Source organism: Pseudomonas sp. TE31087 (genome assembly GCF_057284075.1).
In genome coordinates, this window is the sequence record NZ_JBXVNN010000001.1 from 2483257 (window position 1) to 2598305 (window position 115049).

At 65.6% G+C, this 115049-nt stretch carries 91 protein-coding genes, 11 tRNA genes and 5 pseudogenes (1 of these 107 running past the window's edge); 29 read left to right on the top strand and 78 right to left on the bottom strand.

Going from position 1 to position 115049, the window contains the following annotated elements:
• Nucleotides 1–39: 39 nt before the first annotated feature.
• The 6 genes and pseudogenes from ACZ899_RS11065 to ppsA form a co-directional block, all read right to left on the bottom strand.
• Nucleotides 40–864 carry a mechanosensitive ion channel family protein gene (locus ACZ899_RS11065; protein ID WP_110739094.1) on the bottom strand — a complete coding sequence of 275 codons (825 nt, stop codon included), beginning with the start codon at nt 862–864 and terminating at the stop codon, nt 40–42.
• A 2-nt stretch (nt 865–866) separates the two neighbouring features.
• A complete protein-coding gene (locus ACZ899_RS11070; RefSeq protein WP_028692938.1) occupies nt 867–1130 on the bottom strand; it encodes a hypothetical protein in 264 nt (87 codons plus the stop codon).
• Between the two features lie 168 nt (nt 1131–1298).
• A pseudogene (locus ACZ899_RS11075) lies at nt 1299–2295 on the bottom strand (zinc transporter ZntB).
• 25 nt (nt 2296–2320) lie between these two features.
• On the bottom strand, nt 2321–2812 hold the full coding sequence (gene rraA, locus ACZ899_RS11080) for a ribonuclease E activity regulator RraA (RefSeq protein WP_023630330.1): 492 nt from the start codon (nt 2810–2812) through the stop codon (nt 2321–2323).
• A 192-nt stretch (nt 2813–3004) separates the two neighbouring features.
• Complete coding sequence (locus ACZ899_RS11085) at nt 3005–3997, bottom strand: alpha/beta fold hydrolase (RefSeq protein ID WP_203647487.1); 993 nt, start codon at nt 3995–3997, stop codon at nt 3005–3007.
• Nucleotides 3998–4133: 136 nt separating this feature from the next.
• The gene (gene ppsA, locus ACZ899_RS11090) at nt 4134–6509 is read right to left on the bottom strand and encodes a phosphoenolpyruvate synthase (protein WP_203647488.1); all 2376 of its coding nucleotides are present in this window, start codon (nt 6507–6509) and stop codon (nt 4134–4136) included.
• A 178-nt stretch (nt 6510–6687) separates the two neighbouring features.
• On the opposite strand from ppsA, the gene ppsR reads away from it, so the two are divergent.
• Nucleotides 6688–7506 (top strand): posphoenolpyruvate synthetase regulatory kinase/phosphorylase PpsR, encoded by an 819-nt coding sequence (gene ppsR, locus ACZ899_RS11095; RefSeq protein ID WP_028692934.1) that lies wholly within the window; start codon nt 6688–6690, stop codon nt 7504–7506.
• Nucleotides 7507–7724: 218 nt separating this feature from the next.
• Here ppsR and ACZ899_RS11100 read toward each other — a convergent pair whose 3' ends face one another.
• Nucleotides 7725–12590 carry an NAD-glutamate dehydrogenase gene (locus ACZ899_RS11100; RefSeq protein WP_234561251.1) on the bottom strand — a complete coding sequence of 1622 codons (4866 nt, stop codon included), beginning with the start codon at nt 12588–12590 and terminating at the stop codon, nt 7725–7727.
• A 271-nt stretch (nt 12591–12861) separates the two neighbouring features.
• Here ACZ899_RS11100 and ACZ899_RS11105 point away from each other — a divergent pair, with 271 nt between their 5' ends.
• From ACZ899_RS11105 to alkB, 5 genes are all read left to right on the top strand, one after another.
• Nucleotides 12862–13215 carry a hypothetical protein gene (locus ACZ899_RS11105; RefSeq protein WP_234561252.1) on the top strand — a complete coding sequence of 118 codons (354 nt, stop codon included), beginning with the start codon at nt 12862–12864 and terminating at the stop codon, nt 13213–13215.
• 219 nt (nt 13216–13434) lie between these two features.
• Complete coding sequence (locus tag ACZ899_RS11110) at nt 13435–14145, top strand: FadR/GntR family transcriptional regulator (protein WP_234561253.1); 711 nt, start codon at nt 13435–13437, stop codon at nt 14143–14145.
• Between the two features lie 102 nt (nt 14146–14247).
• On the top strand, nt 14248–15441 hold the full coding sequence (lhgO, locus tag ACZ899_RS11115; protein ID WP_234561254.1) for an L-2-hydroxyglutarate oxidase: 1194 nt from the start codon (nt 14248–14250) through the stop codon (nt 15439–15441).
• A gap of 46 nt (nt 15442–15487) precedes the next feature.
• The gene (locus ACZ899_RS11120) at nt 15488–16816 is read left to right on the top strand and encodes an MFS transporter (protein WP_234561255.1); all 1329 of its coding nucleotides are present in this window, start codon (nt 15488–15490) and stop codon (nt 16814–16816) included.
• Nucleotides 16817–17028: 212 nt separating this feature from the next.
• Nucleotides 17029–17673, top strand: coding sequence for a DNA oxidative demethylase AlkB (gene alkB / locus ACZ899_RS11125; RefSeq protein WP_198744761.1), 645 nt, complete (start codon nt 17029–17031; stop codon nt 17671–17673).
• A gap of 9 nt (nt 17674–17682) precedes the next feature.
• Here alkB and ACZ899_RS11130 read toward each other — a convergent pair whose 3' ends face one another.
• The 10 genes and pseudogenes from ACZ899_RS11130 to ACZ899_RS11175 form a co-directional block, all read right to left on the bottom strand.
• Complete coding sequence (locus tag ACZ899_RS11130; RefSeq protein WP_232856020.1) at nt 17683–18645, bottom strand: LysR family transcriptional regulator; 963 nt, start codon at nt 18643–18645, stop codon at nt 17683–17685.
• Between the two features lie 57 nt (nt 18646–18702).
• The gene (locus tag ACZ899_RS11135) at nt 18703–19662 is read right to left on the bottom strand and encodes a peptidylprolyl isomerase (protein WP_234561256.1); all 960 of its coding nucleotides are present in this window, start codon (nt 19660–19662) and stop codon (nt 18703–18705) included.
• Nucleotides 19659–20135 (bottom strand): YbjN domain-containing protein, encoded by a 477-nt coding sequence (locus ACZ899_RS11140; RefSeq protein WP_234561257.1) that lies wholly within the window; start codon nt 20133–20135, stop codon nt 19659–19661. Before ACZ899_RS11140 ends, ACZ899_RS11135 begins: the two co-directional genes overlap by 4 nt.
• A gap of 28 nt (nt 20136–20163) precedes the next feature.
• On the bottom strand, nt 20164–20811 hold the full coding sequence (locus tag ACZ899_RS11145) for a DNA repair protein (protein WP_203647496.1): 648 nt from the start codon (nt 20809–20811) through the stop codon (nt 20164–20166).
• A gap of 15 nt (nt 20812–20826) precedes the next feature.
• Nucleotides 20827–22527 (bottom strand): putative porin, encoded by a 1701-nt coding sequence (locus tag ACZ899_RS11150; RefSeq protein ID WP_232856017.1) that lies wholly within the window; start codon nt 22525–22527, stop codon nt 20827–20829.
• A 38-nt stretch (nt 22528–22565) separates the two neighbouring features.
• The gene (locus ACZ899_RS11155) at nt 22566–23240 is read right to left on the bottom strand and encodes an energy transducer TonB family protein (RefSeq protein WP_234561258.1); all 675 of its coding nucleotides are present in this window, start codon (nt 23238–23240) and stop codon (nt 22566–22568) included.
• 8 nt (nt 23241–23248) lie between these two features.
• Complete coding sequence (locus tag ACZ899_RS11160; protein WP_050707632.1) at nt 23249–23674, bottom strand: ExbD/TolR family protein; 426 nt, start codon at nt 23672–23674, stop codon at nt 23249–23251.
• A 10-nt stretch (nt 23675–23684) separates the two neighbouring features.
• Nucleotides 23685–25490, bottom strand: a complete 1806-nt coding sequence (locus ACZ899_RS11165) for a DUF2341 domain-containing protein (protein WP_234561259.1) — start codon at nt 25488–25490, stop codon at nt 23685–23687.
• A gap of 33 nt (nt 25491–25523) precedes the next feature.
• A complete protein-coding gene (locus ACZ899_RS11170; RefSeq protein ID WP_234561260.1) occupies nt 25524–27074 on the bottom strand; it encodes a ShlB/FhaC/HecB family hemolysin secretion/activation protein in 1551 nt (516 codons plus the stop codon).
• A 280-nt stretch (nt 27075–27354) separates the two neighbouring features.
• Nucleotides 27355–27757, bottom strand: a pseudogene (locus ACZ899_RS11175) (transposase); the annotation flags it as partial.
• A 296-nt stretch (nt 27758–28053) separates the two neighbouring features.
• On the opposite strand from ACZ899_RS11175, the gene ACZ899_RS11180 reads away from it, so the two are divergent.
• The 10 genes and pseudogenes from ACZ899_RS11180 to ACZ899_RS11225 all read left to right on the top strand — a co-directional run bounded on the left by ACZ899_RS11180 (nt 28054) and on the right by ACZ899_RS11225 (nt 40513).
• Entirely contained in the window at nt 28054–29013 is a 960-nt protein-coding gene (locus ACZ899_RS11180; protein WP_203647500.1) for an AAA family ATPase, read from the top strand.
• Nucleotides 29014–29017: 4 nt separating this feature from the next.
• Complete coding sequence (locus tag ACZ899_RS11185) at nt 29018–29962, top strand: DUF58 domain-containing protein (RefSeq protein ID WP_203647501.1); 945 nt, start codon at nt 29018–29020, stop codon at nt 29960–29962.
• Nucleotides 29959–30453, top strand: coding sequence for a DUF4381 domain-containing protein (locus tag ACZ899_RS11190; RefSeq protein WP_232856012.1), 495 nt, complete (start codon nt 29959–29961; stop codon nt 30451–30453). Before ACZ899_RS11185 ends, ACZ899_RS11190 begins: the two co-directional genes overlap by 4 nt.
• Nucleotides 30446–31273 (top strand): annotated as a pseudogene (locus ACZ899_RS11195) (vWA domain-containing protein); the annotation flags it as partial. The gene ACZ899_RS11190 and the pseudogene ACZ899_RS11195, both read left to right, overlap by 8 nt.
• A 173-nt stretch (nt 31274–31446) precedes the next feature.
• A pseudogene (locus tag ACZ899_RS11200) lies at nt 31447–31542 on the top strand (hypothetical protein); the annotation flags it as partial.
• Nucleotides 31519–33237, top strand: a complete 1719-nt coding sequence (locus ACZ899_RS11205; RefSeq protein WP_232856010.1) for a vWA domain-containing protein — start codon at nt 31519–31521, stop codon at nt 33235–33237. The pseudogene ACZ899_RS11200 and the gene ACZ899_RS11205, both read left to right, overlap by 24 nt.
• A complete protein-coding gene (locus ACZ899_RS11210; protein ID WP_234561262.1) occupies nt 33234–34859 on the top strand; it encodes a BatD family protein in 1626 nt (541 codons plus the stop codon). Before ACZ899_RS11205 ends, ACZ899_RS11210 begins: the two co-directional genes overlap by 4 nt.
• Before the next feature lie 184 nt (nt 34860–35043).
• Complete coding sequence (locus tag ACZ899_RS11215; protein ID WP_203647505.1) at nt 35044–36282, top strand: exonuclease SbcCD subunit D C-terminal domain-containing protein; 1239 nt, start codon at nt 35044–35046, stop codon at nt 36280–36282.
• The gene (locus tag ACZ899_RS11220; protein WP_234561263.1) at nt 36279–39923 is read left to right on the top strand and encodes an AAA family ATPase; all 3645 of its coding nucleotides are present in this window, start codon (nt 36279–36281) and stop codon (nt 39921–39923) included. The genes ACZ899_RS11215 and ACZ899_RS11220 overlap by 4 nt, the downstream gene beginning before the upstream one ends.
• A complete protein-coding gene (locus ACZ899_RS11225; RefSeq protein WP_234561264.1) occupies nt 39920–40513 on the top strand; it encodes a glutathione S-transferase in 594 nt (197 codons plus the stop codon). The genes ACZ899_RS11220 and ACZ899_RS11225 overlap by 4 nt, the downstream gene beginning before the upstream one ends.
• A 157-nt stretch (nt 40514–40670) precedes the next feature.
• Here ACZ899_RS11225 and ACZ899_RS11230 read toward each other — a convergent pair whose 3' ends face one another.
• The 11 genes and pseudogenes from ACZ899_RS11230 to ACZ899_RS11280 all read right to left on the bottom strand — a co-directional run bounded on the left by ACZ899_RS11230 (nt 40671) and on the right by ACZ899_RS11280 (nt 52720).
• Nucleotides 40671–40847: a hypothetical protein gene (locus ACZ899_RS11230; RefSeq protein ID WP_167388412.1), complete on the bottom strand. Its 177-nt coding sequence runs from the start codon at nt 40845–40847 to the stop codon at nt 40671–40673.
• A 270-nt stretch (nt 40848–41117) separates the two neighbouring features.
• Nucleotides 41118–42249: pseudogene (locus ACZ899_RS11235) on the bottom strand (lactonase family protein).
• Nucleotides 42215–42505 (bottom strand): DUF5629 family protein, encoded by a 291-nt coding sequence (locus ACZ899_RS11240; RefSeq protein ID WP_234561266.1) that lies wholly within the window; start codon nt 42503–42505, stop codon nt 42215–42217. The pseudogene ACZ899_RS11235 and the gene ACZ899_RS11240 overlap by 35 nt, the downstream one beginning before the upstream one ends.
• A 108-nt stretch (nt 42506–42613) precedes the next feature.
• The gene (locus ACZ899_RS11245) at nt 42614–45007 is read right to left on the bottom strand and encodes an efflux RND transporter permease subunit (protein ID WP_203647508.1); all 2394 of its coding nucleotides are present in this window, start codon (nt 45005–45007) and stop codon (nt 42614–42616) included.
• On the bottom strand, nt 45004–46020 hold the full coding sequence (locus ACZ899_RS11250; protein WP_232856003.1) for a WD40/YVTN/BNR-like repeat-containing protein: 1017 nt from the start codon (nt 46018–46020) through the stop codon (nt 45004–45006). Before ACZ899_RS11250 ends, ACZ899_RS11245 begins: the two co-directional genes overlap by 4 nt.
• A 185-nt stretch (nt 46021–46205) precedes the next feature.
• Nucleotides 46206–48863: an aminopeptidase N gene (pepN, locus tag ACZ899_RS11255; protein WP_234561267.1), complete on the bottom strand. Its 2658-nt coding sequence runs from the start codon at nt 48861–48863 to the stop codon at nt 46206–46208.
• A 13-nt stretch (nt 48864–48876) separates the two neighbouring features.
• Nucleotides 48877–49707: a DUF2797 domain-containing protein gene (locus ACZ899_RS11260; RefSeq protein ID WP_234561268.1), complete on the bottom strand. Its 831-nt coding sequence runs from the start codon at nt 49705–49707 to the stop codon at nt 48877–48879.
• On the bottom strand, nt 49704–49964 hold the full coding sequence (locus tag ACZ899_RS11265) for a YeaC family protein (protein WP_011532970.1): 261 nt from the start codon (nt 49962–49964) through the stop codon (nt 49704–49706). The genes ACZ899_RS11260 and ACZ899_RS11265 overlap by 4 nt, the downstream gene beginning before the upstream one ends.
• 13 nt (nt 49965–49977) lie before the next feature.
• A complete protein-coding gene (locus ACZ899_RS11270; protein WP_234561269.1) occupies nt 49978–50862 on the bottom strand; it encodes a rhomboid family intramembrane serine protease in 885 nt (294 codons plus the stop codon).
• Nucleotides 50859–51830: a metallophosphoesterase gene (locus ACZ899_RS11275; RefSeq protein ID WP_234561270.1), complete on the bottom strand. Its 972-nt coding sequence runs from the start codon at nt 51828–51830 to the stop codon at nt 50859–50861. Before ACZ899_RS11275 ends, ACZ899_RS11270 begins: the two co-directional genes overlap by 4 nt.
• On the bottom strand, nt 51830–52720 hold the full coding sequence (locus tag ACZ899_RS11280) for an NAD(+) kinase (RefSeq protein ID WP_023632574.1): 891 nt from the start codon (nt 52718–52720) through the stop codon (nt 51830–51832). The genes ACZ899_RS11275 and ACZ899_RS11280 overlap by 1 nt, the downstream gene beginning before the upstream one ends.
• A gap of 44 nt (nt 52721–52764) precedes the next feature.
• Between ACZ899_RS11280 and ACZ899_RS11285 the strand changes: the two genes are divergently transcribed.
• Together ACZ899_RS11285 and ACZ899_RS11290 are read left to right on the top strand one after the other, a co-directional pair.
• On the top strand, nt 52765–53754 hold the full coding sequence (locus ACZ899_RS11285) for a DUF1853 family protein (protein ID WP_234561271.1): 990 nt from the start codon (nt 52765–52767) through the stop codon (nt 53752–53754).
• Nucleotides 53755–53876: 122 nt separating this feature from the next.
• Nucleotides 53877–54422, top strand: coding sequence for a cytochrome b (locus ACZ899_RS11290; protein WP_050704781.1), 546 nt, complete (start codon nt 53877–53879; stop codon nt 54420–54422).
• Here ACZ899_RS11290 and ACZ899_RS11295 read toward each other — a convergent pair.
• The 3 genes from ACZ899_RS11295 to ACZ899_RS11305 form a co-directional block, all read right to left on the bottom strand.
• Nucleotides 54413–55306 carry a 1-aminocyclopropane-1-carboxylate deaminase/D-cysteine desulfhydrase gene (locus tag ACZ899_RS11295; RefSeq protein WP_234561272.1) on the bottom strand — a complete coding sequence of 298 codons (894 nt, stop codon included), beginning with the start codon at nt 55304–55306 and terminating at the stop codon, nt 54413–54415. The genes ACZ899_RS11290 and ACZ899_RS11295 overlap by 10 nt on opposite strands.
• 9 nt (nt 55307–55315) lie before the next feature.
• On the bottom strand, nt 55316–55525 hold the full coding sequence (locus tag ACZ899_RS11300; RefSeq protein WP_234561273.1) for a hypothetical protein: 210 nt from the start codon (nt 55523–55525) through the stop codon (nt 55316–55318).
• 722 nt (nt 55526–56247) lie between these two features.
• On the bottom strand, nt 56248–58284 hold the full coding sequence (locus tag ACZ899_RS11305) for an NADPH-dependent 2,4-dienoyl-CoA reductase (RefSeq protein WP_234561274.1): 2037 nt from the start codon (nt 58282–58284) through the stop codon (nt 56248–56250).
• 206 nt (nt 58285–58490) lie between these two features.
• Between ACZ899_RS11305 and ACZ899_RS11310 the strand changes: the two genes are divergently transcribed.
• Both ACZ899_RS11310 and ACZ899_RS11315 read left to right on the top strand, forming a co-directional pair.
• Nucleotides 58491–59609 carry a nitrilase-related carbon-nitrogen hydrolase gene (locus tag ACZ899_RS11310; protein WP_234561275.1) on the top strand — a complete coding sequence of 373 codons (1119 nt, stop codon included), beginning with the start codon at nt 58491–58493 and terminating at the stop codon, nt 59607–59609.
• Between the two features lie 4 nt (nt 59610–59613).
• Nucleotides 59614–60654 carry an AraC family transcriptional regulator gene (locus ACZ899_RS11315; protein WP_234561276.1) on the top strand — a complete coding sequence of 347 codons (1041 nt, stop codon included), beginning with the start codon at nt 59614–59616 and terminating at the stop codon, nt 60652–60654.
• 204 nt (nt 60655–60858) lie between these two features.
• On the opposite strand, the gene ACZ899_RS11320 is transcribed toward ACZ899_RS11315, so the two are convergent.
• The 20 genes from ACZ899_RS11320 to leuC all read right to left on the bottom strand — a co-directional run bounded on the left by ACZ899_RS11320 (nt 60859) and on the right by leuC (nt 81133).
• Complete coding sequence (locus ACZ899_RS11320) at nt 60859–61746, bottom strand: DUF2242 domain-containing protein (RefSeq protein ID WP_232857760.1); 888 nt, start codon at nt 61744–61746, stop codon at nt 60859–60861.
• Between the two features lie 196 nt (nt 61747–61942).
• A tRNA-Asp gene (locus ACZ899_RS11325) sits at nt 61943–62019 on the bottom strand.
• A 141-nt stretch (nt 62020–62160) separates the two neighbouring features.
• Nucleotides 62161–62237: transfer RNA gene (locus ACZ899_RS11330), tRNA-Asp, on the bottom strand.
• Between the two features lie 83 nt (nt 62238–62320).
• Nucleotides 62321–62397, bottom strand: a tRNA-Asp gene (locus tag ACZ899_RS11335).
• Nucleotides 62398–62476: 79 nt separating this feature from the next.
• A tRNA-Val gene (locus ACZ899_RS11340) sits at nt 62477–62552 on the bottom strand.
• Between the two features lie 261 nt (nt 62553–62813).
• Nucleotides 62814–63587: an SDR family oxidoreductase gene (locus ACZ899_RS11345; RefSeq protein ID WP_203647521.1), complete on the bottom strand. Its 774-nt coding sequence runs from the start codon at nt 63585–63587 to the stop codon at nt 62814–62816.
• Nucleotides 63584–64795: an O-succinylhomoserine sulfhydrylase gene (locus tag ACZ899_RS11350; protein ID WP_234561277.1), complete on the bottom strand. Its 1212-nt coding sequence runs from the start codon at nt 64793–64795 to the stop codon at nt 63584–63586. Before ACZ899_RS11350 ends, ACZ899_RS11345 begins: the two co-directional genes overlap by 4 nt.
• A 15-nt stretch (nt 64796–64810) precedes the next feature.
• A complete protein-coding gene (purF, locus tag ACZ899_RS11355; protein WP_203647522.1) occupies nt 64811–66316 on the bottom strand; it encodes an amidophosphoribosyltransferase in 1506 nt (501 codons plus the stop codon).
• Between the two features lie 42 nt (nt 66317–66358).
• Nucleotides 66359–66913: a CvpA family protein gene (locus tag ACZ899_RS11360; RefSeq protein WP_050704773.1), complete on the bottom strand. Its 555-nt coding sequence runs from the start codon at nt 66911–66913 to the stop codon at nt 66359–66361.
• A 311-nt stretch (nt 66914–67224) separates the two neighbouring features.
• Entirely contained in the window at nt 67225–67899 is a 675-nt protein-coding gene (locus tag ACZ899_RS11365) for an SPOR domain-containing protein (protein ID WP_234561278.1), read from the bottom strand.
• The gene (gene folC / locus ACZ899_RS11370) at nt 67883–69190 is read right to left on the bottom strand and encodes a bifunctional tetrahydrofolate synthase/dihydrofolate synthase (protein WP_234561279.1); all 1308 of its coding nucleotides are present in this window, start codon (nt 69188–69190) and stop codon (nt 67883–67885) included. Before folC ends, ACZ899_RS11365 begins: the two co-directional genes overlap by 17 nt.
• Nucleotides 69190–70083: an acetyl-CoA carboxylase, carboxyltransferase subunit beta gene (accD, locus tag ACZ899_RS11375; protein ID WP_028690439.1), complete on the bottom strand. Its 894-nt coding sequence runs from the start codon at nt 70081–70083 to the stop codon at nt 69190–69192. Before accD ends, folC begins: the two co-directional genes overlap by 1 nt.
• Before the next feature lie 207 nt (nt 70084–70290).
• A complete protein-coding gene (locus ACZ899_RS11380) occupies nt 70291–70911 on the bottom strand; it encodes a phosphoribosylanthranilate isomerase (protein WP_050704770.1) in 621 nt (206 codons plus the stop codon).
• Between the two features lie 59 nt (nt 70912–70970).
• Entirely contained in the window at nt 70971–71825 is an 855-nt protein-coding gene (gene truA / locus ACZ899_RS11385; RefSeq protein ID WP_234561280.1) for a tRNA pseudouridine(38-40) synthase TruA, read from the bottom strand.
• A 135-nt stretch (nt 71826–71960) separates the two neighbouring features.
• Nucleotides 71961–74615, bottom strand: a complete 2655-nt coding sequence (locus ACZ899_RS11390) for a FimV/HubP family polar landmark protein (RefSeq protein ID WP_234561281.1) — start codon at nt 74613–74615, stop codon at nt 71961–71963.
• 71 nt (nt 74616–74686) lie between these two features.
• Complete coding sequence (locus ACZ899_RS11395; protein WP_234561282.1) at nt 74687–75694, bottom strand: aspartate-semialdehyde dehydrogenase; 1008 nt, start codon at nt 75692–75694, stop codon at nt 74687–74689.
• A gap of 1015 nt (nt 75695–76709) precedes the next feature.
• Nucleotides 76710–77822, bottom strand: a complete 1113-nt coding sequence (gene asd / locus ACZ899_RS11400; RefSeq protein WP_198743661.1) for an aspartate-semialdehyde dehydrogenase — start codon at nt 77820–77822, stop codon at nt 76710–76712.
• 63 nt (nt 77823–77885) lie between these two features.
• On the bottom strand, nt 77886–78968 hold the full coding sequence (leuB, locus tag ACZ899_RS11405) for a 3-isopropylmalate dehydrogenase (protein ID WP_234561574.1): 1083 nt from the start codon (nt 78966–78968) through the stop codon (nt 77886–77888).
• A gap of 90 nt (nt 78969–79058) precedes the next feature.
• Complete coding sequence (leuD, locus tag ACZ899_RS11410) at nt 79059–79703, bottom strand: 3-isopropylmalate dehydratase small subunit (protein WP_110739341.1); 645 nt, start codon at nt 79701–79703, stop codon at nt 79059–79061.
• Nucleotides 79700–81133 carry a 3-isopropylmalate dehydratase large subunit gene (leuC, locus tag ACZ899_RS11415; RefSeq protein WP_110739340.1) on the bottom strand — a complete coding sequence of 478 codons (1434 nt, stop codon included), beginning with the start codon at nt 81131–81133 and terminating at the stop codon, nt 79700–79702. Before leuC ends, leuD begins: the two co-directional genes overlap by 4 nt.
• 131 nt (nt 81134–81264) lie before the next feature.
• On the opposite strand from leuC, the gene ACZ899_RS11420 reads away from it, so the two are divergent.
• Nucleotides 81265–82143: a LysR family transcriptional regulator gene (locus ACZ899_RS11420; protein WP_028690430.1), complete on the top strand. Its 879-nt coding sequence runs from the start codon at nt 81265–81267 to the stop codon at nt 82141–82143.
• Between the two features lie 61 nt (nt 82144–82204).
• Entirely contained in the window at nt 82205–85501 is a 3297-nt protein-coding gene (locus ACZ899_RS11425) for a PAS domain S-box protein (protein WP_234561573.1), read from the top strand.
• A gap of 177 nt (nt 85502–85678) precedes the next feature.
• Here the strand turns inward: ACZ899_RS11425 and ACZ899_RS11430 are convergent, their stop codons facing one another.
• From ACZ899_RS11430 to gltX, 12 genes are all read right to left on the bottom strand, one after another.
• A complete protein-coding gene (locus ACZ899_RS11430; protein ID WP_234561572.1) occupies nt 85679–86122 on the bottom strand; it encodes an Hsp20 family protein in 444 nt (147 codons plus the stop codon).
• A gap of 167 nt (nt 86123–86289) precedes the next feature.
• Nucleotides 86290–87261, bottom strand: a complete 972-nt coding sequence (locus ACZ899_RS11435) for a tRNA dihydrouridine synthase (RefSeq protein WP_234561571.1) — start codon at nt 87259–87261, stop codon at nt 86290–86292.
• 52 nt (nt 87262–87313) lie between these two features.
• Nucleotides 87314–87748, bottom strand: a complete 435-nt coding sequence (locus ACZ899_RS11440) for an acyl-CoA thioesterase (RefSeq protein ID WP_234561570.1) — start codon at nt 87746–87748, stop codon at nt 87314–87316.
• A gap of 44 nt (nt 87749–87792) precedes the next feature.
• Entirely contained in the window at nt 87793–88626 is an 834-nt protein-coding gene (locus ACZ899_RS11445) for an alpha/beta fold hydrolase (RefSeq protein ID WP_203647534.1), read from the bottom strand.
• Nucleotides 88627–88650: 24 nt separating this feature from the next.
• Nucleotides 88651–89190 (bottom strand): TetR/AcrR family transcriptional regulator, encoded by a 540-nt coding sequence (locus ACZ899_RS11450; protein WP_050704722.1) that lies wholly within the window; start codon nt 89188–89190, stop codon nt 88651–88653.
• 171 nt (nt 89191–89361) lie between these two features.
• Nucleotides 89362–89437: transfer RNA gene (locus ACZ899_RS11455), tRNA-Glu, on the bottom strand.
• 42 nt (nt 89438–89479) lie between these two features.
• Nucleotides 89480–89555: transfer RNA gene (locus ACZ899_RS11460), tRNA-Ala, on the bottom strand.
• 66 nt (nt 89556–89621) lie between these two features.
• A tRNA-Glu gene (locus ACZ899_RS11465) sits at nt 89622–89697 on the bottom strand.
• Between the two features lie 42 nt (nt 89698–89739).
• Nucleotides 89740–89815, bottom strand: a tRNA-Ala gene (locus tag ACZ899_RS11470).
• Nucleotides 89816–89868: 53 nt separating this feature from the next.
• Nucleotides 89869–89944 (bottom strand) — tRNA-Glu (locus tag ACZ899_RS11475).
• Between the two features lie 72 nt (nt 89945–90016).
• Nucleotides 90017–90092, bottom strand: a tRNA-Ala gene (locus ACZ899_RS11480).
• Nucleotides 90093–90417: 325 nt separating this feature from the next.
• Nucleotides 90418–91899: a glutamate--tRNA ligase gene (gltX, locus tag ACZ899_RS11485; protein ID WP_203647535.1), complete on the bottom strand. Its 1482-nt coding sequence runs from the start codon at nt 91897–91899 to the stop codon at nt 90418–90420.
• A gap of 142 nt (nt 91900–92041) precedes the next feature.
• Between gltX and ACZ899_RS11490 the strand changes: the two genes are divergently transcribed.
• The gene (locus tag ACZ899_RS11490) at nt 92042–93091 is read left to right on the top strand and encodes an HlyD family secretion protein (RefSeq protein WP_234561569.1); all 1050 of its coding nucleotides are present in this window, start codon (nt 92042–92044) and stop codon (nt 93089–93091) included.
• Nucleotides 93081–94631, top strand: coding sequence for an MDR family MFS transporter (locus tag ACZ899_RS11495; RefSeq protein WP_267967162.1), 1551 nt, complete (start codon nt 93081–93083; stop codon nt 94629–94631). Before ACZ899_RS11490 ends, ACZ899_RS11495 begins: the two co-directional genes overlap by 11 nt.
• A gap of 136 nt (nt 94632–94767) precedes the next feature.
• On the opposite strand, the gene uvrB is transcribed toward ACZ899_RS11495, so the two are convergent.
• Nucleotides 94768–96783 carry an excinuclease ABC subunit UvrB gene (gene uvrB / locus ACZ899_RS11500; RefSeq protein WP_232857729.1) on the bottom strand — a complete coding sequence of 672 codons (2016 nt, stop codon included), beginning with the start codon at nt 96781–96783 and terminating at the stop codon, nt 94768–94770.
• 289 nt (nt 96784–97072) lie between these two features.
• Here uvrB and ACZ899_RS11505 point away from each other — a divergent pair, with 289 nt between their 5' ends.
• The 3 genes from ACZ899_RS11505 (at nt 97073) to ACZ899_RS11515 (ending at nt 99779) form a co-directional block, all read left to right on the top strand.
• Complete coding sequence (locus tag ACZ899_RS11505) at nt 97073–98269, top strand: amino acid aminotransferase (RefSeq protein WP_186716432.1); 1197 nt, start codon at nt 97073–97075, stop codon at nt 98267–98269.
• 62 nt (nt 98270–98331) lie between these two features.
• Nucleotides 98332–98407, top strand: a tRNA-Asn gene (locus tag ACZ899_RS11510).
• Between the two features lie 127 nt (nt 98408–98534).
• Complete coding sequence (locus ACZ899_RS11515) at nt 98535–99779, top strand: cytidine/deoxycytidylate deaminase family protein (RefSeq protein WP_234561568.1); 1245 nt, start codon at nt 98535–98537, stop codon at nt 99777–99779.
• Nucleotides 99780–99792: 13 nt separating this feature from the next.
• Here the strand turns inward: ACZ899_RS11515 and ACZ899_RS11520 are convergent, their stop codons facing one another.
• The 5 genes from ACZ899_RS11520 to ACZ899_RS11540 form a co-directional block, all read right to left on the bottom strand.
• Complete coding sequence (locus tag ACZ899_RS11520) at nt 99793–100206, bottom strand: cupin domain-containing protein (protein WP_234561567.1); 414 nt, start codon at nt 100204–100206, stop codon at nt 99793–99795.
• Nucleotides 100207–101171: 965 nt separating this feature from the next.
• Nucleotides 101172–101732: a DUF1285 domain-containing protein gene (locus ACZ899_RS11525; RefSeq protein ID WP_234561566.1), complete on the bottom strand. Its 561-nt coding sequence runs from the start codon at nt 101730–101732 to the stop codon at nt 101172–101174.
• An 11-nt stretch (nt 101733–101743) separates the two neighbouring features.
• Entirely contained in the window at nt 101744–102349 is a 606-nt protein-coding gene (locus tag ACZ899_RS11530; protein WP_050704713.1) for a DUF4823 domain-containing protein, read from the bottom strand.
• A 66-nt stretch (nt 102350–102415) separates the two neighbouring features.
• Complete coding sequence (locus ACZ899_RS11535; RefSeq protein ID WP_234561565.1) at nt 102416–103384, bottom strand: GTP 3',8-cyclase MoaA; 969 nt, start codon at nt 103382–103384, stop codon at nt 102416–102418.
• Nucleotides 103385–103513: 129 nt separating this feature from the next.
• Nucleotides 103514–104149 carry a TetR/AcrR family transcriptional regulator gene (locus ACZ899_RS11540; RefSeq protein WP_011532895.1) on the bottom strand — a complete coding sequence of 212 codons (636 nt, stop codon included), beginning with the start codon at nt 104147–104149 and terminating at the stop codon, nt 103514–103516.
• Nucleotides 104150–104223: 74 nt separating this feature from the next.
• On the opposite strand from ACZ899_RS11540, the gene ACZ899_RS11545 reads away from it, so the two are divergent.
• Nucleotides 104224–105357 (top strand): aminotransferase class V-fold PLP-dependent enzyme, encoded by a 1134-nt coding sequence (locus tag ACZ899_RS11545; RefSeq protein ID WP_234561564.1) that lies wholly within the window; start codon nt 104224–104226, stop codon nt 105355–105357.
• Between the two features lie 344 nt (nt 105358–105701).
• Here the strand turns inward: ACZ899_RS11545 and ACZ899_RS11550 are convergent, their stop codons facing one another.
• Together ACZ899_RS11550 and ACZ899_RS11555 are read right to left on the bottom strand one after the other, a co-directional pair.
• Nucleotides 105702–106484, bottom strand: a complete 783-nt coding sequence (locus ACZ899_RS11550; RefSeq protein WP_234561563.1) for a TatD family hydrolase — start codon at nt 106482–106484, stop codon at nt 105702–105704.
• Nucleotides 106485–106517: 33 nt separating this feature from the next.
• Nucleotides 106518–107504, bottom strand: a complete 987-nt coding sequence (locus tag ACZ899_RS11555; protein ID WP_234561562.1) for a DNA polymerase III subunit delta' — start codon at nt 107502–107504, stop codon at nt 106518–106520.
• Nucleotides 107505–107641: 137 nt separating this feature from the next.
• Between ACZ899_RS11555 and ACZ899_RS11560 the strand changes: the two genes are divergently transcribed.
• A complete protein-coding gene (locus ACZ899_RS11560) occupies nt 107642–108466 on the top strand; it encodes a deoxynucleotide monophosphate kinase family protein (RefSeq protein ID WP_234561561.1) in 825 nt (274 codons plus the stop codon).
• Here the strand turns inward: ACZ899_RS11560 and ACZ899_RS11565 are convergent.
• The 7 genes from ACZ899_RS11565 to fabG all read right to left on the bottom strand — a co-directional run.
• Complete coding sequence (locus ACZ899_RS11565; protein ID WP_232857550.1) at nt 108414–109310, bottom strand: HNH endonuclease; 897 nt, start codon at nt 109308–109310, stop codon at nt 108414–108416. The genes ACZ899_RS11560 and ACZ899_RS11565 overlap by 53 nt on opposite strands.
• Complete coding sequence (locus ACZ899_RS11570) at nt 109311–110669, bottom strand: AAA family ATPase (protein WP_234561560.1); 1359 nt, start codon at nt 110667–110669, stop codon at nt 109311–109313.
• 229 nt (nt 110670–110898) lie between these two features.
• Complete coding sequence (mltG, locus tag ACZ899_RS11575) at nt 110899–112023, bottom strand: endolytic transglycosylase MltG (protein ID WP_234561559.1); 1125 nt, start codon at nt 112021–112023, stop codon at nt 110899–110901.
• A 3-nt stretch (nt 112024–112026) separates the two neighbouring features.
• On the bottom strand, nt 112027–112842 hold the full coding sequence (gene pabC, locus ACZ899_RS11580; protein WP_234561558.1) for an aminodeoxychorismate lyase: 816 nt from the start codon (nt 112840–112842) through the stop codon (nt 112027–112029).
• On the bottom strand, nt 112842–114086 hold the full coding sequence (gene fabF / locus ACZ899_RS11585) for a beta-ketoacyl-ACP synthase II (protein WP_050704704.1): 1245 nt from the start codon (nt 114084–114086) through the stop codon (nt 112842–112844). Before fabF ends, pabC begins: the two co-directional genes overlap by 1 nt.
• 162 nt (nt 114087–114248) lie before the next feature.
• Complete coding sequence (acpP, locus tag ACZ899_RS11590) at nt 114249–114485, bottom strand: acyl carrier protein (RefSeq protein ID WP_028690990.1); 237 nt, start codon at nt 114483–114485, stop codon at nt 114249–114251.
• Nucleotides 114486–114689: 204 nt separating this feature from the next.
• Nucleotides 114690–115049: the 3' end of a 3-oxoacyl-ACP reductase FabG gene (fabG, locus tag ACZ899_RS11595; RefSeq protein WP_234561557.1), read on the bottom strand. It continues 381 nt past the right edge of the window; only the last 360 of its 741 coding nucleotides appear in the window; its start codon lies off the right edge, out of view; the stop codon is at nt 114690–114692.

A 115049-nucleotide genomic window follows, 5' to 3' on the forward strand; every position in this document is an offset into this window, starting at 1 on the left:
CGATTTTTGCGGCGGCATACATTAACAGCTTTTGTGCGGTTAGCGGCTATTCACGCGCTGCTCGAGCAGCTCGCGATTAGACAACGACACCAGTTCGCCATCATCGGTCAGCAGGGTCGTCTTGACCGTGCCGATTTCCTCGATGTGCCCCTCGACCTCGCCAATACGCACCTGCTGGCCGACTTGATACAACTCGCGCACATAGATGCCGGCCAGGATCTGCCCGGCGATTTCCCGGCTGCCCAGGCCCATCGCCAGTGCAACGGCCAGACCAACGGTAATCAGCCCGATGACGATCACATGGTTCAGCAGGTCGGTCTTGACCTCGAGCTGGCTGATGGCCACCGAGATGCTGATGATGATCACCAGGCCCTGGGCGATGCGCCCGACGCCGGCGGCGTACTCCAGGCCGATACCCTCGGCGGCGCCGCGCACCAGACCGTTGACCAGTTGCGCCAGGAGCACGCCGGCCAGCAGCACCAGGGCCGCGCCGAACACCTTGGGCAGGTACAGGGCGAGCATGTCGAGGGTCGCCGAGACCCGCTCGAGCCCCAGGGATTCCGCGGCCGAGACCAGGAAGATCAGCAGCACGAACCAGTAGACGATCTTGCCGATCAAGGTCGAGATCGGCACCTGGATGCCGACCCGGGCGAGCATCTTGGTCAGCCCGGTGCCACTCATCAGGCGATCCAGGCCGAACTTGGCCAGCACCTTGGACAGCAGGGTGTCGAGCAGCTTGGCCACGACGAAACCGAGCAGCACCACGACCAGCGCGCCGAACAGGTTGGGGATGAAGTTCGCCACCTTGGTCCAAAGGGCAGTCATGGCGGTGACCAGGCTCTGGGTCCAGAGATCGAGTTCCATATTCAATCGGCCTTATCTGCGTTGCTGCCGGCGGCAGGTTTGCGGGTAGAGTTGCGACGGACCGGCGCGACATGCGCCGAGCCATTGTTCACGGCGATCAGCAGCGCCTGGCTCCAGCGGCCAAGCAGGCTGAACAGATCGCCCGCGCCGACCTGGCGGTTGGCGGTCTTGAGCACGCGACCCAGGCAGGCGGCGTCGTCGCGGTCCTGGCCGGACGGCGACGCCTTGAGCAGGTCGCGCAGGGATTCTTCAAACGGATCGTGCATGGGCACCTCGCGCAATGTCAGTCAAAGACGAGGGCGCCGAGCAATGGGTCACACAGGGATGTGGGACGAGTGTTTCAAAATGAGTGTGCGAGCCCATCGCGGGGCAAGCCCGCTCCCACGGAACCACGCTGAGAGCGTGGGAGCGGGCTTGCCCCGCGACAAGATACATCACACCCACCGCAACCGCCGGAACAACCACCACTGCCCTGCTGCCAGCCCCAGCACGACCAAGCAGGCGAACAGGAAGCCATAGGGGTTTTCCGCGCCCGGAATACCGCCGACATTGATGCCCAGCAGCCCGGTGATGAAGCTCATGGGCAGGAAAATGCAGGTGATGATGCCGAACCGGTACATGGTCCGGTTCATCCGCTCGCTGCGCCGCCGGTCCTCGCTTTCCAGCACCAGCGCGGCGCGCTCGCGGGCCAGTTCGAGCTCTTCGAGGTAGCGGATCAGGCTGTTGTTCAACTCGTTCCAGTAGTCGGCGTCGGCATCGGCGAACCAGCTGTATTTGCTGCGCGACAGCTGGGCATAGATGTCGCGCTGGGGGGCGAGGAAACGCCGCAGGCCGGCGGCGCGGCGCCGGATCTGCTGCAGGCTGCCCTGGGCCGGGAGAATACCGTTCGTCGGATTCTACCTTTTCTTCTTCCAGATCGACCGCTTCGGACAGGTCGCTGACCAGCGCCTGGACCTTTTCGGTCAACAGTTCACCCATCAGCAACAGCAGTTCGGAGGCGGTCTTCGGCCCCCTGCCCTCGTCCAGTTTCTGCAGGACCTCGTCGCTCGCCCGAAGGGGCCGCAGACGCAGGGAAATGACCCGACGCGCCTCGGCGAAGATACGCACCGAGACCATGTCCTCAGGCTCGGCGCCCGGGTTGAGGTTGACCCCGCGCAGGAACAGCAGCATCTGCTCGTCGGCCAATGGCAGCAGGCGCGGGCGGGTGTTCTCCTCCAGCAGCAATTCGCAGGCGAACTCGCTCAGGCCACTGTCGTGGAGCAACCAGGTGCGGGTCTGCGGGTGACTGCGGTCCCAGTGCAGCCACAGGCTCTCCTGGGGCTGCAGCTGCAGGTCGTCCAGCTCGGTGCGGGCGATCGAGCGCGCGCCACCCTTGCCATCGAGCACCAGGGCATGCACCAGGCCCCACTGCGCGTTGTCTTCCTCGAACATCAAAGCTCCATCGGTGTACGGCGCGTCACTCGGGCATCTTCAGCGGGCTCGGCGAGACCAGCACGCCGTTGTTGTCGGCATACACATACTCGCCCGGGCGGAAGGTCACGCCAGCGAAGGTCACCGCGACATTGAGGTCGCCGATGCCACGCTTGTCGGTCTTCATCGGGTGACTGGCCAGGGCCTGGATGCCGACATCGGTCTGCGCCAGCACGTCCACGTCACGCACGCAGCCGTAGATCAGCAGGCCTTCCCAGCCATTTTTCGCCGCTTTCTCGGCGAGCATGTCGCCCAGCAGCGCGCGGCGCAGCGAGCCGCCGCCGTCGACCACCAGAACCTTGCCCTTGCCGTCGAGCTCGACCTGCTCCTTGACCAGCGAATTGTCCTCGAAGCACTTGATGGTGACGATCTGGCCACCGAACGAGTCGTGGCCGCCGAAGTTGCTGAACATGGGTTCGAGCACCTGGACCAGGTCCGGGTAGGCGTCGCACAGGTCGGGCGTTACGTAATGCTGCATGGGAAACTCCTGTCAGTCACAACGAAAGCGGATGTGGAGCAAGGCTACACCGCAGGAGGCCGGCAGTCATCCGGGACCGAGCAGTCAGTTTGCTTTTGTCTGCTCCGGCCTCTTCGCGGGTAAACCCGCTCCCACAGGGTTTCGCACCTCACCTGTGGGAGCGGGTTTACCCGCGAAGAACCCCACGCGGAATCAACTGGCGGGCACCGGCTCCATCACCACCGTCGAGGCATGCACCGGCACCTGCGGATCCCTCAGCCAGCGCTCCACCAGCGGCCACACCTGGGTTTGCGCCGCCTTGCTGACCAGCATGTCGACATGCCCGAAGGCCTCGAAGCCCTCCTCGCGCCCCAACCGCAGGAACTGCCTGGCGTCACCGCCGAACTGCTCGAACAGCTTGCGACAGGCCCACACCGGGTCCTGGAAGTCACCGGCCCCGGCCACCGCCAGCAGCGGCACCTCGATCTCGGCCAGCCCCGCCCACCAGTCCTTGTCCTTGTCGCCGAAGCGGCCGAACAGGCCATTCCAGCGCAGGCTCTCCAGGGCCAGGCCGATGGGTTCGTCCTCCGGGCCACGCTTGAGGCGCGAACCCGAGATCTGCGCGAAGCGCTTGAGCAACACGCGCGCGCCCCACTCCACCGGCGGCACTTTCAGCGGCCAGTAGACCCGGCTGACCTGGGTGCCGAACAGTGCCGCGCTGGCCACCAGCGCGGTGTCCAGGTAACCGCTGCCCAGCGCCGCCGCCAGGGTGGTGCCGCCCAGCGAGTGGCCGACCCAGTGCGGCGCCTGCCCGGCCTGCTCGCGAACGAAAGCGCCGATCACCGGCAGGTCGTAGCGCGCATAGTCGGCCACACGGTTCTGTCGCCAATCGCGGTTGCGCGGCGACAGGCCGTGGCCGCGCATCTCCGGGATCCACACATCGAACCCGGCGCGGGCCAGGTAGGCGCCCAGGCCGATGCCCTTGGGCGAATACCAGAAGCGCCGGTTGGAGAAACTGCCGTGCAGGAGAATGACCGGCACGCCCTGGGCGTGGTCCTGATCGGCCAGGCCCAGGCGGGTGACGGCCAGCTCGACGCTCGGATCGGGGCTGTTGCCGGCCTTGATCCGGTAGACGTCTTCGCTGAGGTCGCCGCGGCGCTCGGCACTGAGCAACGCGACGGGAAATTGGGTGGAGCTGCTTTGCATGGGTTCACGAACAAACTGAGGATATGAACGTGGGAGCGGGCTTGCCCCGCGATTGAACCAGACCTGCAGACACTGCTGTCCCATCTGGCGCTATCGCGGGCCAAGCCCGCTCCCACAGTGTGTTGCCTTCAGCGCATCACGCCGCGCCCTGGCCCTCGGCCAGGAAGAACCAGGTCTCGAGCACCGAGTCCGGGTTCAGCGACACGCTCTCGATGCCCTGCTCCATCAGCCACTTGGCCAGGTCCGGGTGGTCCGACGGGCCTTGACCGCAGATGCCGATGTACTTGCCGGCCTTGTTGCACGCGGCGATGGCGTTGGCCAGCAGCTTCTTCACGGCCGGATTACGTTCATCGAACAGGTGGGCGATGATGCCCGAGTCGCGGTCCAGGCCCAGGGTCAACTGGGTCAGGTCGTTGGAGCCGATGGAGAAGCCGTCGAAGTACTCGAGGAACTCTTCGGCGAGGATGGCGTTGGACGGCAGCTCGCACATCATGATCACGCGCAGGCCGTTGTCACCGCGGGCCAGGCCGTTCTCGGCGAGCAGGTCGACGACCTGGCTGGCTTCGCCCAGGGTGCGCACGAACGGCACCATGATCTCGACGTTGGTCAGGCCCATCTCGTTGCGCACGCGCTTCAGCGCACGGCACTCAAGCTCGAAGCAGTCACGGAACGACTCGCTGATGTAGCGCGAGGCGCCGCGGAAGCCCAGCATCGGGTTTTCTTCTTCCGGCTCGTAGAGTTTGCCGCCGATCAGGTTGGCGTACTCGTTGGACTTGAAGTCCGACAGGCGCACGATGACCTTTTTCGGGTAGAAGGCCGCAGCCAGGGTGCTGATGCCCTCGACCAGCTTCTCGACATAGAAGCCAACCGGGTCGTCGTAGCCGGCGATGCGCTTGTCGACGCTTTCCTTCAGCTCCGGCGGCAGGCCGGCGTAGTTGAGCAGCGCCTTGGGGTGCACGCCGATCATGCGGTTGATGATGAACTCCAGGCGCGCAAGGCCAACGCCTGCGTTGGGCAGCTGGGCGAAGTCGAAGGCGCGGTCCGGGTTGCCGACGTTCATCATGATCTTGAACGGCAGTTCCGGCATGGCATCGACCGAGTTCTGCTTGACGTCGAAGCCCAGCTCGCCTTCGAAGATGAAGCCGGTGTCGCCTTCGGCGCAGGACACGGTGACGCCCTGGCCGTCTTTCAGGACCTGGGTGGCGTTGCCGCAGCCGACGACGGCCGGAATGCCCAGTTCACGGGCGATGATCGCCGCGTGGCAGGTACGCCCACCGCGGTTGGTGACGATGGCGCTGGCGCGCTTCATCACCGGTTCCCAGTCCGGGTCGGTCATGTCCGAAACCAGCACGTCGCCCGGCTGGACCTTGTCCATTTCCGAGACATCGTTGATCACGCGGACCTTGCCGGCGCCGATGCGCTGGCCGATGGCGCGCCCCTCGACCAGCACGGTGCCCTTCTCTTTCAGCAGGTAGCGCTCCATGACATTGGCGCTGGAACGGCTCTTCACAGTCTCGGGGCGGGCCTGGACGATGTACAGCTTGCCGTCGTCACCGTCCTTGGCCCACTCGATGTCCATCGGGCGCTGGTAGTGCTGCTCGATGATCATCGCCTGCTTGGCCAGTTCGTTGACCTCGGCGTCGCTCAGGCAGAAGCGCGCGCGCTCGGCACGCTCGACCTCGACGGTCTTGACCGAGCGCCCGGCCTTGGCTTCGTCGCCATAGACCATCTTGATTGCCTTGCTGCCCAGGTTGCGGCGCAGGATTGCCGGACGGCCGGCCTGCAGGGTCTGCTTGTGCACGTAGAATTCGTCCGGGTTGACCGCACCCTGTACCACGGTTTCGCCCAGGCCGTAGGCGCCGGTGATGAACACCACGTCGCGGAAGCCCGACTCGGTGTCGAGGGTGAACATCACGCCGGCGGTGCCGGTCTCGGAGCGGACCATGCGCTGCACGCCCGCGGACAGGGCCACCAGCTTGTGGTCGAAGCCCTGATGCACGCGGTAGGAAATGGCGCGGTCGTTGAACAGCGAGGCGAACACTTCCTTGGCCGCGCGGATCACGTTGTCGACGCCGCGGATGTTGAGGAAGGTCTCCTGCTGGCCGGCGAAGGAGGCATCCGGCAGGTCCTCGGCGGTGGCCGAGGAACGCACGGCCACGGCCATGTTGTCGTTGCCGCCGGCCATCTCGGCGAAGGCCGTACGGATTTCTGCGTCCAGACGCGCCGGGAAATCGGCTTCCATCACCCACTGGCGGATCTGCGCGCCGGTCTTGGCCAGGGCGTTGACGTCATCGACGTCCAGCGCATCGAGCGCCGCGTGGATGCGCTCGTTCAGGCCACTTTGCTCGAGAAAATCGCGGTACGCCTGAGCCGTAGTGGCAAAGCCGCCCGGCACCGAGACACCGGCACCTGCGAGGTTACTGATCATCTCGCCCAGGGATGCGTTCTTGCCCCCCACATGCTCCACATCATGGACGCCGAGCTTATCGAGGGAAACTACGTACTCTACCAAGGTGATCTCTCCACTAACTGTATTGGAAAAGCTCAAGGGCGCCCGCCTGCCTGACTGACTGGGCCGGACGCTTGTGGCCTGGACCTGGAAAATAAGTGAGAATGCCGAGCAACCGCGTTCGGCAAACCGAACCTATCATATCCAGAAATCTTCGGCAGCTTAAGGCCCCCAGGTGCAAATGAAACGAACCGCGTTCTTCATCTCCGACGGTACCGGCATCACTGCAGAAACGCTGGGCCAGAGCCTGCTCGCACAATTCGAGAGCATTCCGTTCAATAAATTCACGCGCCCCTACATCGATACGCTGGACAAGGCCCGGGCCATGGTCCAGCAGATCAACGCCGCGGCCGAGCGCGACGGAGTGCGTCCGATCATTTTCGACACCATCGTCAACCAGGACATCCGTGAGGTCATGGCCACGTCCAATGGCTTCATGATCGACATCTTCTCGACGTTTTTATCCCCGCTCGAGCAGGAATTGACCGCCCATTCGTCGTATTCCGTGGGCAAATCCCACTCGATCGGCGGCAATTCCAACTACATGGAGCGCATCGAGGCGGTCAACTTCGCCCTGGACAACGATGACGGCGCGCGCACCCACTACTACGACAAGGCCGACCTGATCCTGGTCGGCGTGTCGCGCTGCGGCAAGACCCCGACCTGCCTGTACATGGCCATGCAGTTCGGCATCCGCGCCGCCAACTACCCGCTGACCGAGGACGACATGGAGCGCCTGCAACTGCCGGCGGTGCTGAAGAAGCACCACAGCAAGCTGTTCGGCCTGACCATCGACCCCGACCGCCTGACCGCCATCCGCCACGAGCGCAAGCCCAACAGCCGCTACTCGAGCTTTGCCCAGTGCGAGTTCGAGGTGCGCGAGGTGGAGAACCTGTTCCGTCGGGAGAACATTCCCAACATCAACTCCACGCATTTCTCGGTGGAGGAGATCTCGGCGAAGATCCTGGTGGAAAAAGGCGTGGAGCGGCGGTTCAAGTAGACCTGCATAACCCTCAAGGCCTGCGCGGTCCCTGTAGGAGCGGCCTTGTGTCGCGAAAGGGGTGCGAAGCGCCCCCATGATTTGTGCATCAGTCGGATATTGCCGGGGCTGCTGTGCAGCCCTTTCGCGACACAAGGCCGCTCCTACAGGGTCCGCGCAGTGGATATGAAAAAGCCCCGGCATCACTGCCGGGGCTTTCTTTTACCTCAACGCCAGGCTCAGGACGGAATCACCGCCGCCTGCCCGCTCATCGCCAGGTCGACCAGCTCGCGGTTGGCCACCGCGTACATCGCATAGTCGGTGCCGGTGGCGTTGCGCAGGTCGTCGAGCATGGCGCGCCAGCGCTCGACCATCACCCGGTGCTGCTCGCACCACAACGCCACCCGGGCATCCATGTCCTGCGGCGCGTCGGCCATCTGCAGCACGGAGATGGTGATCGCCCGCTGCTGCAGGTCGATGTCGTCGCGGAACGCCTCGCGGGCCAGGGCCTGCCAGTTGTTCTCCACCGGCAGGTTGCTGATCTCCTGCAGGTACCAGGTCAGGTCCAGCGAGCTGCCCACGGCGAAGAACGCCTTGGCCACCTGCGCAGGATCATGCCCGGTCACGTCGGACGCTTCGATGATCGGCAACAGGGTGTACAGGTGCGTGGTGCCAGCAACCATGCGCGCCAGCAACTCCGGCACACCGGCCTCGACGAAGCCCTGGTAGCGGACCATCCAGCGCTCGCGGGTCGGGCCTTCCAGCAGTTCGTCGAGCTTGAGCCCCAATTGCGCGAGCACCGGCCCGAAGTGGGCGACGTCGCGGCCCGCATCCTGCTCGTTACGGCGGCTGCGCAGGAACCAGCGGGTGGCACGACGGCCCAGGCGCATCAGCTCGTCCATCAGGGTCAGCTGGATCTCGGCCGGGACCTGATAGTCCAGGGCCTCGATCTGGCGGAACCAGTGCGGCAGGTGGAAGATGTCACGCACGATCACGTAGGCGCCGGCGACGTTGGCCGGGCTCATGCCGGTGGACTCCTTCAGGCGCTGGACGAAGGTGATGCCCATGTTGTTGACCAGGTCGTTGGCGATCTGGGTGCTGACGATCTCGCGCTTGAGGCGGTGACGGCGCATCGAGTCGGCGAACTTGCTCACCAGCGACGGCGGGAAGGCCGTCTCCATGTCGCGGGTCAGGTAGTCGTCGTCCGGCACCAGCGACTTGAGCAGCTGCTCCTTGAGGTCGATCTTGCTGTACGAGATCAGCACCGACAGCTCGGCGCGGGTCAGGCCCTGCCCTGCCGCCAGGCGCTCGGCCAGCTGCTCCTCGGTGGGCAGGAACTCGATGGCGCGGTCCAGCTTGCCACGAGACTCGAGGTCGGCCATCAGGCGCTTGTACTCGGCGATCCGCTCGCGGGCGCGGCGGGCGGCCAGCGACAGCGCCTGGGTCTGCTTGTAGTTGTTGCCCAGCACCAGGCCTGCGACTTCGTCGGTCATGCTGCCCAGCAGCTGGTTGCGCTGCTTCTCGGTCATGTCGCCACCCTGCACCACCTCGTTGAGCAGGATCTTGATGTTGACCTCGTGGTCGGAGCAGTCCACGCCGCCGGCGTTGTCGATGAAGTCGGTGTTGGTGGCGCCGCCGTTGAGGCCGAACTCGACCCGGCCGAGCTGGGTCATGCCCAGGTTGCCGCCCTCGCCCACCACCTTGCAGCGCAGCTCGTTGCCGTTGACCCGCAGGGCGTCGTTGGCCTTGTCGCCGACATCGGCGTGGCTTTCGCTGCTGGCCTTGACGTAGGTGCCGATACCGCCGTTCCACAACAGGTCCACCGGCGCCTGCAGCAACGCGTGCAGCAGTTCGGTCGGGGTCAGGCGATCCGCTTCGATGGCGAAGCGTTCCTTCATCTGCGGGCTGATGGCGATGCTCTTGGCGCTGCGCGGGAAGATCCCGCCGCCTTCGGACATGATGCCGGTGTCGTAGTCACTCCAGGCCGAGCGCGGCAGGTCGAACAGGCGCTTGCGCTCGACGAAGCTGGTGGCCGGATCCGGATTCGGGTCGATGAAGATGTGCAGGTGGTTGAACGCGGCCACCAGCTGCAGCTTGTCGGACATCAGCAGGCCGTTGCCGAACACGTCGCCGGCCATGTCGCCGACCCCGACCACAGTGATCGGGTCTTCCTGCACGTTGATGCCGCGTTCGCGGAAGTGACGCTGCACGCCGACCCAGGCGCCACGGGCGGTGATGCCCATCTTCTTGTGGTCGTAGCCGGCCGAGCCACCGGAGGCGAAAGCGTCGCCCAGCCAGAAGCCGTAGTCGATGGCGATGCCGTTGGCGATGTCGGAGAAGGTCGCGGTGCCCTTGTCGGCCGCCACCACCAGGTACGGGTCGTCGTCATCGTGACGCACCACGTTGGCCGGCGGCACCACGCCTCCGTCCTTGAGGTTGTCGGTGATGTCGAGCAGGCCGGAAATGAAGATGCGGTAGCACGCCACGCCTTCGGCGGCGATCTCGTCACGGCTGCCGCCCAGCGGCAGGCGGCGCGGCAGGAAGCCGCCCTTGGCGCCCACCGGCACGATCACCGAGTTCTTCACCTGCTGGGCCTTGACCAGGCCGAGCACTTCGGTGCGGAAGTCCTCTTCGCGGTCCGACCAGCGCAGGCCGCCGCGGGCGACGTTGCCGAAGCGCAGGTGCACGCCCTCGACCCGTGGCGAATAGACGAAGATCTCGAACTTCGGCACCGGTTTCGGCAGTTCGGGGATCAGCTTGGGATTGAACTTGAAGCTGAAGTACGACTTGTTCTGGCCGTTGGCGTCGGGCTGGTAGAAGTTGGTGCGTAGGGTGGCCTTGATCAGGTCCAGGTAGCGGCGCAGGATGCGATCCTCGTTGAGCACCTGGACCTCGTCCAGGGCGCTGAGGATCGCCTGCTCCAGACGCTGCTGCTTGTCGTCCAGATCCTCCTGGGTCAGCTTGCGCGCCAGGTAGAAGCGGGTCTTGAACAACCGGGTCAGCTCGCGGGCGATGTCGGTGTGGTTGTTCAGGGTACTGGCGATGTAGCCCAGGTCGAAGCCCAGGCGGATCTGCTTGAGGTAGCGGGCGTAGGCGCGCAGCAGCGCCACGTCGCGCCACGGCAGGCCGGCGGTCAGCACCAGGCGGTTGAAGGCGTCGTTCTCGGCGTCGCCCTTGACGATATGGACGAAGGCGTCCTGGAAGGTGTCGTTGAGCTGCTGGATATCAAGGTTGAGGCCTTCGCTGTAGGTGAAGGCGAAGTCGTGGATCCAGAACTCGCGGCCGCTGGCGTGGCGCAGGCGGTACGGGAACTCGCCGAGCACGCGCAGGCCGAGGTTTTCCAGGATCGGCAGCACGTCCGACAGCGCCAGCGGCGTATCGGCGTGGTACAGCTTGCAGTGCAGCTGGCGCTCGCCCAGCTGGGTCAGCGGCTGGTAGAAGCTCATGGCCAGCGGCTTGGCTTCCGACAGGTTCAGCACATGCTGCATGTCGACCACCGCCGAGTGCGCGGCGAAGCGCTCGCGGTAGCCGGCCGGGAAGCCTTTCGGGAAGTCGGCCAGGATGTTGGTGCCGTGGGCCTCGCCGAAGTTCTCCACCACCAGCGCCGAGAAGTCGTCCTGCCACGAACGGCAAGCCTGGATCACTTCGTTTTCCAGCTGCTGTGGGTCGATGTCGATGCGGTTCTTCGGGTCCACCCGCAGGATCAGCTGCACGCGGGCCAGCACCGATTCGGAGAAGAAGGTCCAGAACTCGCAGTCGGTGGCCTTCAGGCGCTCCATCAGCACCTGCTGGATCTTCTGCCGCACCTCGGTGGAGTAGATCTCGCGTGGCACGTAGGCCAGGCAGTAGCAGAAGCGGCCGTACGGGTCCTTGCGCAGGAACACGCGGATCTTGTTGCGCTCCTGGATCTGCACGATCGACATGACGGTGCTGAGCAGTTCGTCGACCGGGGTCTGGAACAGGTCGTCGCGCGGCAGTACCTCGAGGACCTGGGCCAGCTCCTTGCCCAGGTGGGCTTTGGGGTCGAAGTTGGAACGGCGTTCGACTTCGGCGACCTTGCCACGGATGTACGGGATGGTATGCACGCTCTCGCCGTACACCGACGAGGTGTACAGGCCCATGAAGCGGCATTCCTTGATGACCTTGCCATCCTGGTCGATCTGGCGGATCGACACGTAGTCCGGGTACGCCGGGCGGTGCACGCGGCTCGGCTGCGAGGCCTTGGCGAACGACAGCAGGCGCGGCTCGCGCAGGTAGGCGACGGCGTAGTCCTCGATGCGCAGGTCGTCGGCGCCCAGGCCTGCGCGCAGCAGGCGGGCCAGGCCCAGGAACGAGGCCTCGTCGTAGACCAGATGGCCGCCGTCGGCATCGGACTCGACAGTGAATTCCTCATAGCCGAGGAAGGTGAAATGGTTGTCCAGCAGCCACGACAGGAAGCTCTTCACCTCGGCCTTGTCGTTCTGCGCCGGGCCGAAGGCGTTCTGCTCCACCAGTTCCAGCAGCTCGCGGATCTTGGCTTTCATCGGCTCGAAGTCGGCGACCACGCCGCGCACTTCGGCCAGTACCTGCTCCAGCTCCATGCTCAGGGTGTTGAGCTCGGCGGCATTGGCGCAGCGGTCGATCTCCAGGTACATCAGCGACTCATGGCTGACGCCCTCGCCCTGGGTGCCCTTGGGCAGCAGTTCGACCAGCTCGCCCTTGGCGCCGCGGCGCACGCTGAGCACGGTGGTCTGCAGGGTGTGGATGCTGTAGCCGCGGCGGTTGAGCTCGGTGCGCACCGAGTCGACCAGGAATGGCAGGTCGTGGTGCAGCACCTCGACCACGGTATGGGTCGATTGCCAGCCGTGGCGTTCGTAATCGGGGTTGTAGACCCGCACCTGCGGGTGTTCGGGGTCGAAGCGCTCGATGATGCGCCAGGCGGACAGCGTGCAGCCGGCCAGGTCCGACAGCCTGCGCTGTGTGAGTTCGTCCAGAGAGATGATGCCGAAGAACTGCTCGGCGAACAGCGCCACTTGTGGCAGGGACTGTTCGCTGATGTGCTGCGCCAGGGCCACCTGCAGTTGATGCTGGAAGTCGGCTTTGCTGGCTGCGGTGAAAAACGCCATCTGTGGTACTCCGCTTGGGCTTTGTTATAGGTGAAGCGTCGCGTACGTCCGCCGGGTACGGATCAACGATAGCCAACCCGCGGCAAGCCGGACGGTAAAACCAGGCGTTGGACACGAGCGTCATGTCCACCGACTGGGGAGCTTAACGACTGAACGGTCACTGCGGCTTGCAGCGCTGCGACAATTTCGGTCAATGCGCGGTAACTTTACGTTTATCACGGCCGCCAAGGCTGTCAGAATTCCTTTCCCTTGCCATTGACCCGAGCCGCCCATGCAACTGAAAACCGCCCTGCTCTTCGCCACTCCCTGCGACGACGAGGAAGACAACATGGCGACCCTGTGCTGCCACAGCGACAAGGGCCAGATGTTCCTGCTGACCCGTTATCCGGACGAGGACACCGTCGACCTGACCCTGGATGACGAGCCGTCGACCCTGGACGGGCTGAAGGTGACCCTGAGCGCGCAGCGGCTGCTGATCGAGGTGGCGGCTGGGGATCGTGATGCGTTGAAGGGAGATGAAACGCTGGAGATCATCCTGACCAGCGCCGGGACCGACCTGGAGGAAGTGGCGCTGACCTTGCGCAATATCCTCGACGGGACCGGAACGTTCGTGTCCGAGCTCTGAACCGATACATCGCCCCCTGTAGGAGCGGCCTTGTGTCGCGAAAGGGCTGCGAAGCAGCCCCGGGATATCAGCACCAAGGCAAAGATTGCTGGGGCCGCTGCGCGGCCCTTTCGCGACACAAGGCCGCTCCTACAGGGACCGCGCAAGCCTTCAGGACATTGACAGGCCACTACCGACCCAGGCATTGTCTGACAACCTGACCAACAAGAACCCCTGTCCATGCTCCAGCTCCAGCGCCCCGACACCCTCGTCGAACGGGTCGTCAGCGCCATCCGCGCCGAGATCGATTCCGGCCGCCTGGCCGCCGAATCGCGCCTGCCCACCGAACAGCAACTGGCTGAACAGCTCAATGTCAGCCGCTCGGTGGTGCGCGAGGCCGTGGCGCAGCTCAAGGCCGACGGGGTGCTGATCGCCCGCCGCGGGCTCGGCTCGTACATCTCGCAGACGCCCAGCGGCACGGTGTTCCGTTTCCCCGGCAGCCAGGGGCGCAAGCCGGACCTGGTGCAGATGTTCGAGATGCGCCTGTGGATCGAGACCCAGGCCGCCGCCATCGCCGCCCGCCGCCGCGACGCCGACGACCTCGCGCGCATGGCCGCCGCCCTGGGCACCATGGAAGACCCGCGCAGCGACTTCGCCACGGCCTCGGCCGCCGATGTGGCCTTTCACCGCGCCATCGCCGAAGCCAGCAAGAACGACTACTTCGTCGCTTTCCACGATTTCCTCGGCGGCCAGTTGGCCGCCGCCCGCCGCACCGCCTGGGAAAACTCCGCCACCCCGGCAGTGGGCGGTTCGGCCGATGCCCTGCGCGAGCACCGGGCGCTGTACCAGGCCATCGCCGACGGCGACCGCCAGGCGGCGGCCGGCTGCGCCGAAGCCCACCTGCGCGCCTCGGCCAAGCGCCTGAAACTCGACCTTCCCGACCTCGACTGACCCCGGAGAACCCCATCGCGGCCTGGCGAGGCTTTCACACGCACCACTTAGTCTGACAACCTGATAAGCAGATTCACCGACAAGAATACCAAGGTACCCTGCATGACCTACGACTACTGCATCATCGGCGGCGGCATCGTCGGCCTCGCCACCGCGATGGCCCTGCTTGAACGACGCCCCGGCGCTTCGCTGCTGATTCTGGAAAAGGAGGCCAGCCTCGGCCGCCACCAGACCGGCCACAACAGCGGCGTGATCCATGCCGGCATCTACTACGCGCCCGGCAGCCTCAAGGCCGACCTGTGCAAGCGCGGCGCCCAGGCCACCAAGGATTTCTGCAGCGCGCACGGCATTGCCTTCGAGGTCTGCGGCAAGCTGCTGGTGGCCTCCAACGACCTGGAGGTGCAGCGCATGCAGGCGCTGTACGAGCGCTCCCAGCAGAACGGCCTGAAGGTCGAGCGCCTGGATGCCGGCGCCCTGCGCGAGCGGGAGCCGAACATCGTCGGCAAGGGCGCGCTGTTCCTCGATGCCACCGGCATCGTCGACTACCAGCAGGTGTGCGACGCCATGGCCAAGGTGATCCGCCAGGCCGGTGGCGAACTGCGCCTGTCCACCACCGTGCGCGCCATCCAGGAGCATGCCGACCACGTCGCGATCAGTGCCGACGACAACGCCTGGCGCGCCCGTCAGCTGGTGGCCTGCGCCGGCCTGCAGTCCGACCGCCTGGCGCGTCTGGCAGGGGTGAAGATCGACCACCAGATCATCCCTTTCCGCGGCGAGTACTACCGCCTGCCGGCGAGCAAGAACCAGATCGTCAACCACCTGATCTACCCGATCCCCGACCCGGAGCTGCCGTTCCTCGGCGTGCACCTGACGCGGATGATCGACGGCAGCGTCACCGTCGGCCCCAACGCGGTGCTCGGCTTCGGCCGGGAAAACTACCGCAAGTTCTCGGTGAACTGGCGCGATGTCACCGAGTACGCGCGCTTCCCGGGTTTCTGGAAAACCATCTGGAACAACCTCGGTTCCGGCACCACCGAGATGAAGAACTCGCTGTTCAAGCGCGGCTACCTGGAACAGTGCCGCAAGTATTGCCCGTCTCTCGAAGTCGAGGACCTGCTGCCCTATGAGGCCGGCATCCGTGCCCAGGCGGTGATGCGCGACGGCACCCTGGTGCACGACTTCCTGTTCGCCGAGACCCCGCGCATGGTGCATGTGTGCAATGCGCCATCGCCCGCCGCCACCTCGGCGATCCCCATCGGCCAGATGATCGCCGAGAAGATTCTCCAGGCCCGCTGATCCACCCGCTGCATCCACAATTACAAAGACAACAAGGAAAACCCCAATGTCGGTACACGAGACGGCCCTGGCCGCGAGCGAAACCCCCGAACAGCAACGCAAGCGCCTGCGCAAGGTGGCGGCGGCGACCATCTTCGGCTCGATGCTGGAGTGGTACGACTTCTACCTCTACGCCACCATGGCGGCGATCGTCTTCTCGAAGATCTTCTTTGACCCGAGCAACCCGGCGGTGGCCTCGCTGCTGGCGTTCTCCACCTTCGCCATCGGCTTCATCGCCCGACCCTTCGGCGGCGTGCTGTTCGGCTACCTGGGCGATCGCTTCGGGCGCAAGCACGTGCTGGTGATCACCTTCTGCATGATGGGTCTGTGCACCATGCTGGTCGGCCTGATCCCCGGCTACGCCACCATCGGCATCTGGGCGCCGATCCTGCTGGTGATCATCCGCATCATCCAGGGCCTGGGCGCCGGCGCCGAACTGTCCGGCGCGGCAGTGACCTCCTACGAGCACGCCAGCGAAGGCAAGCGCGGCAGCCAGGGCGCCTGGCCGGCGCTGGGGCTGAACCTGGGCCTGCTGCTGTCGTCGCTGACCGTGTACCTGCTGACCATGAACGGCAACGAGTTCCTGCTGGCCGGCGGCTGGCGCATCCCGTTCATCGCCAGCATCGCCCTGGTGGCGGTGGGCCTGTGGGTGCGCAAGAGCATCCCCGAGACCCCGGACTTCAAGGAACTGGACAAGGCCGACGACAAGCCGCAGGTGTCGCCGCTCAAGCTGCTGTTCAGGAATGACCTCAAGGGCCTGGCGGTGGTGTTCTTCGTGGCCGTGGGCTACAACGCCCTGAGCTACATCTTCAAGACCTTCTCGCTGGCCTACCTGACCCAGTTCAAGGGCGTCGAGGCCCATGTCACCTCGCTGTCGGTGACCCTGGCCAGCCTGGTGGCGATCTTTGCCGTGCCGTTCTTCGGCTGGCTGTGCGACAAGTGGAGCAGCAAGACCGTGCTGATGCTCGGCGGGCTGTTGTCGGCGCTGTTCGCCTACCCGTTCCTGCAACTGCTGTCGACCGGCGAGCCGATGATGATCTACCTGGCCATCGCCGTGGGCACCGGGATCCTGGCGCCGATGATGTTCGCCCCGCAGGGCTCGTTCCTCAGCCGCCAGTTCCCGACCCAGACGCGCTCGTCGGGGTTCGGCACCGGGCGCGAGGTCGGTACCGCCGTGGCCGGCGGTTTGGCGCCGCTGGGCGGGCTGGCGCTGGTGGCTGGTTCGGCGACTCATTCCACCGATGGCGTGGCGTTGATCCTGGCGGTGGCCGGGGTGCTGGTGGTGGTGTTTGCGTTCCTTGACCAGGGCTGGCGGCATTCGAAGTCGAAGAACTGACCTGGCGATAGACGGGTAAACCCGCTCCCACAGCTGCCCATGAAGGCATCGATGAACCTGTGGGAGCGGGTTTACCCGCGAAGAGGCCCGACCAGGCAACACATGGATCGAGGACAATCCCAGGCATTGGCCAGGTTTTCTCGGTTGGACCACCGCCAACTGCTGTCTCGGGAGGATATAATGGCCCCCTCCCCAGGCAGCAGCCTCCAGACATGATCCAGTCCAGCCTCGATCTCTTCGACCCCCACCCTCAGCGCCTGGCGCGCCATACCCTGCTGCTGCCCGGCTTCGCCCTGCCCGAACTCGAAGCCCTGCTCGACGCCCTGCGCCCGGTGCTGCGCGCGGCACCGTTTCGCCACATGCACACCCCCGGCGGCCTGCGCATGGCCGTGGCCCTGACCAACTGTGGCGCGCTGGGCTGGGTCAGCGACGAGAACGGCTACCGCTACACCCCCATCGACCCGGTCAGCGCAAAACCCTGGCCCGCCCTGCCCCCGCTGCTGGTCGACCTGGCCACCCGCGCCGCCGCGCAGGCGGGCTTCGATGGCTTCGTGGCCGATGCCTGCCTGGTCAACCACTACCTGCCCGGCACCCGCCTGAGCCTGCACCAGGACCGCGACGAACAGGACTACGGGCAGCCGATCGTCTCGATTTCACTGGGCTTGCCTGCGGTATTTCTGTTCGGCGGGCTGCAACGCTCGGACCGCCCCCGGCACATCCCGCTGAGCCACGGCGATGTGCTCGTCTGGGGTGGCGAGGACCGCCTGCGCTTTCATGGCGTATTGCCGATCAAGCCGGGCGTGCACCCGCGCATGGGCGAGCGGCGGATCAACCTCACGCTGCGCAAGGCGGGATAAGCCGCCCGCCTACAGGCTGGCGAACCATTCGCGGCGTTCCTCGAACGCCGCCCGGATCGCCCCGACCATCACCTGCACCAGCGGATCACCTTCGGTCTGCCCGTTGACCGCCAGCCACACCCGCCGCCGCATCGGCTCGCGGAACAGGCCCGGCAGGGCCAGCAATCCACGGTCCAGGTGCGTCGCATAATGCGGCAGCAAGCCGACACTGGCGCTGCACTTGATCAGCTGGCAGTACATTTCGTAATCCTCGATCTGGGTCACCCCGGCCGAGCGCGTGCGCAGCAATGCCTGCCAGGGCATCAGCGCCTGCACACCTACCTCGCCCTGCCATTGCACCAGCATGTAGTCCTGCAGGTCCGCCAGGCTGGTCGGTCGGTTGGCCTCGCGGGCGTAGCGCTTGGCAATATGCGGCAGGTACTCGAGGGTGGCCAGGGCCTCGGGGGCGGCACCGGCAAAGCTGCCGGCGCGGGCACCGTGGCTGGCGTCGCCCAACCACAGGGCGACATCGGCAACCTGTTCGGGTACCTGGCGACCGTCGAGGGTGGCCACCTCCAGGCGCATGCCGGCATGCTGGCGCACGAAGTTGATCAGGTTGCGGCCCAGCAGGTCCTGCAGCAGCGGTTCGGCCACGGCCAAGCGCACGCTGGCGCTTTGCTCTCGCGGCAGCGGCACGACCGGCTCGCGCGCCTGGAGTATCTGCAGCAAGCGTTCGCCCTGCTGGCTGAGCACCGGGTTGTTGTTGCGGTTGACGAACAGGCTGTAGCCCAGGCGCGCTTCCAGCGCCGCCAGGCGTTTGCGCAGGGCCACCGGCTTGAGGTTGAGTCGCCGCGCCGCCTGCATGAAGCAGCCGCAGCGCGCGGTGACCAGGAAACAGTTCAGGGTCTGTTCGTCCAGGGCCAGCGGCACCTGGCGACGAACGACAGGCACGGCGGTATCCGGGGCTCGCCCCCGGGGCAGATCGATCGGCATTCCTCGCCTCCCGCGGGCCCGCCTGGGCAGGCCCGGTTCTTCCATGGTTGTTGGCGACTAGCGGCTGCTGCTCTCCAGCACCTGATTCAGCGCCGCGCCATCGATACTCAGGGTGGCGGTGTCGAACATGCCCTCGACATAGGCCTTGGCCACCTGCTCCTGGCGCTGGGCCCGCAACAGCTCGCGCAGGCGTGGCGCCACCTCCTCGAAGGTCGCCGCCCGGGCGGGCTGTTGCTCGACCAGCTTGATGATGTGGTAGCCCGCCGCGCTCTGCACCGGTTCGCTGACCGTGCCCACCTTGAGCTTTGGCACCACCCCACGCACCTCGGGCAACAACTGCGCCAGGGCCTGCAGGCCGGTGTCGCCACCGCCGGCGGCCGTGCCGGCATCCTGGGAGTGCTCGCGGGCCAGCGCGGCGAAGTCGGCATCCGCAGCCTGGGCCTGCTTGGCCAGCGCCTGGGCCTGCTTGCGCACGGCCTCGTCGTCCCTGGGGTTCTCCACCCGCAGGAAGATCTGGCTCAGGCGGTAGCGCACCGGCAGCTGCAAACCGGTCTTGCCTGCCTCATAGGCCTGCTTGAGCTCCGCCTCGCCGGGGTAGTCGTCGGGCACCTTGCTCACCGAGTTCAGGTAGTCGCGCAGGACGATCTGCTCGGTGGCCGCGCGGGTCTGCACCTGGATTTCCGGGCGCTGCAACCAGCCCTGGGCCTCGGCCTGCTGGTACAGGGCCTTTTCCGCCAGGCGAGCGCGGATCCAGGCCTCCAGTGCCGGGCGGTCGCCGCGCAGGCTGGCACGGGCTTCCTCGGGCAACTGGGCGAACAGCGCCTTGAGTTCGCCGCTGCCGACCTGTTGCTCGCCCAGGCGCGCCAATACCGGGCCGTTGTCGGTGGCCACCAGGGCGGCGGGCGACGCCGGACGCGCCGCCGCCACCGGCTCGTCGCCCGGGCGCAAGGCCAGGGCGACCGCCACCGCGACAATGGCCAGCGCGCCAGCGCCGGCCCAGAGAGTGCGCGCCGTCACGAGGCGCGCTCTTGGTCGTGGGCGTCCTGGACTTTCTGCTGGTCGGCCACATTACGGCTGTAGTCACGCAGATAGACGATCAGTTCCTGCAGCAGCCGGTCCCACAGCACCAGGCTGCCCAGCAGGTGCTGCTGACTGACACCATCGGCGACCACCACGTCCTGCTCCATCACCAGGAACTCGCCCTGCACCGACAGGCGGGCGAAGCGCCGGCTGGCATTCCAGTGCTCGGCCAGGCCCGCCGGCAGCTCGCCCTGGATACGCAGGGCACAGCTGAAGGTGAAGTCGAGGAATTCGCCCTCCTTGCCCGCGGCCCGGTTGCCGAAACGAACGGCATAACCCACGCCCTGGCTGGCGCTGAGCAACTGCACCACGGCGTTCTGCTCGGTGCGGTTGACCCGGCAGCCGGCATCCTGCAGCAACTGGGTCAGGGAGTCGGCGCTAACGGTTTCGATCAGGGTGACTTCGGTCATGTGCTTACTTCCTTGCGTTGAGAAAACATCACTGGGTCACGCCCTTGGGGGCGTCGAACTGGCTTTCGTAGAGCTTGTCGCCGTAGGCCTGGGCCAGTTCCTCGAACTTGACCCGGGCGCCACCGGCGAACGGCTGGCGCATCTTCATGACATCGGCGATATCGACCTTCTCGTAGGCGGCCAGCATCTCCTTGGCCACCCCGTACATCTGCTGGTTGCGGGCCTGGCATTGCTGCACCTGGCCATCACGTTCGCCCAGCTGCGCCTGCAGGGTGGCGCGCTCGCTTTCCTTGGTGCGCGCCATTGCCAGCAGCTCGTCGTAGGCCTGCTTGTACTTGTGCAGTTGTTCGTTGCTGCTGGCCACCAGCGCCTGGGCCTGGCTGTGCACGGCCTGTTGCTGGCCGGCCAGTTGCTCGCTGTGACCGCGGGCCTTGGCCAGTTGCGCGGTCAGTTCGCGCACCTGTCCCTGGGCCGCGTCGCGCTGCTGCTCGGCCGCCTGGCGGGCGGCGCTGGCCTGGGCCTGCTCGCTCTGCAGGGCCTGCAGCTGTTGCGTGGTGCTGCGCAGTTGGGCGCGCAGGCGTTCCTCGAGGGTCTCGGCCGACGCCGAGGCCGCCAGGCTTGCGCCCAGGGCCAGCATCAACCAGGCGCAGCGGTGGCGATAAGCTCCCTTGTTCATGCCCGTGCTCCTTCCCTAGAACCGCGTGTTGACTTCAAGTTGTAGCACATCGATGTCAAACGGCGCGCCGTAGACCGCCTCGCTGCTCAACCAACGGGCTGTAGCGTAGACGTTGTCGGCCAGGCCGTAGTTGCCACCGAGGAAATAACCCTTGGCGTTGGTGCCGCCGAGGTGGAAGCTCGAGTCGTTGAAACCGTCCGGCAGCGCGTCGGGCTCAATGCGCTTGTAGCCGGCGAACAGGTTCCAGTCGCCGGCCTTGCGCATGTCCAGGGCGTTGCCCAGGGTGAACTGGAGCATCCAGGCGTCGCCGCCGCTCTTGATATTGCCGTTTTCGTCGACGTTGTTGGCCAACTGCCCGGCCGAGCGCTTGCGCATGTCGCCCTCGTCGTAGGCCAGGTTGTGGATGTAGTTGGCCTGGCTGCGCAGCTTGAAGTCATGAGGCAGGTCGGCGTCCCATACCAGGTTCAGGTCGAGCAGCTCGAATTCCGAGGCAATGCCGACGAACTGCGGCTGCGGCGTGGCCGTCGGGTTGGCCGGGTTCGGCGTGATGTCGCGCAGCAGGAACACGGTGTTGCCCTTCTGCATGAAGGTCGGCCGGCTCTCGTCGCTGTCGCAGGCCGGCTGGCCGTCCCAAGGGGCGCAGGGGCTGGAGCGCTCGCCGGCGATGTCATCGAAGCGGTAGTAGGCCATCGCGCCCTTGAGCCGGTTGTTGTCATTGAGCGCCCATTTCGCGCCCAGCTGCGCGCCGTACAGCCACTTATTGTCGCTGTCTTCCTTGTCAAAGCCGTTGCTGGTGGCGTTGTCGTCGCTGTACTGCACGGGGAATGCGCCGACGGTGCCGAACAGGCTGAGGTCGCGGCCCAGCGGCTGGTCGAACAGCGCCGCCACGCCGTCGAAGTTGAGGTCGTGGGAATACAGGATGTCGGTGGACATGAACGGATTGGCGATCCGCCCGCCGGTCAGTGTCAGGCGTTCACTCGGCGTCCAGGTGACGTAACCCTGGTCGAGCCAGATGTCCTTCTTGCCGAAGCCGCCACCGAGGTTCTGGGTGGTCGAGACCGGGTTGTTGTTGGAGCCGGTGGCGACGCGGATGCCGGCCACCCAGTTTTCCGCCAGCTGCGCCTTGAGGCCGAAGCGCGCCCGCAGGCGCAGGAGGCTGTCGCGGTCCTCGCGGGTGTTGAGCAAGGGCGGCAGGCTCGAGCTGCTGTTGGGGTTGACGTCGTAGGGGCCCTTTTCGTTGAGCTTGGCGAAATCGACGATCTCGTTGCTGTTGCCGTCGGCGTACGAGCGCGACTCGTAGCGCAGGCGCAGGTCACCGTCGAAGCTGATGCGCGAGGCCCAGTCGGGGAAGGTGTTGGGCGCGGCCCAGTTTTCCTGCTTGGCGGTGTTCATCACCTCGGCCTTGATCTCGTCGCGGATCTGCTGGCGGACGATCGCCGGCACATACTGCACGCGCACCTCGCCGTTGGCCGCCGGGGCCTGGGCGACAATCGGCGCGGCGCTGCCGGCGACGCGCGCCTGCTGGGCTTCACGTTCGGCCTGGGCGATCAGCGCATCGGCCTTGTCCTGCTTGAGCACGCCCTGCTCCACCAGCAGGCGGATCAGGTTGACGGTCGCGTTCTCCGACGGCGCGGCGTGGACGACGGTCGGACCGACCGCGGTGGCGGCGGCCAGCAGGCCGAGCGCCAGGGTCAATCGGTTGACTGGGCACTTCATGGGTTTGCAACTCCTGTGGGTCAGTCGTGCTTCGTTGTTCATGGCCGGCGCCCCTGCAGGGCGATCTTGACCGGCAAGGTCAGGTTGGCGGGCGGACGCTGGTCGAGGGCGCCGGCACCGCGCAGGGCGGCGAGCACCTGGGCGTCTACCTCCGGCTCGCCGCTGCCGCGCAGCAACTCGACACGGGTGATCTCGCCAGCGGCGCTGAGCCAGATCTCGGCTTGCAGGTTGAACACCAGGTTGCGCAGCTCGGGGTTGTCGCGCAGCAGGCGCTGGAAGGCGTAGGCCAGGTACTGGCTGTAGGTTCCGCTGCCCAGCCCCCCACCGCCGCCACCGGCCATGCCGCCGCCCTTGCCGGCGCCGACGTTGAAGCTGTCGCCGCCTGCTTGTGCGTCGCCGTCCATCTGCATCGGCTCGGCCAGGTCCTGGGCCGGGTCGGGCGCCTCCTCGGCGGGCTTGACCTCCTCGGCCTCGGGCACCGGCTGCGGCTCGACGATCTTCTCCTCGACCGGCGGCTCGGGCTCCTTGGGCGGCTCGGGCGGGGGTGGTGGCGGAGGGGGCGGCAACGGGATGATCGCCGGCACCTTGGGCGCCTCGCGGCGCACCCCGGCCATGTCGTTGGCCCACTGCCACAGCAGCCAGGCCAGGCCTACGCCGGCAACGGCGAGCACGGCCCAGGTCAGCAGGCGGCGGGGGTTGGCTGTACGTTCCATGCCTGTGCTCATCCCTGGTTCGGCTTGCCGGTGACCAGCCCGACCTGGGCCAGTTCGAGACGGCGCAGCAGGTCGAGCACCTCGACCACCTTCTGGTACTGCACGCCCGCGTCGCCGCGCACGATCAGCGGGAAGTCGGGGTTGCGCGCCTTCTCGCTGCGCAGGCGGTCCTCCAGCTCCTGCAGCGTCACCGGGTAGGCGTCGAGGAATACCTGGCCGGCGTCGTTGATCGAGATCGCCTTGGTCTTGGGCTGGGCCAGCGACACCGTGGCACTGGCCTTGGGCAGCTGCACCTGGATCCCCGAGACCTGCGCGGTGGCGGTGAGGATGAACATCACCAGCACCACCATCAGCACATCCACCAGCGGGGTGATGTTGATGCTGTCGACCGCGGCGTCGGCGTCGTCATCATGGGCGTTGTTCACGGATGCCATGGCTGCGCCCTCACGCCGGAACCGACGGGTTGACGCTGCGCCCGCCCGGACGCATCGCCGCTTCACCGGCCTGGCCCTCGCCGTGCAATTCGGCCAGGCGGGTGATGAACTCGTCGACGAACACCCGCATGTCGGCGCTGACCTCGCGGTTGCGCGTGGTCAGGCGGTTGTAGCCGAACAGCGCGGGGATGGCGACGAACAGGCCCATGGCGGTGGCCAGCAGCGCCGCGGCCATGCCCGGGGCGATGGCGTTGATGTTGACGTCGCCGGCCATGGCGGTGCCGAGGAACACCACCATGATCCCCAGCACCGTGCCCAGCAGGCCGATGTAGGGGCCGCCGGCGATGGCGTTGGACAGGGTCGACAGCTTCGACGACAACGCCTGGTTCTCGCGGGTGCGCACGCCGTCCATGGAGCAGCGGATGGCCTCGATGGTGGCTGCGGACACTTCACGGGTGTCGGCGCCCTGGGCGCGGCGGGTGCGCAGTTCCTGCACGGCCACCAGGTACAGGCGCCACAGCGAGGAGTCGGTCAGCCGCGCATGCAGGTCCTGATCGTCGGCGAACTGTTCCAGGCGTGTGCCGACCGTGGCGAAGCGCTCGCGAAAGCGAGTGTTGGCGGCGGTGACGCGGTTGAGGGTGCGCTGCTTGCGCAGCATGATCACCCACGACTGCACCATCATCAGCACCAGGATGGCGATGATCACCCAGGCGTCCACCGGCACCGCCTTGAGCAGGAAGCCCAGGCCGCCGAAGCCGAAGCCTGACTGCTCCTCGTCGACCCCGTACACCACCAGGCGCGACTCGGCGCCCTGGGCCAGTACGTCGGCCTGCAGGCTGGCCTGGCTGCGGGCCACGCGGGACAGGCGCAGTTCGTCCAGGGCACCCACGAATGGTGCGAATTGACTGGCCGCCTCGCCTTCGGTCGCCGGCAGGTCGCCGCCGACGCCGATGGCACCGCTGAAGGCCGCCAGGCTGGCGGCCAGGCGCGCCACCGGCTGGCCTTCGAGCAGCAGGCTCAGGTTGCCGCCCTCGCCCACCAGGGCCAGGTGTTGCCACTGACCGGCGCTCACGGCCTGGTTGGCGCTGGCGCGCTGGCCGTCGACCTCGATGAAAGGCACGCCCTGGGCCAGGCCCAGCAGCAGGCTGTGGCCGGCCTCGCGGCGGGCCAGCAGCAGTTGCTCGCCCACCGCCTGGTCCTGGCGCAGCCAGGCGCTGAAGGTGAATGCCGCGTCCGCTGGCAGTTGCAGCGAGGCGCTGGCTGGCAGTTGCAGGCCCTGGCCGCCGACCTGGATGGCCCGCCCGATCACGCCGTCGACGCTCACCGTCGGCCCTTGCAACTGATTGCCATAGGGGCTGGCGTCGCGGGCGGTGGCACCGTCGAAGTGGTAGAGCGCGGTGTAGTCGGCGTCGAAGCTGGGCTGGCCGACAGGCGCCTGGGCTTTCGGGTTGCCGTAGTACATCCACAGGTCCTGGCGCTGGCCCGCCTCTATGCGAGGCACATCCACCCAGATCAGCGCCATGCCCATCAGCGGATCGAACTGCTCGACATGGTGATTGAGCACGGTCTTGTCATCGGCGCTGACAAAGCGGATGTCCGCGCCGGTCTCGCTGACGCCGTCGAAGCTGAAGTTGCCGGTATGCAGGCGCACCAGCAGCGCGGTGCGCCCCAGCGCCTGGGTCAGGCCGGCGCCCTGGGGCGTGGTGTCCACGGCGATCTGCTTGCGGTACATCCAGTCGTCCTGCCACCAGGCGCTGGCGCTGCCCGGCAGGGCGAAGCCCAGGCACAGCAGCAAGGTCAATATCAGGCGTTGCATGAGAGGTCTCCAGGTCGATGCCGGTCAGTGAGTTCAGAAGGTCGCCTGCACGCTGAAGTGCACACGGGAAGCGTTCTTGTCGGTGTTGGGGCCATCCTTGAGCGGCACCGCCCAGTCGACGCTGCCGGACAGCCAGTCGTTGAGCGTGGCGCGAGTGCCGACGCCGACACTGGCCAGGCTGTAACGGTCGTCCTGCTCGGGCAGCGCGTCCTGCAGGCGCAGCTGGGCGCCTTCGGCGAACAGGTAGAAGCGCCAGTCGCTGATGTAGCTGCCGACGTAGCGGCCGATGGACGGGGTGCGCAGCTCCTGGGAGAACAGCAGGCCGTCGTCCCCGGTGCGCTCGGCGGCCAGATAGCCGCGCACCGAGGTGGCGCCGCCGGCGGCGAACTGTTCGTTCGACACCAGTGGCCCCGAGGCCAGCTGGAAGGCCAGCTTGGAGGCGCTCTGCCAGGAGCCTGCGAAGTCGAAGGTGTAGCTGCCGTCGCCCTTGAGCGCGGCAAAGCTGGAATCGGCGCGGTAGCGCTTGTAGTCGAACTCGGCGTCATCGCTGCCGTAGCCCAGCAGGCTGCGGGTGCCGGCCACCAGGCTCAGGCCCAGGCTCAGCTGGTCCTGTTCGGTAAAGCGGTAGCCGGTGTAGCCCAGGGTGATCGGGGCGTACTTGAGCGGGACCTTGTCGCTGCTGCCGCCCAGGCCGACCTGCTCGTCGAAGTCCTTGAAGTCCACGCCGATCGACAGGGCGTTGGCCCAGGCACCGACGCCGGGCAGGTTGTAGATCGCCGAAACGCCATAGGAATGGCCCTTGCCCAGGACGTTGGTGCCGCCCACCGTGGCGACGTTGCTGTCGGAGTGGTAGCCGGAGAACTGCACGGTCCAGCGCTCATTGAGCGGCGCGGCGTAGGAACCGGACCAGACCTCGGCGTTGTCACGGTCCTGGGGTGCGGTGAACCAGCTCAGCGAGACGCTGTGGCCGGCCTGCCAGAGGTTGTTGTAGCCCAGGCTGACGACGCTGCGCAGCTTCTCGGTGTCGGCGCTGTGGTCGTTGTTCAGGCCCAGGCTCAGGTTCCAGGGCTGCTTGTCCTCGACCTGCAGGTCGACGTCCATGGTGCCCGGGCGCTGCCCTTCGCGCACCAGCGGCATGACCTGCCGTCCCGGGGTGCGATTGAGGGTGGCCAGCTCGTCCTGCACCTGGGCGAAGTCGGGTACCTTGCCCTCCTCCAGTGCCGGGACCTGCTCGCGGATCTCCAACGGCGAGTAATGCCTGGCACCTACCACGCGCACGCGGCCGACCTTGGTTTCGCTCACTTGCAGGTAGACCACGCCGCCCTCGACCTTCTGCTCGGGCAGCTCGACGAACACCGACTGGTAGCCACGGGCCTGGTAGCTTTTCTGCAGGGCCTCGCGGGCGCCTTCGAGGTCGGCCAGGGTCTTGTCCGGCCCCAGGTAGGGATAGACCGCCTCTTCGATGGCCTGGGCGTCGAGCACCGTATTGCCGCGCACCACGTATTCGTTGATCTCGACCCGGCGCTGAGCCTCGTCGGCGGCCACGTTGCCCGCCAACAGGCACGCCAGCAGCCCTGCGCCCATGCCGCATCGCTTGAAGAAAAAATGCTCCACACCGCCCCCTTGAGCGCCAGGAATTCGTTGGGTTTCTAGTGGTTTGCGTCAGGCGCGGCCTGACCTTGGTGACGTGCCAGCCAGCTGTGCAGCAGGGCCAGGTTGAGGCTGAACTCGGGCATGGCCTGCAAGCTTGCGCCGAGCACCTCGTCGACCATGCGCTGCAGCAGTGACACGGCCATGGCACTGCCCAGCAGCACACCGAGGTCATGACTGAACAGGCTGAAGTTCCACACCCGCGACTTCAGTTCCAGGCCGGCGAACCAGCGGAACAGCAGGTTGTAGTTGAGTTGCTCGTAGAGCTGTTTCTCACTGGGCACCGAATACAGCAGCTGCAGCAGCAGCACGTGCATCAGCGTGTGCGGGGCGATGATCATGCCCTGCTGTTCGGCCAGCTGGGCCAGCGCGGTCCGGTGCTCGTCCAGCAAGGCTTCGATGCGCGGCTTGAGCAGCGCCAGCGAATGCCCGGGCGGCACGCAACTGGCCACCTCGCGCAGGGCGCCCTGCCAGTCTTCCTGGGAGACGATCCAGACCCAGGGCGCGCCGTAGCGGTAGACCGAGACCGGCTGCTTGCGCGCGGCCTCGACGATCTTCGCCAGGCGCTGGTCAAGCTCCTGCATTCCCACCTTCGTGTAGCGTTCCATAGTCCCCATCGCCCCGCTCCCAGGCCGTTCCCCAAGGCTCGACCGGCCTGATGGCCAGATGCCTTGTCGGTATCCATGGCTTTGACGGGGGTGGCGCTTTGCTACCGAAGTTTTGTCATGAAAGGTTCATCAGTGGGCCAGGCTTGCAGGCGAACGGCTCGCAACGTCTTCGGACCCCACTCGCTGCTTTACACTAATTTTGCAAACCGCCATTGGTCCCCGCACCCCCGGATGGATTAAAGTATCCACCCCCGCCCGGCCACCGCTCACAGCGCGCCAGGGCCCATCCCCAGGAACCGCCAACGATGGAACACCGTGAAGCGCTGATCGCGCTGCGCACCTTTCTCTCCTCCCAGATCCTCGGCCAGGAAAAACTGGTGGAGCGCCTGCTGATCGTGCTCCTGGCCGACGGCCACATGCTGGTCGAGGGCGCCCCGGGGCTGGCCAAGACCAAGGCCATCAAGGAGCTCGCCGAAGGCATCGAGGCGCAATTCCATCGCATCCAGTTCACCCCCGACCTGCTCCCGGCCGACATCACCGGCACCGAGATCTACCGCCCGGAAACCGGCAGCTTCGTATTCCAGCAAGGGCCGATCTTCCACAACCTGGTGCTGGCCGACGAAATCAACCGCGCCCCGGCCAAGGTGCAGTCGGCGCTGCTCGAAGCCATGGCCGAGCGCCAGGTCAGCGTCGGGCGCAGCACCTACGAGCTGTCGCCGCTGTTCCTGGTGATGGCCACGCAGAACCCGATCGAGCAGGAAGGCACCTACCCGCTGCCCGAGGCCCAGCTCGACCGGTTCCTGATGCACGTGAAGATCGGTTTCCCGGATGCCGCGGTCGAGCGGCGCATTCTTCTGCAGGCCCGCGGCGAAGCGCTGGGCGGCGAGGTGAAGCCCGAGCGGCGGGTCAGCCAACAGGCGATCTTTGCCGCGCGCAAGGAAATCCTCGGCCTGTACATGGCCGATGCGGTGGAGGAATACCTGGTGCAACTGGTCATGGCCACCCGCACTCCGGCCAAGTTCGACGGTGAACTGGCCGACTGGATCGCCTACGGCGCCAGCCCCCGTGGCTCGATCGCCCTGGACCGCTGCGCGCGTGCCCACGCCTGGCTGGCCGGGCGCGACTTCGTCAGCCCCGAGGATATCCAGGCGGTGCTGTTCGACGTGCTGCGCCACCGCATCATCCTCTCGTTCGAGGCCGAGGCGGCCGGGGTCGACCAGGACCGCGTGGTCCAGCGCATCCTCGACGTCGTTGCCGTCGCCTGACCCCATGCCCACCACCCCGCAGGCCGAACCCGGCATCCGCATCGGCCTGGCCGAACTGATCGACATGCGCCACCGCGTGCGCGAGATCCAGCTGTTTTCCCGGCCCGGCCAGCGCAGCCCGTTGGTGGGCCTGCACCACTCCAAGCTGCGTGGCCGCGGCGTGGACTTCGACCAGGTGCGTGTCTACCAGGCCGGCGATGACGTGCGCAATATCGACTGGCGCGTCACCGCGCGCACCCAGGAGCCGCACACCAAGCTCTTCCACGAAGAGCGCGAGCGGCCGATCTTCATCATGGTCGAACAGAGCCAGCGGCTGTTCTTCGGCTCCGGACTGGTGTTCAAATCGGTGCTGGCGGCCCAGGCCGCGGCCCTGTTCGGCTGGGCGGCGCTGGGCCACAACGACCGCATCGGCGGGCTGGTGTTCGGCGACAGCGAGCCCCACGAGATCAAGCCACGGCGCAGCAAGCAGAGCCTGCTGCAACTGCTCAACCGCCTGGCCAAGGTCAACCAGGCCCTGCACACCGAGGCCGTGCCGCAGCCCGACAGCCTGGGCCTGGCCCTGCGCCGGGCGCGCGAGGTGCTGCGCCCGGGCAGCCTGGCCATCGTCATCTGCGACGAGCGCGCCCTCAGTGCCAGTGTCGAGCAGCACCTGGCCATGCTGTCGCGCCACTGCGACGTGCTGCTGATGCCGATCAGCGACCCGCTCGACCATGCCCTGCCCGCCGCCGGCCTGCTGCGCTTCGCCCAGCGCGGCGCGCAACTGGAACTCGACACGCTGGATGCCAACCTGCGCCAGGCCTATCGCCAGCAAGCCGAGGCGCGCATCGAGCGCTGGGAACTGCTGGCGCAGAAACTGCGGGTGGTGCTGATGCCACTGAGCACCCAGAGTGAGATGATCGAGCAATTGCGCGAGTACCTGAACGCGCAGCGTCCCGGGAGTACCCGATGAATCCGCTGGACCAGCTGCAGCCGCTGATCGCGCCGTCGGCCATCGGCCTGTGGCCGCCCGCGCCCGGCTGGTGGCTGCTGCTGGCCCTGCTGCCGCTGCTCGGCTGGGGCGCCTGGCGCCTGCGTCGCTGGCGCCCGGGCAAGCGCAAGGTGGTGCGCGCCGAACTGCCGCTGGACCCGATCCGTGTCGAGGCTCTCGCCGAGCTGGCACGCCTGCCGCGCCCCTACGACGGCGCGCCGGCCGGCGCCTGGCTGCAACAGATCAATGCCTTGCTCAAGCGACTGTGCCGCAACCAGTACCCCGGCGCCAACAGTCACACCCTCAGCGGCCGTAAATGGCTGGCATTTCTCGACAACCGCTGCCCGGCCGCCGGCCTGACCCGTTGGATGGTGCTGGTCGAAGGCACCTACAAACCCGAGTGCAAGCTCGACGACAAGGCCATCGCCGGGCTCGCCCAGGCGGTCGAAACCTGGATCCGCAAGCATGTTTGAACTGGCCTGGCCGTGGATCTTCCTGCTGTTGCCGCTGCCCTGGCTGGCGCGCCTGGTGCTGCCCGCCGCCGACAGCGGCGAGCCGGTGCTCAAGGTGGGCTTTCTCGACGAACTCGAAGGCCTGGCCGGGCGCCGCGCACGATTGAACCTGCCGACCTGGCGCCAGCAGGCGCCGTTCATCCTGATCTGGCTGCTGCTGTTGCTGGCCGCCGCCCGTCCGCAGTGGCTGGGCGATCCGCTGCCGGTGTCGGCCAGCGGGCGCGACCTGCTGGTGGCGGTGGACGTGTCGGGCTCCATGGACTTCCCCGACATGCAATGGAAGGACGACGAGATCAGCCGCCTGGACCTGGTCAAGGCGCTGATGGGTGACTTCCTCCAGGACCGCCAGGGCGACCGTGTCGGCCTGATCCTGTTCGGCAGCCAGGCCTACCTGCAGGCCCCGCTGACCTTCGACCGGCGTACCGTGCGCACCTTCCTCGACGAGGCGCAGATCGGCATCGCCGGCAAGAACACCGCCATCGGCGACGCCATCGGCCTGGCGGTCAAGCGCCTGCGCCAGCGCCCGGCGCAGAGCCGGGTGCTGATCCTGATCACCGACGGCGCCAACAACGGTGGGCAGATCCACCCGCTGACCGCCGCCCGCCTGGCCGCCCAGGAAGGCGTGCGTATCTACACCATCGGCATCGGCGCCAACCCTGAGGCCAGCGGCACACCGGGCCTGCTCGGGCTGAACCCGAGCCTGGACCTGGACGAAGCCTCGCTCAAGGAGATCGCCGAGATCACCCACGGCAGCTATTTCCGCGCCCATGACGGCGCCGAGCTGGGCGCCATCGGCGACACCCTCGACCAGCTGGAACCGGTGGCCCAGCAGCCGACCCAGGCGCGCACCGCCCACGAACTGTATGCCTGGCCACTGGCCCTGGCGCTGCTGCTCAGCGTGCTGCTGGTGGTGGCCGTGCAATGGCCGGACAACCTGCTGCAACGCCTGCTGCGCAAGCCACGCTTCCTGCAGCCTCACCCGGAATGGCGCCAGCGTCTCAAGCGCCTGCGCCTGAGGAGGCGGCGATGATCGAACTCTGGCCACAATGGCTGCGCCCGCTCTGGCTGCTGGTGCTGCCCCTGCTCGGCTGGCTGCTGTTCAAGCTCTGGCACCGGCGCAAGCGCGCCGGGCGCTGGCAGCTGATCCTGCCGCAGCCGTTCCATGCGGTCTTGCTCGGCGGCGGCAGCGGCAGCACCAGCAAGCTGCCGTGGATCGCCCTGGGCCTGGCCTGGCTGCTGATCGTCCTGGCCCTGCTCGGGCCGAGCTGGCAGCGCCTGGAGGAAACCCGCCAGCGCCCGGCCGACCCGCTGGTGATCCTGCTCGAGCTGACGCCGCAGATGCTCGCCGAGGACAGCGCGCCGAACCGCCTGGAACAGGCCCGGCGCAAGGTCCTCGACCTGCTCGAGCACCGTCGTGACAGCCAGACCGCGCTGATCGTCTACGCAGGCTCCGCCCACACCCTGGTGCCGCTGTCCGATGACCTGGGCACCACGCGCAACCTGCTCGAGGCCGTCGACCCGTCGATCATGCCGCAGCCCGGCCAGCGTGCCGACCTCGCCGTGCACAAGGGCCTGGCCCTGCTCGCCCAGAGCGGCCTCGGCCAGGGCCGCCTGCTGCTGATCGGCTCGTCACTGAGCGAACCCGAGCGCGAAGGCATCCGCCAGGCCCTCGGGCGCCAGGGCCCGAGCCTGCTGATGCTGGGCGTCGGCAGCGGCGAAGGCGCCCCGGTGCGTCAGGCCAATGGCGAGTACCTCAAGGACGATCAGGGCGGCATCCTCCTGCCACGCCTGGACAGCGCCTCGCTGAAGAGCTTCATCGGCTCGACCGGCGGGCGCTACCGCCACGCCCGCATCGACGACCTCGACCTGCGCGGCCTGGGCCTGTTCGACAACCCGCGGCTGCTGCACAACGATGGCCAGACCCTGCAACTGGACAGCTGGGCCGACCAGGGCTACTGGCTGCTGTTGCCCCTGCTGCTGCTCGCCGCCTGCGCCGGCCGGCGTGGCTGGCTGTTCTGCCTGCCCCTGTTGCTAGCCCTGCCCCAACCGAGCCAGGCCTTCGAGTTCAACGACCTGTGGCTGCGCCCCGACCAGCAGGGCCAGCGCCTGCTGGAGCGGCAACGCCCCGCCGAGGCAGCCCGGCACTTCGAGGACAGCCAATGGCGCGGCATGGCCTTGTACCAGGCCGGCGATTTCGAAGGCGCCGCTGCCGCGTTTGCCCAGGCCGGCACGGCGGCCGCCCACTACAATCGTGGCAACGCCCTGGCCCGCGCCGGCGAGCTGGAGGCGGCGCTGGACGCCTATGAGCAGGCGCTGGAGCGCCAGCCCGACCTGAAGGCGGCACTGGACAATCAGGCCCTGGTCCAGCAATTGTTGCAACAGCGCCAGGCCAGCGCCGAGACACAACCGAGCAACGCCGATGCCCAAGGCACCCCCGGCAACGAGACCGAAGGCAACAGCAGCTCGACCAGCAGCCAGGCCCAGGGCACGCCCGGCAGCGACGAACAGGCCCAGGGCCAGCAGAACGGCGACAGCCAGGGCAACGCCCAGGCCCCGCCCGGCGCTGCCGGCGGCGATGACGACAACCTCACCCAGCCGCCCCAGCGGCCGCTCTCCACCAGCCTCGACGCCGAACAGCGCCAGGCCCTGGAGCAATGGCTGCGGGAGATCCCCGACAACCCGGCGGAACTGCTGCGGCGCAAATTCTGGTACGAACAGCAATTGCATCAGGAAACCCCACGATGAGTCGCCTCGGCGTCTTTCTCCTAGGCCTGTTGTGGAGCCTCGCGGCCCAGGCCGAACCGATCCTGCAGGCCAGCGTCGACCGCACGCGCCTGGAAGCCGGTGAAACCCTGGAACTCACCCTCGAGAGCCAGGACGTCACCCAGTTCGGCAAGCCCGACCTGCGCACCCTCGAACCCGACTTCGAGGTGCGCGGCACGCGCCAGCTCAACAGCCTGCACACCCTGGACGGCGAAACCCGCGCCAGCACCCGCTGGATCATCACCCTGCTGCCCCGACGCAGCGGCAGCCTGCGCATCCCCGAGCTGCAGCTGGGCCAGTCGCGCAGCCAGGCCATCGAGCTGCAGGTGCAGCAGGCCGACAGCCAGCGCCCCGACGCGGCGGCGCAGGTGTTCGTCGAGGCCACCCTGGACAGCAGCGAGGTCTATGTCCAGGCCCAGGCCGTGCTGACCCTGCGCATCTACCATTCGGTGGCGCTGTACGACGACAGCAGCCTCAGCCCACTGCAGCTGGAAAACGCCAAGGTCGACCCGCTGGGCGAGTCGCGCACCTATGAGAAAGAGATCAACGGCGTGCGCCACGGGGTGATCGAGACCCGCTATGCGATCTATCCGCAACAGAGCGGCAGCCTTGACGTGCCGCCGCTGCGCTTCACCGCCACCGCCGCCGACAATGGCGAACAGCCGGCCGGCACACCGCGGGTCGGCCGCCAGGTGCAGGTCAGCTCGCTGCCGCTGCGCCTGACGGTCAAACCGATCCCGGCCAGCTACCCGGCCGACCGCCCCTGGCTGCCGGCCCGCAGCCTGACCCTGGAAGAACACTGGAACCCCGACCCGGAGCGCCAGCCGACGCAGATCGGCGACTCGCTGACGCGCAACATCACCGTGCGCGCAGAGGGTCTGTCGAGCACCCAGTTGCCGCCACTGCCGGCTACCGAGGCCACCGGCCTGCGCCGCTACCCCGACCAGCCGTTGCTGCGCAACGAGATCGGCGAACGCGGCATGGTCGCCAACCGCGAGGAACGCGAGGCGCTGGTGCCGACCCACGCCGGCGAGCTGGCCCTGCCGGCGCTGGAGGTGACCTGGTGGAACACCCGCGAAGACCACCTGGAGCACAGCAGCCTGCCGGCCCGCACCCTGAACGTGCAGGACAACCCGGCCCTGAGCGCCGACACCCCGGTCGGCGACGGCAACCTGAGCCCCGGCCCGCTCTGGCCCTGGCAGCTGGCCACGCTGGTCCTGGCCCTGACCACCCTGCTCGGTTTCACCCTGTGGTGGCGGGCCCGCTCGCAACCGGCGGTGCTGCGCGCGGCACAGACCGGCCCGAGCCCGCGCACGCTGCTCGACGATCTCAAGCGTGCCTGCCAGGCCAACGACCCGCAGGCCACCCGCCAGGCGCTGGACGCCTGGGCCCGGCAGCAGCCGGAAACCCTGGCCGAGATGGCGGCGCGCTTCGTGCCGTTGTCCGATGCACTGGATGGGTTGAATGGCGCGCTGTACAGCGAGAGTGGCCAGTACTGGCACGGCGACGAGCTGTGGCGCGCGATCGGCGCGATTCCGCCGGCCGAGCAGGTGCTGGCGCCGTCGGGTGAAGCGGGTAGCTTGCCGCCGTTGTATCCGAAGTAGCCGAGCATGCCTTGAGCCTTGCAGGGTGTTCGAGATCGAGCGCCGCACGGGCGGCGCTCGATCTCATCGGCGCTGCAACTCTTTCGCCAGACACATAGGGAACGCCACTCGGTGCCCGCCCCGCGATGAGTTACCATAGCGCCCTTGTCCATAAGCCCCCTGCCGCTCACCCAACGGATCTTCCATGCGTCTGTTTCATACCTCCGACTGGCACCTGGGTCAAAGCCTGCACGGCCAGGAACGCGACTTCGAACACGCCTGCTTCATCGACTGGCTGCTCGGCCAACTGCGCCTGCGCCAGCCCGACGCGCTGCTGATCGCCGGCGACATCTTCGACACGGTCAACCCGCCGGTCAAAGCCCAGGAGCGCCTCTACGACTTCATCGTCCAGGCCCACGAGCAACAGCCCAAGCTGGACATCGTGATGATCGCCGGCAACCACGACTCCGGCTCGCGCATCGAGCTGCCGGCGCCGCTGATGCGCCGCCTGCGCACCCACGCCCTGGGCCGGGTGCACTGGCTCGACGAGGGCCAGCTGGACACCGAGCGGCTGCTGATCCCGTTGACCAACGCCCGTGGCAAGGTCGGCGCCTGGTGCCTGGCCCTGCCCTTCCTGCGTCCGGCCGAAGTCACCGGCCCCGCGCTGGGCGACGACTACCTGCAGGGCATCAACCAGGTCCATGAGCAACTGATCGCCGCGGCGCAGAAGAAGCGCAAGAAAGACCAGGCGCTGGTCGCCATCAGCCACGCGCACATGGCCGGAGGCAGTATCTCGGAGGACTCCGAGCGCAGCCTGATCATCGGCAATGCCGAGGCCCTGCCGGCCAAACTGTTCGACAAGGCCATCAGCTATGTCGCCCTCGGCCACCTGCACAAGCCGCAGAAGGTCAACCGCGAGAACCGCATCCGCTACAGCGGCGCGCCGATCCCGTTGTCGTTCGCCGAGATCAACTACCCGCACCAGGTCCTGGAAGTCGAGCTGGACGGCGCCGAGCTGGTCAGCATTGAGCCGCGTCCGGTACCCCGCGCGGTGGCCCTGCAACGGGTCGGCCCGGCGCCGCTGGGTGAACTGCTCGAACAGCTCGGGCAACTGCCGGTGATCGACCTGCTCGAAGACCCCAACCGCCAGCCCTGGCTGGAAGTACGGGTGCGCCTGGACGAGCCGCAGCCCGACCTGCGCCAGCAGATCGAAGGCGCCCTGCAGGGCAAGGCTGTGCGCCTGGTGCGCATCAGCGCCGAATACGCCGGCAGCGGCCGCGCCGAAGACGACGAGCAAGCCTTCGTCGAGCTGGCCCAGATGACCCCGCAGGACCTGTTCGGCCGCGCCTGGGAGCAGGCCTACGGCAACCCCGCCGACGACCAGGCCCTGGCCGATTTCGCCGAATTGCTGCAGGACGTCCTGCAAGAGGAGGAGCAGGCATGAAAATCCTCGCCATCCGCCTGAAAAACCTGGCCTCGTTGGCCGGCCCGGTCGATATCGACTTCACCGCCGAGCCCCTGGCCAGCGCTGGCCTGTTCGCCATCACCGGGCCCACCGGCGCCGGCAAGAGCACCCTGCTCGACGCCCTGTGCCTGGCGCTGTTCGGCAGCGTGCCGCGCCTGAACGACATCGCCCGGGAAGCCAAGGTGCCGGACGCCGACGGCGAGATCCCCACCTCGGATCCGCGCAATTTGCTGCGCCGCGGCACCGGCAGCGGCTTCGCCGAAGTCGATTTCGTCGGCATCGACGGCGGCCGCTACCGCGCCCGCTGGGAAGCCAACCGCGCCCGCGAAAAAGCCACCGGCAAGCTGCAGAACAGCCGCCAGAGTCTCTACGACCTGGACAGCGAGCAGCTGCTGGGCAGCGGCAAGAACGAATACAAGCAACTGGTCGAGGCCCGCCTGGGCCTGAACTTCGAGCAGTTCACCCGCGCGGTGATGCTGGCCCAGAGCGAATTCGGCGCCTTCCTCAAGGCCGACGACCGCGAGCGCAGCGAACTGCTGGAAAAACTCACCAACACCGCGATCTACACCCGCCTGGGCCAACGCGCCTTCAGCAAGGCGCGGGAAACCGGCGAGGTTCACAACGACCTGAAGAAGCAGGCTGAACACCTGCTGCCGATGGAAGCCGAAGCCCGCGCCGCCCTCGACCAGGCACTGGAACAGGCCCAGCAGCAGTTCAAGGCCGAACAGGCGCGCCAGCGCCAGCTGGAACAGCAACGCACCTGGTTTGCCGAACAGCAGCGCCTGCAGGCCCAGCACAGCGAAGCCGGCACGGCCCTGCAAAATGCGCAACACGAGTGGCAGCAACTGGCCGAGCAACGCGTCGACCTGCAACGCCTGGAGCGCCTGGCGCCCCAGCGCCACCAGTTCCACCGCCAGCAGCACCTGGCCGGGCAACTGGCCCCGGTGCTGGCCGATATCGACCAGCAACTGCGCCAGCAAACTGAACTGCAGCAACACACCGACGCGCTGCAGCAGGCTCTGGAAACGGCCCGCCAGCACCTGGTCCAGCACCAGGCCCTGCACGGCGAAAACGCCCCGCGCCTGCGCCAGGCCTTCGCCGCCCAGGGCGACCTGACGCGCCTGGACAAGGAGCTTGCCGAACAACGGGAAGCCTGCACCCAGGCCGAACAGGAAGTCGATGCAGCCCAGCAGCAACTGCAGCAGCTGGAAGACAACCAGCAGCGCAGCCTGGAGCAACTGGCCCAAATCGACAGCGCTCTGGCCGAAAGCGAACCGCTCGGCAGCCTGGCCGACGCCTGGCAGGCCTACCTGCCGCAACTCAAGCAGGTGATGCTGATCGGCGGCCGCCTGGCCAAGGGCCGCGAAGAGCTGCCCGGCCTGCAGGCCCAGGCCAGCCAGGCCAACGCCCAGCTGCAAGCCCAGCGCGAACATTTCGAGTTGCTGTTCCGCGAGGCGGGGGCCGAACCCCAGGCGCTGGCCGAGCAGATCGACCTGCTCGGCGCCATGCTCCAGGACAACCGCAAGCAGCAACGCGCGGTCGAGGAACTGTCGCGCCTGCATGGCCGCGAAATGGAACTGCGCAACGGCCTCAATACACTGCGCGAGCGCCAGCAACAGGCCATGCAGCAGCGCCAGCAACTGATCGGCGAAGGCACGGCGGCCAAGGCAGAACTGGAGGGCGCCGAGCAGGCACTGACCCTGACCCGCCAGCTGCTCGAGCGCCAGCGCCTGGCGCGTAACACCAGCGTCGAGGAACTGCGCGCCCAACTGCGCGATGGCGAGCCCTGCCCGGTGTGTGGCAGCGCCGAGCACCCGTTCCATCAGCCCGAAGCGTTGCTGCACAGCCTCGGTCGCCACGACCAGGCTGAGGAAGCGGCGGCGCAGCGGCAGGTCGAACAGCTCAATACCAGGTTGGTGGAGCTGCGCACCGAGTTGGGCGTGGTCAACGCCCAGCTCAAGGACTACCAGCAGCAACAGCAGCAGTTGGGCGAGCAGTTGCAGCCCGTGCTCGAGCAGGTTCAGGCCCATGCCCTGTGGCCAGCGCTGGCGCCGCAGGACGACAGCGCCCGTGGCAAGTGGCTCGACGGTCAGCTGCGCCGCCTCGGCGACGAGATCGACCGCGACGAGAAACGCCAGGGCGCCCTGCTCGCCCTGCAAAGGGATGCCGCCCGTCTCACCCAGCAATTGCAGGCCGCCGGCGAAGCCCAGCAACAGGCCCAGCGCCACCTCGACCAGCAGCACCAGGCCCTGGCCGCCGACGAGCAACAACTCGCGCAGGCCCTCGAAAGCCTCGAAAGCGTGCTGCCCCCGGACATTCTCCAGGCCCTGCGCGACGACCCGGCAAATGCGTTCCTCGGCCTCGACCAGCAGATTGCCCAGCGCCGCCAGCAACTCGACCTGCGCAAGGACGAGCTGGAAGAACAACAGGCTCGCCAGGTCCAGCTGGACAAACAGCGCGATCAGCAACAGGCACGCCTGCACAGCCAGCAGCAGCTGCAACAGAAACTCGCCGTGCTGGAGGAGCAACGCCACAAGGCCCAGGCCACCCTGGGCGAGCTGCTCGGCGACCAGCCCAGCGCCGAAGCCTGGCAGCAGCACATGGACACCCAGTTGGAACAGGCCCGCGCCGCCGAGGCAGACAGCGCCCGGCAACTGCAGGCGCTGCACACCCAGGGCGTGCAACTGGCCGGCGAGCTCAAGGCCAACCAGCAGCGCCAGCAGGCACTGGAGCAGGAGCACCAGCAGCTACAGGGCGAAATCGCCCGGTGGCGCAGCGAACACCCGGAGTTGGACGACGCCGGCCTCGACCGCCTGCTGGCCATCGACGACAGCCAGGTGGGCGAGCTGCGTCAACGCCTGCAGGCCGCAGAAAAAGCCGTCGAGCAAGGCCGCGTGTTGCTAGGAGAGCGTGAGCAGCGACTGCAGCAACACACTGCCCAGGCCCACGGCGAGTTGCCCGTCGAAGCGTTGGAAACCGCCCTCGCCGAACTGGCCGCACAGCTGGCAGCCCAGGAGCAGCAATGCGCCGAGCTGCGCGCCCAACAGGCCGAGGACCAGCGCCGGCAACAGGCCAGCCAGGCCCTGGCCGAACAGATCGAACAGGCCTACCAGCAATGGCAACGCTGGGCACGTCTGAATGCGTTGATCGGCTCGGCCTCGGGTGATGTGTTCCGCAAGATCGCCCAGGGCTACAACCTCGACCTGCTGCTGCATCACGCCAACAGCCAGTTGCGCCAGCTGGCCCGGCGTTATCGCCTCAAGCGCGGCGGTAGTGCCCTGGGCCTGCTGGTGCTGGACACCGAGATGGGCGACGAACTGCGCTCGGTGCATTCGCTGTCGGGCGGCGAGACCTTCCTGGTGTCGCTGGCCCTGGCCCTGGGCCTGGCATCCATGGCGTCGAGCACTCTGCGTATCGAATCGCTGTTCATCGACGAAGGCTTCGGCAGCCTCGACCCCGAGTCGCTGCAACTGGCCATGGACGCCCTCGACGGCCTGCAGGCCCAGGGGCGCAAGGTGGCAGTGATCTCCCACGTGCAGGAGATGCACGAGCGCATTCCGGTGCAGATCCAGGTGCGCCGCCAGGGCAATGGCCTGAGCGACGTGGAGGTGTGCGGGTGATCCTCTACTCGTTCCGTCGCTGCCCCTGGGCCATGCGCGCGCGCCTGGCCCTGCGCTACGCCGGCTGCGACGTGCAGGTCCACGAGGTGAAGATGAAGGAAAAGCCGGCCGGGCTGCTGGCATTGTCGCCCAAGGGCACGGTGCCGGTGCTCGATACCGGGGATGCGGTGCTGGAGGAAAGCCTGGACATCATGCGCTGGGCGCTCACCCAACATGATCCAGAAGACTGGCGCCTGCAGGCCGACCCCGCTGCCGCGCAACAGGCCGAAACGCTGATCACGCGCAACGACAGCACCTTCAAGGCGCAGGTGAACCTGTACAAGTACGCCGAGCGCTACCCCGAGCACACCCGGGCGTACTACCGCGCCCAGGCCGAACCCTGGCTGGCCGAGCTGGAACGCCTGCTCGAAGGCAGGCCCTACCTGCTGGCCGCTCACCCGAGCCTGGCCGACGCCGCCTTGCTGCCCCTGATGCGCCAGTTTGCCGGGGTCGAACCCGAATGGTTCGCCGAGGCGGCTTATCCGCGGTTGCGGAGCTGGTTGCAGGGCTGGCTGGCATCGCCGCTGTTCAAGGCCGTGATGGCCAAGTGAGACAGCGTATCGCTCAAAGCGCCAGGATCGGCGCGGACATCAACAACAGCACTACCGCCGTGATACGCCACATCATGCTCTGCCCCTTTGGAGAGTCAAAAAATTAGCGTCAAATTAAATCACGTGGCGTTGTGCTATTACCAATGGCTTTACACACTCAATTGGCATGCTTGCTCAGGGCGGCATGGAAATGCGCGCTCTGCTGCAGGTACTTCTGGGTGTAGCTGTGGGTGTTCGATGCCTTGGCGCTTTGCTCCAGTTGGGCGTGGGCCGGCAGCACGACGGAGGCGGAGATGGCGGAAGCGGCGATGACCGGGAAGAGATTGAAGTTCATGTGGGCTGACCTCGACTTCGGTGGTTGACGTTAGCCCGTTGGGGCCTTGGGTCAAAACTTACGCCGATGCATCTGCCTGGAAAAATTCATTGCAGCAGTAGCGGATATCACGCCTATCGATAATTGGACACGCGCCCCCTGTAGGAGCGGCCTTGTGCCGCGAAAGGGCTGCACAGCAGCCCCGGCGATTGATGCATTAACGCTGAAATCCTGGGGCCGCTCTGCGGCCCTTTCGCGGTACAAGGCCGCTCCTACAGGGCAAACGCAGGTTCATTCCAAAAACTTGAGATCCGAAGGCGCCTGCTGGGGCAGTTTCTGCACCGTATCCCCCAACTTGCCGCTGCGCGGATCGCGGCGCATGACCACGATCTGGTTGCTCTTCTGGTTTGCCAACCAGCAGGTAGTTGCCATCCGGATCGAGGGCAAACTCCCGGGGATGGTCGCCCTCCACCGAGCGGCGCTGCAGCAGGGTGAGCCGGCCATCGTCCTTACCCACGGCATACACCACGATCTCGTTGGCGGTACCACGGTTGCTGACATAGAGGAAACGCCCATCGGCCGACAGGTGCAGGCCGCCAGCGGCCTTCGCCGCAGCGTCCTTGCTCTCGGTCAGCGGCAGGCGCTGGCGTTCAGTCAACGCGCCGTCCTGCACATCGAACACCACCACCTCGGCGCTCATCTCCAGGGTCAGGTAGGCATGCCGACCCTTGGCGTCGAACAGCAGGTGACGTGGGCCGCTACCCGGAGGCAACTCGACCACAGGCGGGATCGCCGGGCTCAGCGGATGCTCGGGGCTGGCGCCGTCGTAGCGGTAGATGAACACCTTGTCGGCGCCCAGGTCGCTGGCGTACAGGTGGCGGCCATCGGGCGACAACACCAGCGAATGCACATGGGCACCGGCCTGGCGTTCGGGATTGACCTTGCTCGGCGCATGCCGGGCCTGCTGCACCACCGGCTTGAGCTTGCCGTCCCGGGCCACCGGGATCACCACCAGGCTGCCACCGGGGTCGGGGGCAACGGCGTAGTTGGCAACGAACAGGTAGCGCTGGTCGTGGCTGAGGCTGGCGTGGGTCGGCTCGTCGCCCTGGCTGGGCACCTGGTTCAGCAGCTTGATCTCACCCTGCTTGCCCAGCGAGAAACTGCTGACCTGGCCCTTTGGCGTTTCATTGACCGCGAACAACTGGCGCTGGTCGGCGGACAGCACCAGCCACGAGGGGCTGACGCTCTTGACCACCTGCCGGGGCTTGGCGTCGATCTGGCCCGTGCGGGAGTCAAAATCGTAGCGGTAGAGCCCTTCGCTGCCGTTGTCGGTGTAGCTGCCCACCAGCAACGTGGCGGCCTGGGCATTGACTGACAAAGCCATGAGGCTAGCGGTCAGCAGGCGTGTCCATTTCCTGTTCATCGTCTTCTTCATCCGGGGCACGAAAAGCACTCATACAGACTAGACGATGCTCGCCTTTGTCACTGACCAGGCTCCAGTCATCGCCCGCGCCGGTGGCGGCGGTGATCTGCTCGGGGTTGAAGGTCCAGCGACGCAGCTGGCGGCCGTCCATGCACTCGATGGTTAGGCCGGATGCGTCGAAGGTGAAGTCGAAGGCGTGCAGGCCGTCGATCAGGAGCATGTCGCAGGATGCGAGGGCGGTGGCGAGGGTGGTCATGGAGGCACCGATTGAGAAAAATGGCCACCATTATACGCATCGCGGGGCAAGCCCGCTCCCACGCCAGGTAGGTCGTGGGAGCGGGCTTGCCCCGCGATCGGGCCTCGGTCAGTGAGCGAAGATCGACCCGCCCTCCTTGCCCGCCAGCTTCTCTGGCTTGATCAGGAACCGCGCCAGCGCCGGCAGCAGCCACAGGGCGCCGAACATGTTCCACAACAGCATGAAGGTCAGCATCAGGCCCATGTCGGCCTGGAACTTGATGGCCGAGAAGATCCAGGTGCACACGCCGATGGCCAGGCACAGGCCGGTGAACAGCACTGCCTTGCCGGTGGAGCGCAGGGTTTCGTAGTAGGCCTCCTGCAACGGCAGGCCGGCGCGCAGGAAGCTCTCCAGGCGGCTGTAGATGTAGATGCCGTAGTCCACGCCAATGCCCACGCCCAGCGCCACCACCGGCAGCGTGGCGACCTTCACGCCGATGCCCATGAACGCCATCAGCGCGTTGCCCAGCACCGAGGTCAGCACCAGCGGCAGGACGATGCACAGCGTCGCGGCGAAGGAGCGGAAGGTGATCATGCACATCACCGCCACGCAGATGTAGACCAGGATGAGGATGGTCAGCTCGGCCGACTTGATCACTTCGTTGGTGGCCGCCTCGATGCCGGCGTTACCCGCCGCCAGGAGGAACTGCAGGCCGTCCTTGTTGTGGCTGTCGGCAAAGGCCTTGGCCGCGGCGGTGACCCGCTCCAGGGTCTCGGCCTTGTGGTCGTTGAGGAACACCAGCACCGGCGCCAGCGAGCAGTCGGCGTTGTACAGGCCATCGGCGCGGGCGATGGAGTTGTTGAGGATGTCCGGGTTGCGCGACAGGGTTTCCCATTTCAGGCTGCCCTCGTTCATGCCCTTGATGACCTGTTTCGACACGGTCACCAGGGAAATGGTCGACTGCACCCCCGGGGTGTTGTCCATGGTCCACATCAACTCGTCGATCGGCGCCATGGTCGAGTGGATCGAGCAGCTCTCGGCCGGGGTCTTGACCATGATCACCAGCACATCGGAACTGGTCGAGTAGTTGCTGATGATGAAGCTGTTGTCCTGGTTGTAGCGCGAGTCCGGGCGCAGCTCCGGCGCGCCCTGGTCAAGGTCGCCGATCTTCAGGTTCTGGCTGTACCAGAGGCCGCCGGCGAAGGCCAGCAGCGCCAGCACCACCGACACCGGCGCCACCTTGGCGCTGGCGAAGTTGGACAGCAGGCGCCAGAACGGGTGCTCGCGGGTGGCGTCCTTCTTGCTGCGGGCGATGGCCTTCTGGCTGATGCCGACGTAGCTGATCGCCACTGGCAACAGGATCAGGTTGGTGAAGACGATCACCGCCACGCCGATCGAGGCGCCGATGGCCAGCTCGCGGATCACCCCGATGTCGATGATCAGCAGGGTGATGAAGCCCACGGCGTCGGCGAGAATGGCGATCATCCCCGGCAGGAACAGCTGGCGGAAGGTGCGCCGCGCCGCGGTCAGGGCGTTGTCGGCGTCGCTGGACTGCAGGGCGATGCCGTTGATCTTCTGCACCCCGTGGGAGATGCCGATGGCGAAGATCAGGAACGGCACCAGCATCGAGTACGGGTCCAGGCCGAAGCCCACCGCATGCATCAGCCCCAGCTGCCAGACCACCGCCACCAGGGTGGTGATGAGCACGGCGATGGTGCTGCGGATGCACCAGGTGAACCAGTACAGCAGCGCCCAGGTGATCACCAGCGCCACGCCGAAGAACATCGCCACCATCACCAGGCCGTCGATCAGGTCGCCGACCTTCTTGGCAAAGCCGACGATGTGGATCTTCACATTGGGGTTCTGTGCCTGGAACTTGTCGCGGATCTTCTCTTCCAGCTGATGCGAGAACTGCTGGTAGTCGAGCTTGACCTGCTTGCCCGGATCCTGCGGATCGGGGTGGCTCTCCAACAGCGGAATGTCGATGATGCTGGACTTGAAGTTGTTGGCCACCAGGCGCCCGACCTGGCCGGACTTGAGCACGTTGTCGCGCAAGGTGTCGAGGCTGTCCTGGGAGCCGTTGTAGGTGTTGGGGATCACCTCGCCGCCGGAGAAGCCTTCCTCGGTGACCTCGCTCCAGCGCACGCTGGGGCTCCACAGCGACTTCAGGCCGGCACGGTCGACGCCGGGGATGTAGAAGACTTCGTCATGGATCTGGCGCAGGGTCTCCATGTAGTCCTTGTCGAAGATGTCACCCTTGGTCGACTCCACCGACACACGCACGGTGTTGCCGAGGTTGGCCAGGTCGTTACGGTGCTCGAGCATCTGCTCGATGAACGGATGCTGCAGCGGGATCATCTTCTCGAAGCTGGTGGAGGGGCGGATCTGCGTGGCCTGCCAGAACAGGAAGATGCTCACCAGCACGCAGATGGCGATGACGATGGGGCGGTTGTTGAAGATCAGGCGTTCCAGCAGGGTGGCCTTGTCCTTGTGCTGCATGTCGAAGCTCTCCCGGCTGGTCATGGACGCGCCTCCTGGGTGCCGTCGGCCGAGGCCAGGTGCACGCCCCCTTGCCCTACCAGCAGCAGGCCGCCGCCGCCCAGGCCGCTGACGCCCGACAGGGCGATGCGGTCGGCGCGGTTGCGCACGCTGAAGGTCTGCCCGTCATCATGGCTGCGCAGTACGCTGCCGCCGTTGCCGACCAGCACCAGGCTGCCGTCTTCGAGAAGCGTAGCGCTTGCCAGGCCGAATTCGAGCGGGCCGCGTTCGGCCTTGAGCTCGATCGGCTGCCAGCTGTCGCCGAAATCAGTGGAGCGGAACAGGTTGCCGCGCAGGCCGTAGGCCAGCAGGGTGTTGGGCTGGGCGGTGCCGATCACGCCGAACAGCGAGCCCTCGTAGGGCCCCTGGACCTTGGTCCAGCTCTGGCCGGCGTCGCTGGAGCGGAACATGCCGCCCTGCTCGCCGACGATGAACAGGCCGGCGTCCTTCACCAGGGTGATGGCGTTGAGGTGCAACTGCTCGGGGTTGTCCAGGCGCTCGGCGACGTCCTGCCAGTGCTGGCCGCCATCGAGGGTTTCCAGCAGGGCACCGTAGGCGCCCACGGCGAAGCCGTGCTGCGGGTCGAGGAAGCGCACATCGAGCAAGGGGGCTTCGCGGGACAGGTCTTCGAACTGCTTGCTCCAGGTCGCGCCGCCGTCGCTGCTGGCGAGGATCTGCGCGTCGTGGCCGACGGCCCAGCCGCGCTTGTCGTCAAGGAAGAACACCGCAGTGAGCAGTTGCCGGGTGGGGACCCGGGCCTGGGTCCAGGTCTGGCCCTGGTCGTCGGAGAACAGAATGTGGCCGCGGTCGCCGACCACCACCAGGCGTTGCCCGGCGTGGGTGGCGCCGATCAACAGGCTCTGGCTGGCCTTGGCCGACTCTACCGAGTATTCCTCGGCGGCCACCGCCGCCAGGACTTGCCCGGCCCCGATACTCAGCGTCAGCGCCAGCATCGCGCTGGCCGCCAGGCTGTAGCGTGCCCTTGCCCGCTCTCTCATGACTGCCCCCTGTTGTGTTCTTGTGGTGGGTCAATCTATTGCCAGGTACTGCGAAAACCCTGTTCCAGAGCCCTGGAATAGCTTCGGGTCATCGTATCGGGGTTGTTCGGCGGAACACAACGAGCGGGACGTTATGTTTTGTTAACCACAAGAACAATTGGGGCCGCTGCGCGGCCCCAGGGGTCTCAAGCGAGACTCTTGCTCACCACCTCATACACATCGCTGGACAGCGCCCCGGACGCGAGAATCCGCTCCAGCTCGCCCTTCATCAACGCCTGGCGCTTGTCGTCGTACTTGCGCCAGCGGGTCAGCGGTGCGAGCTGGCGCGAGGCGATCTGCGGATTCAGCGCGTTGAGCTCGATCACCAGGTCCGCCAGGAAGCGGTACCCCGAACCATCTGCGGCGTGGAAATTGACCAGGTTCTGCCCGGCGAAGGCGCCAACCAGCGCCCGCACCTTGTTCGGGTTCTTCAGGGTGAAGGCCGGGTGCTCCATCAACGCCTGGACCCGCGCCAGGCCGCCCGGCAAGGTGCTTGCCGCCTGTACGCTGAACCACTGATCCATGACCAGCGGGTTGTCCTTGAAGTGCTCGGCGAAGGCCTCCAGCGCCTTGGCCCGCTCGGGCTCGAACGGCGAGTTGACCAGCACCGCCAGGGCGGTGAGGCGCTCGGTCATGTTGTCGCACTGGTCGAACTGCTCCAGGGTCGCCTCCAGTACCTGCGGCTTACCACTGAGCATCAGGTAGGACAGGGCAATATTCTGCAGGCTGCGACGTGCGAAGTGCTCGGCCGAGGCCACATAGGCCGTCTTGCGCGACACCTCGCGGTTGGCCTGGTAGCGCGCCCACAGGGCGTCGAACAGCTGCTCGGCGATCTGCTGGCGGGCGAACTCGCGGGCGGCGTGGATCGCATCGACATCGGCCACCTGGCTGATCTCGGTGAGGTACGCCTCGCCCGGCAGCGAAAGCATCTCGGCGACCATGGCCGGGTCCAGCGCTTCGTTGCCCAGCACGGTGCCCAGGGCGGTGATCAGACGCTGGTCGAGCTTGAGCGCTTCACCACGCTGGTGCTGGCCAATCAGTTCCTGCAGTACCTGCACCGACAACTGCTGCCCCGCTTCCCAGCGGTTGAAGCCGTCGCTGTCATGCTGCATGAGGAACATCAGCTGGTCGCGGTCGTACGGGAAGCTCAGCTTGACCGGCGCGCTGAAGCCGCGCAGCAGCGACGGCAGCGGTTTAGCCTTGATCCCCTCGAAGGTGAAGGTCTGCTCGGCCTCGGTCACCGACAGCACACGGCTGCTGCCGCCGGCCTGCGCCTCGCCCACCAGGCGCAGCGGCAGGTCGTTGCCTTCGGCGTCCAGCAGGCCCAGGGCCACCGGGATCACGAACGGCAGCTTCTCGACCTTGTCCGGGGTCTGCGGGCAGCTCTGGCGGAAGGTCAGGCTGTAGGTCTGCGCGGCGCCGTCATAGGCCTCGCTGACCTCCAGGCGCGGCGTGCCGGCCTGACTGTACCAGCGCTTGAACTGGGTCAGGTCGACGCCGTTGGCGTCTTCCATGGCCTTGATGAAGTCGTCGGTGGTCACCGCCTGGCCGTCGTGACGCTCGAAGTACAGGTCGCTGCCCTTGCGGAAGCCCTCGGCGCCCAGCAGGGTGTGGACCATGCCCACGACCTCGGCGCCCTTCTCGTACACGGTCAGGGTGTAGAAGTTGGAGATCTCGATGAAGCTCGCCGGGCGCACCGGGTGGGCCATGGGGCCGGCATCCTCGGCGAACTGGTGGGTGCGCAGGTAGGCGACATCCTCGATGCGCTTGACCGTGCGCGAGTTCATGTCGGCGCTGAACTCGGCGTCGCGATACACCGTGAAGCCTTCCTTGAGCGACAGCTGGAACCAGTCGCGGCAGGTCACGCGGTTGCCCGACCAGTTGTGGAAGTACTCGTGGGCGACCACCCCCTCGACCCGCTGGTGGGCGGCGTCGGTGGCGGTCTCGGCGCGGGCCAGTACACAGCTGGAGTTGAAGATGTTCAGGCCCTTGTTTTCCATGGCGCCCATGTTGAAGTCGTTGACCGCGACGATCATGAAGATGTCCAGGTCGTACTCGCGACCGTAGACTTCCTCGTCCCAGCGCATCGACTTCTTCAGGCTGACCATGGCGTGGTCGCACTTGTCGAGGTTTTCCGGCTCGACATAGATGCGCAGGGTTACATCACGGCCTGACTGGCGAACGAACGTGTCTTCCTTGCACCAGAGGTCACCGGCCACCAAGGCGAACAGGTAGGCCGGCTTCTTGAACGGGTCTTCCCAGGTCGCCCAGTGGCGGCCGTCATCACCCGGACCGCTGCCGACCGGGTTGCCGTTGGACAACAGCACCGGATAGCGATGCTGCTCGGCGATCACCGTGGTGGTGAAGATGCTCATCACGTCCGGGCGGTCGAGGTAGTAGGTGATCTTGCGGAAGCCCTCGGCCTCGCACTGGGTGCAGAACATCTTGCCGGACTTGTACAGGCCTTCCAGCGCGGTATTGCTTTCCGGGTGGATCTTCACGCTGGTGTCCAGGGTGAAGCGCTCGCCCTTCGGCTGCACGGTGAGGCTGTCGTCGTCGAGCTGGTAGTCGTCGGCGCCCAGCGCCTGGTCGTCCAGCTGCACGCTCAGCAGCTCCAGGTGCTGGCCATCGAGCACCAGCGGCGGCAGGCCGGCGCCGCGCTCGGGGTTGCGGCGCATGACCAGCTGCGCATGGACCAGGCTGTGGTCCTCGAACAGTTCGAAGGTCAGGTGGGTCTCGTCGATCAGGTACTCGGGGGCCTGATAGTCCTTGAGGTAGATCACTTGCGGTTGTTCGGTACGCATGGTGACGATCCTTTTACTGGAGCACGGCCAGCTGGTAGGCCGTGTACTTGCGAATGTTGATCACGCCGGTGTCGAAGATCAGGTACTGGCCCTTGATGCCCAACAGTGTGCCTTCCACGACCGGGTCCTTGTCGAGGTTGAAGCTGACGATCTTTTTCGGGTAGGCCTCGACCGGGTAGCGCATCTGCACCACCTCGGCGTCGGGCAGCGGCTGGATGGCCTGCAACCCGAAGCGTTCCTGCAGGGCGCGGATGCCGTCGGCGCAGGCGTCGAAGATCTGTTCGCGGATGGCCGGCAGGTCGAGCACCTCGGCGTCGCCCTTGAGCAGCGCGCGCCAGTTGGTGCGGTCCGGCACCTGGCTGCGCAGCACGTCCTCGACCAGCCCGGATTGCTGGCGGGTGGCCACGCGCATGATCGGCAGCGCCTGGCTGGCGCCCTGGTCGAGCCAGCGGGTGGGCAGCTGGGTGGCACGGGTGATACCGACCTTGATGCCCGACGAGTTGGCCAGGTACACCACGTGGTCGGTCATGCAGAACTGCTCGCCCCACGAAGGCTCGCGGCAGGTGCCGGCGTCGTAGTGGCATTTCTCCGGGGCCATGATGCACACATCGCACTGGGCCAGCTTGGTCATGCACGGGTAGCAGTACCCCTGGCTGAAGCTGGTCTTGGTGCGCTTGCCGCAGTGGGTGCAGTGGATCGCGCCGAGGTACTCCAGGCGGATCGACTGGCCGATCAGCGGGTTGACCGGCACCTCGGCGTCATCCAGGCGGAAACTGTATTGAACGACCGGTGCGTCCAGGCGCACTGCCATCTTGCTCAAAGAGCCACGAGCGAGTTCGATCAATGTACCGAGTCCGACTTGAACAGGATGTTGGCGATCGGCGCCGACTTCGAGGCGCATTCCTGCGGGCCCATGTAGCCAGTGCGCTGCTCTTCGGGGAGGTTCTTCATCTCCCAGGCGATCACTGCCTGCAGCGACAGTTCCTTCTGCTCGGCGGTCAGCTTGCGGCCGTCGGACCATTTGCCGATTTCCACGGCCGTCTTCAGGCTCTCGTAGATCTCGGGGGTGATGTTTTCGATCATTTGCGCGAACGTGGACATGGTGTCTCCTCAGTCAGGCGGACAGTCTACGCCTGGCAAGCCATCCGCCCAAGAGGCCGGTCAGGCATCCGATGAGCAACCCGCCGACATGGGCGGCGTTGGCGATCTGGCCGAAGCCCAGTTGGCCAACCACGCCGCTCAGGCAGATCACCAGCCAGATCAGCATCATCACCAGCACGCCCTTGGGCAGGTTGAACTGCGGATTGGGCGCCAGCCACTGGTACAGCCAGACATGCCCGAGCAAGCCGTAGAGCACCCCGGACAGGCCACCGAACAAACTCGGGCCGCTGGTGAAATGCTGGGCCAGGTTGGATACCAGGCTGAACAGCAAGGTCAGCCCCAGCAGCATCCACGGCCCCTGGCGCAACTCGATGCGCTTGCCCAGTTCCCAGTACCACAGGCCGTTCATCGCCAGGTGCAACACGCCGAAGTGCAGTAGCATCGGCGACACCAGGCGCCACCATTGGCCTTCGGCCAGGCCCTGGAGCAACGGCGTGAAGTACAGGTAGTCGCCCTGCACCTTGAACGACAGGAAGGTGAACCAGCCGATGGTCGACAGGTTGTCGCCCAGGCCGGTTACCCCGGCGACCACCAGGCTCAGGATCAGCACCGCGGCAGTGACCTTGCAGGCCAGGGCCTGATCCTTCAGCGAAGGCGGCGCCGGGGCATTCGTCGGGCCGCCTTCCACAGGTTCGGGCAAGGCTTGCAGATCGGCATTGCCGTCAGGGAAACGCCGGTACAGCTCGAGCACATCCCCGGCCATGGCCGGCGGCGCCCACAGCACCTGCTCCTCGCCCTCCTCCACCACCCGGTGCGGCACCTGCAGGCGGCGCAGCAAGGCAACGAAACCACCGAGATCGACCGCCAGCGGCAGGCGCAGTACTTCGATCACGTTCATTGGCTGGCCTGCGGTCGGTCGACGTCGACCCAGACGAACTTGTGCGGGTCGATGCGGGTTTCGTCGTCCAGCCGGTAGGCCGCCAGCTTGCCGTAGAGCACGGCGCTGTAGTCCAGGCACGCCAGGTTGGCGCGAATCGGTGCCGGGCGCCCGCTGCGCCAGTAGTGGCCGACGAACAGCAGCGGCTCCTCCTCGTCGTAGCGCAGCAGGGCGTTCTTCTGGCTGTGGCTGAGGGGAGTGCGGGCCACCTCGTCGGGCAGCGCGTCGGGCTGGAAGACGATGTCGCCGTAGGTCTGCGGGTCTTCCTCCCAGAACTTGGTGCGGAAGAAGGCGCGGGTCAGGCCGTCGCCGCCGGTCAGCGTCAGGCCGTCCGGCAGGCGCATGTCGGTGCCGCGCAGCAGGCGGTTGCACACCGTGGCGGCGAAACTGCCGGACACCGCCGACGCCTGCACGAAGTGCTCGTCGATACGCCCCGTGGGGTACTGCTGGCGCAGCGGCTCGATCAGCCGCGGGTCCCAGCAGGCGTGCACCAGGCGAAAGCGCCCGGCGTCGACGAACAACGGCAGCTCATAGAACCACTGGATGAAATCGTGCCAGTCGCCAGGATGCTGGGCGAACTGGGTGAGGGTCTCGTCGATCAGCCGGGCATGGCGCGGGGTGTGCTCGCGCACGAAAGCCTTGCCGCTGCCGGGCAGTGCCGGGGTAACCCAACCCAGGGCGTTGTACTCATGGTTGCCCATGATGCAGAAGGCCTGGCCCGCCTCGACCATATCGTGGACGATGTGCAGCGCCTCGCGGATGCGCGGGCCGCGGTCGACGATATCGCCGAGGAACAGCGCCTGGCGCCGCGGGTGGCGCCAGACCCCGCCGACCCGCTTGTAGCCGAGCGCGTCGAGCAGGCGTTCGAGGGTGAGCGCACAACCATGCACGTCACCGATGATGTCGAAACTGCGCGCCGGATCGAGCATCAGTCGTCCCTGCCGCCCAGGCGGCTGCCCCAGCCGAGCTTGGTGCGGCAGACCTCGTAGTAGTTGTGGTCCAGCGGATGGATCAAGCGCAGCTTCTGCGGTTTCTTGCTCACCGTGATGGTGTCGCCGGGGGCGCAGGTGAAGTGGTTCTGGCCGTCACAGGAGACCTGCGGGTAGATCTGCAGGTCCTTGGACACGACGATCTTCAGCTCGCTGTTGCCGTCCACCACGATCGGCCGGCCCGACAGCGTGTGCGGGTACATCGGCACGATGACGATGGCGTCGAGCTTGGGGTGCATGATCGGGCCGCCGGCTGACAACGCATAGGCGGTGGAGCCGGTCGGGGTGGCGACGATCAGGCCATCGGCCTTCTGGCTGCAGACGAACTGGCCGTCGATGTAGATCTCGAACTCGATCATCCGCGTCGACTTGCCCGGGTGCAGCACCACATCGTTGAGCGCATCGCCCTGGCCGATGGCCTCGTGGTGGCGGCGTACCTCGGCTTGCAGCAGGAAGCGGTTCTCCACCAGGTAGTGGCCGTCGAGCACCTCGGCGACTTTCTCTTCCAGTTCATCGGGGCGGATGTCGGTCAGAAAGCCCAGGTTGCCGCGGTTGATCCCCAGTACCGGGATGTTGTGCCGGGCCAGGGCGCGGGCGGCGCCAAGCAGGCTGCCGTCGCCGCCGACCACGATGACCAGGTCGCAGACCTCGCCCAGCAGCTTGCGCGTGGAGGTCTGCAGGCCGTGGCCGGGCAGGACTTCGGCGATGGTGTCCTCGAGGATCACGTGCAGGTGGCGCTCGAGGAGGAATTTTTTCAGTCGGCGAATGGTGTCGAGCACCTGGGAGCTGCCAAGGCGTCCGATGATACCGATATTGCGAAATTGCTCCATGGTGCTCCTGCAAGGCTCTGCGGCGGGGTGACAATGCCGGGATTATGGGCGAAAGGACCGGCCAGCGGCAAACCGGCTATGCTCGCAGGATGATGCCCTTCGCCGACCTCGAGTCCCTGCCCCGCCAGCTGCGCCACCCTGCCGTGCGCGACCTGGCCTGGGCGCTGCTGTCGCCCCCGCTGCTGGCGCAGGCCGGCTGCCCCCAGCGCCACCCGCTGCAGGGCAGCGCCTGGGCCGATGATCCGCAGCGCCTGGGCCACTGGCTCGCGGCGCTCGACCAGGCGCCCAGGCCGCTGCTGAGCTGGCTGGCACGCCTGAACAGTCGGCGGCTGGGCCTGTACTACGAAAGCCTGTGGCAGTTCGCCCTGCAGCAGGCGCCGGGCATCGAGCTGCTGGCGGCCAACCTGGCGATCCGTGACGGCGGGCATACCCTGGGCGAGCTCGACCTGTTGCTACGCGACCGTGACGGCGATCATCACCTGGAGCTGGCCATCAAGCTCTACCTCGGCCCGCCTGCCGGCGATGGGCAGGACCCGGCGCACTGGCTCGGCCCCGGTTGCCACGACCGCCTCGGGACCAAGCTGGCGCACCTGGCCGGGCATCAACTGACGATTTCCGGCCAGCCCCATAGCCGTGCCGCGCTGGACGGGCTGGGAATCGCCGAGGTCGAGGCCCACCTGTGGCTCGGCGGCTATCTGTTCTATCCCTGGCCCGGGCATGCCGAGGCGCCTGTCGGCGCTCATCCGGCGCATTTGCGTGGGCGCTGGCTGCATCGGCGGGATTGGGCGGATTACCTCGCGACCTGCCCGCCCGGACGCTGGCAGCCGTTGCCCCGGCATGGGTGGCTCGCGCCAGCGCGGGTCGAAGCAGGCAGTTGTTGGGCGGTTGAGCAGTTCGACAGCTGGTTGCGAGGACTGGATGAGGTGGCCCCGGCGCAGTTGCTGGTCAGGCTTGAAGAGGCTGAAGACAGCGCCTGGCAGGAAGCCGAGCGGGTGTTCCTGGTGGCAGACAGCTGGCCGCACCTTACGAGGTGATGACTGAGTAGCACGAGACGTTCTTGCCTGCCCATATCAACACAATTTTTACACCGTACCCTTACGATGACAGCCAGGCGCCAGCAAGAGCGCCCTTTCCGACCTGATGACGAGGACCCACCATGGTTTCATCCACTCCCGCGGCCCATTACGCGCGGCTGTCGATCGCCCTGCACTGGCTGATGCTGGTGCTGCTGGCCGCCGTCTACGCCTGCATCGAACTGCGCGGCCTGTTCCCCAAGGGCAGCGCCGAACGCGACCTGATGAAAGACCTGCACTTCATGCTCGGGCTGACCGTGTTCGTGCTGGTCTGGCTGCGCCTGGCCCTGCGCCTGTCGCGCCCCACCCCGCCGATCGTGCCCAGGCCACCGGCCTGGCAGACGGGCCTGTCGCACCTGGTGCACCTGCTGCTGTACCTGATGATGATCGGCCTGCCGCTGGCCGGTTGGGCGATTCTCAGCGCCGCCGACAAGCCGATCCCGTTCTATGGCCTGGAGCTGCCGGCGATCGTCGCCCCCGATCCGGACCTGAGCAAGTTCATCAAGGGCTGGCACGAGCGCATCGGCAGTTGGGGCTACTGGCTGATCGGCCTGCACGCGCTGGCCGGGCTCTATCACCACTACGTGCGGCGCGACAACACGCTGCTGCGCATGCTGCCCTACAAGTAACCGCGTCGTCCCTGCAGGCCTCCGGTATGCAGGAACACCAGGCGGGTGCCGGGGGCGAAACGCCCGGCCTCGACCTGGTCGCGCAGGGCCAGCAGGGCCTTGCCGGTGTAGAGCGCCTCCAGCGGCATGCCGGTTTGCCGTTCGGTGTCGGCGATGAACGTCAGCAGCGCGTCGTCGATACGGGCAAAACCGCCACGGCTGGCGTCGTGCAGCTGGTAGCCCTGCACGCCCGCCAATGTTGCGACGGTTTCCGGCACGCCGTGGTCCAGGGGCACGGCCAGGGCACCATGGACCACATGCCTGCCCGCCTCCTCCAGCACCAGGCCCGCCAGGGTCGTGCCGGTTCCCGCCGCCAGCCACCAGGCGTCGTAGTCGGTCCAGCCGAGCGTTGCCAGTTGCGCCCGGCATTGCGCGGCGATCAACCCGCAGCCCTGGGCACCGGCCAGGCCGCCACCGCCTTCGGGGATACAGTGCCAACCTGGGTACCGGGCCTGCCAGGGCTGCCAGAAACCGGGCTCATGGCGGGCGCGGTAGCCGCCGAAACCGAGCCAGTGCAGTTCCATGCCCAGGGCTCGCAGGTCTAGCACCGTCGGTGTTTCCTGGGGGTGGCCACGCAGCAGGCCGGCGGTGGCGAAGCCGAAGCGCTTGCCGGCGGCCGCCAGGGCGTGGAGATGGTTGGAATGGTTGCCGCCCAGGCTGATCAGGCCCGGGGCATTGGCCTTGCGGGCCTGGATCAGGTAATGACGCAGCTTGAACCATTTGTTGCCGCTGATCAGCGGGTCGATCAGGTCCAGACGCAGGACCGCGGCTTCGATTCCCGCGTGGCGCAACCAAGGCAGGTCCAGGCGTTGCAGAGGGGCTTTGGGGAGAGAAAAATCAGACATGAAGGCAGTTTATCTGATCACGCAGATGCAGACGTGCTGCTCGTTGCCGTTGCCGTTGCCGTTGCCGTTGCCGTTGCCGTTGCCGTTGCCGTTGCCGTTGCCGATCAGGAGTCTATCCTCATACCTCGCTAGCGACAGCTGCGTCAGTCCAGGCGCCGCCCGTACTTTCGCGACTTCAGGAGGCCGAACGCAGGCCTTGCGGAGGGAGGTGACGGGCATGGATGCCCGTCAAGCGCTGGGGCCCAGGATGGGCCCTGCAGCGCGGTCCTCCCGGGAGCAAGGCCGGAGTGAGGGAACCCGGAGCGTAGCGGAGGGCCGGATGAATGGAGCGCAGCGTTTTTTGGTTACTTTTTGTCGCGTTTGACAAAAAGTGACTCGCCGTAAGGGCGAAAAGGTGACTATGCGTCATTATAGCAAATGAATGCGCTTACACCTGTTAAAACCCACGCCGATCGCATTTGACTTTGACTTTGACTTTTAGAGTCATGTGTTTTGAAAGTTATATGCGCATTCATTTGCGATGGTGACGCATAGTCACCTTTCCGCCCTTACGGCGGGTAACTTTTTGAAGGATCAAAAAGTCACCAAAAAATCCTCGCTCCATTCATCCGGCCCCTACGCTTCGCTCCGGGGTCCCCTCGCTCCGTTCTTGCTCCCGGGAGGACCGCGCTGAACGCCCCATCCTGGGGCGCAGCGCTTGACGGGCATCCATGCCCGTCACCTCCCTTCGCAAGAACTCCGCTCGGCCTCCTGAAGTCGCAATTGGCGTTGCCTGAACTATCGCGCACTTAGAAGCAAGATCAAGATCAACAGACATGGAGTAAGTGTAGACTACTGGCAATGTTTCTTCAGTTACAACCACTCGCTGACAAGCTAACCTCCACAGAAAAGGTGTATTACCACCTCAACTGTGGAAGTTGGCTCACCAACGATTCAAACAATCACAGTTCCGCCGCCAACCTCGACCCTTGGTTAATCGCCCGTTTGGCATCCAGCTCGGCCGCCACATCAGCGCCTCCGATCAGGTGTACCGACTGCCCGGCCGCAACAAGGCCATCATGCAACTCACGCAGCGGATCCTGCCCCGCGCAGACTACGATGTTGTCCACCGCCAGCAACTGCGGCTCGCCCTCGCCAACCCGCAGATGCAGGCCAGCATCGTCCACGCTCAGGTATTCGACGCTGTTGAGCATCTGCACCTGCTTGTTCTTCAGCCCCGTGCGATGAATCCAGCCGGTGGTCTTGCCCAGGCCGTCGCCGACCTTGGTTTTCTTGCGCTGCAACAGGTACACCTGGCGCGCCGGCGCATGAGGCTCGGCCTTGACCCCGGCCACACCACCACGGGCCTGCAAACGCGTATCGATGCCCCACTCCTTCCAGAACGCCTCACGGTCCTGGCTGGTGGCCACGCCTTTGTGCACCAGATACTCGGACACATCGAAACCAATGCCACCGGCACCGATCACCGCCACCCGCTCGCCCACCGGCTTGCGCTCCAGCAGCACGTCCAGGTAGCTCAGCACCTTGGCATTGTCGATCCCAGGAATTGCCGGCGTACGCGGGGCGATGCCGGTGGCCAGGATGACCTCGTCGAACCCGCCGGCCACCAGCGCGGCCACATCGACACGGGTATTCAGGCGCAGGTCGACACCCGTGGACTTCACCTTGTTGCGGAAGTAACGCAGGGTCTCGTAGAACTCCTCCTTGCCCGGCACGCGCTTGGCCACGTTGAACTGCCCACCGATCTCACCGGCGGCATCGAACAACGTCACTTCATGACCGCGTTCGGCGGCCACGGTCGCGGCTGCCAGGCCCGCAGGGCCAGCGCCGACCACCGCGATGCGCTTGACCGCCAGTACCGGCAGGTAGTTGAGTTCGGTCTCATGGCAGGCTCGCGGGTTGACCAGGCAGCTGGTCAGCTTGCCGCCGAAAGTGTGGTCCAGGCAGGCCTGGTTGCAGCCGATGCAAGTGTTGATCTCGTCGCCACGACCTTCAGCGGCCTTGTTGACGAAATCCGGGTCGGCCAGGAACGGCCGGGCCATCGAGACCATGTCGGCATCGCCTTCGGCCAGCACCGCCTCGGCCACCTCCGGGGTGTTGATGCGGTTGGTGGTGATCAGCGGGATCTTCACCGCGCCACGCAGCTTGGCGGTGACCTTGCTGAACGCCGCGCGCGGCACCTTGGTGGCGATGGTCGGGATGCGCGCCTCATGCCAGCCGATACCGGTGTTGATCAGCGTGGCGCCGGCCTGCTCGATGGCCTTGGCCAGCAGCTCGATCTCGTCCCAGGTGCTGCCACCCTCGACCAGGTCAAGCATCGACAGGCGGAAGATGATGATGAAGTTCGGCCCCACCGCTTCACGCACCCGGCTCACGATCTCCACCGCCAGGCGCATGCGGTTCTCGTAGCTGCCGCCCCAGCGATCGGTGCGGTGGTTGGTGTGGGCGGCGAGGAACTGGTTGATGAAGTAGCCTTCCGAACCCATGATCTCGACGCCGTCGTAGCCGGCGCGCTGGGCCAGGCTTGCGCAGGTGACGAAGTCGCGGATCTGCTTCTCGATGCCCTCCTCGTCCAGCTCCCTGGGCTTGAACGGGTTGATCGGCGCCTGGATGGCGCTGGGCGCCACCTGTTTCGGGCTGTAGGCATAGCGTCCGGCATGCAGGATCTGCAGGCAGATCTTGCCACCGGCGGCATGCACCGCCTCGGTGACGATCCGGTGCTTGTCGGCCTCTTCCTCGGTGCTGAGCTTGGCCGCGCCCGAATACACGCCGCCTTCGTCGTTCGGCGCAATGCCACCGGTGACCATCAGCCCGACGCCGCCACGGGCACGCTCGGCAAAGTAGGCAGCCATGCGCTCGAAGCCGCCCGGGCGCTCCTCGAGGCCGGTGTGCATCGAGCCCATCAGGGTGCGGTTGCGCAAGGTGGTGAAGCCCAGGTCGAGAGGGGCCAGCAGGTGCGGGTAACGGTCGGTAGCCATGGATGGACTCCACAGGTGGCGTGATCACGGAATGCGGGCACCTCTACCAGCGCTCTACAGCAGCGCAGCGGGACCCGTCGTTTGTCTGAGGACGACATTAAACAGGCGTTTGAACCCGCTCAATGATCGAAACTGACAACTTATTGATCCTGCTGCACAGCAGGACTACCCTAGGGCACTCCTTCTGCACAACGCTGGACCGCTCCATGCGAAAACTGCTAGCCGGCGCCCTGGCGCTGGTCACCCTTGCCGCCCTCTGCGGCTACGGCTTCTGGACCCTGCAGCGCCCGGAGGGTCATTACTTGTCCGACCTGCGCATCGAACTGGCCCTCAACCAGGGCGTGCCGGGCGAGCACGGCAACCTGCTGGGGGTCGAGCCGCTGCTGTATCCGGGGGACTACCAGAACCTCACGCGCCTGCACCGCAAGCTCTCGGCCTACCTGGAACAGGCCCGCGCCCAGGGCCTGGTCAACCCGCGCACCGTGGTGGTGTTGCCGGAGCATATCGGCACCTGGCTGTGGGCCCGGGGCGAGAAGCGCGAGCTGTACCAGGTCACCCAGCGCAACGAGGCATGGCAGTGGCTGGAGCTGAGCAACCCGCTGCGCTACGGCCTGGCGATGCTGGCCGCCAGCGGCGATGATCGCCGCTCGGACGCCCATCTGCGCATGAAGGCCGCGCAGATGGCCGCCGACTACCAGCAGGTGTTCGGCAACCTGGCCCGGGAGTTCGGCGTCACCCTGGTCGCCGGCTCCATCATTCTGCCCGCGCCCTATGTGGAGAACGGCGTGCTGCGCACCGGCAACGGTCCGCTGTACAACAGCAGCCTGGTGTTCGCCAGCGACGGTTCGGTGCTCGGGCAACCCCAGCACCAGCAGTACCCCGACAGCGAAAGCCGGCGCTACATCCACGACGGCCAGCAGCATCCGCTGCAGGTGCTGCAGACTCCCGCCGGACGCCTGGGCGTGCTGATCGGCAGCGACAGCTGGTACCCCGCCAACTACCGGCAACTGGCCGCGCAATCGGTGCAACTGGTTGCCAACCCGGTGTTCCTCAGTGGCAAGCAGAGCTGGCAGGCGCCCTGGCGTGGCAACCGCCACCAGGCCCAGGCCGCCGACCTGCCCCTGCGCCGCGGCGCAGTGAGCGAACAGCGCGCCTGGCAGCAACTGCCGCTGGCCGCCAACGCCGGCACCCCGAGCATGAGCGTGTTCATGCGTGGTCAGTTCTGGGAGCTGGGCAGCGATGGGCAGGGCTTTGCCAGCCAGGGTGGCACGCTGTGGGTCGGCAACGACAGCCACGGCGCGCGCCTGCTCAACCTGTGGCTGTGACGCCATGCCCCGCCCCCGCGTGCGCCTGGGTGAGCTGTCGGTAGGCTTCGTCCAGCCCCTGGCCGAGGCGCTGACGGCACTCGGCCACGATCCGCACCCACTGCTGCTGCGCTATGGCCTCGACACCAGGCGCCTGGCCGAGCCGGGTGCGCGGCTGTCGATCCCGCGCTACATGCACCTGGGGCACGCGGCGATCGCCTTGTCCACCGAGCCGGCGCTGGGCCTGCACATGGGGCGCCTGAGCCGCCTGGCCCAGGCCGGCCTGGCCGGCGTCGCCGCCGCCCAGGCCCCGACCCTTGGCGATGCCGCCCGCACCCTGCTGCGTTTCGAGCCGCTGTATGCCGCCAACTACCGGGGCCAGTCGAGCTTTCAGGAAGACGCCCAGGGCGCTTGGCTGCGGTTCTATTCCATCAGCCCCTACAACGACTACAACCGCTTCGTGGTCGACTCGCTGCTCGCTGGCTGGCTGGCGCAGCTTGGCGCCCTGGCGGCCAGGCCGGTGCAGGCCGAGCGCCTGGAAATCGAGTTCGACGCCCCCGCCTACGCCGCGCAGTACCAAAGCCTGTGCGCAGGCCCGGTGCATTTCGGCGCCACGGCCAACCAGCTGCGCCTGAGCCAGGCCACCCTGGCCCTGCCCAACCCGCAGCACTGCCCCAGTACCTGGCAGCACCTGCTGCAGCTGTGCGAGGCGGAACTGGCCCAGCGCACCCGCGTGCGCAGCCTGGGCGAGCGCATCACCCACCTACTGGGACCGCTGTTGAACGGTGGGCGCGAGCCGGATCTGGAAGAAGTGGCGCGGCACCTGCAACTGCCGACCTGGACCTTGCGCCGCAAACTCGCCGAGGAAGGCACGCGCTTTCGCAACCTGCTCAACGACACGCGGCGCGACCTGGCCGAGACCTATATCCGCGACACGGAGCTGGCCTTCGGCGAGATCGCCTATCTGTTGGGGTTCGCCTCGGCCGAGGCCTTCCAGCGCGCATTCAAGCGCTGGACGGGGCTGACGCCCGGGGAGTTTCGCCGCAATCAGCGACAGGTGGGTTAAAGCTCGGTGGCGTCGTCGGCCGGCTCCGGCAGGTCCAGTTCATAGGCCTGGAATTCGAGCAGTTCTTCCTGGTAATCGTCCATCTTCACGCCCCTTCATTCATCGTTCTTCAGTCATTGCGCCAACCTAAGCCAGCGAAATGACGGAATGATTACAATCCTATGAACGATAAACGTAGCAGGCGCCCGGGAAGTTATCGACGTGTCAGAGTGGCGCGGGAGCCTGCTCCACTGCCGGTGCTTCCTGCTGCACCTGGATCGGTGCCGGCTCGACGGGCGGCGCGATGGGCTGCGAGCCCTTGCTGTCGTCCACAATCGGGGCCGCAGGGGCTTCGCTAGCCGGTACAGAAGCCGCTGGAGCGGCAACAGGCGCGGGAGCAGCGGCAGGGGCGGCGGCAACCGGAGTCGGTACCGGGGCCGGTGCCTCTGCCACGCTCTCGGCGACCGGCGTGGCAGGCTGCGCCGCGGGCGCCAGGGCAGCGGGCGCAGGCTCCGGCAGGCCCAGGTCGGCGGCCGGTTTTTCAACCTTCGGCTCGGCGGCGGCCTCGGTTTTCTCCGGCTTCTTCTGCTTCGGCAGGTAGCTTTCCACCAAAGCGAAGTAGCGGTCATAGAACTGCGCGGCAGTGACTGTCTCGCTGGCGACCTTGACCATGGAATCGTCGGTGGAGCCGATCGGCATCGATACCGAACCCAGTACACCCACGCCAAGGCTGGCGGAAGTGTTGGACTTCTTCAGGGTGTAGCGGTCCTGCAGGGCGTTGGCGAACATGGTCGAGCGCTGCTTGTCGCTCATGTCCGGCACGCAGGTGATGTTGAAGCTGATCTGCAGGTGGTTCTCGGCGTTCTGCTGGAAGCTCTTGTTGCCGGCGACCTGATTGGCGTCGCTGCTGGTGATGATGTAGCCCTGGCTGAGCAGCGCGCGCCGCGCCGCCTCGCAGGAGCCCGCCTCGCTGGTGGCGAAACTGCGGGAGAAGGTGCCCGAGTCATCGAAGTTCTCGTGCTCGTAGACGGCGGCCTTTTTCGAGGAACAGCCGGACACACCCGCCAGCACGACGGCCAGCCCGAGCGCGCCATAGACGGTTGATCTAGACATTGCCAATTCCGGGAAGAAACGAATGGGGCGTATTGTGCAACACATCGATCAGTGGCTGAAACCATTGATCGGTGAAGACTCTGTCAGCTTGGTGTAAATCCTTGCCCGTGTCTGTGCAAGGCGCTGAAACGAAAAAAGCGACCCGAGGGTCGCTTTTTCGTAGCTTCGAGGTGTTCTAGGGACCTCGAGGCGAAGATGGCGCAGCGGACGGGACTCGAACCCGCGACCCCCGGCGTGACAGGCCGGTATTCTAACCGACTGAACTACCGCTGCGTATCGTTCGGGCTTGCACCCGATTGAAACTGGGATCTGAGCTTTCAAGCGCTGTGGCGCGAAAGCCAGGCACAAAAAAAGCGACTTTGAAATCGCCCTTTCTGTTTTGCCTTGAGCGTTCATGGGGCTCTTGGCAGAAGATGGCGCAGCGGACGGGACTCGAACCCGCGACCCCCGGCGTGACAGGCCGGTATTCTAACCGACTGAACTACCGCTGCGTATCGTTCAGGCTTGCGCCTGATTGAAACTGGGATCTGGCCTTGCGGCCTCAGACCGGTGCAAGCACCCATCTGGAGAAAAATGGCGCGGCGGACGGGACTCGAACCCGCGACCCCCGGCGTGACAGGCCGGTATTCTAACCGACTGAACTACCGCCGCGCATAGTTGGACTTGCGTCCTGTTCCTCTCTGTCAGCGTGTTTCTTTCGAAACCACTGAACCAGGAACGTCTCAGGAAGTGGTGGGTGATGACGGGATCGAACCGCCGACCCTCTGCTTGTAAGGCAGATGCTCTCCCGGCTGAGCTAATCACCCCCGCGATGTTGCTTGTTGCGTTTGCTTCGCTGAGGCCGCGAAATTTACGCAGGTACCGATGCTAAGTCAATACCCCCATTGAAGTTTTTTTCAAAAAGGGCAAAAAAGGTAGCCGCTGGGGCAGCCTGATCGCGGGGCAAGCCCGCTCCCACAACCCGATACCCACAGCGTGGGAGCGGGCTTGCCCCGCGACAGGGCCGGCACAACCGACAAAAAAAGCGGCTATAAGCCCCTTTCTCTTGCATCTCAACAGGTTACAGCTCAGGTGTAGATCATCTTGCGGGTCATCCCGCCATCGACCACGAACTCTTGGCCGGTGACGAACCCCGCCTGGCGCGACAACAACCACGCCACCAGCGCCGCCACATCCTCGACCGTCCCTACCCTGCCAGCCGGATGCTGGGCATGGTCGGCGTCGCTCAGCGGATCGGCGCGCCGCTGCGAAGGGTCACGGGCATCGATCCAGCCCGGGCTCACCGCATTGACGCGGATCTCCGGCCCCAGGCTCATGGCCAGGGCGTGGGTCAAGGCGACCAGGCCGCCCTTGCTGGCGGCATAGGCCTCGGTGTCCGGCTCGGACTGCCGGGCGCGGGTGGAGGTCAGGTTGACGATCGCGCCACCATGGGCGCGCAGATAAGGTGCGCAATGCTTGGCCAGCAGCATCGGGCCATTGAGGTTGACCGCCAGCACCCGGTTCCATTGGGCCAGGGACAGGCTTTCCAGGGTCTGGTTATGCGGATTGGCGATCGCCGCGTTGCACACCAGCGCATCCAGCCGGCCGAACTGCCCGAGCACCTCGGACACCCCGGCACTGACCTGGGCCTCGTCGGCCACGTCCATGGTGATGAACCAGGCATTGTCGCCCAGGGCCTTGGCGACCTTGGTGCCGCGCGGGCGGTCCAGATCGCTCAGCACCACCTGCCAGCCCTCGCAGATCAACCAGGCGGCGATGCCCAGGCCGATGCCGCGGGCGGCACCGGTCACCAGGGCCACCCGGCCGTTATGGCCGGGTTCGCCACCCTTCCAGTCAATCACAGCGCCGCCAGGCCGCGGGCCAGATCGGCTTGCAGGTCGGCCACGTCTTCCAGTCCGACCGCCACGCGCACCAGGCTGTCACGGATACCCGCCGCTTCACGCTCCTGCGGCGTCAGACGGCCGTGAGAGGTGGTGGCCGGGTGGGCGATGGTGGTCTTGCTGTCACCGAGGTTGGTGGTGATGGAGATCACCCGGGTGGCGTCGATGAAGCGCCAGGCGCCTTCCTTGCCGCCCTTGACCTCGAAGCTGACCACCGCGCCGAAGCCGCTCATCTGGCGCTTGGCCAGTTCATGCTGCGGGTGGCTCGGCAGGCCGGCGTAGTGGACCTTCTCGATGCCGCCCTGTTGCTCGAGCCACTCGGCCAACGCCTGGGCGCTCTCGCAGTGGGCGCGCATGCGCAGCTTGAGAGTCTCCAACCCCTTGGTGAAGACCCAGGCGTTGAACGGGCTGAGGGTCGGGCCGGCGGTGCGCAGGAAGCCCACCACTTCCTTCATCTGCTCGCTGCGCCCGGCCACCACGCCGCCCATGCAACGGCCCTGGCCGTCGATGAACTTGGTGGCCGAGTGGAACACGATGTCGGCGCCGAGCTTGAGCGGCTGCTGCAAGGCCGGGGTGCTGAAGCAGTTGTCCACCACCAGCATGGCGCCACGGGCATGGGCGATCTCGGCCAGGGCGGTGATGTCCACCAGCTCGGCCAGCGGGTTGGAGGGCGACTCGACGACCAGCAGCTTGGTATTGGCCTTGATGGCCTTTTCCCAGCCGTTCAGGTCGACCAGCGGCACGTAGTCCACCTGCACGCCGAAACGCTTGAAGTACTTCTCGAACAGGCTGATGGTCGAGCCGAACACGCTCTGCGATACCAGCACATGGTCGCCAGCGCTGCACAGCGACATGACCACGGCGAGAATCGCCGCCATGCCGGTGGAAGTGGCCACAGCCTGCTCGGCGCCCTCCATGGCCGCCAGGCGCTCCTCGAAGGCGCGCACGGTCGGGTTGGTGTAGCGCGAGTAGACGTTGCCCGGCGTTTCGCCGGCAAAGCGCGCGGCGGCGTCGGCGGCCGTGCGAAAGACATAGCTGGAGGTCAGGAACAGCGCTTCGCTGTGCTCGGCCTCCGGTGTACGGTTCTGACCGGCGCGCACCGCCAGGGTGTCGAAACCGACACCCTCGAGGTCACTGTCCAGTCGACCGGCATCCCATTGATCGGTCATGCCGTCGCTCCCAAATCAGTTGTTGTACAGGTCGATGATCGCGCTGACCGCCTGGTTCTTCACCTTGGCCAGGTCGTTACGGGCCTGCTCGATGCGCTCGAGGTAGGCTTCGTCGATATCGCCGGTGACATACTCACCGTTGAACACCGCGCAATCGAAATGCTCGATCTTGATCTTGCCGCCACCGACCGATTCGATCAGGTCCGGGAGGTCCTGGTAGATCAGCCAGTCGGCGCCGATCAACTCGGCCACCTGTTCGGTGGTACGGTTGTGGGCGATCAATTCGTGAGCGCTCGGCATGTCGATGCCGTAGACGTTGGGGTAGCGCACCGCGGGGGCCGCGGAGCAGAAGTAGACATTCTTGGCGCCGGCTTCGCGGGCCATCTGGATGATCTGCTTGCAGGTGGTGCCGCGCACGATCGAGTCGTCCACCAGCATCACGTTCTTGCCACGGAATTCCAGCTCGATGGCGTTGAGCTTCTGGCGTACCGACTTCTTGCGCGCGGCCTGGCCGGGCATGATGAAGGTACGGCCGATGTAGCGGTTCTTGACGAAGCCTTCGCGGAACTTGACGCCCAGGTGGTTGGCCAGCTCCAGCGCCGCGGTGCGGCTGGTGTCGGGAATCGGGATGACCACGTCGATGTCGTGGTCCGGGCGCTCGCGCTGGATCTTCTCGGCCAGCTTCTCGCCCATGCGCAGGCGCGCCTTGTACACCGAGACGCCGTCGATGATCGAGTCCGGACGGGCCAGGTAGACATGCTCGAAGATGCACGGCTGCAGTTTCGGGCTTTCGGCGCACTGCTTGGTGAACATCTGGCCGCCTTCGGTGATGTACACCGCCTCGCCCGGCGCCAGGTCGCGGATCAGGGTGAAGCCGAGCACGTCCAGGGCCACGCTTTCCGAGGCGATCATGTACTCGACGCCTTCATCGGTGTGACGCTGGCCGAACACCACCGGGCGGATGCCGTTGGGGTCGCGGAAGCCGACGATGCCGTAGCCGGTGATCATCGCCACCACCGCGTAGCCACCGACGCAACGGCTGTGCACGTGGGAAACCGCGGCGAACACGTCTTCTTCGGTCGGCTGCAGCTTACCGCGCACGGCCAGCTCGTGGGCGAACACGTTCAGCAGCACTTCGGAGTCGGAGTTGGTGTTGACGTGGCGCAGGTCGGACTCGTAGATCTCCTTGGCCAGCTGCTCGACGTTGGTCAGGTTGCCGTTGTGCGCCAGGGTGATGCCGTAGGGCGAGTTGACGTAGAACGGCTGGGCCTCGGCCGAAGTGGAGCTGCCGGCGGTCGGGTAACGCACGTGACCGATGCCGATGCTGCCGACCAGGCGCTGCATGTGGCGCTGCTGGAAGACGTCGCGCACCAGGCCGTTATCCTTGCGCAGGAACAACCGGCCGTCGTGGCTGGTCACGATACCGGCAGCATCCTGGCCGCGGTGCTGGAGGACCGTAAGCGCGTCATACAGCGCCTGATTGACGTTCGACTTACCGACGATACCGACGATGCCACACATGCGACGCAACCCCTACTTTGATGAAACTTGAGTGAAGAGCGCTCAGGGCTTGGTCGGCCCGAGCAACTGCTCCTTGAACGGAAGGTCAACGGGTGCGCTGACCCCACTGGACATCCACTGGCCGCTGAACCCGAGAATGAGGTTCTTCGACCAATCGGCTACCAATAGAAATTGTGGTATCAGGCGTGATTCCTGCCACCACGGATCCTGTTGCACCGGCCCCAGGCTCAGCAGCCCGACCGCCACCACCACCAGCAAGCCCCCGCGCGCGGCGCCGAAGGCCATGCCGAGGAAGCGATCAGTGCCGGACAACCCGGTCACGCGGATCAGTTCGCCGATGAGGAAATTGAGCATCGCCCCGACCAGCAGCGTGGCGACGAAAAGAATGGCGCAGCCGGCAATGACCCGCGCTGAAGGCATCTGGATATAGCTTTCAAGATACTGCGCAAGCGAGCCGCCGAACATCCAGGCCACCGCACCGGCGACAATCCAGATGAGCAGGGACAAGGCTTCCTTGACGAAGCCACGCTTGAGACTGATCAGTGATGAAATGACGACGATCGCGATGATCGCCCAATCAACCCAGGTAAATGCCACGGTGTTGCCTGCCGACGTTAGAGGCGGCGCATTTTACCAGAGCCAGGGGCTTGGAGTAAGCGGAATGTCAGGCGTTTGAAGGGCTGCGGGCTGACTCTGGGGACAGCTTTGCGTGCTAGAAAAGCCCTCGCGGGGCAATCCCACGCTGCAAAATCCTGCGCGCACCTGTAGGAGCGGCCTTGTGTCGCGAAAGGGCTGCAGAGCAGCCCCAGGATTTCAGCGCCGAAGCAGAAATTGCCGGGACTGCTGCGCAGCCCTTTCGCGACACAAGGCCGCTCCTACAAGGGGATGTGCATTTCCCGAGATGTGCGTCAGCCACGCTCCGGCTGGAAGCGCACCACGATACCCTTTAGGTTTTGCTGGCGGCTGATCACATCACGCAGGCGCTCGGCCTCGGCGCGCTCGATCAGCGGCCCGACGAACACCCGGTTCATGCCGTCCGCCGAACGGATGTAGGCGTTGTAGCCCTGGCTGCGCAGGGTCTTCTGCAGATTCTCGGCACCGGCCCGGTTGGACAGGCTGGCCAACTGGATCGACCAGCTCACCGGCAGGCCGTTGGCATCGATCTTCGACGGCGCGGCCGGCTTGGCGGCAGGCGCAACGCTCGGTGCAGGCGCCGGACGCGCCTCCACCTTGGCGACCGGCGGCGTCGGCACTGGTGTCTGCGGCTTGGGCTGTACAGGTGGCGCCACGGTCGCGACTGGCGCGATGGGCTGGCTCGGCGCCGTCACCGGCGCCGTGGACTCGTCGACCACTACCGGCGGCTGCGCGTTCTGCTCCGGCAACGGCTGAGGCTCCGGCACCTGAACCGGCTCCACCTGCACCTGGGGCAGACTCGGCATGGCCGGCGCCTCCGGCGCCTCGACTCGCACCTGGCGCAGCTCGTCCTCGCGGGTGAACAACATCGGCAGGAAGATCACCGCCAGCGCCACCAGCACCAGCGCACCGACCATGCGCTGTTTCATCCCTTTATCCAGCACTGCCATCTACTCCATCCTCGGGGACCTGCCGCTCGAGCCAGGCCAAGGCCTCGCCGACGCAGAAAAACGAACCGAACAGCAGAACCTGGTCATCCGCCGTCGCCTGGGCGCACTGCCCTTCGAGGGCAGCCGCGACACTGGCGTAAGACTTCACTGTCGCACCCAGGTTCGTCAAGGCATCCGCCAGCTCCGTGGCCGGGCGGCTACGCGGCGTGTCCAGCGGCGCCACCGCCCAGTCGGCGACCTGGTCGCGCAGCGGCGCGAGCACACCGGCCAGGTCCTTGTCGGCCAACAGGCCGAACACCGCCAGGCGCCGCCCCTTCACCGGGCGCGCCGCCAGACGGCGGGCAAGGTACTCAGCGGCGTGCGGGTTGTGGCCGACATCCAGCAGCAACTCCACGCGCTTGCCTTGCAGCAACAGCTCGCGCCGGTCGAGACGACCGGTGATACGGGTGTCCAGCAAGGCCTGGCGAACCTTGCCGCTATCCCACGGCAGGCCCGTCAGCAGGAAGGCCTGCAAGGCCAGGGCGGCATTCTCCATAGGCAGGTCGAGCAACGGCAGGTCGCGCAGTTCAACGGGCGAACCGTCGAGCTGGCGACCACGCCAATGCCAGTGGTCGACGCTGCTATCCAGGTCGAAATCACGCCCGCGCAGGAAGAACGGGCAATCCAGCTCGCGCACCTTGTCCAGCAAAGGCTGCGGCGGATCCAGGTCGCCACACAGCGCAGGCAGGCCCTGACGGAAGATCCCCGCCTTCTCGTAGGCTACCGACTCGCGGCTATCACCCAGGTAGTCAACGTGGTCGACGCCGATGCTGGTGACCAGCGACACGTCGGCATCCACCAGGTTGACTGCATCCAGCCGACCACCCAGGCCGACCTCAAGCACCACCGCGTCCAACGCGCAGTGCTTGAACAGCCAGAACGCCGCCAGGGTGCCCATTTCGAAATAGGTCAGCGAGATCTCGCCGCGCGCCGCTTCCACCGCGGCGAACGCTTCGCACAGGCGCTCATCGCTGGCCTCGCGGCCTTCGATCAGCACCCGCTCGTTGTAACGCAGCAGGTGCGGCGAACTGTACACCCCGACCTTGAGCCCCTGGGCGCGCAGCAACGCGGCCACGAAAGCGCAGGTCGAGCCCTTGCCGTTGGTACCGGTCACCGTCACCACCCGCGGCGCCAGCTTGCCCAGCCCCAGGCGCGCCAGCACCTGTTGCGAGCGCTCCAGGCCCATGTCGATGGCCGAGGGGTGCAACTGTTCGAGGTAGGCGAGCCAGTCGCCCAGGCTGCGCTGGTTCATCACGCGACCGCGGCGACCTCTTTGGCCGCTTCCGGGGTCGGCTGGCCGGTCATCTGCGCCAGCAGGCGCGCCAGGCGCGGACGCAGCTCGTCACGGGAGATGATCAGATCGATGGCGCCGTGTTCCAGCAGGAACTCGCTGCGCTGGAAGCCTTCGGGCAGTTTCTCGCGCACGGTCTGCTCGATCACCCGCGGACCAGCGAAGCCGATCAGCGCCTTCGGCTCGCCGACGATCACGTCGCCGAGCATCGCCAGGCTGGCGGAAACGCCGCCGTAGACCGGGTCGGTCAGCACCGAGATGAATGGAATGCCTTCTTCGCGCAGACGCGCCAGCACCGCGGAGGTCTTGGCCATCTGCATCAGCGAGATCAGCGCTTCCTGCATGCGCGCGCCACCGGAAGCGGAGAAGCAGACCATCGGGCAACGGTTTTCCAGGGCGTAGTTGGCGGCGCGCACGAAACGCTCACCAACGATGGCACCCATGGAGCCGCCCATGAAGGAGAACTCGAAGGCGCTGACCACGATCGGCATGCCCATCAGGGTGCCGCTCATGGAGATCAGCGCGTCCTTCTCGCCGGTCTGCTTCTGCGCGGCGGTCAGGCGGTCCTTGTACTTCTTGCCGTCACGGAACTTCAGGCGGTCGACCGGCTCCAGGTCGGCGCCCAGCTCGGCACGGCCTTCTGGATCGAGGAAGATATCGATGCGCGCGCGGGCGCCGATACGCATGTGGTGGTTGCACTTAGGGCAGACGTCGAGGGTCTTTTCCAGCTCCGGGCGATACAGCACGGCTTCGCAGGACGGGCACTTGTGCCACAGCCCTTCCGGCACCGAGCTCTTCTTCACCTCGGAACGCATGATCGAAGGGATCAGTTTGTCTACCAACCAGTTGCTCATGCTTGCTTTCTCCAGTATTGGCCAGGGAGACCTGCGCGGCCCCGCCCTGCCCTTGAGCTCAAATTCTTCTGTAAAGCGACGATGGGCCGGCCACGGCCGCCCCACCTCCAATTCTTCCCCGGCATGCCCCGCGCTCTGGCGCGGCCTGGCAGCACCGGGCTGCGAAAGCTATGGACGATGGCGCGCGGCCAGCCGTCACATCCGCGTTCACGCGTGTTTCACCGCCTGCATGAAGGCTTCGATCTTCGCAGCATCCTTGATGCCCTTGGCCTGCTCCACGCCGCCGCTGACATCCACCGCGTACGGGCGCACCTGGCGAATGGCCGCCGCCACGTTGTCGGCCGACAGGCCACCGGCAAGGATGATCGGCTTGCTCAGGCGCTGCGGAATCAGTGACCAGTCGAAGGCCTCGCCGGTTCCCCCCGGCACGCCCGGCACATAGGCGTCCAGCAGGATGCCGCGGGCGCCGGCGTAGTGGCGGCAGGCGGCCTCCAGGTCATCCCCCGGGCGCACCCGCAGGGCCTTGATCCAGGGGCGGTGGTAGCCCTCGCAATCGGCCGGGGTCTCATCGCCGTGGAACTGTAGCAGGTCCAGGGAAACCACTTCGAGGATCTCGTTGAGCTCGCAGCGCGAGGCGTTGACGAACAACCCCACGGTGGTCACGAACGGCGGCAGCGCGTCGATGATCGCCCGCGCCTGGCGCACATCCACTGCCCGAGGGCTTTTCGCATAGAAGACAAAACCGAGGGCGTCGGCGCCGGCCTCGACCGCGGCCAGGGCGTCCTCGATACGGGTAATCCCGCAGATCTTGCTGCGAACGTTGCTCATGGACGGCGAACCTTGGGTGATCGGGAAAGCGTCGATGGTAGCAAATGACCCGTGCCCCGTCAGTCTGCCAGCGCCTCGTAACCGCTAAGAAAGTGTGGGCCGATGTAACGCTGCGGCAGCGCGTATTCCTGCGGATACTCCACCTGCACCAGGTAGAGGCCGTAAGGGTGCGCGGTCACTCCGCCGTCACGGCGGTTGCGCCCCTCCAGCACCTCGCGGGCCCACTCCACCGGACGCTCGCCGGCGCCGATGGTCATCAGCACGCCGGCGATGTTGCGCACCATGTGGTGCAGGAACGCGGTGGCGCGCACGTCCAGCACGATCATCCGCCCATGACGGGTCACGCGCAGGTGGTGGATGTGCTTGATCGGCGACTTGGCCTGGCACTGGCTGGCGCGGAAGGCGCTGAAATCATGGGTGCCCAGCAGATACTGCGCGGCCTCGGCCATGCGCTCGACGTCCAGCGGGCGATGGTTCCAGGTCACTTCCTCGGCCAGGTGGGCCGGGCGGATCGGATCGTTGTAGATGACGTAGCGATAGCGCCGCGCGGTGGCCTTGAAGCGGGCATGAAAGTGCGCAGGCATCGGCGCCGACCAGACCACGCTGATGTCGTGGGGCAGGTTGAAGTTGGTGCCCAGGGTCCAGGCGCGCTCGTCGCGCACGGCGCGGGTGTCGAAATGCACGATCTGCCCGCAACCATGGACGCCGGCATCGGTACGCCCGGCGCAGATCACCGAGATCGGCTCGTTGGCCACCGTCGACAGCGCCTGCTCCAGGGCCTGCTGGACACTGGGCACGCCGCTGGCCTGGCGCTGCCAGCCGCGGTAGCGCGAGCCATTGTATTCCACGCCCAGGGCGATGCGGGTGTAGCCTTCGGCGGCCGATTCGGCGGCGGCGGTGTCGATGATGTCCAAGAGCGGCAAACCTGATGCTGAAACGAAAGGCGGGAGTATACCGGCAAACCGTGCAGGGGCCGAAATGATCGCGGGGCAAGCCCGCTCCCACGTGTTCTGTGGGAATGGGCTTGCCCCGCGCGGTGCAACGTCGCCTCAGACCAGGCGCGAGAGCATCTCGTTGGCTTCCTGGCGCTGGCTGTCATCGCCGTCCTTGACCACTTCGTCGAGGATGTCACGGGCACCCTGGTGGTCGCCCATGTCGATGTAGGCGCGAGCCAGGTCGAGCTTGGTGGCCACCTCGTCGGCGCCGGAGAAGAAGTCGAAGTCCAGGTCGTCCAGCGGCTCGGGCTCCAGTGCCGCATCCTCGGCGGTGAACTGTGGCTCAGGCGCCGCTGCCGGGACATCGAGGTTCTGCGACAGCTTGTCGAGTTCGGCGTTGACGTCGTCCAGTTCCGAGGCGAAGTTCTTCGCCGCCGGCGAGTCGTCGTCCAGCGACAGCGACAGGTCGAAGTCCTCGGGCAGCTCCAGCTCGGAGATCGGGTCGAACTCCGGAATGGCCTCGAAGGCCGCGAGCTCCGCCGCCACGTCCACCGGGGCTTCCTCGCTGCTGGCCGGGGCCACCGGCTGTTCGGCGACATCCAGGTCGAACTCGGCCAGATCGTCGACATTCTGCGGCGTCGCCTGGGCCTGGGCAAGCAAAGCCTCGAAGTCGTCGTCGGCATCGGTTTCGGCAACCGCAGGCGCAGGCTCGGCCTCGATCTCGGGCGCTTCGACAACCAAGTCCTCAAGACCAGCCAGGTCCAGATGGTCATCTACCGGCAAGTCATCACCCAGGCTCAGGTCGAAGGCGCTGTCCAGGTCGGCCTCCTCGACGACAGGCTCAGGTTCCGGCTCGGCCGCCACGACAGGCTCAGGTTCCGGCTCCACGACGAGTTCCGGCGCGCTTTCGCCCAGCTCCAGCTCCTTGTCCTGCAGCAGGTCCTGGACATACTGCTCATCCAGCTCGGCTGCCAGGGCAGCGGCCCCGGCAGCGCCTGCCGCCACCGCCGCGACACCCAGCATGGCCGGGAAGCGCTCCTTGAGCGCGGCGACCTCGGCCTGGTTCGCGTCATTGACCGCCAGCTTGCGCTCCTGGCCGGCGAAGGCGTCCTGGTCACCCTGGCGGGCATAGACTTCCATCAGCTTCAGGCGCAGGTCGCTGCGCTGTGGCTCGGAAGCCACCGCCGCTTCCAGCAGGTCGGCGGCATGGTTGAGACGGCCACGGGCCAGGCTGTCGTCCACTTCGGCCAGCAGCGCGGCGCGCGGATCGACCGCCGGCGCGGCAGCTTCGACGGGGGCCGCAGGCTTTTCCGCGGCAACGGCCGCAGCCGCCGAGGCCGCCACCACCGCTGGCGACAGGGTCACGGTCGGCGCCGACACGTCGAGGCCTTCGAAGCTGCTGGGTGGCAGCTCCAGGTCAGGGCCGCGCTCGCCATCCTCGGCCAGGGCACGCGCCATGCGCAGGTGCTTTTCGGCTTCCTGCTGGGCCTTGCGCTTGCGCGCCAGGAGCAGCAGCAACAGCAGCAGGACCAGGAACGCGGAGCCGGCGATCAGGCCCAGCAGCAGCGGATTGCCCAGCAACTGGTCAAGCATGCCGGGCTCTTCGCTGGCCGGCACTTCGGCGGCCACATCCTGCGGCGCGGTGTCGGCGGCGGCAGGCGCCGGAGCGACCACCGGTTCGGCCGGGGTCAGTTGGGCGTTCACCACCGGTTGCGCCGGAGCTGGCTCACCCGGCAGCGCGCCGGCCGGCGGCTGCGGTGCTGCGCCACCCTGGGCCTCCAGGCGCGCCAACTGGTCGTTCTTCAGCTCGATCAGACGCTGCAGCTTGTCCAGCTGGCTCTGCAGGTCGACCATTCGGCTCTTGAGTTCTTCGTTGTCGCGACGGCTGGTGTCGAGGCTTTCCTGGGCCACGGCCAGCTCGTCGCCCAGCGCCTTGGCCTCACCGGCCGCAGCCTTGCCGCCCGGCGCCACCAGGCGCAGGTTGTCGCCCTGGGCGATGCGTGCCGGCGCGGCGCCGGCCTCGCCACGACGGGTGGCGTCCAGTTGCCGTGCACGCGGGCCGAGGCGACGGCCTTCGCGCCAGGCGGCGTACTGCTCGGCCACTTCGCGGTTGGCCTGGGCCTGGGGAATGCTCTGCGCCTGCTGCTGATCGGGCAGGCGCAGGACCTGGCCGGTCTTGAGCTGGTTGATGTTGTTGCCGATGAAGGCATCCGGGTTCAGCGCCTGGATGGCCAGCATGGTCTGCTGGATCGAGCCGCCGTTGCTGTTGCGCGCCGCAATCTGCCAGAGGGTGTCGCGGCGCTTGGTGGTGTAGCTGCCCGCGCTGACCGCCGGGTTGATATTGGCCTGGGTCGGCTGGCTGCCCTGGGCCTGCGCCTGGTCGAGCAACACGCTGTAGTCGCGCAGCAGACGGCCCTGGGGCCACATGACCTGGACCAGGAACTTGACCACCGGCTCCGGCAGCGCCTTGCTGGAGGTGACCCGCAGCACGCTCTTGCCGTTGGGGTTGACCACCGGGGTGAACGTGAGGTCTTCGAGGTACGGCGGGAAGGCCACCCCGGCCTTGGCGAACTCTTCCGGCGACGCCAGGCTGGGCGCCATCTGCGCTGCGGTGAGGTCGCGCACATCGAGCAGTTCGATCTCGGCATCCAGCGGCTGGTTCTGCGCCGACTTGAGGGTCAGCTCGCCCAACCCCAGAGCGTTAGCCATGCCGGACGACAGCGCCGAGGCTGCCGCGATGGCCAGAACCAGTTTGCGAATTCGAAGCATGAACTCTTCCCTTGTATGAAGCGTCCCGAAAACCTTTGCGCGGTGCAGGACAAAATTGCTCGCAGTATCTTTTACGCCATGTGTTTTATCAACAATTGTGCCGCCTGCACGGCATTCAGCGCCGCGCCCTTGCGCACATTGTCGGTGGTCAGCCACAGGTTCAGTTGCTGGTCTTCATCGACACCATGGCGTACACGACCAACATAGACCACGTCCTGGCCCACTGCGTCACCTACCGGTGTCGGATAATCCCCCAATTCGACCAGTTCGATGCCTTCGGCGGCCTCCAGCGCGGCGTTGACGGCCGCCAGATCGACCGGATTACGGCTTTGCACCGCCACACTGAAGCTATCGCCGAAAAACACCGGGACTTGAATGCAGGTCACGGAAATCTTCAGTTGCGGCAGGTCGAGCACCTGGCGCAGCTCGCCAACCAGGCGCCGCTCCACCGTTGTGTGACCCTGTGCGTCGGGGGTGCCGACCTGGGGCAGCAGGTTGAAGGCGACCTGGCGATCGAAGAAGCGCGGCTCCAGCGGGCGTGCGTTGAGCAGCTCGGCGGTCTGCCGGGCGAGCTCGGTGACGGCCTCCCTGCCCTGCTCCGAAACCGCCAGGCAAGCGTTGACCTGCACGCGCTCGATGTCGAGCAGTCCCTTGAGCGGCGCCAGCGCCACAGCCAGGGCCACCGCGCCGGCGCTCGGGCTGGTGATCAGCGCGGGCCGCGCGAGTTCGGCGATGCGCTCGCCGTTGGCTTCCGGGACCAGGGCGGTGGCGCCGTCCAGGACGCCGGACAGGTCGATCACCGCGCAACCGGCGGCGATGGCCTTGGGCGCGAAGCTGCGGCTCACGGCGGGGCTGGTGGCGAAGAACACCAGCTGGGCCTGGGTGAAGTCGAAGCTGTCCACTTCGCGGACTTTCAGTTTCTTGCCGGCGAACATGACGCTGCTGCCGGCGGATTCCATGCTGGCCAGCAGGTGCAGGGTGGAGACCGGGAAGGCCACTTCCTCGAGGATCTGGACGAGGGATTCACCGACGGTGCCGGTGGCGCCGATTACGGCGATGTCTAGGGCGGGGGTGGTCATGGGATCGGTTCCTTTCTGCGGGGGTACGGCGGGGGAGCGGCACTTTACTTGGATTGTGGGGTGGGAGGTAGGTTCGGGTTCGGGTTCGGGTTCGGGTTCGGGTTCGGGTTCAAGCGTGTGGGTTTTGATTTTTTTATGCGCATTCATTGGCGATGTCGACGCATTATCACCCTTCCGCCTTTACGGCGGCCTACTTTTCTCGTGGGAAAAGTAGGCAAAACCGTCCCGCTCCGTTCATCCGGCCCCTGCGCTTCGCTCCGGGGTTCCCTCGCTCCGTTCTTGCTCCCGGGAGGACCGCGCTGAACGCCCCATCCTGGGGCGCAGCGCTTGACGGGCATCCATGCCCGTCACCTCCCTCCGCAAGAACTCCGCTCGGCCTCCTGAAGTCGCAATTGGCGGCGCCTGGACTATCGCGTGCTTAGGAGCAAGAGCAAGAGCAAGAGCGAGAGCGGAAGCGGGAGCGAGAGATGCGAAGTTAGTTGCTTGACAGTTAATTATGTATTGGCTGTTCCGGCCCTTTCGCGGGACAAGCCCGCTCCTACAGGGTTATATATAACGGCGACTATTGCGTGGGAGCGGGCTTGCCCCGCGATACAATCGAGAGATCAACTAAGCTTTCAACTAGCGACAGCTGCGCCAGTCCAGGCGCCGCCCGTAACTTCGCGACTTCAGGAGGCCGAACGCAGGACTTGCGTAGGGAGGTGACGGGCATGGATGCCCGTCAAGCGCTGGGGCCCAGGATGGGCCCTGCAGCGCGGTCCTCCCGGGAGCAAGGCCGGAGTGAGGGAACCCGGAGCGAAGCGCAGGGCCGGATGAATGGAGCGAGGATTTTTTGGTGACTTTTTGATCCTTCAAAAAGTTACCCGCCGTAAGGGCGGAAAGGTGACTATGCGTCAACATCGCAAATGAATGCGAATAAAAACATCAAAACAAACAACGAATCTAACACCAATAAAAAAACCCGCATCACTCTCGCAACACGGGCTCTTCAAAATCCAAACTCAAACCACCCAGATCACCGCTCCAGCAGAATCCGCAACATCCGCCGCAGCGGCTCCGCAGCCCCCCACAGCAACTGGTCGCCAACAGTGAAGGCCCCAAGATACTGCGACCCCATGTTCAGCTTGCGCAAACGCCCGACCGGTACGTTCAGGGTCCCGGTCACCTGGGTAGGACTCAGCTCCTGCATGCTGATCTCACGCTGGTTAGGCACCAGCTTCACCCAGGGATTGTGCTGGCTGATCATGCCTTCGATGTCCGCCAAAGGCACATCCTTGTTCAGCTTGATGGTCAGCGCCTGGCTGTGGCAACGCATGGCGCCGATCCGCACGCAGATACCGTCGACCGGAATCGGGCTCTTGAAGCGCCCAAGGATCTTGTTGGTCTCGGCCTGGGCCTTCCACTCTTCGCGGCTCTGCCCGTTCGGCAGCTCCTTGTCGATCCACGGAATCAGGCTGCCCGCCAGCGGCACGCCGAAGTTGTCGGTCGGGAAGCCCTCGCCACGCATGGCCTCGGCCACCTTGCGGTCGATGTCGAGGATCGCGCTGGCCGGGTTGGCCAGGTCGTCGGCGACCGCCGCGTGGATACCGCCCATCTGCTTGATCAGCTCACGCATGTTCTGCGCGCCAGCGCCCGAGGCCGCCTGGTAGGTCATGGCGCTCATCCACTCGACCAGGCCGGCTTCGAACAGGCCGCCCAGGCCCATCAGCATCAGGCTGACGGTGCAGTTGCCGCCGATGTAGTTCTTGGTGCCCGCGTCCAGCTGCTGGTCGATGACCTTGCGGTTGACCGGGTCGAGGATGATCACCGCGTCATCCTGCATGCGCAGGGACGAGGCCGCGTCGATCCAGTAGCCCTGCCAGCCCGCTTCGCGCAGCTTGGGGAAGACTTCGTTGGTGTAGTCGCCGCCCTGGCAGGTCAGGATCACGTCGAGGGTCTTGAGCTCGTCGATGCTGTAGGCGTCCTTGAGCGGGCCAGTGTCCTTGCCCACGGCAGGGCCTTGGCCACCGACGTTGGAGGTGGTGAAGAACACCGGCTCGATCAGGTCGAAGTCCTGCTCTTCGAGCATCCGCTGCATGAGCACGGAACCGACCATTCCACGCCAACCGATCAGACCTACACGTTTCATCGCAACTACACCTTTGCTAAAAGTGGGCCGCCACCGGGAGTTTTTGGTGGCGGGCCAGAGAGATTACAGATTCCGCAGCGCTGCGACTACTGCGTCGCCCATTTCCTGCGTACCCACCTTGCTACAGCCCTCGGAGAAGATGTCGCCGGTGCGCAGGCCCTGGTCCAGCACCCGGCTCACCGCCTGCTCGATCGCCTCGGCGGCGGCCGTCTGGTTGAAGCTGTAGCGCAGCATCATCGACACCGAGAGAATGGTCGCCAGCGGGTTGGCGATGCCCTGCCCGGCAATGTCCGGCGCCGAACCGTGGCACGGCTCGTACATGCCCTTGTTGTCGGCATCCAGCGACGCCGACGGCAGCATGCCGATGGAACCGGTGAGCATGGAAGCCTCATCCGACAGGATGTCGCCGAACATGTTGTCGGTCACCACCACGTCGAACTGCTTGGGCGCGCGCACCAGCTGCATGGCGGCGTTGTCCACGTACATGTGGCTCAGCTCGACGTCCGGGTAGTCCTTGGCCACCTCTTCGACCACTTCGCGCCACAGCTGGCTGGACGCCAGGACGTTGGCCTTGTCCACCGAGCACAGCTTCTTGCCGCGCACGCGGGCCATGTCGAAGCCGACACGGGCGATGCGGCGCACTTCGCTCTCGCTGTACGGCAGGGTGTCGTAGGCCTGACGCTCGCCGCCTTCCAGCTCGCGCTGGCCGCGTGGCGCGCCGAAGTAGATGCCGCCGGTCAGCTCGCGGACGATGAGGATGTCCAGGCCGGAAACGATCTCGGGCTTGAGCGACGAGGCATCGGCCAACTGCGGATAGAGGATGGCCGGGCGCAAGTTGGCGAACAGGCCCAGTTGCGAACGGATCTTCAGCAGGCCGCGCTCCGGACGGATGTCACGCTCGATCTTGTCCCACTTCGGGCCGCCCACGGCGCCCAGCAGCACGGCATCGGCCTGGCGCGCGCGCGCCAGGGTCTCGTCGGCCAGGGGCACGCCGTGCTTGTCGATGGCCGCGCCGCCGATCACGTCGTGGGTGAGGCTGAAGCCGAGCTGGAACTTGTCGTTGGCCAGTTTCAGCACCTTGACCGCCTCGGCCATGATTTCCGGGCCGATGCCGTCACCTGGGAGAATCAGAATCTGCTTGCTCATGCGTTCCTCTATCCAATCAAGCGGCGCGCCTCGCAGGCGCGCCGAAGTACTTCAGTGTCCAATGCCCCTCTGCGCGGGGCAAGCAGTCAATCACGCGTCGCGGAACAACCAGGGCTGGCTGGCGCGGTGCTTGCCCTCGAACGCCTTGATCGCGTCGCTGTCCTGCAGGGTCAGGCCGATATCGTCCAGGCCGTTGAGCAGGCAGTGCTTGCGAAACGCGTCGATCTCGAACTTCAGTACCTTGCCGTCCGGGCGGGTCACGGCCTGGGCCTCGAGGTCGATGGTCAACTGGTAACCCGGATTGGCCTCGACCTGTTTGAACAGCTCGTCGACCTCGGCAGCGTCGAGAATGATCGGCAACAGGCCGTTCTTGAAGCTGTTGTTGAAGAAGATGTCGGCGAAGCTCGGCGCGATCACGCTACGGAAACCGTATTCGTCGAGCGCCCATGGGGCGTGCTCGCGGCTAGAGCCGCAACCGAAGTTCTCCCGCGCCAGCAACACGCTGGCACCCTGGTAACGCGCATGGTTGAGCACGAAATCCTGGTTCAACGGGCGCTTGCTGTTGTCCTGGTAAGGCTGGCCGACGTCCAGGTAGCGCCACTCGTCGAACAGGTTGGGGCCGAAGCCGGTGCGCTTGATCGACTTGAGGAACTGCTTGGGAATGATCTGGTCGGTGTCGACGTTGGCACGATCCAATGGCGCGACAAGACCGGTGTGCTGGGTAAAGGCTTTCATGCTGCGCTCCCTTGGATCAACTCGCGGACATCGATGAAGTGGCCGGTCACCGCGGCGGCGGCGGCCATGGCCGGGCTGACCAGGTGGGTACGACCACCGGCGCCCTGGCGGCCTTCGAAGTTGCGGTTGGAGGTGGACGCGCAGTGCTCGCCGCTCTCCAGGCGGTCCGGGTTCATCGCCAGGCACATCGAGCAGCCTGGTTCACGCCATTCGAAGCCGGCCTCGAGGAAGATCTTGTCCAGCCCTTCACGCTCGGCCTGGGCCTTGACCAGCCCCGAGCCCGGTACCACCAGCGCCTGCTTGACGTTGGCGGCGACCTTGCGGCCCTTGGCGATCTCGGCCGCGGCGCGCAGGTCTTCGATGCGCGAGTTGGTGCACGAGCCGATGAACACGCGGTCGAGCTTGATGTCGGTGATTGCCTGGTTGGCGGCCAGGCCCATGTACTTGAGGGCGCGCTCGATCGAACCGCGCTTGATCAGGTCGGGCTCGGCGGCCGGGTCCGGCACGCGCTGGTCGACGGCCAGGACCATCTCCGGCGAAGTGCCCCAGCTGACCTGCGGCTTGATCTGCGCGGCGTCGAGTTCGACCACGGTATCGAATACAGCGTCGGCGTCGGACACCAGGCCTTTCCAGGCCTCGACGGCCTGCGTCCACTGCTCGCCCTTCGGCGCGTACGGACGCCCTTCGACATAGGCGACGGTAGTGCCGTCGACAGCCACCAGGCCTACCCGGGCACCGGCTTCGATGGACATGTTGCAGATGGTCATGCGGCCTTCCATCGACAATTCGCGGATGGCGCTGCCGGCGAACTCCATGGCGTGGCCGTTGCCGCCGGCGGTGCCGATCTTGCCGATCACGGCGAGGACGATGTCCTTGGCGGTGACGCCGGCGGGCAACTCACCCTCGACGCGCACCAGCATGTTCTTCATTTTCTTGGCCACCAGGCACTGGGTGGCGAGCACGTGCTCGACCTCGGAGGTGCCGATGCCATGGGCCAGGGCGCCGAACGCGCCGTGGGTGGAGGTGTGCGAGTCGCCGCAGACCACGGTCATGCCCGGCAAGGTCGCGCCCTGCTCCGGGCTGATGACATGGACGATACCCTGACGCTCGTCATTCATCTTGAATTCGACGATGCCATATTCGTCACAGTTCTCATCGAGGGTCTGCACCTGAAGGCGCGACACCTGGTCGACGATGGCCTCGATACCGCCCTTGCGCTCCGGCGTGGTCGGCACGTTGTGGTCGGGGGTGGCGATGTTGGCGTCGATGCGCCAGGGTTTGCGGCTGGCCAGGCGCAGGCCTTCGAAAGCCTGGGGCGAAGTCACTTCGTGGATGATGTGGCGGTCGATGTAGATCAAGGACGAGCCGTCATCGCGGCGCTTGACCTCATGAGCTTCCCAGAGTTTGTCGTAGAGCGTTTTGCCAGCCATCAGACTGTTCCTCATCAGCGTCTTTCTATGCCAAAGACCCCTTGGCTTGTACGGACGATGCTATGGCGATAGATTGAATAACTCAAATTCATAATTTTCATGCTTTGCATAACCATCAGGAATTCAAATAGATGGACCTGGCCAACCTCAGCGCCTTCATCGCCATCGCCGAAACCGGCAGTTTTTCCGGGGCGGGCGAACGCCTGCACCTGACCCAGCCGGCCATCAGCAAGCGCATCGCCGGCCTCGAGCAGCAGCTGGACGTGCGCCTGTTCGACCGCCTGGGCCGCGAGGTCACCCTCACCGAGGCCGGCCGCGCCCTGCTGCCCCGCGCTTATCAGATCCTCAACGTACTCGATGATACCCGCCGCGCCCTGACCAACCTCACCGGGGCGGTGAGTGGTCGCCTGACCCTGGCCACCAGCCATCACATCGGCCTGCACCGCCTGCCGCCGCTGCTGCGCGCCTTTACCCGCCAGTACCCGGCGGTGGCCCTGGATATCCAGTTCCTCGACTCGGAGGCGGCCTACGACGAGGTGCTGCACGGTCGCGCCGAAATTGCCGTGATCACCCTGGCGCCCGAGCCGCACCATCTGGTGCGGGCGGTGCCGGTGTGGGACGACGCCCTGGACTTCGTCGCCTCGCCCGAGCACCCGCTGGCCAGCAACGGCGCGGTCAGCCTGGCCGACGTGGCGCGCCACCCGGCGGTGTTCCCCGGCGGCAACACCTTCACCCACCATATCGTCCAGCGCCTGTTCGAGAGCCAGGGCCTGGTGCCGAACATCGCCATGAGCACCAACTACCTGGAAACCATCAAGATGATGGTGTCGATCGGCCTGGCGTGGAGTGTGCTGCCACGTACTATGCTCGATGAACAAGTGGCGCCCATCGCCCTGCCCGGCATACAGCTGTCACGCCAGCTAGGCTACATACTGCATACCGAACGCACGCTGTCGAACGCGGCCAGGGCTTTCATGGCCCTGCTCGACAGCCATGCAGGGTCCGCCTGACCGCTCGTCAGTACGGCATGACATCCACAAGGACGCGTTTTCAGCCAAAGGTCTGGTACCGATGCCCAAATCAGCAAACCGCTTTCCGCGCCTGCCACGCATCCCTGCGGCCGACCCCCAGGAATCGGAGCTGGCCTGGCAGAACGCTCCGCAGCTGCTGGCCGCGCTCAACGGCGCGCGCCTGGGCGCCTGGCTGTGGGACATCGAGAGTGGCCGGGTGAGCTGGTCGCGGGGCACCCAGGCACTGTTCGGCTTCGATCCGCAGCGCCCGCTGCCCAACGACGTCGACTACCTGGACCTGCTGCCCGAGGAAGACCGCGCCCGCACCCGCCAGGCGTTCCAGGCCGTGGTCAACGGCGAGCCGGTGGAGCAGGCCATGCGCCACCGCATCCGCTGGCCCGATGGCAGCGTGCACTGGCTGGAGATCAACGGCAGCCTGACCCACGACCCTCATGGCCGGCCGCAGATGATCGGGGTCATTCGCGAGATCACCCGCCAGCGCGAGCGGGAAACCGCGCTGATCAACTCGGAAAAGCGCTTCGCCACCCTGTTCCACCTCAGCCCCAACGCCATCCTCCTGACCCGCCGCCACGACGGCCTGATCATCGAGGTCAACCAGCATTTCGAGCACATGTTCGGCTGGCCGGGCGCCCAGGTGGTCGGCAAGACCAGCCTGGAGCTGGGCTTGTGGGTCAATCCCGAGCAGCGCCACCTGGTGATGGACGCCACCCGCGCCGGCAGCGGGCCGTTCACCCTGGAGGTGCAGTTCCGCGCCACCAGCGGCAAGATCCACGACGGCATCCTCTGCACCCAGGGCATCGAACTCGAAGGCGTCACCTACCTGATCAGCACCTTCGTCGACACCACCGAGCGCAAACGCGCCGAACAGGCGCTCAAGGACAGCCAGGAGCGCCTCGACCTGGCCCTTGACTCGGCCCAGCTCGGCACCTGGGACTGGCACATCCCCAGCGGCATGCTCTACGGCTCGGCCCGCGCCGCCCAGTTGCACGGGCTGGACCCGGTGCCGTTCCACGAGTCGTTCGAGGCGTTCTTCGAAGGCGTGCCCGAACACGAGCGCAGCGCCATGCGCCAGGCCTACCGCAGCCTGCGCGAAGGGCCGGCGGGCAACTACCAGATCACCTACCGCGTGCAGCTGGACAACGGCGCCTCGCGTTATATCGAAAGCCGCGCCCGGTTGTACCGCGACGACCAGGGCAACCCGCTGCGCATGGCCGGCACCCTGCTCGACATCACCGACCAGGTCGAGCGCGAACAGCGCCTGAGCGCCTCGGAAGAAAAATTCGCCAGCCTGTTCCAGGTCAGCCCCGACCCGATCTGCGTGACCCGCCAGGACACCGGCCAGTTCATCGAGATCAACCCGGCCTTCAGCCAGACCTTCGGCTGGAACCCGGAGCAGATCCTCGGCCAGACCGCCGAGGAGATCGGCCTGTGGGCCGAATCGGCCGAGCGCGCCCAGCGCATCGAGCGGGTAATCCGCGACCAGGCCCTGAGCAACGTCGCGGTGGTAGTCAACCACCGCAACGGCACGCCGCTGACCTGCGTGATCTCCAGCCGCCTGATCAGCGTCGACAGCCAGCCCTGCAGCGTCACCACCCTGCGCGACATCACCCAGCAGCAACGCGCCGAGGCGGCGCTCAAGGCCAGCGAAGAGAAATTCGCCAAGGCGTTCCACTCCAGCCCCGACGCCATCACCATCACCGAACGCCAGAGCGGGCGCTACGTGGAGGTCAACGACGGCTTCAGCCGGCTGACCGGCTACAGCCCCGAGGAAGTGGTGGGACGCACGGTCTACGAGATCGGCATCTGGGCCGACGAAAAACAGCGCGCCGCCCTGCTCAACGAACTGCGCGAGCGCGGCCGCGTGCATCACCGCGAGATGCTCGGGCGCAACAAGCGCGGCGACATCCTCACCGTGGAAGTCTCGGTGGAGCCGATCAGCCTCAACGAGACCGATTGCCTGCTGATCAACGCCCGCGACGTCAGCCTGCTGAAAAACGCCCAGGCGCAGATCCGCCACCTGGCCTACCACGACCCGCTGACCAACCTGCCCAACCGCGCCCTGCTGATGGACCGCCTGAGCCAACAGATCGCCCTGCTCAAGCGCCACAACCTGCGCGGCGCGCTGCTGTTCCTCGACCTCGACCACTTCAAGCACATCAACGACTCCCTCGGCCATCCGGTGGGCGACACGGTACTGAAGATCATCACCGCCCGCCTCGAGGCCAGCGTGCGCCTGGAGGACACCGTGGCGCGCCTGGGCGGCGACGAGTTCGTGGTGCTGCTCAGCGGCCTGGAGGGCAGCCGCGAAGTGGTCGAGACCCGGGTCCGCGAGCTGGCCGACACCCTGCGCGAGCTGCTGGCCGAGCCGATGTCGCTGGACGGCCAGCGCCTGCAGGTGACGCCGAGCATCGGCGTGGCGCTGATCCCCGACCATGGCGCCACCCCCGCCGACCTGCTCAAACGCGCCGACATCGCCCTGTACCGGGCCAAGGATTCCGGCCGCAACACCACCCAGTTGTTCCACACCACCATGCAGAAGGCCGCCAGCGAGCGCCTGCGCATGGAGAGCGACCTGCGCCTGGCCCTGGCCCGGGGCGAACTGGCCCTGCACTTCCAGCCCCAGGTCGATGCCCGCGACAACCGCATCGTCGGCGCCGAGGTGCTGCTGCGCTGGCACCACCCACAACTGGGCCAGCAACCGCCGGCGCAGTTCATCCAGGTGCTGGAGGAAAGCGGCCTGATCCTCGAAGTCGGCAGCTGGATCCTCGACGAAGCCTGCGATGCCTGCGCGCGCATGCTCGCGGACGGCCTGATCGACGCCGACGACTTCAGCCTGTGCGTCAACATCAGCCCGCGGCAATTCCGCCAGAACGACTTCGTCGAGCGGGTGCTGCGCAGCCTCGACGACTACCGCCTGCCGCGACGCATGCTGACGCTGGAGATCACCGAAGGCATCGTCATCCAGAACCTGGAGGACACCATCAGCAAGATGCGCGAGCTCAAGGGCTACGGCGTGAGCTTCGCCATGGACGACTTCGGCACCGGGTATTCCTCGCTCACCTACCTCAAGCGCCTGCCGGTGGATGCACTGAAGATCGACCAGACCTTCGTGCGCGACGCGCCGGTCGACCCCAACGACGCCGAGATCGTCCGCGCCATCGTCGCCATGGCCCGCAGCCTGGAACTGGCGGTGATTGCCGAGGGCGTGGAGCTGAGCGAGCAGTTGGAATTCCTCGAGCGGCTGGGTTGCCACCTGTACCAGGGCTACCTGCACAGCCGGCCGCTGCCGTTGCCGGAGTTCCGCCAGATGCTGCTGGAGGCGCCGGCGGATTACTGAACTGGCCTGGTAACAGTTCACGCATGGCGTGGGAGCGGGCTTGCCCCGCGATTGCGGTATGAGAACCAGCATTGCAATCGCGGGGCAAGCCCGCTCCCACGCCAGTCAAAGGGCATTCATCCCCAGCACAAAGCAGAAAGGGCACCCGAAGGTGCCCTTTGTTTCATCCCGCCGAACTCAGTTCAGCACCGGCTTTTCGCCGTTGATCGGGATGCGCTTGGCCTTGGCTTCTTCCGGCACGATGCGCAGCAGTTCGATGCTGAGCAGGCCGTTGGCCAGGCCCGCGCCCTTGACCTCGATATGGTCGGCCAGGCGGAACGACAGCTTGAAGGCGCGCTGGGCAATGCCCTGGTGCAGGAAGGTGACGCCTTCGCCTGTGTTGTCGCGCTTGCCGCCGGTCACGGTCAGGACGCCTTTTTCGACCTGCAGGTCGAGGTCCTGCTCCTGGAAACCGGCTGCGGCAACCACGATGCGATAGTGGTCATCGCCATGCTTTTCCACGTTGTAGGGCGGGTAACTGCTACCGGCCTCGTTACGGGCGGCGGCTTCGAACAGGTCGTTGAAACGGTCGAAACCGACGGAGTTGCGGAAAAGAGGTGCGAGAGAGAAAGCGGTAGTCATGGTCATTAACTCCTGAGATTCAGCAAGTAAAGTCACTACGCGACCCGACTTCGGCATCGCGTACTCAAGAGATATGTCCGGGCAAAAGGCTTTCAAGGGCTGGCCTGAAAAATTTTACGACTGGGTATGGCTTCGTGGGAGCGGGCTTGCCCCGCGATAGCACCAGCTCAGGCGACACAAGCCTCGACGGCCCGCATCTCCACGCCCAGCAACCCACTGATCCGCTGGCAGTCATCCTCCCGACGCAACTCGGCGAATAGCGCCACCGCCTCGGGATAGCCACGGGTCAGCATCGCCAGCCACTGCTTCATCCGCCCCGGCGCATAGCGTGGCGACAGCTTGTCCTGGGCCTGGCGCCAGAACTCGCGCAGCAGCGGCAGCAACTCGTCCCAGCTCATCGGCTGGTACTCGACGCCATCGCGGGCCGCGGCGATCTGCAGGGCCAGGTCCGGGCGCGACACCAGCCCACGGCCCAGCATGATATCCCTGGCGCCACTGACCTCGCGGCAACGCCGCCAGTCGTCGACCGTCCAGATCTCGCCATTGGCGAACACCGGCACCGCGACCACATCCTGCACCCGTGCCACCCACTCCCAATGGGCCGGCGGCTTGTAGCCCTCGACCTTGGTCCGCGCATGCACCACCAGGTGCGCCGAGCCGCCTTCGGCCAGCGCCCTGGCGCAGTCCAGCGCGCCGTCGGGGCTGTCGTAGCCCAGGCGCATCTTCGAGGTCACCGGGATATGCGCCGGCACCGCGCGACGCACCTCGCGGACGATGGCATGCAGCAGCTCGGGCTCCTTGAGCAGCACCGCACCGCCCCGGGACTTGTTGACGGTCTTGGCCGGGCAGCCGAAGTTCAGGTCGATGACCGGCGCGCCCAGCTCGCAGGCCAGGGCCGCGTTTTCAGCCAGGCACACAGGATCCGAGCCGAGCAGCTGTACACGCATCGGCACGCCGGCGGCGGTGCGCGCGCCCTGGCGCAGCTCCGGCGCCAGCTTGTCGAACGACGACGCCGGCAGCAGGCGGTCACAGACGCGGATGAACTCGGTGACGCACCAATCGATGCCGCCCACCCGGGTCAGGACGTCGCGCAGGATGTTGTCGACCAGCCCCTCCATCGGGGCCAGGGCAATTTGCATTTCAGGGTCTCGCCACGCAAAAGGCGGCAGTCTAGCAAAAAACCGCCGCGCTTCAGCGCCCGGTCAGCGCCGGACCGTAACCATCGAGGAATTCCGCCGGCATGCGCCTGGGCTTGCCACTGGACAGCTCGATGCAGGCGAAGGTGGTCTGCGCCCGCAGCAGGGTAACGCCGTCACTCGGGCGCTTGAGCTGGAAGCGCCGGGTCATGCGCAGGCGCTGGTCCCAGTCGACGATCCAGGTGGCCAGCTGCAGCTCGTCGTCCTCATAGGCGGCGGCGAGGTAGTCGATTTCATGGCGGACCACGGCCATCGCCCGGTCCAGCCGGCGATACTCGGCCAGGTCCAGCCCCAGGCGCTGGGAATGGCGCCAGGCGCAGCGCTCCAGCCAGGTGACATAGACGGCGTTGTTGGCGTGGCCGAGGCCGTCGATGTCCTCGCTGCCGACGCGTAGGTCGATGATGAATGGTGTTGCCAGATCCCAACTCATGCCCGCTCCCGGTGTTCAGTGACCGGGCAGAGTGTAACGGATGCTCAGGCGCTTTGCCGCGCGTGCTGGGTAGAACGCGCCAGCAGCTCCATCACCGCCTCGCCCAGGCGCGGGTCGGCCAGCACCCGCTGATGACCACCCTCTTCCAGCAGCAGCAGGCGGCTGTCGAACCAGGCCTGGTGAATCACCGGCGCCTCGCCGGCCGGCACCACCGGATCGTCCTCGGCGTGCACCACCAGGCCCGGCACATCCAGCTGATAGCCACTGACATCCAGGCGCGCCACCTGGACGCCGACATCCCGCTCCACCTGACGGATGAACGCGGCCCGGGCCCGGGCCGGCAGACCCAAGCGCCGGGCAAAACCGCGCAGCACGCCAAGCAGGCGGGCCGGCGCGGCGATGCTGACCGCCGCATCGGTGCGCAGCCCCCATTGCAGGGCCAGCAACAGGCTGGCGCCGCCCATGGAGTGGCCAATCACCGCCCGCAGCGGCGGCAGCTCGGCGGCGGCCTCCAGCAAGGCGCGGGCGAACGCCACCACATGCGCCTGCTCGCCGGGCGAGCGCCCATGGGCCGGCCCTTCCAGCGAAACCACGGTATGGCCGCTGTCGACCAGCCGCTCGATCAACGCCGCGAACTGAGTCGGGCGCCCTTCCCAGCCATGCATCAGCAACACCGTCGGCCCCTGCCCCCAGCGCAGCGCCGACAGCCCGAAGCGCAGGGTAATGCGCTCGGCGCGGGCCAGCAGCGGCAGTTCCCAGGCTTTGGGCGGCAAGGTGCGCGGCGTCATGAAGGCACGACGCATCTTGCCGGCGACATGTTCGGGGACCAGGTGGCCGAGGGTGCCATTGACGCCACGAATCCAGCTCAGGGTAGTCATCGCCTTGCTCCAGGGTCAGGTTGCTCAGATCACCGCCGACTTGGCGGCGCGCAGGATACGGTCGGACAGCTCGCCATCGCCCAGGGCACGGGCCACGGCCAGGCCACCCACCATCAGGGCGAAATCGGCGAGCGCCTTGTCGATGTCTTCGGGGCGATCGACCATCTGTGCGGTCATCAGCTCGATGTGTTCGGCCAGCACGTTGCGAAACGCCTCCGGCAGGCGTTGCATCTCGCTCAGCGCATTGGGAATCGGGCACGCCTGCACCTCGGAATCACGGTGCTTGCGCGACAGGTAGAAGGCCGCGACCAGGGCCCGACGCCCGGCGCCGTCAAGGGCGGGATCGACCTGAGCGAGCAAGGCCCGGCGCTCGCCGAGCAACTGGCTGAACGCCTCGAGCATGAGCTCGTCCTTGCTGTCGAAGTGGGCATAGAAGCCGCCGACTGTCAGCCCCGCGGCGCCCATGACCTGGCTGACGCTCGGCTCGGCCGGCCCCTGCTGCACCAACGCGCTACGGGCGGCATCGAGGATGCGTTCGCGGGTCTTGCTCTTCTTGTCGCTCATGGCTCACCTCAAAACATTATGATCATCATATTATGCTCATAATATTTTCTGGCAAGCGGAATCTGCGGCCATTGATCGGCGCAGCGACACTTTTCGGGAGGCAGAAAAAACAAAAGGCCCATTCAATAATCGAATGAGCCTTATAAGTCCTGCAAAACGCAGGTAAAAAATTGGCGTCCCCTAGGGGACTCGAACCCCTGTTACCGCCGTGAAAGGGCGGTGTCCTAGGCCACTAGACGAAGGGGACTTAAACCTTCGTGCCGACTCGCTGCTGCGAATCGTGGCGAATTGGTGGAGCTAAGCGGGATCGAACCGCTGACCTCCTGCATGCCATGCAGGCGCTCTCCCAGCTGAGCTATAGCCCCGAGTAAAACAAATGACTCACCGATCTGGATGATGAGCCATTCAACTCCCGCAAACGCGGGTAAAAGTGGCGTCCCCTAGGGGACTCGAACCCCTGTTACCGCCGTGAAAGGGCGGTGTCCTAGGCCACTAGACGAAGGGGACGTAACCTTCGTGCCGACCCGCTTTCGCGAATCGCGGCAAAATTGGTGGAGCTAAGCGGGATCGAACCGCTGACCTCCTGCATGCCATGCAGGCGCTCTCCCAGCTGAGCTATAGCCCCGGATTTCTAGCCTCGCGGCCCAGCGACATCGTGAAACATCGCTTGTGTGAAACTGGCGTCCCCTAGGGGACTCGAACCCCTGTTACCGCCGTGAAAGGGCGGTGTCCTAGGCCACTAGACGAAGGGGACGAACCTTCTTACCTTCAAGACCCGTTTACTGGAACCGGTCTTGCCTGACGGCCTTGGCCATCAAGCGGAATTTGGTGGAGCTAAGCGGGATCGAACCGCTGACCTCCTGCATGCCATGCAGGCGCTCTCCCAGCTGAGCTATAGCCCCACAATGTCGCTTTGAACCGAACCGCTGGCTGGGTGCCTGGCGTTTCGTTTTCGTTCATCGCTGTGGACGGGGCGCATATTAAGATCGGATTGCAGGGCTGTCAAACGAATTTTTGAAAATATTCAAAATTTTTTTCACAGATAACAATCACTTACCGCCCTGCCCTGCTGAATCAGAGCGCCGCTCCCTTGTAGGAGCGGCCTTGTGTCGCGAAAGGGCCGCAAAGCGGCCCCGGCAATTCTGCGTCAATGCACAGATTGTGGGACCGCGTTGCGGTCCTTTCGCGACACAAGGCCGCTCCTACAGGGGGCAGCGATAGCCGCTGTCAGGCGATATTCGCCAGCAGCTTCTCCCACTCCTTGTTTTCCTTCTTCGACACGCCACCGAGCAGGTCGATGGCCTGGCGCAGGCGGTAGCGGGTCAGGTCGGGGCCGAGGATTTCCATGGCGTCGAGCACCGACACCGAGCTGGCCTGGCCGGTGATGGCGGCGAACATCAGTGGCATGGCATCGCGCAGTTTGAACTCCAGCGACTCGACCACGGCCTGGATGCAGCCGGTGATGCGGTCCTTTTCCCACTGACGCAGGCTTTCCAGCTTCCACAGGATCAGCTGCATCACCTGGCGCACCTGGTCGGCCGACAGCTTCTTGCTCTCGAACAGCTTGGCGTCAAGCTTGAGCGCGCCTTCGAAGAAGAAGCCACCCAGCGGGGCGACCTGGCTGAAGGTCTCGACCCGGCCCTGCACGTGCGGGGCGATCTTCATCATGTAGTCGCTGTTGAACGCCCACTTCTGCACGCGCGCGGCGAACTCTTCCACCGGCAGCTCACGCAGCCACTGGCCGTTCAGCCACGACAGCTTCTCGATGTCGAAGATCGGACCGCCCAGGGAGATGCGCGACAGGTCGAAGTGCTCGACCATCTCGTCCAGCGAGAACTTCTCGCGCTCGTCCGGCATCGACCAGCCCATGCGGCCCAGGTAGTTGAGCATGGCTTCGGGCATGAAGCCCATGCGCTCGTAGAAGGTCACCGAGGTCGGGTTCTTGCGCTTGGACAGCTTGCTCTTGTCGGGGTTGCGCAAAAGCGGCATGTAGCACAGCTTGGGCTGTTCCCAGCCGAAGTACTCGTACAGCTTGATCAGCTTGGGCGCCGACGGCAGCCACTCTTCGCCGCGCAGCACGTGGGTGATGCCCATCAGGTGGTCGTCGACCACGTTGGCCAGGAAGTACGTCGGCAGGCCGTCGTTCTTCATCAGCACCTGCATGTCCATGCGGTCCCACGGGATCTCGACGTCGCCACGGAGCATGTCCGGCACCACGCAGACGCCTTCGCTCGGCACCTTCATGCGGATCACGTGTGGCTCGCCAGCGGCCAGGCGGCGCTGCACTTCCTCGTCGCTCAGCAGCAGAGCACGGCCGTCGTAGCGCGGGGTTTCGCCGCGGGCCATCTGCTCGGCACGCATCTGCTCCAGCTCTTCGGCGGTGCAGAAGCAGTAGAAGGCGTGGCCGGCATCGACCAGTTGCTTGGCGTATTTGGCATAGATCTCGCCACGTTCGCTCTGCCGGTACGGGCCGTGCGGGCCGCCGACGTCCGGGCCTTCGTTCCATTCGATGCCGAGCCAGCGCAGGGCGTCGAAGATCTGCTGCTCCGACTCGCGGGTCGAGCGCAACTGGTCGGTGTCTTCGATCCGCAGGATGAACTCACCGCCATGCTGCTTGGCGAAGCAGTAGTTGAACAGGGCGATGTAGGCGGTGCCGACATGGGGGTCGCCGGTGGGCGATGGCGCGATGCGCGTGCGAACGGTGGTCATGGAGAGTCTCGGACAAAGAGAAACAAAGGCGGAATGTTAGCAGGGAGCGGGCACCGGGCTCCAGCAATGGCGCGATCGCCACTTGTGAGCGCCCCGCCGGGCGCTGTTAAATTTGCTTACATTTTCGCAATGACAGCCTCCCATGCCCACTCCACTCAAACGTCGCCTGCTGGTCTTCATCACCCTGGTGCTGCTGGTCGGCCTTGCCTTCCTGGCCCACTGGTACTTCAAGGGGCGCTTCTACGAGAGCACCGACAACGCCTATGTGCAAGGCGAGATCACCCGCATCTCCAGCCAACTGGGCGCGCGCATCGACGAGGTGCGGGTCGAGGACAACCAGCATGTGAGCAAGGGCGACCTGCTGGTGCGCCTGGAAGCCGCCGACTTCGAACTGGCCGTCGAGCGCGCCCGCGCGGCCCTGGCCACCCGCGAGGCGGAACTGGCCCAGGCGCGCAGCCGCCTGACCCAGCAAGGCAGCCTGATCGCGGCCGGCCAGGCCCAGGTCGCCGCCAGCCAGGCCACCCTCGACCGCTCGCAGCTGGACCTCAACCGCGCCCAGGCCCTGCGCAAGCCCGGCTTCGTCTCCGAAGAGCGGGTCACCACCCTGTCGGCGGAAAGCCATGTCGCCCGCTCCCAGGTGGACAAGGCCCAGGCCGACCTCAAGGGCCAGCGCCAGCAGGTCGACGCCCTGAACGCCGAACTCAAGCGCCTCGACGCGCAGATCGCCAACGCCCGCGCCGACCTGGCCCAGGCCGAGCTGAACCTGACCCGCTGCGCGATCCACGCGCCGATCAGCGGCACCATTGGCCAGCGCAACGCCCGCAACGGCCAGGTGGTGCAGGCCGGCGCCTACCTGCTGTCGATCGTCCCCGACGAGGACATCTGGGTGCAGGCCAACTTCAAGGAGACCCAGATCGGCCGCATGTACCCCGGCCAGCGTGCCGAACTGCTGTTCGACAGCTACCCCGACACCCCGATCGAGGGCCGCGTGAACAGCCTGTTCGCCGCTTCCGGCGCGCAGTTCAGCCTGTTGCCGCCGGACAACGCCACCGGCAACTTCACCAAGGTGGTGCAGCGCATTCCGGTCAAGCTGACCTTCGCCGCCGACAACCCGCTGCATGGGCGCATACGCCCGGGCATGTCGGTCACCGTCACGGTCGACCTGCGTGATGGGGATGCGGATGGCCGGTGACGCGCTGCTGCGCCCCACCGCGGAGCCGACCCGGCGCGACTGGATCGCGGTGATGAGCGTGATGCTCGGCGCCTTCATGGCGGTGCTGGACATCCAGATCACCAACTCTTCGCTCAAGGACATCCAGGGCGCGCTGTCGGCGACCCTTGAGGAAGGCTCGTGGATCTCCACCTCCTACCTGGTGGCCGAGATCATCATGATCCCGCTGACCGCCTGGCTGGTGCAGCTGCTCTCAGCCCGGCGCCTGGCGGTGTGGGTGTCGCTGGGTTTCCTGGTCTCGTCGCTGCTGTGCTCGATGGCCTGGAACCTCGAGAGCATGATCGTGTTCCGCGCCCTGCAGGGCTTCACCGGCGGCGCGCTGATCCCGCTGGCGTTCACCCTGACGTTGATCAAGCTGCCCGAACACCACCGCGCCAAAGGCATGGCCATGTTCGCCATGACCGCCACCTTCGCCCCTTCCATCGGCCCGACCCTGGGCGGCTGGCTCACCGAGAACTGGGGCTGGGAATACATCTTCTACATCAACATCCCGCCGGGGCTGGTGATGATCGCCGGCCTGCTCTACGGGCTGGAGAAGAAGGAAGCGCACTGGGAACTGCTCAAGAGCACCGACTACGCTGGCATCGTAACCCTCGGCCTGGGCCTGGGCTGCCTGCAGGTGTTCCTCGAGGAGGGGCATCGCAAGGACTGGCTGGAGTCGAGCCTGATCGTCAGCCTGGGCAGCGTCGCCCTGCTCAGCCTGATCCTGTTCGTGATCCTGCAGTTCTCCCGCCCGAACCCGCTGATCAACCTGCGCATTCTCGGCAACCGCAACTTCGGCCTGTCGAGCATTGCCAGCCTGGGCATGGGCGTCGGCCTGTACGGGTCGATCTACCTGCTGCCGCTGTACCTGGCGCAGATCCAGGGCTACAACGCCCTGCAGATCGGCGAGGTGATCATGTGGATGGGCGTGCCGCAGCTGTTCCTGATTCCGCTGGTGCCGCAGTTGATGAAGGTGATCCCGCCCAAGGTGCTGTGCGCCCTGGGCTTTTGCCTGTTCGGCGCGGCCAGCTTCGGCTCCGGAGTGCTCAACCCGGACTTCGCCGGCCCGCAGTTCAACCAGATCCAGGTGATCCGCGCCCTTGGCCAGCCGATGATCATGGTGACCATCTCGCTGATCGCCACGGCCTATATCCAGCCCCAGGACGCGGGCTCGGCGTCGAGCCTGTTCAACATCCTGCGCAACCTGGGTGGCGCCATCGGCATTGCCTTGCTGGCGACGCTGCTGGATGCGCGGACCAAGGAATACTTCGACTACCTGCGCGAGGCGGTGGTGCCGAGCAACCCACAGGTGGCGGAGCGCCTGGCGCAGCTGGCCGAGCGGCTAGGCAGCGATAGCGCGGCGCTGGGCAAGCTGTCCGAGATTACCCACCAGCAGGCCTTGATCATGGCCTACAACGATGCCTTCCATTTTGTCGGGATCGGGCTGGCGGTGAGCATGTTGGCGGTGTTGCTGACGCGCACGTTGCCGCAGGGGTTGAAGGCGGGTGAAGCGCACTGACACAGCCCACAAGCAAAATCTGTCGTGCGGCTGCCGGCCTCTTCGCGGGTAAACCCGCTCCCACAGGTTCAGCGTCTACGCGAATCCTGTGGGAGCGGGTTTACCCGGCGAAGGGGCCGGCACTGATAGACGCCGCTCAACTGGCGATCAGCCGCTCGCGCAGCTTGCCGATCTCGTCGCGCAACTGCGCGGCGGCCTCGAATTCCAGGTCGCGGGCGAACTGGAACATCTTCTCTTCCAACTGCTTGATGCGCTTGGTGATCTGCGCCGGGGTCTGCAGCTCGGCCTCGTAGCGCTCGGCCTCCTCCGCCGCCTTGGCCATGCCCTTGCGCTTCTTGCTCCGCGCTCCCGGCACCGTGGCGCCTTCCATGATGTCGGTGATGTCCTTGACCACGCCCTTGGGCACGATGCCATTGGCTTCGTTGAACGCCACCTGCTTGGCCCGACGCCGCTCGGTCTCGTCGATGGCCCGCTGCATGGAGCCGGTGATGTTGTCGGCGTAGAGAATCGCCTTGCCATTGAGGTTGCGCGCGGCGCGACCGATGGTCTGGATCAGCGAGCGCTCGGAACGCAGGAAACCCTCCTTGTCGGCATCGAGGATCGCCACCAGCGACACCTCGGGCATGTCCAGGCCCTCGCGCAGCAAGTTGATCCCCACCAGCACGTCGAAGGTGCCCAGGCGCAGGTCGCGGATGATCTCGACCCGCTCGACGGTGTCGATGTCCGAGTGCAGGTAGCGCACCCGCACATCGTGGTCGGCCAGGTAGTCGGTGAGGTCCTCGGCCATGCGCTTGGTCAGCGTGGTGGCCAGCACCCGCTCGCCCATAGCCACGCGCTTGCCGATCTCCGAAAGCAGGTCGTCCACCTGGGTCAGTGCCGGGCGCACCTCGACCTGCGGATCGACCAGGCCGGTCGGCCGCACCACCTGCTCCACTACCCGCCCGGCGTGCTCGGCCTCGTAGGTACCGGGGGTGGCGGAGACGAAGATGGTCTGTGGGCTGACCGCCTCCCATTCGTCGAAGCGCATCGGCCGGTTATCCAGTGCCGACGGCAGGCGGAAGCCGTACTCCACCAGGGTCTCCTTGCGCGAACGGTCACCCTTGTACATGGCACCGACCTGCGGAACGCTGACGTGGGACTCGTCGATCACCAGCAGCGCGTCATCCGGCAGGTAGTCGTAGAGCGTGGGCGGCGGCGCACCGGCCGGGCGCCCGGAAAGGTAGCGCGAGTAGTTCTCGATGCCGTTGCAGTAGCCCAGCTCGAGGATCATCTCCAGGTCGAACCGGGTGCGCTGCTCCAGGCGCTGCGCCTCGACCAGCTTGTTGTGTGTGTTCAGGTACTCCAGTCGATCCTTGAGCTCGTCCTTGATGCCCTCCACCGCGTCGAGCAGGGTCTCCCGCGGGGTCACGTAGTGGCTCTTGGGGTAGAAAGTGAAACGCGGCAGCTTGCGGATCACCTCGCCGGTCAACGGATCGAAGGCGGCGATGTTCTCCACCTCGTCGTCGAACAGCTCGATACGGATCGCTTCCAGGTCCGATTCGGCCGGGAAGATGTCGATCACGTCGCCACGCACGCGGAAGGTGGCGCGGGCGAAGTCCATCTCGTTGCGGGTGTACTGCAGGTCGGCCAGGCGCCGCAGCAGGGCGCGCTGGTCGAGTTTGTCGCCGCGGTCGACGTGCAGGACCATCTTCAGGTACGTCTCGGGGCTGCCCAGGCCGTAGATGCACGACACGGTGGTGACGATGATCGCGTCGCGCCGCTCCAGCAGCGCCTTGGTCGCCGACAGGCGCATCTGCTCGATGTGATCGTTGATCGACGCGTCCTTCTCGATGAAGGTGTCCGACGACGGCACGTAGGCCTCGGGCTGGTAGTAGTCGTAGTAGGAGACGAAGTACTCCACCGCGTTGTTCGGGAAGAACGCCTTGAACTCGCCGTACAACTGGGCTGCCAGGGTCTTGTTCGGCGCCAGCACCATGGTCGGGCGCTGCACCTGCTGGATGACGTTGGCGATGCTGAAGGTCTTGCCCGAGCCGGTCACCCCGAGCAGGGTCTGGTGCGACAGGCCCGCGTCGATGCCCTCGACCATCTGGCGGATTGCCTCGGGCTGGTCGCCGGCCGGCTGGAATCGGGTGACGAGCTGGAACTCGGACATGACGGACCTCGTGGATATCGCGGCAACTGTAAATTTAGCCAGTAGTCTATACCCAAATGCGCGCCCCGGGCGCGGGATTCAAGCCCGACCTGTGAACGTTCATGTCTATGGACCGGGCAATTCGACCAATGGTCGAAAAATATTTGCGCAAACAGCCGGAAAAGCTGCGCCAGACTGTCGCAGTGACCGGTCGGTATCACTATACTGACTCCCCGTTTGCGCACCGCTTCAGTGCCTTCGGCTGGAGCGTGGCGACCCCTATCACTCTCCTATCAGAGCCAAGGTAACAATGAGCCTGTTTTCCGCTGTCGAGCTGGCACCCCGCGACCCTATCCTGGGCCTCAACGAAGCATTCAACGCCGACCCACGCACCGACAAGGTGAACCTGGGCGTGGGCGTCTACTGCAATGAGGAAGGCCGCATCCCGCTGCTGCGCGCGGTAATCGAAGCCGAGACCGCCCGTGCCGCCCAGCACGCTTCGCGCGGCTACCTGCCGATCGACGGCATCGCCCAGTACGACCAGGCCGTGCAGAAGCTGATCTTCGGCGCCGAGTCGCCACTGCTGGCCGCCGGCCGCGTGGTCACCGTGCAGGCCGTGGGCGGCACCGGCGCGCTGAAGATCGGCGCCGACTTCCTCAAGCGCCTGCAGCCGGGCGCCGTGGTGGCCATCAGCGACCCGAGCTGGGAAAACCACCGCGCCCTGTTCGAGAGCGCCGGTTTCCCGGTACAGACCTACCGTTACTACGACGCCGCCAGCCAAGACGTCAACCGCGCCGGCATGCTCGAGGACCTGAACAAGCTGCCGGCCGGCTCGGTCATCGTCCTGCACGCCTGCTGCCACAACCCGACCGGCGTCGACCTGTCGCTGGACGACTGGAAGAACGTCCTGGAAGTGGTCAAGGCCAAGGGCCACATCCCGTTCCTCGACATGGCCTACCAGGGCTTCGGTGCCGGCATCGACGAAGACGCCTTCGCCGTGCGCCTGTTCGCCGAGTCGGGCCTGGAGTTCTTCGTTTCCAGCTCGTTCTCCAAATCGTTCTCGCTGTACGGCGAGCGCGTTGGCGCGCTGTCGATCGTCACCGCCTCGAAGGACGAGAGCACCCGCGTGCTGTCGCAGGTCAAGCGAGTGATCCGCACCACCTACTCCAACCCGCCGACCCACGGTGCCAGCATCGTCGCCGCCGTGCTCAACAGCCCCGAGCTGCGCCAGATGTGGGAAACCGAGCTGGCCGAGATGCGCGAGCGCATCCACGGCATGCGCAAGCAGATGGTCGAGCTGCTGGCCGAATACGGCGCCAAGCGCGACTTCAGCTTCGTCGGTCGCCAGTGCGGCATGTTCTCCTACTCGGGCCTGACCGTTGAGCAAGTGGCGCGCCTGAAGAACGAGTTCGGCATCTACGCCCTGGACACCGGTCGCATCGCGGTCGCCGCGCTGAACCAGAGCAACATCCACGTGGTCACCAAGGCCATCGTCGAAGTGCTGTAACTGCTTGATTGTCTTGGGGGAAGCTTGACTTCCCTCAAGCAATGAGTAAGATACGCGCAGATTCCGCGATAGCTCAGTCGGTAGAGCAAATGACTGTTAATCATTGGGTCCCTGGTTCGAGTCCAGGTCGCGGAGCCAAACACTGAAAACCTCCAGATGCGCAAGCACTGGAGGTTTTTTCTTTTCAGGATCCGCCGCTTGTTTTCCGACTGCCCTGGACTATCGTCTGCCTGCGCACCTCGCGCAGCAACGACAGGGAGTCAACATGGACACCGTTCGCAATGCCCAGCAAGCCGTGGAAGTGGTCGCCGATCAATCCATCCTCGCCGCACTGCAGAAGACGTTCGCGGTAGGCGGCTGCATCATCGAAAATGCCACCGGCAAGGTGTTGAAGGCCATGCACAACAATGTGCTGATGCCCTACCCCGACAGCACCGCGCAACCCCCGTTCCTGCCTCATGATCCTACAGCCCACGGCGAACGCCAGTTGGTGCAGTGGTACTACGACAATCGCCAGGCCCTGAACCTGCCGCCGCCCGGCGCGCTCACCGTGGTCACTACCCTGGACCCCTGCGCGATGTGCGCAGGCTCGCTGCTGACCGCCGGTTTCAATGTGGCGGTCAGCGCCATCGACACCTATGCCGGGGTCAACTACAACAGTCAGTTCGACTTCCCGACCCTGCCGCCGGAAGTGCGCCAGAAAGCCCAGCAAACCTGGGGCTACTACGCGGTAGACAAGCCTATCGATCGGCAGTACCAAGGCTCGACAGGCCCCGTCTTCGCGAAGGAAACCATCGACGCGCGAGTATTCAGCCTGACCGGCTCGATCTTCGACGCCAGCGTCAACACGGTACGCGATGCGAGCAACAATAGTGGCCTGGCGCCTGACAAGCTGAAGAACCCGGCATCGCTGCCGGCCAACAGCGCGGTGCGCAAGGCATTGGCCGAACTCAGCCCATGGGCATTGACGGTCAAGTTTGACGACCCGCGCATGCCGGGCGCGGCCTTGGCCAAGCCATTGACGGAAACCGCTCGCCATGCCGACACGATGAATGCCGTGGCCTTGCTGGATCCGTTCGGCAACCTGCTGGCCTGCCTTGGCGGCCAGGAAAAACAGTCGCCCATCCGCACGGCGTTCATGGAAACCACACGCCGCTATGCCCTGATGCGCTGGCAGTTGATGAACAGCAACGACCCGCAGGTCCGCGCTGAGGCGCAGCAGTACCTCACCCACCCCAAGTACGGCACGTTCGTCTTCCTGTACATCCCTGATCCGCGCACCAGTGAAGCAGTGATGACCTTCGGTGCGTATGGCTCGACCATGGAGGGGCCTGTGCCGCAGTCGTTCCCGTCCAACCTGCAATATGTGCTGCTGCACCCAGGTGTGACGCCGCAGGCCGTGGCGCAGCTGGCGCAGAAGCTGCCGCCCTTCTACACCCAGAGCGTTCAGGTCGCCCCCAGCCAGGTGCTGGACGACGCCTTGATCCAGGCTGCGAAGGGCGCGCTATAAGCCCCTCTGTCAATCATTGGGACAGGGGCTCGGTCACTGGACGCCCCTCGTCCACCAAGCTCCAGACCAGCAGTTTGGCCGGCTGGGTCTTGCTGGCATTGCGCGACACGCTGTGCACGGTGCCCGGCGCCTCGTACCAGAACTCGCCGGCCTTGTAGGTTTTCTCTGGTTCGTCGTTGAGCTTGGAGGTCACCGCCCCTTCCAGCACATAGGCCATGACCGCTCCCGGATGCTGATGGGCGGGCGACGCCTGGCCGGGGCCATAGCTGACCGTGAGCATCACGGCTTTCTTGCCGGGGGCGTTGGTGGGGAGTTGCTCCTGGAGAATCTTGACCTGGTCGGGCTTCTCGCCGTGGGCCCAGGTGAGTGACAACGGGGCGAGCAGGCCTAATGTCAACAGGGCAATAGGTAGACGGATGGGTCGCATGGGGTTTCTCCTGAGGGGTATCTGCCTGCAGGTTAAGCCCAGGGTTATGAGGGGCAAATGGCCAATTCGCGGAAAAAACGGGAGGCCGATTGCCGGTTTATCGTTTTGGCCGTTGCCGTTGCCGTTGCCGTTGCCGTTGCCGTTGCCGTTGCCGTTGCCGATCAAGAGTTTAGCGCCATACTCAACTAGCGACAGCTGCGTCAGCCCAGGCGCCGCTCGTACCTTCGCGACTTCAGGAGGCCGAACGCAGGCCTTGCGGAGGGAGGTGACGGGCATGGATGCCCGTCAAGCGCTGGGGCCCAGGATGGGCCCTGCAGCGCGGTCCTCCCGGGAGCAAGGCCGGAGTGAGGGGACCCGGAGCGTAGCGGAGGGCCGGATGAATGGAGCGAGGATTTTTTGGTTCCTTTTTGATCCTTCAAAAAGGAACTCGCCGTAAGGGCGAAAAGGTGACTATGCGTCGACATCGCAAATGAATGCACTTACAACTATTAAAACTAGCACAGACCGACTTTGACTTTGACTTTGACTTTGACTTTGACTTTTAGAGTCATGTGTTTTGAAAGTTATATGCGCATTCATTTGCGATGGCGACGTATAGTCACCTTTCCGCCCTTACGGCGGGTCCCTTTTTGAAGGATCAAAAAGGGACCAAAAAATCCTCGCTCCATTCATCCGGCCCCTACGCTTCGCTCCGGGGTTCCCTCGCTCCGTTCTTGCTCCCGGGAGGACCGCGCTGAACGCCCCATCCTGGGGCGCAGCGCTTGACGGGCATCCATGCCCGTCACCTCCCTCCGCAAGAACTCCGCTCGGCCTCCTGAAGTCGCAATTGGCGGTGCCTGAACTATCGCGCGCTTAGATCAAGATCAAGATCAAGATCAAGATCAAGATCAAGATCAAGATCAAGAAATATGAGTTGATTGCTGGGCTGTTGTATCTGTAATGAAACGGGGATTCAGAAACAGTTATTAGACACTACGCCCAATCGGATAAAACTCACCCCGACTCCAAACCCCAAGCCAAACTTCCCCATCAATCTCCCGCGCCACCGCCAGTTCCACCAACTGATAGAACACATTGCGATGAATCAACGCCTCGAGGTTGCTGCGCATCAGCACATACGGAGAAGGCTCCTGGGTAACCGGATCAAGCTCAACCCGCAGGGGATTATCAGGCCCAGCCTCGACCTGATCGTCGACATTGCTGGTAAACCGCAGCACCTGCTGCTCCCCACTGCCCTCGACATCCAACAGCACAGCAACAAACGGCGCATCATCGACCCGAATCCCGACCTTCTCCACCGGCGTGACCAGGAAGTAATCGTCCCCGTCACGCCGAATGATGGTAGAGAACAACCGCACCATCGGCTTGCGCCCGATCGGCGTCCCCAGGTAGTACCAGGTCCCGTCCCGGGCGATCCGCATGTCGATGTCACCGCAGAAATCCGGGTTCCACAGGTGCACCGGGGGCAGCCCCTTGTGCGCGGGGATCTGCGCCAGCAGATCGTTGGCCTTGCCGGAATCGCTCATGACGCGCTCGCTCAGTTGCTCATGCCCAGAAGACTACGAGCGTACTCGCGCATCGGCGCGGCAAGCAAATCCTGTGGCGTGTTGTCGTGGAACGTCAACAAACCGCCGCGGCTCTTGATGCGCGCGGTGTCGATCAGGTAGCGGGTGCTGGTCTCGATCAGCATCATCTGCACCACGCCACGGTCCCAGCCCAGGCGATCGACAGCCTGCTCGTCATACCACTCGTCACCGTTGCCGATACGGTCGTCGGTGCGGGCGAAACGGGTGTACAACACATAGTCGGCACCCACCGCGCGGGCCTCGGCGATCGCGTCTTCCAGACCCAGCGGGCCCTGGGCGCGACGCACCAGCGGGAAGTACTCGACGAAGCTCTTGAAGGCCTCCTCGGCCACCGCGTTCTGCTGCGGCACCGGCCCCTTGCCCGGCGGCACGAAGGCGCCCTGGCCGATGAAGATGAACGAGTCCGGCTGCAGACGGATCGACAGGGTACGGGTGGTGTCGCTGTGGTCCAGCAGGCCCGCATCACTCATGTGGTAACGGACGCCCTCGCCCATATCGCTGACATTCATGCAGCCGCCCAACGCCATCAGCGCCAGCAGCAAGACCAGGCTACGCATCTTTCCTCCAGAAACCGGTGACGAAAAACCGGCGAATAGCCGCGGGATGCAGCTTTTGCGCCAGAGTCAGCCGCCGATCACCTTCATCACCATCACATCGCCGGAAAACGCCACATCCTGCTTGTCCGCCAGGGCCTTCACCAGCAGCCGCTGCAGCGCCGGAAGCGCCTGATGGCGGGGCTTGTCGAGCAGGTCGCCGACAAAGTGACGGTTACTCGACGACAGGCAGCCATGCAGCCAGCCGGTGGACGACAGGCGCAGGCGCGAACAGGTGCGGCAGAACGGCACGCTCTCGTTGGCGATCACGCCGAAATGGCCCTTGCCGGGAATGCGGTAACGCAGGGCCGTGGCATCCAGCGGGCGCGGCGCATGCTCATAGCTGTGTGACTGACCGATCAACGCCAGCAATTGCCCAAGGCCGACGAACTGCTGCAGGAAGGCATTGCCGTCGCGCGCCAGGTGGCCCATGCGCATCAGCTCGATGAAGCGCAGCTCATAGCCGCGTTCGAGGCAGTAGTCGAGCAGCGGCAGCACCTGATCGAGGTTCTGCCCGCGCATGGGCACCATGTTGACCTTGATCGCCATGCCCGCGGCGCTGGCCTGCGCCACGCCCGCCAAGACGCTGGCCAGGTCGCCACCCCGGGCGATCCGGCGAAAGGCACTGGCGTCGAGGGTGTCGAGGGAAACGTTGAGCCGGCGGATGCCGGCATCGCGCAGCAGCGGCAACTTGCGGGTGAGCAGCTGGCCGTTGGTGGTCAGGCTGATGTCGTCGAGCCCCAGGCCCGCCACCGCGCCGAGAAAGGCTTCCAGTCGCGGACTGACCAGCGGCTCGCCGCCGGTGATGCGCAGCCGTTCGACCCCGGCCGCCTCCACCAGGTAGGCCACGCCCCGGGCCAGGGCATCCGCCGTGAGCTCGTCCTGCGCCGCCACCAGGCGCTTGCCATCGGGCACGCAGTAGGTGCAGGCATAGTTGCAGGCAGCAGTCAGGCTGACGCGCAGGTTGCGAAAGCGCCTGCCTTGACGATCGACGATCATGGATGACTCCGGCGTGGAAGATTCTGGCGAGCAAAACCTGACTCAAAAATCAGGTTTTTGCAAGCCTTCCCGGCGAAGCCTTGAGCGAAGGCGCCCGCCGGATGTGCGGTGGGCGCTGCTTGAACGGCTTTAGTTCGCGGCTTCCGGATCGCGCTTGCGCTTGTTGCCCATGCGCACGCCGATGTCCATGAGGAACTGGAAGAAACCTTCCTGATCCTCGAGCACATTGCTCCAGAACGGCGAGTGGTACAGCGCCACCGCGCCATGGACCAGCGCCCAGGCGGCGCAGTAGTGGAAGTACGGCGGCACGTCCTCGAGCTTGCCCTCGCTGATGCGCCCCTTGATCAACTGGGTGAGGCGATCAAAGTTGGAGGCGCGGATGCTGTGCAGCTGCTCGACCATTTCCGGCACCTGGTTGCCCTTGACCACCTTCTCTTCCAGGCGGTCGAACAGCCGGTAGCGCTGCGGGTCGCGCATGCGGAACTCGAAGTAGGCACGCGACAGGGCTTCCTTGTCACGGTCGACGTCGGCCGAATGCAACAGCTCATTCAGGTCGCGCTCGTAGTCGAGCATCAGGCGCAGGTAGATCTCCGCCTTGGACTTGAAGTGCTTGTAGATCGTGCCTTTGCCGATACCCACGGCGTCGGCGATCATCTCGACGGTGACGCTGTCTTCACCTTGTTCGAGAAACAGCTTGAGCGCCGTGTCGAGGATCTCTTGTTCGCGACGGCGAAACTCACGGACCTTGCGAGGTTCTTTCTGCATAAAGAAGGACTGGGATGACAATCGAAGCGGGTTATTATGCCTAACTGGCGGCAAATTGCACGGATCTTCCAACCATGTCTGTGTTTCTTGATGAGTTCGAGCAGGCGCCGGGCCTGTGCTACCTGAATCACGCAGCGATCGCCCCCTGGCCGCGGCGGACCGCCGAGGCCGTGGCGCGCTTCGCCCATGAAAACGTGCGTCTGGGCGCCCGCGAGTATCCGGCCTGGCTGGCCACCGAGCGCCGCCTGCGCGAGCGCCTGGCACGCCTGCTGAATGCGCCCAGCACCGGCGACATCGCCCTGGTGGGCAACACCTCCCAGGCGCTGTCGCTGGTGGCCTTCGGCCTCGACTGGCGGCCCGGCGACCAGGTCGTCATCAGCGACGAGGAGTTCCCCTCCAACCGCGTGGTCTGGCAAGCCCTGGCTGATCGCGGGGTCGAAGTGGTCGAGGCAGGCCTGGCCGTCGCCGATCCGGAAGCGGCACTGCTCGCCGCCTGCGGCCCGCGAACGCGCTTGCTGTCGGTCAGCGCCGTGCAGTTCGCCAGCGGCCTGCGCCTGGACCTGGCACGCCTGGGCGCCGCCTGTCGCCAACGCGGCGTGCTGTTCTGCGTCGACGCGATCCAGCAGGTCGGCGCCCTGCCCTTCGATGTGCAGCACTACCAATGCGACTTCGCCATGGCCGACGGCCACAAGTGGATGCTCGGCCCCGAGGGGCTGGGGGTGTTCTATTGCCGCAACGACCTACGCCGGCAGTTGAGGCTGCATGCCTATGGCTGGCATATGTTGGAGCACCTTGGCGACTTCGAGCGCCGCCAGTGGCAGCCGGCCCGCAGCGCACGGCGCTTCGAGTGCGGCAGCCCGAACATGCTCGGCGCCTGCGCGCTGGAGGCCAGCCTGTCGCTGCTGGAGGATGTCGGCATGACGGTGGTCGCCGAACAGCTGGAGCAGCGGGTCGAGCAGCTGCATCAAGGGCTCACTGCCATCCCCGGGGCGCAGTTGCACAGCCCGATTGATCCTTCGCGGCGGGCCGGCATCGTCAGTTTCAGCCTGGATGGCCAGGCCAACGCCGACATTTATCGTGCCCTGAGCGATAGCGGGGTTATTTGCGCCGTACGCGGCCCCGGGGTGCGGTTTTCCCCACATTTCTATACCGACCCCAACCTGATCGACGACGTACTGCGACAGGTCCGGCAGATCGCCATGCATTGAACGCGCAAGGGGCTGCGGACGTATTCCAAATCTGTTTAAAAAACGATCAATCACCGCTGGCGGGGCGCCAATCCTGGCCAATACTTGAAGTGTTGGCGCGACGCATACCCCCAAGTGGCGCGCCGATAAAGGTACCCAGGGAGCGTGTGCCTTTGTTTTACTCCTAATGGTCTTAACCCGGATTCCCCCCCCAGAACCCGGGTTTTTTTTGCCCGGTTCGGGGTGCATGGGGAGGCGGCTTCAGATTTGCCTGGGCCAATGCTATCGCGGGGCAAGCCCGCTCCCACGAGTTCGATCATTACGTGGGAGCGGGCTTGCCCCGCGATAGCGTCAGCACGGCGACCTCAGATTACCCTTGCCAGCGGGAACAGTCGCTTGAAGTTGCTGGTCGTCTGCTCGGCCAACTGCTCGTAGCTCACCCCACGCAACGACGCCACATACTCGGCCACTTCCCGCACGTACTGCGGCAGGTTCGGCTTGCCGCGGTGCGGGATCGGCGCCAGGTACGGCGCGTCGGTCTCCACCAGCAGGCGATCCACCGGCACCTGCCGGGCCACCTCGCGCAGGGCGTCGGCATTGCGGAAGGTGACGATGCCGGACAGCGAGATGTAGTAGCCCAGGTCCAGCGCGGCCCTGGCCATCGGCCAGTCCTCGGTGAAGCAGTGCAGCACCCCGGCCTGGGGCAGGCTGGCCTCGCGCAGCAGCGCCAGGGTGTCCTCGCGGGCCGCCCGGGTATGCACGATGACCGGCTTGCCGGTCTGCCGCGAGGCCTCCAGGTGCAGGCGGAACGAGGCCTGCTGCAGCTCGGCGGCCTCCGGCTCGTAGTGGTAGTCCAGCCCGGTCTCACCGATGGCCACCACGTGCGGGTGGGCCAGTTCGCGCAGCAGCCACTCCAGCGCCGGCGTCTCGCCCGGCGCCAGGTCGAGCGGGTGCACGCCCACCGAGCAGTCCACGTCGGCATAGCGCTCGCTCAGCGCCTTGACCGCGCCGGCATTCTCGGCGCTCACGCCGATGCACAGGAAGTGCCCTACCCCGCGCTCACGGGCTGCCTGCAGGGCGGCGTCGAGGGAGCCCTGGTGGGCGCTCAGGTCGAGACGGTCGAGGTGGCAATGGGAATCTACGAGCATGGGAACACGACACACATGAATGAACGGTGGAAATCAGCGCATGCCCGGCAGCTGCACCCAGTGGGCGAGCAAGGCTTCGAGCAGCAGTACACGGTTGAGGTTGGCCTTGCCCAGCACTTTCTGGCGCTGCTCGAGGATCCACGCCTGGACCTCCAGCACCTTGCCCTGGCGGCTTTTCTGCGCCAGGTACTGCAGCACCTTGCGCATGTCGGCCAAGCCTAGTCCTTCCTCATCCTGGGTCAACTGGTAGCGCAGGATCAGGTGCGACCAGTCGCAGAACCAGTCGAACAGCAGCAGCAAGGGCACCGTGTTCCAGGCCTCGGCCAACTGGCTGGGCGACTGCTGTTGCTTGAGCAGTTTCTTCACCCCCTCGGTCACCAGCGCCCGCTGCTCGCGCACGCCCTGGGCCTGCAGGTTCACGGCCATCAGCGGCGAACCGGCGGCCAGGGTCAGCAGCTCCTCGCGCTCCTCCTCGCCACTGTCGGCAAGGGCGGCGGCCAGCCAGGCGCGGCTCTGCTCCAGGCTCGGCTGTGGGCAGGCGACCTGCTGGCAGCGGCTCTTGATGGTCGCCAGCAGACGGCTGGGCTGGTGGCTGACCAGCAGCAGCACGGTATCGCCGGAAGGCTCCTCCAGGCTCTTGAGCAGGGCGTTGGAGGCATTGATGTTCATCGCCTCCACCGGCTCGATCAGCACCACCTTGCGCCCGCCCTGCTGGGCGGTCTGCACCACGAATGACACCAGATCACGCACCTGGTCGATCTTGATCGGCTTGTCGGCCTCTTCCGGCTCCAGTACGAAGTTGTCCGGGTGGCTGCCGGCCTTGAGCAACAGGCACGACTTGCATTGGCCGCAAGCATCCAGGCCCTGTGGCTGCTGGCACAGCAGCCGCGCCATCAGGCGCTCGGCCAAGGCGCGCTTGCCGATGCCCTGGGGGCCATGCAGCAAGTAGGCATGGGCATGCTGGGCGCGCCCGGCCAATTGCTGCCAGAGCGCCTGCTGCCAGGGGTAGGCATCAGCCATACAGACCTCTCTTTGAATCTCGACCATACCTGTGCAAACAGGCGCAAGGTTTTGCAATCATTTCACCAGGCAAACTAAAATCGCCGCTAAATCGCGCATTCTAGCGTTTCTCCCTGCCCAAACATACTGGAGACCTCGTGAGGAAAATCATCGGCCTGGCCGCCCCCGCCCGATCAGGGAAAGACACCGTTGCCGCCGTACTGCTCAAGCAACCAGGTGTCGCGGCATACGCATTGGCAGACCCCTTGAAAATGGGTTGCCAGGCGCTATGGGGATTAAGCGACGAGCAGACGTGGTCGGATGATCTCAAAGAGCAGCCCATTGCACTGTGGCAACGTTCGCCACGAGAACTGTTCCAGCAAGTGGGCACCGAGTGGATGCGCGAACGCACTGCCGACCATTGGCTGATGCGCGCAGAGTTGGCCATCAACCCACCTGCCGGTCGGGCGACCGATGACGGTTTTGTCGTCGACCTGAACGCGACGCAGGCCCCGTTCAGACTCGCAGCCCAAGCCTTCTTCGGTTTTAGTGATGCGCAGCTCTGGGACGAACGGCTGAGCGGGCAGATCGATCCTTACTGGTCGATCACACCCCGCAGCGCTGTGGAGTTTCTCAGCGCCAGAGCATTGGCGCTGTACAGCGACTATGCAGTTCGACGGGCAGCTTCGACGGTGGCACTCTCACGCCCCCTCTCATCGCTCCCGGATGAGGCCCACACCATCATCATCAAAGATATTCGCTACGAGAACGAAGCAGCTTACCTGCGCCAACACAATGGCAGGATCTGGCACATCAGGCGCCCAAATCCGCAACGGGTAAATCCTCACAGCTCAGAGTCAGGCATCGAGATACAACCGCAAGACATTCTGATCGACAACGACCAGACAATTGATGTGCTCGCCGAACGGGTCATGAGCGCGTGGAAGATGTCGCAGCCTCTGTGCAGCAAGTCAATACCTTGAGGATGCCAGCCGCGTCGTCGGTATCGATATCCTCATCAGCAACAAGGGCCACCAATAGCGCTTCTGCTTTTTCAGCCAGCAGCATGGTGCCTTTGGCGCGAAATTCCACCCAGAGCCGGATCAGCTCATTCGCTACCGGACGGTCGATATCAACTGCCATCTCGACGGCACTGACCGCGTGATCAAAGCTGCACCGCTGCGCCCGGACATCCCCGGCCAGATCCATCACAGCGTCTCTAAGGCTTCCAGCCTGCCGTGCCTTGATCAAGGCACGCACTGCAGCCCTGGAGCTCAGGCCCTCAGCCTGATCGAGCCGGCAAACCCGGATAACGTAATCGCCCTCTGGGGAACGTTGTGTGTAAGTCCAATTCTCGCTTCGACTGATATGGCCGGAATAACGCTGGGTGTATGGGTAAAACCACTGTATGGCAGCAGGGTCAGGATAGGTGTCACTGGTGTAGACATTCGTCCGGTCACGCAAAGGGTCGAAGCTCTTCTTGTACGAGTTGCAGATTTTGCAGATCACCACCATATTCAGTGGTTCATAGGTGAACTGTGAGTAGCCATACGTGTGCTGACGCCGTGCATACTCATTGCTTCTGCCGTTTTCATCCGTACAGTTCTTCGTACCCAGTTTGGGCAATATATGATCCAGTTCTCGATGCCCGACCTCATCCGCCTCGATCGCGAGCTGGCAATAAGCGCAGCGGTAATTCTGAAGCTTCAGCAGCCGGCTGCGGTATGCCTTTAACTCATGGGGTGTCGACCACACGTTTCCTGAATACGCCCGGATCGACGCCAACAGTGGCTCATCTTCGTCAGTGAGCGTGATAGTTTCGAACATTCACCCAACTCCATGCCCGGTGCGCTTGCGCAACTCATCGAGCAGTTGGCTCAAGACGGTCCGCAGCGGATCGACCGGCGGTAGCGAGGCCAGACACTGGGTAAGCTCTTCCTGAAACAGCCGATTTTCTGCAACGCTCATCCGCTTGTCTTCGCGAATGAGTGCCAGCGCAACATCTGCAGTGAGGGTGAAAAAGGGTGCCCGTGACGATGGCACATCGAACGCGGCCTCGTAGACATCAGATGCTCTCCACCCGTAGGTGTCTGGCACACTTCTGGACTCGATGAGCTGCTGACCCGCCTCGTTCACACCAAGGTCGATCAGCGCCTGAACTTGCCCGCAGCCAGGTTCGACACCAGAGGCAATAATCGGCGAATGAGTCACCACCATGGCCTGCGCCCCCCGGAACTCTCTCATGACAGCGTTCAGCGTGGTGATGTACTGCTGCTGCCAAAGAGGGTGCAGGCTATTCTCAGGCTCGTCGATCAACACCAGGCTGCTGTCGGTGATGTGTGCCGCCAACCCGACCAGTCCCGCGAGCCAGCTCCATTGGCCAGAACTGAGATGATCGCCCGGAAGCTCGAGCATACCCTGCCCTTGGCGAGCGCTCTCCGAGCGGGGGCTCTGCTTGAAGAATCGTGTCTGGGACACTTCGATAAGGCCTGCGCGTACGAAAACCTCCAGTTCATCAATACCCCAGTCCTTCCAAACCGGCGAAGCAAGGCGAATTTCACCCTTTTCGAACACCAGGCAAGGAGGGGCGTGATCGAACCAATTCAGGAGTTTGAAAATACCATTGATAGTAAAATCAAAACCGCTGACCTTATTGAGTACCGCTTGTAGCCGCGGGCTGTGGCGCTCCACAGGGACCGCCTGACAATAGTCAGCGATGGCTTTCCTGGCATAATCCTCAATGGCATCCTTTGCCATGTATCTCACACTGAGATGAGCATTAACCCAGTCACTGTCATGCCGCTCCAGCTCTTTTCCAAGCTTGAGGGATATGTCGATTCTTGGCGCGAACCCAACATTATTGAAAACCCGCTCGAATATATGAGCCCTGGCACGGAGCTGATCGGCGTTCAAGAACAAGGCCACCATCAGCGCTCGCTCACTCTGGGCGATACCTGCCATACCGTTTGCCGCGCGCTGCCCCAGGTAGAGGTATCTTGCCTGCCCCTGCTTTTTTTGGCTGCCGAGCATCAGCATCTGCGCCCTTGGGAAACGATCCAGCGGAGTACCCGATATACAGATCACGTTTGCCGGCGCACCACTTTCCCAGCCGGGCATTGCCAAGTCTGAGTTGCGTTTTTTGCCAGCCGCCATGTCATCCAGGGCCGCTTGAAGAATCTGACGCAAGATAAAACTCTTACGACTGCCATTCTGGCCTATCAATACAGAGATCCAGGTTCCAAACCTGGACGCACGCTCATCGTATAAATCAACGTGAGCGCTCAGTGAAGTATTGGAAATAGCGAAAGATTTTAGCACCTGCTCTCCCTGAGAACTTGACACCCTCGCAGTGTGGCGAGATAACCGGACCAATACGCGCCGCCGCTGAACGCCATGACGCCCATTGCCATAGCGCCTAAGGCTGTTCCGTCGCTGGCGCTGAAGACTTGGAATCAGGCTCTGCAGGTGCAGCGACGCCATCGGCCGGAGCCTCTTCAGGTGCGTTCTGCGGTGCAGGGCTCGAACGGTAATCCGCCCGCCGCTTGAGCTGGAACTCACGCACCGCACTGTTGTGATCGTCCAGGTCGTCGGAGAACACATGGCTGCCATCGCCGCGGGCGACGAAGTACAGGCTCGAGCCGTTGCTGGGGTTGAGCGCGGCGTGGATCGCCTCGCGCCCGACCATGGCGATCGGCGTCGGCGGCAGGCCGGTCATGGTGTAGGTGTTGTAGGGGGTCGGCTCGCGCAGGTCGGCGCGGGTGATCTTGCCGTTGTAGCGCTCGCCCATGCCGTAGATCACGGTCGGGTCGGTCTGCAGCATCATGCCCAGGCGCATGCGCCGCACGAACACGCCGGCGATCTGCCCGCGCTCCTGGGGAATGCCGGTTTCCTTCTCCACCAGCGAGGCCATGATCAGCGCCTGGTACGGGTCGCGATACGGCAGGTCGGTGCTGCGCTCGGCCCATTCCTTGGCCAACACTTCGTCCAGGCGCATATAAGCCTGCTGCAACAGCTCGATGTCACTCATGCCGCGCACGAAGCGATAGGTGTCGGGGAAGAAGCGGCCTTCGGGGAACACACCGGTATGGCCGAGCTTATCCATCACTTCGGCATCGGACAGCCCCTCGAGGGTGTGCTTGAGCTTTTCGTGCTTCGCGACTGCGGCACGCACCTGGCGGAAGGTCCAGCCCTCGACCAGGGTAATGTTGTACTGCACCACGTCGCCGCGCTTCCAGGCGTCGAACAGCTGCCCCACGGTCATGCCCGGGGTCACCCGGTACTCGCCGGTATGCAGCGGCGTGCCCGCCATGTTGAAGCGCCAGTAAAGGCGCAGCCACAGCGGATCGTCGAGCAGGCCTTCGCCCTGCATGCGATAGAACATACGGTTGGGCGTCGTGCCGCTGGGCACGTCGAGCAGGCGCTCCTGCGCCACTTGCAGGGGCTGCTCCAGGACCGAGTTGACCTTCCAGGCGGCCCAGCCCAGTGCCAGGCCGGCGAGGATCAAACTCATTTCCAGCAGCAGCAGGAATTTGCGTCTCACGAATCAGGTATCCAGTAACGTACGGGCAACGGCCTGCAGTTTACGGGTGAGCGGCCCGGCCGGCCAGTTCAGCGCGGCGAATTCACGCACGGGCCAGATGCCGTAGACACTGTTGCAGACGAACACTTCGTCGGCCTGCTCCAGCGCCTCCAGCGGCAAGTCCCGCACCAGGGTGGCAATGCCCAGCAACGCCGCCTGCTCCAGCAACGCCGCGCGCATCACCCCGGCCACGCCGCAACGGCTCAGCTCGGCGGTTAGCAGCACGCCGTCACGCACCAGGAACAGGTTGCTGTACACCCCTTCGATCACCCGCCCTTGGCCGTCACGCATCAAGCCTTCGGCAAACGCCGGATCCTGCCATTCGGCACGGGCCAGCACCTGCTCGAGGCGGTTGAGGTGTTTGAGCCCGGCCAGCAGCGGTTGTTCCGCCAGCCGCGTCTGACAGGCGTACAGGCGCACGCCCTGTTCGGCGTTTTCGGCGGGATAAGCCGGCAAGGGGCTGCCCTGGAGAATGCGCCGCGCCTGGGCGCCAGCCACCGGGGCATAGCCGCGCTGGCTGTCGCCACGGGTCAGGATCAGCTTGGCGACGCCCTCGCCCAGCAACTGGGCGAATTGCAACAGTTCATTGCGAACCAGCGTCAGATCGGCTTCGATCGCCAGGCGCTGGCAACCCAGCGCCAGGCGGTCGAGGTGCAGGGCCAGCAGGCTGGGCCTGCCGCCGCGCACGGCAATGGTCTCGAACAGGCCATCGCCGTAGGCCAGGCCACGATTCTGCAGATTGACCGCAGCCGCGTCCTGGCCATCGATCCAGCTGTGCATCAGTCGGCGAACCGACGGAATACCAGCGAGCCGTTGGTGCCACCAAAGCCGAACGAGTTGGACAGCACCACGTCGATCGGCATGCTGCGCGCCTGGTGCGGCACGAAGTCCAGGTCGCAGCCTTCGTCGGGCTCGTCCAGGTTGATGGTCGGCGGCGCCATCTGGCTGTTGATCGCCAGGACGCTGAAGATCGCCTCCACCGCGCCGGCAGCGCCGAGCAGGTGGCCGGTCATCGACTTGGTCGAACTGACCGCCAGCTTGTAGGCGTGCTCGCCGAACACGCGCTTGATCGCGGCCACTTCGGCAATGTCGCCGGCCGGCGTCGAGGTGCCGTGGGCGTTGATGTAGCTGACGTCCTCAGGCTGGATGCCGGCATCGCGCAAGGCGTTGGCCATGCAGCGGGCGGCACCTTCGCCGGAATCGGGCGGCGAGGTCATGTGGTAGGCGTCGCCGCTCATGCCGAAACCGACCAGCTCGGCGTAGATGGTGGCGCCACGGGCCTTGGCATGCTCCAGTTCTTCGAGCACCAGGGCACCGGCGCCGTCGGACAGCACGAAGCCGTCACGGCCCTTGTCCCACGGACGGCTGGCACGGGCCGGCTCGTCGTTGCGGGTCGACAGCGCGCGGGACGCGCCGAAGCCGCCCATGCCCAGGCCGCAGGCGGCCATTTCGGCGCCGCCGGCGATCATCACGTCGGCTTCACCGTAGGCGATGTTGCGCGCGGCCATGCCGATGCAATGGGTGCCGGTGGTGCAGGCGGTGGCGATCGCGTAGTTCGGCCCTTGCAGACCCAGGTGGATCGACAGGAAGCCGGAGATCATGTTGATGATCGAGCCCGGCACGAAGAACGGCGAGATCCGGCGCGGCCCCTGCTCGTGCAGGGTCTTGCTGGTCTCTTCGATGTTGGTCAGCCCACCGATGCCCGAGCCCATGGCCACGCCGATGCGCTCGCGGTTGGCGTCGGTGATTTCCAGGCCGGCGTTGCGCACCGCCTGGAAGCCGGCCGCCAGGCCGTACTGGATGAACAGGTCGAGCTTGCGGGCCTCCTTGGCCGACAGGTACTGCTCGACTTCAAAGCCCTTTACCGAGCCGCCAAAACGGGTGGAGTAGGCAGACAGATCCGTATGCTCGATCGGACCGATGCCACTGCGTCCAGCTAGAATGCCCTGCCAGGTGCTCGGTACATCGGTACCCAGTGGCGACAGCATACCCATACCAGTGACCACGACGCGTCTACGCGACACAGTACTCTCCTCATTTCCAAATTACAGAGTCTCTTGCCAGTGCACTGGCGCGGCCAATGGCCTGGCAACAGACTCCGCTGATTGCAGGGCTTGCAAAGAAAAAACCGCACGCCGGCGACGGCAGTGCGGTTTTTCCCGACAAGTAGCGTCGACTGAAACGTCTTAGGCCTGGTGGGCGTTGACGTAGTCGATGGCAGCTTGAACGGTAGTGATCTTCTCGGCTTCTTCGTCAGGGATTTCGGTCTCGAATTCCTCTTCCAGAGCCATCACCAGCTCAACGGTGTCAAGCGAATCGGCACCCAGGTCCTCAACGAAGGAAGAGGTGTTCTTCACTTCATCTTCCTTGACGCCCAGTTGCTCGGCGACGATTTTCTTGACGCGTTCTTCGATGGTGCTCATACCTAGTTTTCACTCCTAATGGACATATGTCAGGCAGCTGGCCGGTGACCAAGTTTATAGGAAGACGCCTGCTTTTCAAGCGTAACGCGCCTTCCACCAGGCCACCGGGCCCTCTGCCCGGAATCTGGTTGCAGCTTTATAACGGATTTTAGGCTCGCAGTATGACTCTTTTTTGAAGCAATCCGTCACATTGAGTTGCGGTTTTTACATGTACATCCCGCCGTTCACCGGCACGGTGGCGCCGGTGACATAGGCTGCGCCGTCGGAAGCCAGGAAGGAAACCACTTTCGCGATCTCCTCGGCCTGGCCCAGGCGGCCCAGCGGAATCTCTTTCTGCAGGGCCTCGCGCTGCGCTTCGGGCAGTTCGCGGGTCATGTCGGTGTCGATGAAGCCCGGGGTCACCGAGTTGACGGTGATGCCACGCGAGCCCACCTCACGGGCCAGGGCACGGCTGAAGCCTTCCAGGCCGGCCTTGGCGGCGGCGTAGTTGGCCTGGCCGGCGTTGCCCATGGCACCCACTACCGAGCCGATGCTGATGATACGACCCCAGCGGGCCTTGGTCAT

What these genes read in the sequence shown, in the direction of transcription:
- ACZ899_RS11065 (WP_110739094.1), bottom strand. Translation starts at nt 864, where the DNA reads ATGGAACTCGATCTCTGGACCCAGAGCCTGGTCACCGCCATGACTGCC.
- ACZ899_RS11070 (WP_028692938.1), bottom strand. Translation starts at nt 1,130, where the DNA reads ATGCACGATCCGTTTGAAGAATCCCTGCGCGACCTGCTCAAGGCGTCG.
- rraA (WP_023630330.1), bottom strand. Translation starts at nt 2,812, where the DNA reads ATGCAGCATTACGTAACGCCCGACCTGTGCGACGCCTACCCGGACCTG.
- ACZ899_RS11085 (WP_203647487.1), bottom strand. Translation starts at nt 3,997, where the DNA reads ATGCAAAGCAGCTCCACCCAATTTCCCGTCGCGTTGCTCAGTGCCGAG.
- ppsR (WP_028692934.1), top strand. Translation starts at nt 6,688, where the DNA reads ATGAAACGAACCGCGTTCTTCATCTCCGACGGTACCGGCATCACTGCA.
- ACZ899_RS11100 (WP_234561251.1), bottom strand. Translation starts at nt 12,590, where the DNA reads ATGGCGTTTTTCACCGCAGCCAGCAAAGCCGACTTCCAGCATCAACTG.
- ACZ899_RS11105 (WP_234561252.1), top strand. Translation starts at nt 12,862, where the DNA reads ATGCAACTGAAAACCGCCCTGCTCTTCGCCACTCCCTGCGACGACGAG.
- ACZ899_RS11110 (WP_234561253.1), top strand. Translation starts at nt 13,435, where the DNA reads ATGCTCCAGCTCCAGCGCCCCGACACCCTCGTCGAACGGGTCGTCAGC.
- lhgO (WP_234561254.1), top strand. Translation starts at nt 14,248, where the DNA reads ATGACCTACGACTACTGCATCATCGGCGGCGGCATCGTCGGCCTCGCC.
- ACZ899_RS11120 (WP_234561255.1), top strand. Translation starts at nt 15,488, where the DNA reads ATGTCGGTACACGAGACGGCCCTGGCCGCGAGCGAAACCCCCGAACAG.
- alkB (WP_198744761.1), top strand. Translation starts at nt 17,029, where the DNA reads ATGATCCAGTCCAGCCTCGATCTCTTCGACCCCCACCCTCAGCGCCTG.
- ACZ899_RS11130 (WP_232856020.1), bottom strand. Translation starts at nt 18,645, where the DNA reads ATGCCGATCGATCTGCCCCGGGGGCGAGCCCCGGATACCGCCGTGCCT.
- ACZ899_RS11140 (WP_234561257.1), bottom strand. Translation starts at nt 20,135, where the DNA reads ATGACCGAAGTCACCCTGATCGAAACCGTTAGCGCCGACTCCCTGACC.
- ACZ899_RS11145 (WP_203647496.1), bottom strand. Translation starts at nt 20,811, where the DNA reads ATGAACAAGGGAGCTTATCGCCACCGCTGCGCCTGGTTGATGCTGGCC.
- ACZ899_RS11150 (WP_232856017.1), bottom strand. Translation starts at nt 22,527, where the DNA reads ATGAAGTGCCCAGTCAACCGATTGACCCTGGCGCTCGGCCTGCTGGCC.
- ACZ899_RS11155 (WP_234561258.1), bottom strand. Translation starts at nt 23,240, where the DNA reads ATGGAACGTACAGCCAACCCCCGCCGCCTGCTGACCTGGGCCGTGCTC.
- ACZ899_RS11160 (WP_050707632.1), bottom strand. Translation starts at nt 23,674, where the DNA reads ATGGCATCCGTGAACAACGCCCATGATGACGACGCCGACGCCGCGGTC.
- ACZ899_RS11165 (WP_234561259.1), bottom strand. Translation starts at nt 25,490, where the DNA reads ATGCAACGCCTGATATTGACCTTGCTGCTGTGCCTGGGCTTCGCCCTG.
- ACZ899_RS11170 (WP_234561260.1), bottom strand. Translation starts at nt 27,074, where the DNA reads ATGGGCGCAGGGCTGCTGGCGTGCCTGTTGGCGGGCAACGTGGCCGCC.
- ACZ899_RS11180 (WP_203647500.1), top strand. Translation starts at nt 28,054, where the DNA reads ATGGAACACCGTGAAGCGCTGATCGCGCTGCGCACCTTTCTCTCCTCC.
- ACZ899_RS11185 (WP_203647501.1), top strand. Translation starts at nt 29,018, where the DNA reads ATGCCCACCACCCCGCAGGCCGAACCCGGCATCCGCATCGGCCTGGCC.
- ACZ899_RS11190 (WP_232856012.1), top strand. Translation starts at nt 29,959, where the DNA reads ATGAATCCGCTGGACCAGCTGCAGCCGCTGATCGCGCCGTCGGCCATC.
- ACZ899_RS11205 (WP_232856010.1), top strand. Translation starts at nt 31,519, where the DNA reads ATGATCGAACTCTGGCCACAATGGCTGCGCCCGCTCTGGCTGCTGGTG.
- ACZ899_RS11210 (WP_234561262.1), top strand. Translation starts at nt 33,234, where the DNA reads ATGAGTCGCCTCGGCGTCTTTCTCCTAGGCCTGTTGTGGAGCCTCGCG.
- ACZ899_RS11215 (WP_203647505.1), top strand. Translation starts at nt 35,044, where the DNA reads ATGCGTCTGTTTCATACCTCCGACTGGCACCTGGGTCAAAGCCTGCAC.
- ACZ899_RS11220 (WP_234561263.1), top strand. Translation starts at nt 36,279, where the DNA reads ATGAAAATCCTCGCCATCCGCCTGAAAAACCTGGCCTCGTTGGCCGGC.
- ACZ899_RS11230 (WP_167388412.1), bottom strand. Translation starts at nt 40,847, where the DNA reads ATGAACTTCAATCTCTTCCCGGTCATCGCCGCTTCCGCCATCTCCGCC.
- ACZ899_RS11240 (WP_234561266.1), bottom strand. Translation starts at nt 42,505, where the DNA reads ATGACCACCCTCGCCACCGCCCTCGCATCCTGCGACATGCTCCTGATC.
- ACZ899_RS11245 (WP_203647508.1), bottom strand. Translation starts at nt 45,007, where the DNA reads ATGACCAGCCGGGAGAGCTTCGACATGCAGCACAAGGACAAGGCCACC.
- ACZ899_RS11250 (WP_232856003.1), bottom strand. Translation starts at nt 46,020, where the DNA reads ATGAGAGAGCGGGCAAGGGCACGCTACAGCCTGGCGGCCAGCGCGATG.
- pepN (WP_234561267.1), bottom strand. Translation starts at nt 48,863, where the DNA reads ATGCGTACCGAACAACCGCAAGTGATCTACCTCAAGGACTATCAGGCC.
- ACZ899_RS11265 (WP_011532970.1), bottom strand. Translation starts at nt 49,964, where the DNA reads ATGTCCACGTTCGCGCAAATGATCGAAAACATCACCCCCGAGATCTAC.
- ACZ899_RS11270 (WP_234561269.1), bottom strand. Translation starts at nt 50,862, where the DNA reads ATGAACGTGATCGAAGTACTGCGCCTGCCGCTGGCGGTCGATCTCGGT.
- ACZ899_RS11275 (WP_234561270.1), bottom strand. Translation starts at nt 51,830, where the DNA reads ATGCTCGATCCGGCGCGCAGTTTCGACATCATCGGTGACGTGCATGGT.
- ACZ899_RS11280 (WP_023632574.1), bottom strand. Translation starts at nt 52,720, where the DNA reads ATGGAGCAATTTCGCAATATCGGTATCATCGGACGCCTTGGCAGCTCC.
- ACZ899_RS11285 (WP_234561271.1), top strand. Translation starts at nt 52,765, where the DNA reads ATGGGCGAAAGGACCGGCCAGCGGCAAACCGGCTATGCTCGCAGGATG.
- ACZ899_RS11290 (WP_050704781.1), top strand. Translation starts at nt 53,877, where the DNA reads ATGGTTTCATCCACTCCCGCGGCCCATTACGCGCGGCTGTCGATCGCC.
- ACZ899_RS11295 (WP_234561272.1), bottom strand. Translation starts at nt 55,306, where the DNA reads ATGTCTGATTTTTCTCTCCCCAAAGCCCCTCTGCAACGCCTGGACCTG.
- ACZ899_RS11300 (WP_234561273.1), bottom strand. Translation starts at nt 55,525, where the DNA reads ATGCCCGTCACCTCCCTCCGCAAGGCCTGCGTTCGGCCTCCTGAAGTC.
- ACZ899_RS11305 (WP_234561274.1), bottom strand. Translation starts at nt 58,284, where the DNA reads ATGGCTACCGACCGTTACCCGCACCTGCTGGCCCCTCTCGACCTGGGC.
- ACZ899_RS11310 (WP_234561275.1), top strand. Translation starts at nt 58,491, where the DNA reads ATGCGAAAACTGCTAGCCGGCGCCCTGGCGCTGGTCACCCTTGCCGCC.
- ACZ899_RS11315 (WP_234561276.1), top strand. Translation starts at nt 59,614, where the DNA reads ATGCCCCGCCCCCGCGTGCGCCTGGGTGAGCTGTCGGTAGGCTTCGTC.
- ACZ899_RS11320 (WP_232857760.1), bottom strand. Translation starts at nt 61,746, where the DNA reads ATGTCTAGATCAACCGTCTATGGCGCGCTCGGGCTGGCCGTCGTGCTG.
- ACZ899_RS11350 (WP_234561277.1), bottom strand. Translation starts at nt 64,795, where the DNA reads ATGACCGATCAATGGGATGCCGGTCGACTGGACAGTGACCTCGAGGGT.
- purF (WP_203647522.1), bottom strand. Translation starts at nt 66,316, where the DNA reads ATGTGTGGCATCGTCGGTATCGTCGGTAAGTCGAACGTCAATCAGGCG.
- ACZ899_RS11365 (WP_234561278.1), bottom strand. Translation starts at nt 67,899, where the DNA reads ATGGCAGTGCTGGATAAAGGGATGAAACAGCGCATGGTCGGTGCGCTG.
- folC (WP_234561279.1), bottom strand. Translation starts at nt 69,190, where the DNA reads ATGAACCAGCGCAGCCTGGGCGACTGGCTCGCCTACCTCGAACAGTTG.
- accD (WP_028690439.1), bottom strand. Translation starts at nt 70,083, where the DNA reads ATGAGCAACTGGTTGGTAGACAAACTGATCCCTTCGATCATGCGTTCC.
- ACZ899_RS11380 (WP_050704770.1), bottom strand. Translation starts at nt 70,911, where the DNA reads ATGAGCAACGTTCGCAGCAAGATCTGCGGGATTACCCGTATCGAGGAC.
- ACZ899_RS11390 (WP_234561281.1), bottom strand. Translation starts at nt 74,615, where the DNA reads ATGCTTCGAATTCGCAAACTGGTTCTGGCCATCGCGGCAGCCTCGGCG.
- ACZ899_RS11395 (WP_234561282.1), bottom strand. Translation starts at nt 75,694, where the DNA reads ATGACCACCCCCGCCCTAGACATCGCCGTAATCGGCGCCACCGGCACC.
- asd (WP_198743661.1), bottom strand. Translation starts at nt 77,822, where the DNA reads ATGAAACGTGTAGGTCTGATCGGTTGGCGTGGAATGGTCGGTTCCGTG.
- leuB (WP_234561574.1), bottom strand. Translation starts at nt 78,968, where the DNA reads ATGAGCAAGCAGATTCTGATTCTCCCAGGTGACGGCATCGGCCCGGAA.
- leuD (WP_110739341.1), bottom strand. Translation starts at nt 79,703, where the DNA reads ATGAAAGCCTTTACCCAGCACACCGGTCTTGTCGCGCCATTGGATCGT.
- leuC (WP_110739340.1), bottom strand. Translation starts at nt 81,133, where the DNA reads ATGGCTGGCAAAACGCTCTACGACAAACTCTGGGAAGCTCATGAGGTC.
- ACZ899_RS11420 (WP_028690430.1), top strand. Translation starts at nt 81,265, where the DNA reads ATGGACCTGGCCAACCTCAGCGCCTTCATCGCCATCGCCGAAACCGGC.
- ACZ899_RS11425 (WP_234561573.1), top strand. Translation starts at nt 82,205, where the DNA reads ATGCCCAAATCAGCAAACCGCTTTCCGCGCCTGCCACGCATCCCTGCG.
- ACZ899_RS11430 (WP_234561572.1), bottom strand. Translation starts at nt 86,122, where the DNA reads ATGACTACCGCTTTCTCTCTCGCACCTCTTTTCCGCAACTCCGTCGGT.
- ACZ899_RS11435 (WP_234561571.1), bottom strand. Translation starts at nt 87,261, where the DNA reads ATGCAAATTGCCCTGGCCCCGATGGAGGGGCTGGTCGACAACATCCTG.
- ACZ899_RS11440 (WP_234561570.1), bottom strand. Translation starts at nt 87,748, where the DNA reads ATGAGTTGGGATCTGGCAACACCATTCATCATCGACCTACGCGTCGGC.
- ACZ899_RS11445 (WP_203647534.1), bottom strand. Translation starts at nt 88,626, where the DNA reads ATGACTACCCTGAGCTGGATTCGTGGCGTCAATGGCACCCTCGGCCAC.
- ACZ899_RS11450 (WP_050704722.1), bottom strand. Translation starts at nt 89,190, where the DNA reads ATGAGCGACAAGAAGAGCAAGACCCGCGAACGCATCCTCGATGCCGCC.
- gltX (WP_203647535.1), bottom strand. Translation starts at nt 91,899, where the DNA reads ATGACCACCGTTCGCACGCGCATCGCGCCATCGCCCACCGGCGACCCC.
- ACZ899_RS11490 (WP_234561569.1), top strand. Translation starts at nt 92,042, where the DNA reads ATGCCCACTCCACTCAAACGTCGCCTGCTGGTCTTCATCACCCTGGTG.
- ACZ899_RS11495 (WP_267967162.1), top strand. Translation starts at nt 93,081, where the DNA reads ATGGCCGGTGACGCGCTGCTGCGCCCCACCGCGGAGCCGACCCGGCGC.
- uvrB (WP_232857729.1), bottom strand. Translation starts at nt 96,783, where the DNA reads ATGTCCGAGTTCCAGCTCGTCACCCGATTCCAGCCGGCCGGCGACCAG.
- ACZ899_RS11505 (WP_186716432.1), top strand. Translation starts at nt 97,073, where the DNA reads ATGAGCCTGTTTTCCGCTGTCGAGCTGGCACCCCGCGACCCTATCCTG.
- ACZ899_RS11515 (WP_234561568.1), top strand. Translation starts at nt 98,535, where the DNA reads ATGGACACCGTTCGCAATGCCCAGCAAGCCGTGGAAGTGGTCGCCGAT.
- ACZ899_RS11520 (WP_234561567.1), bottom strand. Translation starts at nt 100,206, where the DNA reads ATGCGACCCATCCGTCTACCTATTGCCCTGTTGACATTAGGCCTGCTC.
- ACZ899_RS11525 (WP_234561566.1), bottom strand. Translation starts at nt 101,732, where the DNA reads ATGAGCGATTCCGGCAAGGCCAACGATCTGCTGGCGCAGATCCCCGCG.
- ACZ899_RS11530 (WP_050704713.1), bottom strand. Translation starts at nt 102,349, where the DNA reads ATGCGTAGCCTGGTCTTGCTGCTGGCGCTGATGGCGTTGGGCGGCTGC.
- ACZ899_RS11535 (WP_234561565.1), bottom strand. Translation starts at nt 103,384, where the DNA reads ATGATCGTCGATCGTCAAGGCAGGCGCTTTCGCAACCTGCGCGTCAGC.
- ACZ899_RS11540 (WP_011532895.1), bottom strand. Translation starts at nt 104,149, where the DNA reads ATGCAGAAAGAACCTCGCAAGGTCCGTGAGTTTCGCCGTCGCGAACAA.
- ACZ899_RS11545 (WP_234561564.1), top strand. Translation starts at nt 104,224, where the DNA reads ATGTCTGTGTTTCTTGATGAGTTCGAGCAGGCGCCGGGCCTGTGCTAC.
- ACZ899_RS11550 (WP_234561563.1), bottom strand. Translation starts at nt 106,484, where the DNA reads ATGCTCGTAGATTCCCATTGCCACCTCGACCGTCTCGACCTGAGCGCC.
- ACZ899_RS11555 (WP_234561562.1), bottom strand. Translation starts at nt 107,504, where the DNA reads ATGGCTGATGCCTACCCCTGGCAGCAGGCGCTCTGGCAGCAATTGGCC.
- ACZ899_RS11565 (WP_232857550.1), bottom strand. Translation starts at nt 109,310, where the DNA reads ATGTTCGAAACTATCACGCTCACTGACGAAGATGAGCCACTGTTGGCG.
- pabC (WP_234561558.1), bottom strand. Translation starts at nt 112,842, where the DNA reads ATGCACAGCTGGATCGATGGCCAGGACGCGGCTGCGGTCAATCTGCAG.
- acpP (WP_028690990.1), bottom strand. Translation starts at nt 114,485, where the DNA reads ATGAGCACCATCGAAGAACGCGTCAAGAAAATCGTCGCCGAGCAACTG.